Annotated in this window: 102 protein-coding genes, 1 tRNA gene and 2 pseudogenes (2 of these 105 running past the window's edge); 42 read left to right on the top strand and 63 right to left on the bottom strand. The window is 72.7% G+C overall.

What is annotated here, in order from left to right; genetic code table 11:
• Window positions 1–1,150 carry the 3' portion of an acetate kinase gene (locus ABT345_RS11725; RefSeq protein WP_345086100.1) on the top strand. It extends 62 nt beyond the left edge of the window, so the window shows 1,150 of its 1,212 coding nt (coding positions 63–1,212); the start codon falls outside the window, past its left edge; the stop codon is at window positions 1,148–1,150.
• Between the two features lie 72 nt (window positions 1,151–1,222).
• Window positions 1,223–2,647, top strand: a complete 1,425-nt coding sequence (gene pyk / locus ABT345_RS11720; protein WP_345086102.1) for a pyruvate kinase — start codon at window positions 1,223–1,225, stop codon at window positions 2,645–2,647.
• A gap of 76 nt (window positions 2,648–2,723) precedes the next feature.
• On the opposite strand, the gene ABT345_RS11715 is transcribed toward pyk, so the two are convergent.
• From ABT345_RS11715 to ABT345_RS11700, 4 genes are all read right to left on the bottom strand, one after another.
• Window positions 2,724–4,004: a hypothetical protein gene (locus tag ABT345_RS11715; RefSeq protein ID WP_345086104.1), complete on the bottom strand. Its 1,281-nt coding sequence runs from the start codon at window positions 4,002–4,004 to the stop codon at window positions 2,724–2,726.
• Window positions 3,994–4,548 carry a DUF6114 domain-containing protein gene (locus ABT345_RS11710; protein ID WP_345086106.1) on the bottom strand — a complete coding sequence of 185 codons (555 nt, stop codon included), beginning with the start codon at window positions 4,546–4,548 and terminating at the stop codon, window positions 3,994–3,996. The genes ABT345_RS11715 and ABT345_RS11710 overlap by 11 nt, the downstream gene beginning before the upstream one ends.
• A 152-nt stretch (window positions 4,549–4,700) precedes the next feature.
• Window positions 4,701–5,318, bottom strand: coding sequence for a DUF6230 family protein (locus ABT345_RS11705; protein WP_345086108.1), 618 nt, complete (start codon window positions 5,316–5,318; stop codon window positions 4,701–4,703).
• Window positions 5,319–5,921: 603 nt separating this feature from the next.
• A complete protein-coding gene (locus tag ABT345_RS11700) occupies window positions 5,922–6,887 on the bottom strand; it encodes a tetratricopeptide repeat protein (protein WP_345086110.1) in 966 nt (321 codons plus the stop codon).
• A gap of 337 nt (window positions 6,888–7,224) precedes the next feature.
• Here ABT345_RS11700 and ABT345_RS11695 point away from each other — a divergent pair, with 337 nt between their 5' ends.
• A complete protein-coding gene (locus ABT345_RS11695) occupies window positions 7,225–7,857 on the top strand; it encodes a TetR/AcrR family transcriptional regulator (RefSeq protein ID WP_345086112.1) in 633 nt (210 codons plus the stop codon).
• A gap of 180 nt (window positions 7,858–8,037) precedes the next feature.
• Here the strand turns inward: ABT345_RS11695 and ABT345_RS11690 are convergent, their stop codons facing one another.
• The 6 genes from ABT345_RS11690 to ABT345_RS11665 form a co-directional block, all read right to left on the bottom strand.
• Complete coding sequence (locus tag ABT345_RS11690) at window positions 8,038–9,114, bottom strand: alpha/beta fold hydrolase (RefSeq protein WP_345086114.1); 1,077 nt, start codon at window positions 9,112–9,114, stop codon at window positions 8,038–8,040.
• A 255-nt stretch (window positions 9,115–9,369) separates the two neighbouring features.
• Window positions 9,370–11,070, bottom strand: coding sequence for a coenzyme B12-dependent isobutyryl-CoA mutase large subunit (gene icmA / locus ABT345_RS11685; protein WP_345086116.1), 1,701 nt, complete (start codon window positions 11,068–11,070; stop codon window positions 9,370–9,372).
• A 161-nt stretch (window positions 11,071–11,231) separates the two neighbouring features.
• Window positions 11,232–11,564: a DUF3817 domain-containing protein gene (locus tag ABT345_RS11680; RefSeq protein ID WP_143939954.1), complete on the bottom strand. Its 333-nt coding sequence runs from the start codon at window positions 11,562–11,564 to the stop codon at window positions 11,232–11,234.
• 113 nt (window positions 11,565–11,677) lie between these two features.
• Window positions 11,678–12,187 carry a MarR family winged helix-turn-helix transcriptional regulator gene (locus ABT345_RS11675; protein ID WP_345086120.1) on the bottom strand — a complete coding sequence of 170 codons (510 nt, stop codon included), beginning with the start codon at window positions 12,185–12,187 and terminating at the stop codon, window positions 11,678–11,680.
• 207 nt (window positions 12,188–12,394) lie between these two features.
• Complete coding sequence (locus ABT345_RS11670; RefSeq protein WP_345086121.1) at window positions 12,395–12,721, bottom strand: MTH1187 family thiamine-binding protein; 327 nt, start codon at window positions 12,719–12,721, stop codon at window positions 12,395–12,397.
• Window positions 12,718–13,062, bottom strand: a complete 345-nt coding sequence (locus ABT345_RS11665; protein WP_030280657.1) for a DUF3817 domain-containing protein — start codon at window positions 13,060–13,062, stop codon at window positions 12,718–12,720. Before ABT345_RS11665 ends, ABT345_RS11670 begins: the two co-directional genes overlap by 4 nt.
• 240 nt (window positions 13,063–13,302) lie before the next feature.
• On the opposite strand from ABT345_RS11665, the gene ABT345_RS11660 reads away from it, so the two are divergent.
• From ABT345_RS11660 to ABT345_RS11645, 4 genes are all read left to right on the top strand, one after another.
• Window positions 13,303–13,941, top strand: a complete 639-nt coding sequence (locus ABT345_RS11660) for an AIM24 family protein (RefSeq protein ID WP_143939950.1) — start codon at window positions 13,303–13,305, stop codon at window positions 13,939–13,941.
• Window positions 13,941–14,591 (top strand): AIM24 family protein, encoded by a 651-nt coding sequence (locus ABT345_RS11655; protein WP_345086125.1) that lies wholly within the window; start codon window positions 13,941–13,943, stop codon window positions 14,589–14,591. The genes ABT345_RS11660 and ABT345_RS11655 overlap by 1 nt, the downstream gene beginning before the upstream one ends.
• Window positions 14,588–15,361 (top strand): AIM24 family protein, encoded by a 774-nt coding sequence (locus ABT345_RS11650; protein ID WP_345086127.1) that lies wholly within the window; start codon window positions 14,588–14,590, stop codon window positions 15,359–15,361. The genes ABT345_RS11655 and ABT345_RS11650 overlap by 4 nt, the downstream gene beginning before the upstream one ends.
• A gap of 143 nt (window positions 15,362–15,504) precedes the next feature.
• Window positions 15,505–15,981 carry a MarR family winged helix-turn-helix transcriptional regulator gene (locus ABT345_RS11645; RefSeq protein ID WP_345086129.1) on the top strand — a complete coding sequence of 159 codons (477 nt, stop codon included), beginning with the start codon at window positions 15,505–15,507 and terminating at the stop codon, window positions 15,979–15,981.
• A 130-nt stretch (window positions 15,982–16,111) separates the two neighbouring features.
• Here the strand turns inward: ABT345_RS11645 and ABT345_RS11640 are convergent, their stop codons facing one another.
• Window positions 16,112–17,497 carry a sensor histidine kinase gene (locus tag ABT345_RS11640; RefSeq protein WP_345086131.1) on the bottom strand — a complete coding sequence of 462 codons (1,386 nt, stop codon included), beginning with the start codon at window positions 17,495–17,497 and terminating at the stop codon, window positions 16,112–16,114.
• Complete coding sequence (locus tag ABT345_RS11635) at window positions 17,490–18,179, bottom strand: response regulator transcription factor (protein ID WP_345086133.1); 690 nt, start codon at window positions 18,177–18,179, stop codon at window positions 17,490–17,492. Before ABT345_RS11635 ends, ABT345_RS11640 begins: the two co-directional genes overlap by 8 nt.
• A 110-nt stretch (window positions 18,180–18,289) precedes the next feature.
• Between ABT345_RS11635 and ABT345_RS11630 the strand changes: the two genes are divergently transcribed.
• The gene (locus ABT345_RS11630) at window positions 18,290–19,000 is read left to right on the top strand and encodes a PepSY domain-containing protein (protein WP_345086135.1); all 711 of its coding nucleotides are present in this window, start codon (window positions 18,290–18,292) and stop codon (window positions 18,998–19,000) included.
• A gap of 76 nt (window positions 19,001–19,076) precedes the next feature.
• On the opposite strand, the gene meaB is transcribed toward ABT345_RS11630, so the two are convergent.
• A complete protein-coding gene (gene meaB / locus ABT345_RS11625; RefSeq protein ID WP_345086137.1) occupies window positions 19,077–20,033 on the bottom strand; it encodes a methylmalonyl Co-A mutase-associated GTPase MeaB in 957 nt (318 codons plus the stop codon).
• Window positions 20,034–20,104: 71 nt separating this feature from the next.
• Entirely contained in the window at window positions 20,105–21,280 is a 1,176-nt protein-coding gene (locus ABT345_RS11620; protein ID WP_345086654.1) for an acetyl-CoA C-acetyltransferase, read from the bottom strand.
• Window positions 21,281–21,453: 173 nt separating this feature from the next.
• On the opposite strand from ABT345_RS11620, the gene mce reads away from it, so the two are divergent.
• From mce to ABT345_RS11580, 8 genes are all read left to right on the top strand, one after another.
• A complete protein-coding gene (mce, locus tag ABT345_RS11615) occupies window positions 21,454–21,894 on the top strand; it encodes a methylmalonyl-CoA epimerase (protein ID WP_345086139.1) in 441 nt (146 codons plus the stop codon).
• 237 nt (window positions 21,895–22,131) lie between these two features.
• Window positions 22,132–26,457 carry a polarized growth protein Scy gene (scy, locus tag ABT345_RS11610; protein ID WP_345086141.1) on the top strand — a complete coding sequence of 1,442 codons (4,326 nt, stop codon included), beginning with the start codon at window positions 22,132–22,134 and terminating at the stop codon, window positions 26,455–26,457.
• Window positions 26,458–26,571: 114 nt separating this feature from the next.
• Window positions 26,572–27,507 carry a coiled-coil domain-containing protein gene (locus ABT345_RS11605; RefSeq protein ID WP_345086143.1) on the top strand — a complete coding sequence of 312 codons (936 nt, stop codon included), beginning with the start codon at window positions 26,572–26,574 and terminating at the stop codon, window positions 27,505–27,507.
• Window positions 27,508–27,627: 120 nt separating this feature from the next.
• A complete protein-coding gene (locus tag ABT345_RS11600; protein ID WP_345086145.1) occupies window positions 27,628–28,629 on the top strand; it encodes an ABC transporter ATP-binding protein in 1,002 nt (333 codons plus the stop codon).
• Between the two features lie 2 nt (window positions 28,630–28,631).
• Window positions 28,632–29,402, top strand: a complete 771-nt coding sequence (locus ABT345_RS11595; RefSeq protein ID WP_345086147.1) for an ABC transporter permease — start codon at window positions 28,632–28,634, stop codon at window positions 29,400–29,402.
• A 165-nt stretch (window positions 29,403–29,567) separates the two neighbouring features.
• Window positions 29,568–30,794 (top strand): ABC transporter ATP-binding protein, encoded by a 1,227-nt coding sequence (locus tag ABT345_RS11590; RefSeq protein ID WP_345086149.1) that lies wholly within the window; start codon window positions 29,568–29,570, stop codon window positions 30,792–30,794.
• 401 nt (window positions 30,795–31,195) lie between these two features.
• The gene (locus ABT345_RS11585) at window positions 31,196–32,179 is read left to right on the top strand and encodes an ABC transporter permease (RefSeq protein ID WP_386459344.1); all 984 of its coding nucleotides are present in this window, start codon (window positions 31,196–31,198) and stop codon (window positions 32,177–32,179) included.
• A 149-nt stretch (window positions 32,180–32,328) separates the two neighbouring features.
• On the top strand, window positions 32,329–33,057 hold the full coding sequence (locus ABT345_RS11580) for a GNAT family N-acetyltransferase (protein WP_345086153.1): 729 nt from the start codon (window positions 32,329–32,331) through the stop codon (window positions 33,055–33,057).
• A 43-nt stretch (window positions 33,058–33,100) separates the two neighbouring features.
• Here the strand turns inward: ABT345_RS11580 and ABT345_RS11575 are convergent, their stop codons facing one another.
• Entirely contained in the window at window positions 33,101–33,418 is a 318-nt protein-coding gene (locus ABT345_RS11575) for an Rv1322 family protein (protein ID WP_345086155.1), read from the bottom strand.
• Between the two features lie 191 nt (window positions 33,419–33,609).
• On the opposite strand from ABT345_RS11575, the gene ABT345_RS11570 reads away from it, so the two are divergent.
• Window positions 33,610–34,659 (top strand): LLM class flavin-dependent oxidoreductase, encoded by a 1,050-nt coding sequence (locus ABT345_RS11570; RefSeq protein ID WP_345086157.1) that lies wholly within the window; start codon window positions 33,610–33,612, stop codon window positions 34,657–34,659.
• A 151-nt stretch (window positions 34,660–34,810) separates the two neighbouring features.
• Here the strand turns inward: ABT345_RS11570 and ABT345_RS11565 are convergent, their stop codons facing one another.
• Entirely contained in the window at window positions 34,811–35,203 is a 393-nt protein-coding gene (locus tag ABT345_RS11565) for an SCO5389 family protein (protein WP_345086159.1), read from the bottom strand.
• 250 nt (window positions 35,204–35,453) lie between these two features.
• On the opposite strand from ABT345_RS11565, the gene nucS reads away from it, so the two are divergent.
• A complete protein-coding gene (gene nucS / locus ABT345_RS11560) occupies window positions 35,454–36,116 on the top strand; it encodes an endonuclease NucS (RefSeq protein ID WP_030280687.1) in 663 nt (220 codons plus the stop codon).
• A gap of 142 nt (window positions 36,117–36,258) precedes the next feature.
• Here the strand turns inward: nucS and ABT345_RS11555 are convergent, their stop codons facing one another.
• From ABT345_RS11555 to ABT345_RS11545, 3 genes are all read right to left on the bottom strand, one after another.
• A complete protein-coding gene (locus tag ABT345_RS11555) occupies window positions 36,259–38,688 on the bottom strand; it encodes an ATP-binding protein (protein ID WP_345086162.1) in 2,430 nt (809 codons plus the stop codon).
• Between the two features lie 306 nt (window positions 38,689–38,994).
• Complete coding sequence (locus ABT345_RS11550) at window positions 38,995–39,318, bottom strand: STAS domain-containing protein (protein ID WP_345086164.1); 324 nt, start codon at window positions 39,316–39,318, stop codon at window positions 38,995–38,997.
• Between the two features lie 364 nt (window positions 39,319–39,682).
• Window positions 39,683–40,531 carry a 3-hydroxyacyl-CoA dehydrogenase family protein gene (locus ABT345_RS11545; protein ID WP_345086166.1) on the bottom strand — a complete coding sequence of 283 codons (849 nt, stop codon included), beginning with the start codon at window positions 40,529–40,531 and terminating at the stop codon, window positions 39,683–39,685.
• Window positions 40,532–40,768: 237 nt separating this feature from the next.
• Between ABT345_RS11545 and ABT345_RS11540 the strand changes: the two genes are divergently transcribed.
• Entirely contained in the window at window positions 40,769–41,341 is a 573-nt protein-coding gene (locus ABT345_RS11540) for a cob(I)yrinic acid a,c-diamide adenosyltransferase (protein WP_345086168.1), read from the top strand.
• A 64-nt stretch (window positions 41,342–41,405) separates the two neighbouring features.
• On the opposite strand, the gene ABT345_RS11535 is transcribed toward ABT345_RS11540, so the two are convergent.
• Window positions 41,406–41,978 carry a hypothetical protein gene (locus ABT345_RS11535; protein WP_345086170.1) on the bottom strand — a complete coding sequence of 191 codons (573 nt, stop codon included), beginning with the start codon at window positions 41,976–41,978 and terminating at the stop codon, window positions 41,406–41,408.
• Between the two features lie 88 nt (window positions 41,979–42,066).
• Here ABT345_RS11535 and ABT345_RS11530 point away from each other — a divergent pair, with 88 nt between their 5' ends.
• Window positions 42,067–43,371 carry a sensor histidine kinase gene (locus ABT345_RS11530; protein WP_386459188.1) on the top strand — a complete coding sequence of 435 codons (1,305 nt, stop codon included), beginning with the start codon at window positions 42,067–42,069 and terminating at the stop codon, window positions 43,369–43,371.
• On the top strand, window positions 43,368–44,054 hold the full coding sequence (locus tag ABT345_RS11525; RefSeq protein ID WP_345086174.1) for a response regulator: 687 nt from the start codon (window positions 43,368–43,370) through the stop codon (window positions 44,052–44,054). Before ABT345_RS11530 ends, ABT345_RS11525 begins: the two co-directional genes overlap by 4 nt.
• A 23-nt stretch (window positions 44,055–44,077) precedes the next feature.
• Here the strand turns inward: ABT345_RS11525 and ABT345_RS11520 are convergent, their stop codons facing one another.
• From ABT345_RS11520 to ABT345_RS33235, 25 genes are all read right to left on the bottom strand, one after another.
• Window positions 44,078–44,527, bottom strand: a complete 450-nt coding sequence (locus tag ABT345_RS11520) for a DUF2550 domain-containing protein (RefSeq protein ID WP_345086176.1) — start codon at window positions 44,525–44,527, stop codon at window positions 44,078–44,080.
• Between the two features lie 148 nt (window positions 44,528–44,675).
• Window positions 44,676–45,059 carry a F0F1 ATP synthase subunit epsilon gene (locus ABT345_RS11515; protein WP_018087383.1) on the bottom strand — a complete coding sequence of 128 codons (384 nt, stop codon included), beginning with the start codon at window positions 45,057–45,059 and terminating at the stop codon, window positions 44,676–44,678.
• A 108-nt stretch (window positions 45,060–45,167) separates the two neighbouring features.
• Window positions 45,168–46,622 carry a F0F1 ATP synthase subunit beta gene (atpD, locus tag ABT345_RS11510; RefSeq protein WP_345086178.1) on the bottom strand — a complete coding sequence of 485 codons (1,455 nt, stop codon included), beginning with the start codon at window positions 46,620–46,622 and terminating at the stop codon, window positions 45,168–45,170.
• Between the two features lie 5 nt (window positions 46,623–46,627).
• Window positions 46,628–47,551, bottom strand: coding sequence for a F0F1 ATP synthase subunit gamma (locus ABT345_RS11505; protein ID WP_345086180.1), 924 nt, complete (start codon window positions 47,549–47,551; stop codon window positions 46,628–46,630).
• Window positions 47,552–47,571: 20 nt separating this feature from the next.
• The gene (gene atpA, locus ABT345_RS11500; RefSeq protein WP_345086182.1) at window positions 47,572–49,164 is read right to left on the bottom strand and encodes a F0F1 ATP synthase subunit alpha; all 1,593 of its coding nucleotides are present in this window, start codon (window positions 49,162–49,164) and stop codon (window positions 47,572–47,574) included.
• A gap of 215 nt (window positions 49,165–49,379) precedes the next feature.
• Window positions 49,380–50,195, bottom strand: coding sequence for a F0F1 ATP synthase subunit delta (locus ABT345_RS11495; protein WP_345086184.1), 816 nt, complete (start codon window positions 50,193–50,195; stop codon window positions 49,380–49,382).
• Window positions 50,192–50,755 (bottom strand): F0F1 ATP synthase subunit B, encoded by a 564-nt coding sequence (locus ABT345_RS11490; protein ID WP_386459346.1) that lies wholly within the window; start codon window positions 50,753–50,755, stop codon window positions 50,192–50,194. The genes ABT345_RS11495 and ABT345_RS11490 overlap by 4 nt, the downstream gene beginning before the upstream one ends.
• Window positions 50,756–50,801: 46 nt before the next feature.
• Window positions 50,802–51,044: an ATP synthase F0 subunit C gene (atpE, locus tag ABT345_RS11485; RefSeq protein WP_030280712.1), complete on the bottom strand. Its 243-nt coding sequence runs from the start codon at window positions 51,042–51,044 to the stop codon at window positions 50,802–50,804.
• Between the two features lie 76 nt (window positions 51,045–51,120).
• Window positions 51,121–51,918, bottom strand: coding sequence for a F0F1 ATP synthase subunit A (atpB, locus tag ABT345_RS11480; protein WP_345086656.1), 798 nt, complete (start codon window positions 51,916–51,918; stop codon window positions 51,121–51,123).
• 279 nt (window positions 51,919–52,197) lie between these two features.
• Window positions 52,198–52,635: a Cg1360 family ATP-synthase-associated protein gene (locus ABT345_RS11475; protein ID WP_345086188.1), complete on the bottom strand. Its 438-nt coding sequence runs from the start codon at window positions 52,633–52,635 to the stop codon at window positions 52,198–52,200.
• A gap of 302 nt (window positions 52,636–52,937) precedes the next feature.
• Window positions 52,938–54,269, bottom strand: coding sequence for an MraY family glycosyltransferase (locus tag ABT345_RS11470; protein WP_345086190.1), 1,332 nt, complete (start codon window positions 54,267–54,269; stop codon window positions 52,938–52,940).
• Window positions 54,270–54,422: 153 nt separating this feature from the next.
• Window positions 54,423–55,751: a serine hydroxymethyltransferase gene (gene glyA, locus ABT345_RS11465; protein ID WP_345086192.1), complete on the bottom strand. Its 1,329-nt coding sequence runs from the start codon at window positions 55,749–55,751 to the stop codon at window positions 54,423–54,425.
• A 226-nt stretch (window positions 55,752–55,977) separates the two neighbouring features.
• Entirely contained in the window at window positions 55,978–56,709 is a 732-nt protein-coding gene (locus ABT345_RS11460; protein ID WP_386459197.1) for an arsenate reductase/protein-tyrosine-phosphatase family protein, read from the bottom strand.
• Window positions 56,706–57,353, bottom strand: coding sequence for an L-threonylcarbamoyladenylate synthase (locus ABT345_RS11455; RefSeq protein ID WP_345086196.1), 648 nt, complete (start codon window positions 57,351–57,353; stop codon window positions 56,706–56,708). Before ABT345_RS11455 ends, ABT345_RS11460 begins: the two co-directional genes overlap by 4 nt.
• Window positions 57,354–57,403: 50 nt before the next feature.
• Window positions 57,404–58,249: a peptide chain release factor N(5)-glutamine methyltransferase gene (prmC, locus tag ABT345_RS11450; RefSeq protein WP_345086198.1), complete on the bottom strand. Its 846-nt coding sequence runs from the start codon at window positions 58,247–58,249 to the stop codon at window positions 57,404–57,406.
• A gap of 44 nt (window positions 58,250–58,293) precedes the next feature.
• A complete protein-coding gene (gene prfA, locus ABT345_RS11445; RefSeq protein ID WP_030280727.1) occupies window positions 58,294–59,373 on the bottom strand; it encodes a peptide chain release factor 1 in 1,080 nt (359 codons plus the stop codon).
• A gap of 163 nt (window positions 59,374–59,536) precedes the next feature.
• Window positions 59,537–59,761 carry a 50S ribosomal protein L31 gene (gene rpmE, locus ABT345_RS11440; RefSeq protein ID WP_345086201.1) on the bottom strand — a complete coding sequence of 75 codons (225 nt, stop codon included), beginning with the start codon at window positions 59,759–59,761 and terminating at the stop codon, window positions 59,537–59,539.
• Window positions 59,762–59,983: 222 nt separating this feature from the next.
• Window positions 59,984–61,108: an LCP family protein gene (locus tag ABT345_RS11435; protein ID WP_345086203.1), complete on the bottom strand. Its 1,125-nt coding sequence runs from the start codon at window positions 61,106–61,108 to the stop codon at window positions 59,984–59,986.
• Window positions 61,109–61,477: 369 nt separating this feature from the next.
• Window positions 61,478–63,499 carry a transcription termination factor Rho gene (gene rho / locus ABT345_RS11430; protein ID WP_345086205.1) on the bottom strand — a complete coding sequence of 674 codons (2,022 nt, stop codon included), beginning with the start codon at window positions 63,497–63,499 and terminating at the stop codon, window positions 61,478–61,480.
• Between the two features lie 377 nt (window positions 63,500–63,876).
• Window positions 63,877–64,794 (bottom strand): homoserine kinase, encoded by a 918-nt coding sequence (gene thrB, locus ABT345_RS11425; protein WP_345086207.1) that lies wholly within the window; start codon window positions 64,792–64,794, stop codon window positions 63,877–63,879.
• Window positions 64,795–65,115: 321 nt separating this feature from the next.
• Window positions 65,116–66,201, bottom strand: a complete 1,086-nt coding sequence (gene thrC / locus ABT345_RS11420) for a threonine synthase (protein ID WP_345086209.1) — start codon at window positions 66,199–66,201, stop codon at window positions 65,116–65,118.
• Window positions 66,202–66,209: 8 nt separating this feature from the next.
• A complete protein-coding gene (locus ABT345_RS11415) occupies window positions 66,210–67,511 on the bottom strand; it encodes a homoserine dehydrogenase (protein ID WP_345086211.1) in 1,302 nt (433 codons plus the stop codon).
• 139 nt (window positions 67,512–67,650) lie between these two features.
• Window positions 67,651–69,042, bottom strand: coding sequence for a diaminopimelate decarboxylase (gene lysA, locus ABT345_RS11410; protein ID WP_345086213.1), 1,392 nt, complete (start codon window positions 69,040–69,042; stop codon window positions 67,651–67,653).
• A gap of 27 nt (window positions 69,043–69,069) precedes the next feature.
• A complete protein-coding gene (gene nrtL, locus ABT345_RS11405) occupies window positions 69,070–70,182 on the bottom strand; it encodes an ArgS-related anticodon-binding protein NrtL (RefSeq protein WP_345086215.1) in 1,113 nt (370 codons plus the stop codon).
• 181 nt (window positions 70,183–70,363) lie between these two features.
• Window positions 70,364–70,930: a response regulator gene (locus ABT345_RS33235; protein ID WP_386459206.1), complete on the bottom strand. Its 567-nt coding sequence runs from the start codon at window positions 70,928–70,930 to the stop codon at window positions 70,364–70,366.
• 276 nt (window positions 70,931–71,206) lie between these two features.
• Here ABT345_RS33235 and ABT345_RS11395 point away from each other — a divergent pair.
• Window positions 71,207–71,278, top strand: a tRNA-Arg gene (locus ABT345_RS11395).
• A gap of 191 nt (window positions 71,279–71,469) precedes the next feature.
• Here ABT345_RS11395 and ABT345_RS11390 read toward each other — a convergent pair.
• Window positions 71,470–72,498: a CBS domain-containing anti-phage protein gene (locus ABT345_RS11390; RefSeq protein WP_345086217.1), complete on the bottom strand. Its 1,029-nt coding sequence runs from the start codon at window positions 72,496–72,498 to the stop codon at window positions 71,470–71,472.
• Window positions 72,482–74,299, bottom strand: a complete 1,818-nt coding sequence (locus ABT345_RS11385) for a GmrSD restriction endonuclease domain-containing protein (RefSeq protein WP_345086219.1) — start codon at window positions 74,297–74,299, stop codon at window positions 72,482–72,484. Before ABT345_RS11385 ends, ABT345_RS11390 begins: the two co-directional genes overlap by 17 nt.
• Before the next feature lie 186 nt (window positions 74,300–74,485).
• On the opposite strand from ABT345_RS11385, the gene ABT345_RS11380 reads away from it, so the two are divergent.
• The 3 genes from ABT345_RS11380 (at window position 74,486) to ABT345_RS11370 (ending at window position 76,261) form a co-directional block, all read left to right on the top strand.
• The gene (locus ABT345_RS11380) at window positions 74,486–74,908 is read left to right on the top strand and encodes a restriction system modified-DNA reader domain-containing protein (RefSeq protein WP_345086221.1); all 423 of its coding nucleotides are present in this window, start codon (window positions 74,486–74,488) and stop codon (window positions 74,906–74,908) included.
• Window positions 74,908–75,384, top strand: coding sequence for a hypothetical protein (locus tag ABT345_RS11375; protein ID WP_345086223.1), 477 nt, complete (start codon window positions 74,908–74,910; stop codon window positions 75,382–75,384). The genes ABT345_RS11380 and ABT345_RS11375 overlap by 1 nt, the downstream gene beginning before the upstream one ends.
• A gap of 262 nt (window positions 75,385–75,646) precedes the next feature.
• Window positions 75,647–76,261 carry a 3'-5' exonuclease gene (locus ABT345_RS11370; protein ID WP_345086225.1) on the top strand — a complete coding sequence of 205 codons (615 nt, stop codon included), beginning with the start codon at window positions 75,647–75,649 and terminating at the stop codon, window positions 76,259–76,261.
• Window positions 76,262–76,435: 174 nt separating this feature from the next.
• Here ABT345_RS11370 and ABT345_RS11365 read toward each other — a convergent pair.
• The 5 genes and pseudogenes from ABT345_RS11365 to ABT345_RS11345 all read right to left on the bottom strand — a co-directional run bounded on the left by ABT345_RS11365 (window position 76,436) and on the right by ABT345_RS11345 (window position 80,191).
• A pseudogene (locus ABT345_RS11365) lies at window positions 76,436–76,866 on the bottom strand (cytochrome c oxidase assembly protein).
• 373 nt (window positions 76,867–77,239) lie between these two features.
• Window positions 77,240–77,869, bottom strand: a complete 630-nt coding sequence (locus ABT345_RS11360; RefSeq protein WP_345086231.1) for a hypothetical protein — start codon at window positions 77,867–77,869, stop codon at window positions 77,240–77,242.
• Window positions 77,866–78,558 (bottom strand): hypothetical protein, encoded by a 693-nt coding sequence (locus ABT345_RS11355; protein WP_345086233.1) that lies wholly within the window; start codon window positions 78,556–78,558, stop codon window positions 77,866–77,868. Before ABT345_RS11355 ends, ABT345_RS11360 begins: the two co-directional genes overlap by 4 nt.
• Window positions 78,559–78,578: 20 nt before the next feature.
• Window positions 78,579–79,865, bottom strand: coding sequence for a putative T7SS-secreted protein (locus ABT345_RS11350; RefSeq protein ID WP_345086235.1), 1,287 nt, complete (start codon window positions 79,863–79,865; stop codon window positions 78,579–78,581).
• 2 nt (window positions 79,866–79,867) lie between these two features.
• Window positions 79,868–80,191 (bottom strand): DUF6317 family protein, encoded by a 324-nt coding sequence (locus tag ABT345_RS11345; RefSeq protein ID WP_345086237.1) that lies wholly within the window; start codon window positions 80,189–80,191, stop codon window positions 79,868–79,870.
• A 188-nt stretch (window positions 80,192–80,379) separates the two neighbouring features.
• On the opposite strand from ABT345_RS11345, the gene ABT345_RS11340 reads away from it, so the two are divergent.
• Window positions 80,380–81,024 (top strand): hypothetical protein, encoded by a 645-nt coding sequence (locus ABT345_RS11340; RefSeq protein ID WP_345086239.1) that lies wholly within the window; start codon window positions 80,380–80,382, stop codon window positions 81,022–81,024.
• Window positions 81,025–81,033: 9 nt separating this feature from the next.
• On the opposite strand, the gene ABT345_RS11335 is transcribed toward ABT345_RS11340, so the two are convergent.
• Both ABT345_RS11335 and ABT345_RS11330 read right to left on the bottom strand, forming a co-directional pair.
• Window positions 81,034–82,416 carry a M64 family metallopeptidase gene (locus ABT345_RS11335; RefSeq protein WP_345086241.1) on the bottom strand — a complete coding sequence of 461 codons (1,383 nt, stop codon included), beginning with the start codon at window positions 82,414–82,416 and terminating at the stop codon, window positions 81,034–81,036.
• Between the two features lie 438 nt (window positions 82,417–82,854).
• The gene (locus ABT345_RS11330) at window positions 82,855–84,141 is read right to left on the bottom strand and encodes a cytochrome P450 (RefSeq protein WP_345086243.1); all 1,287 of its coding nucleotides are present in this window, start codon (window positions 84,139–84,141) and stop codon (window positions 82,855–82,857) included.
• A 636-nt stretch (window positions 84,142–84,777) separates the two neighbouring features.
• Here ABT345_RS11330 and ABT345_RS11325 point away from each other — a divergent pair.
• The 5 genes from ABT345_RS11325 to ABT345_RS11305 all read left to right on the top strand — a co-directional run bounded on the left by ABT345_RS11325 (window position 84,778) and on the right by ABT345_RS11305 (window position 89,947).
• Window positions 84,778–86,220: an FtsW/RodA/SpoVE family cell cycle protein gene (locus ABT345_RS11325; RefSeq protein ID WP_345086245.1), complete on the top strand. Its 1,443-nt coding sequence runs from the start codon at window positions 84,778–84,780 to the stop codon at window positions 86,218–86,220.
• Complete coding sequence (locus ABT345_RS11320; RefSeq protein WP_345086247.1) at window positions 86,217–87,671, top strand: penicillin-binding transpeptidase domain-containing protein; 1,455 nt, start codon at window positions 86,217–86,219, stop codon at window positions 87,669–87,671. Before ABT345_RS11325 ends, ABT345_RS11320 begins: the two co-directional genes overlap by 4 nt.
• Window positions 87,672–87,746: 75 nt before the next feature.
• Window positions 87,747–88,235 carry an HD domain-containing protein gene (locus ABT345_RS11315; RefSeq protein ID WP_345086250.1) on the top strand — a complete coding sequence of 163 codons (489 nt, stop codon included), beginning with the start codon at window positions 87,747–87,749 and terminating at the stop codon, window positions 88,233–88,235.
• A gap of 342 nt (window positions 88,236–88,577) precedes the next feature.
• A complete protein-coding gene (locus ABT345_RS11310) occupies window positions 88,578–89,369 on the top strand; it encodes an ABC transporter ATP-binding protein (RefSeq protein ID WP_345086658.1) in 792 nt (263 codons plus the stop codon).
• Window positions 89,370–89,473: 104 nt separating this feature from the next.
• Complete coding sequence (locus ABT345_RS11305; protein WP_345086252.1) at window positions 89,474–89,947, top strand: VOC family protein; 474 nt, start codon at window positions 89,474–89,476, stop codon at window positions 89,945–89,947.
• Between the two features lie 81 nt (window positions 89,948–90,028).
• Here ABT345_RS11305 and ABT345_RS11300 read toward each other — a convergent pair whose 3' ends face one another.
• Window positions 90,029–91,204: a ferritin-like domain-containing protein gene (locus ABT345_RS11300; protein WP_345086254.1), complete on the bottom strand. Its 1,176-nt coding sequence runs from the start codon at window positions 91,202–91,204 to the stop codon at window positions 90,029–90,031.
• Window positions 91,205–91,425: 221 nt separating this feature from the next.
• Between ABT345_RS11300 and ABT345_RS11295 the strand changes: the two genes are divergently transcribed.
• From ABT345_RS11295 to ABT345_RS11275, 5 genes and pseudogenes are all read left to right on the top strand, one after another.
• On the top strand, window positions 91,426–92,373 hold the full coding sequence (locus ABT345_RS11295; RefSeq protein WP_345086256.1) for an AurF N-oxygenase family protein: 948 nt from the start codon (window positions 91,426–91,428) through the stop codon (window positions 92,371–92,373).
• 72 nt (window positions 92,374–92,445) lie between these two features.
• Window positions 92,446–93,186, top strand: a complete 741-nt coding sequence (locus tag ABT345_RS11290) for a TetR/AcrR family transcriptional regulator (protein WP_345086258.1) — start codon at window positions 92,446–92,448, stop codon at window positions 93,184–93,186.
• Between the two features lie 158 nt (window positions 93,187–93,344).
• Window positions 93,345–93,611, top strand: coding sequence for a DUF8847 domain-containing protein (locus ABT345_RS11285; RefSeq protein WP_345086260.1), 267 nt, complete (start codon window positions 93,345–93,347; stop codon window positions 93,609–93,611).
• 472 nt (window positions 93,612–94,083) lie between these two features.
• Window positions 94,084–95,091 (top strand): annotated as a pseudogene (locus tag ABT345_RS11280) (chitinase); the annotation flags it as partial.
• 230 nt (window positions 95,092–95,321) lie between these two features.
• Window positions 95,322–96,542, top strand: a complete 1,221-nt coding sequence (locus ABT345_RS11275) for an NlpC/P60 family protein (protein ID WP_345086262.1) — start codon at window positions 95,322–95,324, stop codon at window positions 96,540–96,542.
• 39 nt (window positions 96,543–96,581) lie between these two features.
• On the opposite strand, the gene ABT345_RS11270 is transcribed toward ABT345_RS11275, so the two are convergent.
• The 5 genes from ABT345_RS11270 to ABT345_RS11250 all read right to left on the bottom strand — a co-directional run bounded on the left by ABT345_RS11270 (window position 96,582) and on the right by ABT345_RS11250 (window position 102,423).
• Window positions 96,582–97,844 (bottom strand): styrene monooxygenase/indole monooxygenase family protein, encoded by a 1,263-nt coding sequence (locus ABT345_RS11270; RefSeq protein WP_345086264.1) that lies wholly within the window; start codon window positions 97,842–97,844, stop codon window positions 96,582–96,584.
• Between the two features lie 65 nt (window positions 97,845–97,909).
• Entirely contained in the window at window positions 97,910–98,491 is a 582-nt protein-coding gene (locus ABT345_RS11265) for a GTP-binding protein (RefSeq protein WP_051739329.1), read from the bottom strand.
• A gap of 73 nt (window positions 98,492–98,564) precedes the next feature.
• Entirely contained in the window at window positions 98,565–98,966 is a 402-nt protein-coding gene (locus tag ABT345_RS11260; RefSeq protein WP_345086266.1) for a DUF742 domain-containing protein, read from the bottom strand.
• Window positions 98,963–99,451: a roadblock/LC7 domain-containing protein gene (locus ABT345_RS11255; RefSeq protein ID WP_345086268.1), complete on the bottom strand. Its 489-nt coding sequence runs from the start codon at window positions 99,449–99,451 to the stop codon at window positions 98,963–98,965. Before ABT345_RS11255 ends, ABT345_RS11260 begins: the two co-directional genes overlap by 4 nt.
• Window positions 99,451–102,423 (bottom strand): sensor histidine kinase, encoded by a 2,973-nt coding sequence (locus ABT345_RS11250; protein ID WP_345086270.1) that lies wholly within the window; start codon window positions 102,421–102,423, stop codon window positions 99,451–99,453. The genes ABT345_RS11255 and ABT345_RS11250 overlap by 1 nt, the downstream gene beginning before the upstream one ends.
• Before the next feature lie 608 nt (window positions 102,424–103,031).
• Here ABT345_RS11250 and ABT345_RS11245 point away from each other — a divergent pair.
• Window positions 103,032–103,877 (top strand): hypothetical protein, encoded by an 846-nt coding sequence (locus tag ABT345_RS11245; RefSeq protein WP_345086272.1) that lies wholly within the window; start codon window positions 103,032–103,034, stop codon window positions 103,875–103,877.
• Window positions 103,878–103,957: 80 nt separating this feature from the next.
• On the opposite strand, the gene ABT345_RS11240 is transcribed toward ABT345_RS11245, so the two are convergent.
• Window positions 103,958–104,452 carry a MarR family winged helix-turn-helix transcriptional regulator gene (locus ABT345_RS11240; RefSeq protein ID WP_345086274.1) on the bottom strand — a complete coding sequence of 165 codons (495 nt, stop codon included), beginning with the start codon at window positions 104,450–104,452 and terminating at the stop codon, window positions 103,958–103,960.
• Window positions 104,453–104,885: 433 nt separating this feature from the next.
• Here ABT345_RS11240 and ABT345_RS11235 point away from each other — a divergent pair, with 433 nt between their 5' ends.
• Window positions 104,886–105,743 carry a lysozyme gene (locus ABT345_RS11235; RefSeq protein ID WP_345086276.1) on the top strand — a complete coding sequence of 286 codons (858 nt, stop codon included), beginning with the start codon at window positions 104,886–104,888 and terminating at the stop codon, window positions 105,741–105,743.
• A gap of 77 nt (window positions 105,744–105,820) precedes the next feature.
• Here the strand turns inward: ABT345_RS11235 and lon are convergent, their stop codons facing one another.
• Window positions 105,821–108,298 (bottom strand): endopeptidase La, encoded by a 2,478-nt coding sequence (gene lon, locus ABT345_RS11230; RefSeq protein ID WP_345086278.1) that lies wholly within the window; start codon window positions 108,296–108,298, stop codon window positions 105,821–105,823.
• A 202-nt stretch (window positions 108,299–108,500) separates the two neighbouring features.
• Here lon and ABT345_RS11225 point away from each other — a divergent pair, with 202 nt between their 5' ends.
• The gene (locus tag ABT345_RS11225) at window positions 108,501–109,292 is read left to right on the top strand and encodes a GNAT family N-acetyltransferase (protein ID WP_345086280.1); all 792 of its coding nucleotides are present in this window, start codon (window positions 108,501–108,503) and stop codon (window positions 109,290–109,292) included.
• Between the two features lie 60 nt (window positions 109,293–109,352).
• Here ABT345_RS11225 and ABT345_RS11220 read toward each other — a convergent pair whose 3' ends face one another.
• Window positions 109,353–110,150 (bottom strand): rhomboid-like protein, encoded by a 798-nt coding sequence (locus ABT345_RS11220; protein WP_345086282.1) that lies wholly within the window; start codon window positions 110,148–110,150, stop codon window positions 109,353–109,355.
• Window positions 110,151–110,344: 194 nt separating this feature from the next.
• Between ABT345_RS11220 and ABT345_RS11215 the strand changes: the two genes are divergently transcribed.
• The 3 genes from ABT345_RS11215 to ABT345_RS11205 all read left to right on the top strand — a co-directional run.
• Window positions 110,345–111,091, top strand: a complete 747-nt coding sequence (locus tag ABT345_RS11215) for a spermidine synthase family protein (RefSeq protein ID WP_345086284.1) — start codon at window positions 110,345–110,347, stop codon at window positions 111,089–111,091.
• A 141-nt stretch (window positions 111,092–111,232) separates the two neighbouring features.
• Entirely contained in the window at window positions 111,233–111,973 is a 741-nt protein-coding gene (locus tag ABT345_RS11210; RefSeq protein WP_030280798.1) for a response regulator transcription factor, read from the top strand.
• Window positions 111,970–113,040 carry the 5' portion of a HAMP domain-containing sensor histidine kinase gene (locus ABT345_RS11205; protein WP_345086287.1) on the top strand. The gene runs 54 nt beyond the window's last position, so 1,071 of the gene's 1,125 nt are visible here — the first part of the coding sequence; it begins with the start codon at window positions 111,970–111,972; its stop codon lies off the right edge, out of view. The genes ABT345_RS11210 and ABT345_RS11205 overlap by 4 nt, the downstream gene beginning before the upstream one ends.

Below are 113,040 nucleotides of genomic sequence, written 5' to 3'. Positions count from 1 at the left end.
GCTGCTCGACATGGCGCAGACGCGCCGGCTGGCCGTCGGGCTCGTCGAGCGGATCGGTGAGGAGACCTCGCGGCTGGTGCACACCCCGCTGGCCACCGGCGGCGAACGGCGGGTGCACGAGGGGCCGATGGCCGACCACGACGCGGCGCTCAAGGCCCTCGCCGCGGAACTGGCCGCCGACGGACTGGGCCTCGACTCCCCGCAACTGGCCGCGATCGGCCACCGGGTGGTCCACGGCGGCCTGAAGTTCACCGCGCCGACCGTCATCGACGAGGCGGTGCTCAAGGAGATCGAGCGGCTGGTGCCGGTCGCGCCGCTGCACAACCCGGCGAACATCACCGGCATCCGCACCGCGCAGGCGCTCCGCCCCGACCTGCCGCAGATAGCCGTCTTCGACACCGCGTTCCACACCACGATGCCGGAGCACGCGGCCCGCTACGCCATCGACGTGGCCACCGCCGACGCCCACCGCATCCGCCGCTACGGCTTCCACGGCACCTCGCACGCGTATGTCTCGCGCCGCACCGCCCAGCTGCTGGGCAAGGACCCGTCCGAGGTGAACGTCATCGTGCTGCACCTGGGCAACGGCGCCTCGGCGTCGGCGGTGGCGGGCGGCCGGTGCGTCGACACGTCGATGGGGCTGACGCCGCTGGAGGGCCTGGTGATGGGCACCCGCTCCGGCGACATCGACCCGGCGGTGACGTTCCATCTCAGGCGGGTCGCCGGGATGTCCACCGACGAGATCGACGAGCTGCTCAACAAGCGCAGCGGGCTGGTCGGGCTCTGCGGCGACAACGACATGCGGGAGATCCGCCGCCGCATCGACGAGGGCGACGAGGCCGCCGCCCTCGCCTTCGACATCTACGTCCACCGGCTGAAGAAGTACCTCGGCGCCTACACCGCGGTGCTCGGCCGGGTCGACGCGGTGGCGTTCACCGCCGGTGTCGGCGAGAACGCCGCCCCGGTGCGCGCCGCGGCGATGGCCGGTCTGGAGGGTCTGGGCATGGCCGTGGACGCCGACCGCAACGCCGTGCGGTCGAACGAACCGCGGCTGATCTCGCCCGAGGGCTCCCCCGTCGCGGTCGCCGTGGTCCCGACAGATGAGGAGCTGGAGATCGCCCAGCAGACATACGCGCTGGTCACCGCCTGATGCGCGCCCCGGCTCCGCGCCCGCCTTCGGGGGAATATTCCGCTCCGAAACAAAACCGATAGGATTCAGCCCATGCGCCGTTCGAAAATCGTCTGCACCCTGGGCCCCGCCGTCGACTCCTACGACCAGCTGAAGACGCTGATCGAGGCCGGTATGAACGTGGCCCGTTTCAACATGAGCCACGGAACCCACTCGGAGCACGAGGAGCGGTACCACCGCGTCCGCAAGGCGTCCGAGGAGACCGGCCGCGCGGTGGGCGTGCTGGCCGACCTCCAGGGTCCCAAGATCCGCCTGGAGACGTTCGCCGACGGCCCCGTGGAGCTGGTGCGCGGCGACGAGTTCGTCATCACCACCGAGGACGTCGCCGGCGACAAGCACATCTGCGGCACGACGTACAAGGGCCTGCCCGGTGACGTCTCCAAGGGCGACCCGGTCCTGATCAACGACGGCAACGTCGCGCTCCAGGTCGTCGACGTCGACGGCCCGCGGGTGCGCACCATCGTCATCGAGGGCGGCGTCATCTCCGACCACAAGGGCATCAACCTGCCCGGCGCGGCGGTCAACGTCCCCGCGCTGTCGGAGAAGGACATCGAGGACCTGAAGTTCGCGCTGGCGATGGGGTGCGACATGGTCGCGCTCTCCTTCGTCCGCGACGCCAAGGACGTCCAGGACGTGCACCGCGTGATGGACGAGGTCGGGCGCCGCGTCCCGGTCATCGCCAAGGTCGAGAAGCCGCAGGCGGTCGCCAACATGCAGGAGGTCGTGATGGCCTTCGACGCGGTGATGGTGGCCCGTGGTGACCTCGCGGTGGAGTACCCGCTGGAGAAGGTCCCGATGGTGCAGAAGCGCCTGGTGGAGATGTGCCGGCGGAACGCCAAGCCGGTGATCGTGGCGACCCAGATGATGGAGTCGATGATCACCAACTCCCGGCCGACCCGCGCCGAGGCCTCCGACGTCGCCAACGCGATCCTGGACGGCGCGGACGCGGTCATGCTCTCCGCGGAGTCGTCGGTCGGCGCGTACCCGATCGAGACCGTCAAGACGATGTCGAAGATCGTCGAGGCGGCCGAGGAGGAGCTGCTGTCGAAGGGCCTGCAGCCGCTGGTCCCGGGCAAGAAGCCGCGGACGCAGGGCGGTGCGGTGGCCCGCGCGGCGTGCGAGATGGCCGACTTCCTCAACGGCAAGGCGCTGGTGGCGTTCACCAAGTCCGGTGACACCGCCCGCCGCCTGTCCCGCTACCGCGCGGCCCAGCCGATCCTGGCCTTCACCACCGACCCGGCCACCCGCAACCAGCTCGCGCTGAGCTGGGGCGTGGAGACGTTCGTGGTGCCGCACGTCGACAACACCGACGCGATGGTCGACCTGGTCGACGCGGAGCTGCTCAAGCTCCAGCGGTACAACGAGGGCGACACCATGATCATCACGGCCGGTTCGCCCCCCGGCATCCCCGGCACCACCAACATGGTGCGCGTCCACCGGCTGGGCGGCGAGAGCTGATCCGGCGCCGGTGTAAGCAGAGCGGCGGTGGCCGCCCCCGTACGAAGGGGGCGGCCACCGCCGTTCTTGCGCCGGCTCAGCTGTTCTCGATGGTCTCGTGGAGCCCGGGGACGTGCAGGGTGCCGCCGAACTGTCCCGCCTGGTCGAGCTTCACCTTGGTGAAGAACGCGAACGGGACGTTGATGGGCGGCGGGTGCTCCGGGTCGAAGACGATCGGGATCAGCCCGAAGAGATTGCCCTGGAGCCGCTCGGTGTAGAGCGTGACCTGCCCGTCGCGGATGGTCGACGTGGAGCCCGGCGTGGACCGCACGTGGTACTTCAGCCCGTTCGGCCCGTCCACGATCTGGTGCAGATCGCCGATGTCGATACCGCCGGCGGTGAACTTCAGCGCCTGCTTGGTCCGCCCGCTCGGCGTCCGAAGGTTGACCACGCCCTTGTAGTCGAGGTCCTTCAGCGTCAGCGACGTGGCTTCCAGGTGCCAGGGGCCCTCCGGCACGGCGGCCGGCGGCTGTTCGTCCGTCCCCTGCGACTTCTTCTCGACGACGCACGGGAACGGCTTCTTCCCGTCCGCGTCCGGCGCACCGGGGTCGGCCGTCGGACCGGCGGTCGGACCGGCGGTGTCGTCCTTCCCGCCGGTGGCCTCGTCCGCCGGGTCCGGCGCCGGGTCCGTGGCCTTGTCGGCCGCGTCCCGTACGGGATCGGTGGACTTCTCCGGCGACGGATCCGGCTTCTTCGACGGCTCCGATGTCGCGGACGGACTCGGGCCCGGCGAGGCGGCGTCCTCGCCGCCCTGAGTGCCGGAGTCCTTCGCGCCGCCGGGCGTGAAGGCGTCCTCGATCTTCTTGCCCCAGCCCAGCGGGTCGTACCAGGGGTTTCCTTCGTCGTCCGTGGGGGACGGCGACGGGGTGGCGGACGGGGACGGCGCGGTGCCGCCGTCCTTGCCCCCGGACGCGGAGCCGGACGGCGACGGCGAGGCGTCGGGCGTCGGCGTGCCCGCGTCCGGCGCCTTCCCCTTCTCCCCGGCCTCGGCGTCCTCGGCGGCCTTCTTCTCCGCCGCCTTCTCCTTCGCGGCCTTCTCCTTGGCGGCCTTCTCCTTGGCCTGCGCCTCCTGCTCCTGCTGGTCCGGAGCGGTGACGCACGGGCCGTCCTTGAAGGGGCTCTTGGGCGCCGGCTTGGCCACCGCCAGCTGGGGCGTGAACCCCATGCCCATGAGCACGGCGGACGGCATCGCGGCGATGGCTATCGCCTTGCCCGCGGGCACATGGAACCGCGTCAGCAGCGGCTTCTTCGGTGCCGCGTGCCTCGGTCCGGATCTCGCCCCGGCGGCTGCGTTCTCGTGCAGCTCGTCACCCGGCACGGTGCCTCCCGTTCGTTCCGTTGGTCGGGCTCGTTCCTGACAGGTCGTCCAGTCCGTCGCCCGGGCCCGGAGCCGCGCCGGCCACCGCCGGCTGCCCGCCGACCGCCGCCGCGGTCCGTGCGCCCTGCGGCCCGTCGCCCGCCGTCGCCCGGCCCGGCGCCCAGGAGACGCCGAGCGCCCCGCCGAAGAGTCCCAGCAGGAAGCCGACGAGGAAGGCGCCGAAGTTCGAGACGACCAGCGAGACGAGGGAGAGCAGGATGGCCGCCACCCCCGCGAAGACCCGCGAGGCCGGCTGGAACCACAGGGTCAGACCGAGGACGACCAGCAGCACGCCGATGATCAGCGATCCGGCGCCGGCAGTGGTCGCCATGCGCACGGTCAGCGAACCGATCGTGAGATTGGCATAGGGGAAGTACATGATCGGCAAACCGGCCAGCAGGGTCAGGAGACCGGCCCAGAACGGGCGTTGCCCGCGCCACTGCCGGAACACGAGACGCTTCCGTCCGAGGTTCTCGTTCAGTCGTGGTCGCGTATCGGCGCTCATGCCATACCTTCGCTTCGCTCGGCCCCGCATCCACGCGGCGCGCACGGTGGTTCTGGGCTGGACTACGTGACTGCTGACGCCATCGCGGACAGGCGCGGGGTCACCACGGCGCGGCCACCGGCCCCGCCCCCCGCGCCCGTACGCTCAGCGCGTCAGTAGCACTCGCTCTTGCCCTTGGTGACCTTCATCTGCAGGCCACTCAGCTTGAACGTGCCGGCCGTGGTCGCCCACGCCGTCTGCTTGACGCCGGTCAACGTGGCCGTGTCGGCTTCCTGGGCGAACGAACCGGGGTCGGCCTTGTCGCCCTTCTTCATGCCGGGGCCCTTGGACGTCGAGCCCGCCGCCACGCCGATGTTGATGTTCTTGAAGGTCGCATCGGCGTTGAGCTGATCGAGGTCGATGTAGAGGTTCTTCGCCACGACCGGCGTGCTGCCGCCGCCGGCCATGAGCTTCATCGACACATCGCCGAAGACCGGCACCGGCACGACGACCGACTGGCACAGGTTCTTGATCTTGGCGTCGGAGAACGCCGAGACCGCGACCGGTACCTGCTTGCCGTCCTTCTGGGCGTCGACCGCTCCGTACTGAACGAAGCCGGTGCCGTCCAGCCGGTCGGTGCTGACCTTGAACTGCTGGCCGGACACGCTGAACGATGCCGCGAGGGCGCCCTGCGACAGGGCGACGCCTATCGCGGCGGTCGCCGCGACGCTGGGCACCATGACGACGGCGAACCGCTTCCATCTGGTCCCGCCACGAGCCAGGGACTCCATGACTTTCCTCCTTCTCGGACGTACATCTCCGGCACCGGCGGACCCGTTCGAGTTCCGCGGTACCCGGGATGGGAGAAGTGCTACGTCCTCGGGAAGGAGAGCGCCCGTGCTCGAAAGGCGCATGGCGTTCCGAATACCGGCGATCACCCCCGAGCGACAACCACTGGCCACGCTCTCGCGCAACCTCCTGGACAGGCCCTGCCGTTGGTGGCCGGGACCCCCCTGCCCACGGTCGGCAACAGGGGCCGCCGACCCACTCGGTGGGGACCCATCTGCCCGTGGTGGCGGCTGGCTGCCGGACTACGGAGACGGACCGAGCGTGGCCGATCGTGGTGCATTCCACGCCGCCGCACAAGGGGTTCGTTACTTGCGGGTAACGGCCAGATCACCGGGGTGCGACCGAGCGATATCACGCGGGCACGCAGCGTCGCCGCTCCCGACCCGGAAATACGGGGCAACCCCGGCCATACGCCGATAGATCACCCCGCAGGACTTACTGCGAGTAACAGCGGCCACGATTACCAAGATTTGGTAAAGCGTGGCCGCTGATCGTTTCACCCGTCCGGTGTACGCCCCGGTCGGCGGGCGGGCCCTTCCAGGCCGTCAGAAAAGGACCCGGGCCAGCGCGGTACGCGCCGAGACGACCCGCGGGTCGTCCCCGCCGATCACCTCGAACAGCTCAAGGAGGCGCACCCGCGCGGTCTCCCGGTCGTCACCGGCGGAGCGCTTGACCGTGTCGACGAGACGGCCGAAGGCGTCCTCGACATGACCGCCGACGAGGTCGAGGTCGGCGGCGCGGATCTGCGCCTGCACATCGGCCGGGTCCTCCGCGGCGGCCTTGCGGACGTCGGCGGGGACGAGGTCCTGCACCCGGCGCAGCAGTTCGGCCTGGGCGAGACCGAGCTTCGCCTCGGGGTTGGCGGGGTCATCGGAGAGGACGTTCTTGTACGCCTGCACCGCACCGCCCAGATCACCGGCGTCCAGCGCGGCACCGGCGGCGGCCAGCGCCGCGTCGTACGGACCGGCCGGGACCTCGGCGGGCGCCGGCGCGTCCGCGTCCTGCGGGCCCACGGGGGCGCCGACGATGCCGAACTGCTGCTCGGCGGCCTGGATCAGCTGGTCGAGCACCTGGCGGATCTGCGCCTCGGGAGCCGCGCCCTGGAACAGCGGGATGGGCTGCCCGGCGACGACGGCGAACACGGCGGGAATGCCCTGCACGCCGAACTGCTGGAAGAGCATCTGGTTGGCGTCGACGTCGACCTTGGCGAGCACGAACTTTCCGGCGTACTCACCGGCCAGCCGCTCCAGCAGCGGGCCCAGCTGCTTGCACGGCTCGCACCATTCGGCCCAGAAGTCGAGGACGACCGGCACTTCGGTGGAGCGCTGCAGGACGTCCTGCTGGAATCCCGCCTCGTCGACGTTGATCACCAAGGGGGTGCCGGCGGCGGGCGTCGCGCCCGTGCGCGCCGCCTCGGCGCGCGCCTGCTCTGCCTTCTGCTTCGCCTCCCCGGCGGCCTTCACCGCTGCGAGGTCGACGACTCCGCTCATGGACATGTTGCGTGGCTGCATGGGTCCATCCTCCCCCCTGAACGGCCCGTTCCGGAAAGCGATGCCGAAAATCCGGCCCGAGGGCCGCACCGGATCCTCTTCCCGGGTGCTCCGGCCGTCCGTACACTCCGCCGGGATGCGGTGCACGGCCGGGCCTGGCGCCCGATTCCGGCCCCTCGCGAGGCCCCTGCGTGGCCGCGGGTCCCCACCCGGGCCGATGTGATCGTCGCTCTTACGCTACGACCCGTAGCGTAACTACTGGTGCTCCCGCGGCGACACCCCCACCGGAGAGCCGCCGTCGTGATCTGCCTCACGAGAGGCAGCGGAAACGGAGCTACTGGCCGGTATGGTCGCCCGCATGCCGCACTCCTGCCCCCGGAAACGCCGCACGGGCCGCCCGCGCAGCGTCGAGACCGACCGCGCGATCCTCGACGCGGCACGGGCCGCCCTGGTCGATCTGGGCTGGGGCCGGTTCACGATGGGAGACGTCGCCGCCCGCGCCGGGGTCGCCAAGACCACGCTCTACCGCCGCTGGGCCAACAAGAACGAACTGGTCGTCGACGCCGTCGCGGTCCTCTTCGACGAGCTGGAACTCCCCGACCGCGGCAGCCTCCAGGCCGACATCGAGGACGTGGTCCTGCAGTTCGGCCGGTTGCTGGAGCGGCCGGAGACGAAGACGGCGCTGATGGCGGTGGTCGCCGAGTCGACGGCCGACGCGGCGCTGCGCGAGCGCATCCGCACCGCCATCGTCGACCGGCAGATACAGCTGGTGGTCCTGGGCCGCGCACGCGCCCAAGACCGCGGCGAACTCCCCGCGGACCCGCCCGACCACGACGGCGCCCGGGCCGCCGCGGAGACGGTGGGCCTGATCTTCGACGTCATCGCCGGCACGGTCGTCCACCGCACCCTCGTGTCCGCGGAACCGGTCGACACCGTCTGGGCCCGCCGCCTCGCCACCGTCCTGCTGACGGGGCTGGCGGGGTTGGGGTGAGCGGTGGGGCGGACCCCGTACGGCGGCTGGCCAGGGGTGGAGGCCGTTGAGGCGGGGGCCGGGCGGCGGGGGCCCTAGGGCGGATCCCGTAGGGGTTCGACGCCCCCCTTAGGGGCCCAACTACCCGCCCGACCAGCGGACTTAACGCTTCCACCCGACGCCCTACAGCGCTCCCTCCCCTTACTTCTTCTCCCGCCAAGCGCAACTGCCCAGCGTGGCGCGCCCCTCGGCGAGCAGTCGGCGGGCGTCCGCGGCCGGGGCCATCGCGCTGTGGCCGCGGTGGCAGACGACCGTGCGGTCGCCGTGGCCCGCGAGGTCGACGAGGATCTGGTCCCAGTGGCGGTACTGCACGTCGTGCCCGGTGTCCGCGTACGAGCGCACCACCGGCGCGGCCGGCAGGTGGTGCCGCCAGGCGGCGAGGGTGGCGGGCGGCACGGTGGTGTCCTTCTTGCCGCTGTAGAGGTACACCGGCGCGGTCAGCCTCGACAGGTCCGGGCCGGGCCGCTCGCAGTAGAGCCGCTGCTCATGGACCTGGGGCGCCGGATCGGCCTGCTGCCCGCGCTGATGGTAGGTGCGGGCGCCCTCCTCGTACGCGGTGTCGGCGAAGCCGGGGATCTGCCGCACCGGGCTGTCGTCGGGGAACGCCCACCAGACGCGCGGGTCGGTGATCTGTTTCCTGACGGCGGCGGTCAACTGCTCGTCCGGCAGGGCGCAGTAGGCGGGCCGGGCCCCGTACGGCGGCAGTGCGGCGGCCAGGTGCAGCGCCTGGATGCGCCGCGGGGCCCGCGCGGCCAGTTCGGCAGCGTACGGTCCGCCGCCGGAGATGGCGATCACGGAGACCTTGCGGACGCCGAGGCGGTCGAGGACCGCGAGGGCGTCCTCGGCGAAGTCGGCCTTGCCCAGCTCCGGGCCGTAGGCGGTGTCGCCGAAGCCGTTGCGTTCGACGGATATCAGCCGCAGCCCCAGCGATTCACGGGTGGAGCGGAAGAAGTCCGTCATACGGGCGGCGCGGGCGCTGGTGCCCGTACCGCCGATGAAGAGCACCGGGCGGCCCTCGCGCGGGCCGTCGTCGATGTAGTGCGCGGTCCGCCCGGAGGCGAGGCGGGCGGCGTGGACGTCGGGCCCGAGCGGGTCGAAGTCGTCCTGGACGCGGGCCGGCCGCCCGCCCGCGCCCGCCGGCTCCGACGGCGCGGCGCTCGCCACGGCGGACCCGCCCAGCAACACCGCGGCGAGCACGGCGGCGGAGGCGGCACACACGGTACGGACTGTTCTCTTCACGCGTTCTCCCGGTACGACGAAGGGCACACAACTGCCTGCACCTACCCCGAAGTTCCGGGAGAACGCCTGGTCATGGGCGGGAGGCCGTCCGCTGCGACGGGCCGCGCGCGGGCGGTGGCGGGGCGCTGCCGAGGCGCCGCGCTCCGCCGGGCACCCGTAACAGGGGGAGGCCCGGCAGGGACGCAGCGGTGGCGGCGCACCCCAGCGCCGCCACCGGCCCGCCGTGTCCCGGGGTCAGAAGCCCGCGGGCTCCGTGTAGACGCCCCACTCGTCCCGCAGGGCGTTGCAGATCTCGCCGAGGGTGGCCTCGGCGCGGACCGCCTCCAGCATCGGTTCGATCATGTTGCCGCCGTTGCGGGCGGCGGTGAGCATCGCGTCGAGGGAGGCGGTGACGCGGGCGTCGTCGCGGGCGGCCTTGCGGTCGGTGAGGGTGCGGACCTGTTCGCGTTCGACCTCGTGGCTGACGCGGAGGATCTCCAGGTCGCCGGTGACCGAGCCGTGGTGGCAGTTGACGCCGACGACCTTCTTGTCGCCCTTCTCCAGGGACTGCTGGTAGCGGAAAGCGGATTCGGCGATCTCGCCGGTGAACCAGCCGTCCTCGATGCCGCGCAGGATGCCGGAGGTGACGGGGCCGATGGCGTGCTGTCCGTCCGGGACCGCGCGGGCGCCGCGTTCCTTGATCCGTTCGAAGATCTTCTCGGCGTCGGCCTCGATCCGGTCGGTGAGCTGCTCGACGAACCACGAACCGCCCAGCGGGTCGGCGACGTTGGCGACGCCGGTCTCCTCCATCAGCACCTGCTGGGTGCGCAGCGCGATCTCGGCGGCCTGCTCGCTGGGGAGCGCGAGGGTCTCGTCGAGGGCGTTGGTGTGCAGGGAGTTGGTGCCGCCGAGGACGGCCGCCAGCGCCTCCACCGCGGTGCGCACCACGTTGTTGTACGGCTGCTGGGCGGTGAGCGAGACTCCGGCGGTCTGGGTGTGGAACCGCAGCCACTGGGCCTTCTCGCTGGTCGCGCCGTAGACGTCGCGCATCCAGCGGGCCCAGATGCGGCGGGCGGCGCGGAACTTGGCGATCTCCTCGAAGAAGTCGAGGTGCGCGTCGAAGAAGAAGGAGAGGCCCGGCGCGAAGGTGTTGACGTCCAGGCCGCGGCTGAGGCCCAGCTCGACGTAGCCGAAGCCGTCGGCGAGGGTGTACGCCAGCTCCTGCGCGGCCGTCGCCCCGGCCTCGCGGATGTGGTAGCCGGAGACGGAGAGCGGCTTGTACGCGGGGATCTTCGCCGCGCAGTGCTCCATGAGGTCGCCGATCAGCCGCAGATGCGGCTCGGGCGGGAAGAGCCACTCCTTCTGGGCGATGTACTCCTTGAAGATGTCCGTCTGGAGGGTGCCGTTGAGGACGGCGGGGTCGACGCCCTGGCGTTCGGCGGCGACGAGGTACATGCAGAAGACGGGGACGGCGGGGCCGCTGATCGTCATCGAGGTCGTGACGTCGCCGAGCGGGATGTCCTTGAAGAGGACCTCCATGTCGGCGGCGGAGTCGATGGCGACGCCGCAGTGGCCGACCTCGCCGAGCGAGCGCGGGTCGTCGGAGTCGCGGCCCATCAGCGTCGGCATGTCGAAGGCGACGGAGAGGCCGCCGCCGCCCGCCTCCAGGATCATCTTGTACCGCTCGTTGGTCTGCTCGGCGTTGCCGAAGCCGGCGAACTGGCGGATGGTCCAGGTGCGGCCGCGGTAGCCGGTGGGGTACAGCCCGCGGGTGAAGGGGTACTCGCCGGGCCAGCCGATCCGCTCGAAGCCGTCGACGGTGTCGCCGGGGCGCGGGCCGTAGACGGGCTCCACGGGATCGCCCGAGAGCGTGGAGAAGTCCGCATCGCGCTTACGGGCGGAGTCGTACCGGGCCTGCCAGCGGCGGCGGCCCTCTTCGATCGCGTCGGCGTCCATGCCTTCGAATTTACTAGGACGTCCTACTACTTGTCGATGGCAAGCGCCCCCGATGTCCCCCTGATCACTCCCCTACGGGTGTCCCGTACCGCCCCGGACAGCGCGAACGCGCCCGTCCCCGGGCGGGGAGGGCGCGTGGCGGCGGTCGGGAGGCGGCGCGGTCAGACCTTGACCGGCTGCGGTGTGCCGTCCTGGAGCTGCGGGCGGATCTCGGCGACGACCTGGCGCTCGACGAAGAACGCGGCGGTCGGGATGGTGCCGGCGACCAGCACCCACAGCAGCTTGCCGAACTTCCACTTCGCCTTGGAGCCCAGATCGAAGGCGAAGACGAGGTAGATGATGAACAGCACGCCGTGGATCTGGGAGACGACGAGGGTGAGGTCCTTGCCCGCACCGAAGCCGTACTTGGCCACCATGCAGGCGCACAGGACGAGGAGCATGACGGCGGTGGCGTAGGCCATCACCCGGTAACGGGTCAGGACGCTGGGCTTCATGCCTCCGAGCGTAACCGGACCTCCTGGGGCGATCTTCGCCGCCCCCGTGGCGTGGCGGCGACCGGTCCGGTGCGCGGCGCGGCGGCCGGGCGGGGGCCCGGCGGGCGGCCCGGTCAGTCCTCGGCGAAGTCGCCCGCGGCGACCCGCAGCGGGCGGAGCATCGCGAAGATCTCCGCGCACTCCTCGGCGTCGTAGGCGCCCAGACCGAAGTCCATGCCCATCAGGTCGCGGGTGGCGGCGTCGCACACCTCGCGGCCCTTGCCGGTGATGGTGGCGAGGGTGCCGCGGCCGTCGTTGGGGTTGGGCCGCTTGGCGACCAGACCCGACTTGACCAGCCGGTCGACGGTGTTGGTGACCGAGGTCGGGTGCACCATCAGCCGCTCGCCGATCTTCGACATCGGCAGCTCCCCCTCCTTCGAGAAGGTGAGCAGCACCAGCGCCTCGTAGCGCGCGAAGGTCAGGCCGTACGGCTTGACGACCGCGTCCACCTCGGAGAGCAGGATCTGGTGGGCCCGCATGATCGAGGTGATCGCGGACATCGACGGCACGGCTCCCCAGCGCTGCTGCCAGAGTTCATCGGCGCGCGCGATGGGATCGAAAGCAAGACGGAGCGGCTTCGGCACGCCCTTGACCCTATCGGGCGGTCATATAGCGGTCGGGGGCGTCTCGGGATACGGGCGACCCGCCGGTGTGCCCCGGACGGCGGACGGACGGCGGAGGCCACGCGAACGGCCCGCCCGGCCGCCGTTCCGTCCCGTGAGGGCGAGGTGGCGGCCGGACGGGCCGTTGGGCGGGCGTCGCGGGCGGGGCGGGCCCGGGGCCGTGCGGGGTCAGGCCGGGGTGGCGCCGTCCGCCGGGGCGGCGCCGGCCGCGAGGTGGCGCTCGACGGTGGCGACCTTCGAGGTCAGGCCGTCGGTGACGCCCGGCCGGATGTCGGCCTTGAGGACCAGGGAGACCCGGCCCGCGCGGGCCTCGACGGCGGCGACGGCGCGCTTGACGACGTCCATCACCTCGTCCCACTCGCCCTCGATCGAGGTGAACATGGCATCGGTGCGGTTCGGCAGGCCGGACTCGCGGACGACGCGGACGGCGTCGGCGACGTACTCGCCGACGTCCTCGCCCACGCCCAGCGGGCTGACCGAGAAGGCGACGATCATGCGTTGACCGTGCCTTCCCGGCGGGCGCGGGCGGCGATGACGGAGCTCTCGGCCTCGCGCTTGAGCTTGCGCTCGGCGAAGAACCCGCCGGTCGGCAGCACCGAGAGGACGAAGTAGAGGGCCGCGGTCTTCAGGTCCCACTTGGTGCGGTTCCAGGCGTCCAGCCAGAAGACGACGTACAGGATGAACAGCACGCCGTGGACCATGCCCATGACCATGACGCCGTCGAAGCTGGTGGTGCGCTTGAGGACCGAGCAGCACAGCAGCAGGAGGAAGGAGATCGCCTCGGGGGCGGAGATCAGTCGGAGCCGGTGGAGTGCGGCGGCGGTCTTGATGTCCACGGGAACCTCGTTCGGGTGGCAGGGGGGCAGGCGGAGGGGGAACAGTGCTTGTGCAAGGGTTCACAAGCACCGCCGTCCATTGTTACAGCCGCGCCCGGAACCGCCGCGCCGGGGGCCGGGCGGCGGTCCCGTAGGGGACGGAAGGCCCCGGGCATCCGGGAGGAGTGGGGGCGATCCCCGAGCGGATCAGGGGTCGGTGGGCCTCCCGCGGCGGGTGACCCTGCGGCTACCGTCTGGGACGTGGCTCAGTTTCGGCTCCACGGGAGCAAGGTGCTCGCCGTCGACATGTCGGGCGACGCCGTCAAGGCGAAGAACGGCGCGATGGTCGCGTACGAAGGGCAGATGTCGTTCAAGAAGAAGACCGGAGGGGGTGAGGGACTGCGCGGGATGGTCACCCGGCGGCTGACCGGCGAACAGATGGCGGTCATGGAGGTGAAGGGGCAGGGCACCTGCTATTTCGCCGACCGCGCGAGCGAGATCAATCTGGTGCAGCTGCACGGCGAGAAGCTGTTCGTCGAGGCGAGCAATCTGCTGTGCACGGATGCCGCGCTGCGCACCGGCACCACCTTCACCGGGCTGCGCGGCGCCTCGCAGGGCAACGGCCTGTTCACCACCACCGTGGAGGGCACCGGCCAGGCGGCGCTGCTCTCTGACGGCCAGGCGGTGGTGCTGCGGGTCACCCGGGAGTACCCGCTCCAGGTCGACCCGGGCGCGTACATCGCGCACACCGGCGATCTCAAGCAGCACTTCCAGTCCGGGGTGAACTTCCGCACGTTCCTGGGCGAGGGGTCCGGCGAGGCGTTCCAGATCCGCTTCGAGGGCGAGGGCCTGGTGTACGTCCAGCCCAGCGAGCGCAACACCGTCGGCGGTGAGGTCTGATGGCGTTCACGGTTCTCAACTCCCGCATGGTCGAGGCGCGCGTCACGCCGGGGGCGCGGCTGTTCAGCCAGCGCGGCGCGATGCTCGCCTACCGCGGCGAGGTCTCCTTCACCCCGAACATCCAGGGCGGTCAGGGCGGCATCGGCTCGATGATCGGGCGCCGGCTGGCGGGCGAGGCCACCCCGCTGATGACGGTGGAGGGCGACGGCACGGTGATGTTCGGCCACGGCGGCCACCACGTCGAGGTGATAGACCTCACCGGCGAGACGCTGTACGTCGAGGCCGACCGGCTGCTGGCGTTCGACGGCTCGTTGCGCCAGGGCACGATGTTCATGGGCTCCCAGGGCGGCGTGATGGGCATGGTGCGCGGCCAGGTCACCGGCCAGGGTCTCTTCACCACCACGCTGGAGGGCCACGGCTCGGCGGCGGTGATGGCCCACGGCGGCGTCATCGAGCTGCCGATCACCCCGCAGCGGCCGGTCCACGTCGACCCGCAGGCGTACGTCGCCCACCGCGGCGAGGTGCGCAACAAGCTCTCCGCCGCGCTGGGCTGGCGCGAGATGGTGGGCCGCGGCTCCGGCGAGGCGTTCCAGCTGGAGCTGACGGGCCAGGGCACGGTCTACGTTCAGGCGTCGGAGGAGAAGCTGTGAGCACACCCGTCATCCACGACGTCCACACCCTGCCGCGGAACGACAACGTCAACCCGTACGCGTTCTCGGTGGAGTTGCAGGGGCAGTGGTTCCTGCAGAAGGGGAAGATGATCGCGTACTACGGCGCGATCGACTTCCACGGCATCGGGCACGGTCCGCTGGAGCGGCTGATCTCGACGAGTTTCCACTCCCCGCTGCACGCGGCGGACTGGGTGGTGGCCGAGGGCCACGGCAAAATGGTCCTCGCCGACCGGGCGTTCGACGTCAACTCCTACGACCTCGACGACGGCAACCTCACCATTCGCTCCGGCAATCTGCTCGCGTTTCAGCCATCTCTGTCGCTGAAGCAGTCGATCATTCCGGGCTTTCTGACGCTGCTGGGCACCGGCACCTTCGTCGCCGCGTCCAACGGCCCGGTGGTCTTCGCCGAGCCGCCGATCCGGGTGGACCCGCAGGCGCTCGTCGGCTGGGCGGACTGCCCGTCGCCGTGCCACCACTACGACCATCAGTACCTGCGGGGATTCCTCGGCGGCGTCCGGGCGCACACCGGTCTGGGCGGGGTCTCGGGCGAGGAGCACCAATTCGAGTTCGTGGGCGCGGGCACGGTCCTGCTGCAGTCGACGGAGCAGCTGATGGCCGAGCGGGCGACGGGCGAGGTGGCTCCGGAGGCGGGGGTGCCCGGGTCCGGGACTCCGGTCGGGGCGGGTGGCTCACAAGCGCCGCAGCTGCCGGGACCGCTCGGTGGCCTCCAGCAACGTTTCGGGCTGTGAACGGTAGTCTGCACAGGGTGAGCAGCTCGAACGTCTGAGCCACCACGTCCGGCCCGGGGAGCCGGCACCGGCGACCGCCGTGCGGTCCGCCTGATCGACCCGCATTTATTTCATCATTCAACTTTTACGGGTAGAATTCATCCATGACGACCGACAGCGACACCCCCTGGCTGACCGACCAGGAACAGCGCGCCTGGCGTACCCATCTGGACGTCAGCCGGCTGCTGATGCACCAACTGGAGCGCGATCTCCAGCCGTTCGGGCTGACCAACAACGACTACGAGATCCTCGTCAACCTCTCCGAGGCCGAGGGCCACCGGATGCGGATGAGCGATCTCGCGTCGAGCACCCTGCAGTCCAAGAGCCGTCTCTCGCACCAGATCACCCGCATGGAGAACGCCGGTCTGGTCCGCCGCGAGCACTGCGAATCGGACCGCCGCGGGCTCTACGCCGTCCTGACCGAGGAGGGCTGGGAGACCATGCGCCGGGTCGCGCCGCACCACGTGGCGTCGGTGCGCCGGCACTTCATCGACCTCTTCACCCCGGAGGGCCTGGCGCAGCTGTACTCCTCGCTGGGACCGGTCGCGGCCCGGCTGCGGGAGCACCGCGGCGCCCTCTGAGCCCGCCCGCCGCGGTCCGCGCCCCCGGACCGCGGCACCGGCCGCCCGGTGGCGCCCACCTGGGCCCCGGCGGCCCGGCGCGCGCCCCGCGCAGGCCCGCCCGCGCCCGCCGGTCCGACGATTCCGCAGGTCAGCGCGTGACCGGCAGCCGCAGCTCGAACACCGAGCCCTCGCGCACCCGCAGCGAGCCGCCGTGCCGTTCGGCCACATCCCGGGCGATGGCCAGCCCCAGACCGGCGCCGCCGTCGTCCCGCGCCCGCGCGTCGTCGAGCCGGACGAACCGCTCGAAGATCCGCTCACGGTCGCCGGGCGGCACCCCCGGCCCGTCGTCGTCGACCCGCAGCACCACCTCGGCGCCCTCGCGCACCACCGCCACCCGCACCGCCGCGGCGGCGTGGCGCTGCGCGTTGTCCAGCAGATTGCCGAGCACCCGGCCCAACTGGCTCCGCGACCCGGTCACCTCGGCCTCGTCCAACCGTCCGACCGTGACCGCTATCCGGTCGGCCGGCCGCTGCGAGGTCTCCTCCCGCACCAGCGCGGCCAGCGCGATCGGGGCGCCGGCGGGCCGCTCCCCCGCGTCCAGCCGGGCCAGCAGCAGCAGATCGGCGGCGAGTTGCTGGAGCCGTACGGTGTCCTCGACCGCGCCCGGCACGTCCAGCAGTTCGGGGTGGGCGGCGCCCACCTCCAGCTGGGTGCGGAGGCTGGCGATCGGGCTGCGCAGCTCGTGGGAGGCGTCGGCGACGAAGCGGCGCTGCCGCTCGACGGACGCCTCCAGCGCCGCCAGCGTCTCGTTGGTGGTCCGCGCCAGCCGCCCGATCTCGTCCCGCGCCGCGGGCACCGGCACCCGGCGGCTGAGGTCCGTACTCGCGGTGATCGCGGCCATCTCGCCCCGGATGCCCTCGACGGGCCGCAGCGCCCGCCGGGTGACCAGCCAGGTCACCCCCGCCACGACCAGCAGCAGCACGGGCAGGCCGATCAGCATCGCGGTGCGCAGCGAGTTCACCGCCTGCTGCGCGGTCGCCAGCGGCGCCCCGGCGCGCACCACCGCCTTGCGGCCCGCGGTGTCCTCCGCCTCGACGGTCGCGAAGCGGTAGTCGGCGCGGTGCCCGTCGACGGTCGCGGTGCCGTCGGCCACCTTCACGTCGTCGTCGACCTCGCCGCGGTGGTCGGCGCGCGCGTCGTCCCCGCCGCCGGAGCGGTCGGGCACGCCGGCGGTCCGCCGCCCGTCGACCTCCTCCACGTCCTCGCCCACGGCCAGCAGCGCGCCGTCGTCGTCGGTGACCACCACCGGGCGCTCGTCGCCGTCCGGCAGATGCAGATCGCCGTGGACGGAGCCGGTCGCGATCCGCACGGCGACGGCGCGGGCGGCGACCTCGGCCTGGAGGTCGGTCTGGGCGCGGAGGTTGCCGCGCAGCACCAGCAGCAGCGCCGTCCCGGCCAGCACCAGGGCCAGCGCCACCACCAGCGTCGCCCCGGCCGTCGCCCGGGCGCGGACCGAACCGAAGGCGTTACGCATCGGCCACCAGCCGGTATCCGGCGCCGCGCACGGTGCGGATGCGGTCCGCGCCCAGCTTGCGGCGGAGCGCGCTGACGTAGACCTCGATGATGTTGAGGTCGCCCTCGTACGCGAAGTCCCAGACGTGGTCGAGGATCTCGGCCTTGGAGACCACCTCACCGGCGCGGAGCGCGAGCTGCTCCAGGACGGCGAACTCCTTGGCGGTCAACACCACCTCCGCGCCGTCGCGCAGCACGGTGTGCGCGCCCTGGTCGACGGTGAGCGAGCCGACCCGCAGCACCGGCGCGGCGCTCCGCCCGTGGCGCCGCAGCAGGGCCTTCACCCGGGCGACGAGGACCACGTACGAGAACGGTTTGGTGAGGTAGTCGTCGGCGCCGGTGTCGAGCCCCTCGGCCTCGTCGTACTCGCCGTCCTTGGCGGTCAGCATCAGCACCGGCACCTCGCTGCCGGCGGCCCGCAGCGCGGCGCAGACGCGGTAGCCGTTGAGACCCGGCAGCATGATGTCCAGCACGATCAGGTCGTGGACGCCCTCGCCCGCGCGGCGCAGGCCCTCGGCACCGTCGTGGACCACGTCGACGGTGTAGCCCTCGGCGCGCAGCCCGGCGGCGAGCGCGCGGGCCAGCCGTTTCTCGTCCTCGACGATCAGCAGGCGGAAGGGGCGCGCGGGCGTGGGATCAGGCATGCGTTCAGCTTCGCACCCCGTTCCTGAAGTGTTCTTCAGGGTCCTTCAGCTCCCCTTCAGCTTGGTTTTGCCACGGTGGGGTCATCGCCGATCACAGGGGAGCAATCATCATGAAGCGCCGTTTCGTCCTCGCCGCCACCGCCGCCGCCGTGCTCATCGCCGGGGGCGCCACGACCGCCGTCGCCGTCAACACCGGCGGCCCCGGCAGCCCGCAGTCCGACGCCCGGACCTCCGCGCAGCTCGCGGCGACCGCCGGCGCGCAGGGCGCCGCGGCGGACGGCGGACGGGAGGACCGCGAGGCCGGGGAGAGCGGGGACGCCGGGCGGGTCGCCGGGGCGAAGAGCGACGCCGCCCAGGCCGCGGTCGCCGCGCTGCGGGCGGTCCCCGGCACCGTCACCGAGATCGAGCTGGACGAGGAGCGCGGCGCGCTGGTCTGGGAGGCCGATGTGCTCGGCCGCGACGGCGCCTGGCACGACCTCACCCTCGACCCGCTCACCACCCGCGTCCTGCGCTCCCACACCGACCGCGACACCAGCGGCGCGCACGGCCAGGACCGGGTGCGGGCGGCGCTGCACGGCACCACGGTGGACGCGGCGTCCGCCGCCCGCGCCGTCGGCCAGGGCCGTGGCACGGTGACGTCCGTGGACTTCGAGGACGACCACGGCGCCAAGGCCGTCTGGGAGGTCGAGACCGTCACCCGGGACGGCAAGGAGCACACCTACCTCGTCGACCCGCGCACCGCCGCGGTGAGCACCGCCCCGGCGGACGACCGGGACGACCACGACGGGTCCGCGGACGACCACGACGGCGCGGACGACTGAGCCGCCGCGCCCCGGCCGCACGAAGGCCCCGGTCCCCGCACGCCGCGGGAGCCGGGGCCTTCGCCGTGCGGCCGGCTCAGCCGCCCGTGAGTCCTGCGATCAGCTCGTCCGCCGCCCGGTAGGGATCGCTCTCGCCGGCGACGATGCGGTCCGCGAGGGCCTCCAGACGCCGGTCGCCGTGGAGATCGCCGATCCGGGCGCGCAGCGCCGTGACCGCGATGGTCTCGACCTCCTGGGCGGCGCGGGCGTGGCGGCGCCGGGCCAGCACGCCGTGCTCCTCCATCCACGCCCGGTGCTTCTCCAGCGCCTCGACGACCTCGTCGACGCCCTCCGCGCGCGCCGCGACCGTCTTGACGATCGGCGGCCGCCAGTCCCCGGCGCCCCGCGCGGCGCCCAGCCCGAGCATGTGGTTCAGCTCCCGGGCGGTGGCGTCCGCGCCGTCCCGGTCGGCCTTGTTGACCACGTAGACGTCGCCGATCTCCAGGATTCCGGCCTTCGCCGCCTGGATGCCGTCGCCCATGCCCGGCGCCAGCAGCACCACGCTGGTGTCGGCCTGGGAGGCGATCTCCACCTCGGACTGGCCGACGCCGACCGTCTCGACGAGGATCACGTCGCACCCGGCCGCGTCCAGCACCCGGATCGCCTGCGGCGCCGCCCAGGCGAGGCCGCCCAGATGGCCGCGGGTGGCCATCGACCGGATGTAGACGCCGGGGTCGGAGGCGTGGTCACTCATCCGGATGCGGTCGCCGAGCAGCGCCCCGCCGGAGAACGGCGAGGACGGGTCGACGGCCAGCACCCCGACCCGCCTGCCCGCCCTGCGGTACGCGGTGACCAGCGCCGAGGTGGTGGTGGACTTGCCCACGCCGGGCGAGCCGGTCAGCCCGACGACGTAGGCGTTGCCGGTCAGCGGGGCGAGCTGGGCCATCACCTCCCGCAGATGCGGGGAGGCGCCCTCCACCAGGGAGATCAGCCGGGCCACCGCCCGGGGCCGGCCCTGCCGTGCCTGCTCCACCAGCTGCGGAACGTCCACCATCGCTGCTCGGCTCCTTCGGCTGTTACGGGATCTTCTGTGCGGTGCGGTTCACCGGCGCGGGCCGGCGGTGCTCACTTCCCCGGGACGCGGACGATCAGCGCGTCGCCCTGGCCGCCGCCGCCGCACAGGGCGGCCGCGCCGGTGCCGCCGCCGCGCCGCTTCAGCTCCAGCGCGAGGTGGAGGACGAGGCGGGCGCCGGACATGCCGATGGGGTGGCCCAGCGCGATGGCGCCGCCGTTCACGTTCACCTTTTCGTGGGACACCCCGAGGTCCTTCACGGACTGCACGGCGACCGCGGCGAACGCCTCGTTGATCTCGATCAGATCAAGATCTTCGACGGTCAGGCCCTCCTTGGCGAGGGCGTGGTTGATCGCGTTGGACGGCTGCGACTGGAGGGAGTTGTCGGGGCCCGCGACGTTGCCGTGCGCGCCGATCTCGGCGATCCACGCAAGGCCCAGCTCCTCGGCCTTGGCCTTGCTCATCACCACGACCGCGGCGGCGCCGTCGGAGATCTGCGAGGCGGAGCCCGCGGTGATCGTGCCGTCCTTGGCGAACGCCGGGCGGAGCTTGCCGAGCGATTCGGCGGTGGTCTCCGGGCGGATGCCCTCGTCCTGGCTGAAAACGACCGGCTCGCCCTTCCGCTGCGGGATCTCCACCGGGGTGATCTCCGCCTCGAAGAGGCCGTTCTTCTGCGCGGCGGCGGCGCGCTGGTGGGAGCGGGCGGCGAACTCGTCCTGCTCGGGGCGGGCGAGGCCGAGGCGGGTGTTGTGCTTCTCGGTCGACTCCCCCATCGCGATGTTCTCGAACGCGTCGGTGAGGCCGTCGTGCGCCATCGCGTCGAGCATCTCGACGGCGCCGTACTTGTAGCCCTCGCGGGACTTCGGCAGCAGATGCGGGGCGTTGGTCATCGACTCCTGGCCACCGGCGACGATCACGTCGAACTCCCCGGCGCGGATCAGCTGGTCGGCCAGCGCCACGGCGTCCAGACCCGAGAGGCAGACCTTGTTGATCGTGAGCGCCGGGACGTTCATCGGGATCCCGCCCTTGACGGCGGCCTGGCGGGCGGGGATCTGGCCCGCGCCGGCCTGGAGCACCTGACCCATGATCACGTACTGCACCTGGTCGCCGCCGATGCCCGCGCGATCCAGTGCCGCCTTGATGGCCACCCCGCCGAGGTCGGCGCCGGAGAAGGAGCGCAGCGAGCCCAGGAGACGGCCCATGGGGGTGCGTGCCCCCGCCACGATCACGGAGGTGGTGCCGTTGGTTCCGTTCGTTGCAGACATGCGGTGCGGCCTTCCTTTGCAGGGAAGTTAACGAGGGTTCCCGTCAATGTACTGAGGGGTACGCGCAAGGTCACCGGCAAGTGGGTGTGACGGCGCGCACGTTGCGTAACCAGCTGTGCGAGCGGTGCACTGGAGCCATGCTGACGCGAATCGACCACATCGGGATCGCCTGTTTCGACCTGGACCGGACCGTCGAGTTCTACCGTGCCACCTACGGCTTCGAGGTGTTCCACTCCGAGGTCAACGAGGAGCAGGGGGTCCGCGAGGCGATGCTCAAGATCAACGAGACCTCGGACGGCGGCGCCTCCTACCTCCAGCTCCTGGAGCCCACCCGCGAGGACTCCGCGGTCGGCAAGTGGCTCGCCAAGAACGGCGAGGGCGTGCACCACATCGCCTTCGGCACCGCCGACGTCGACACCGACGCCGCGGACATCCGTGACAAGGGCGTCCGGGTGCTCTACGACGAGCCACGGAAGGGCTCCATGGGGTCACGGATCACCTTCCTGCACCCCAAGGACTGCCACGGCGTACTGACCGAACTGGTCACGGCGGCGCCTTCCGCCCCGGACGAGCACTGACCGATGTCCTCCCCGGCCGGTAGAGTGCAGCTTCGGCCGGGGTACGAGCTGCTCACGCACGGTGCGAGCGCTTCCTGGGGACGGGGCTCGGTCCATACTCCGCCGATGATCTGACACCATTTCTTCGGAAGGGTCGGCTCCGGGGGCGCAGCCTCGTACGACGTGACGTGTACGGGCCCGCGCCCGCAGCACCGGGGACGGCCGCCACCATGACCATGGGACGGATGGGACCGCGCAGTGCGGGGCAACGAGCGCCAGGAGCGTCAGCGGGCTGAGGCCGATCACCTCTCGCAGTTCGAGGCCGGGATGGAGCGGCTGAAGACCGAGCGGGACAAGGCCGTCCAGCACGCCGACGACCTCGGCTATCAGGTCGAGGTGCTGCGCGCCAAGCTGCACGAGGCGCGCCGCACGATCGCGAGCCGGCCCGCCTACGACAACGTCAGCCACCAGGCGGAACAGCTGCTGCGCAACGCGCAGATGCAGGCCGAGCAGCTGCGCGCCGACTCCGAGCGGGAGCTGCGCGAGGCCCGGGCGCAGACCCAGCGCCTCCTCCAGGAGCAGGCCGAGCGGCAGGCCCGTATGGAGGCCGAGCTGCACGCGGAGGCGGTCGAGCGCCGCCAGCGGCTCGACGAGGAGCTGAACGAGCGCCGCCAGACCGTCGAGTCGCACGTCAACGAAAACGTCGCGTGGGCCGAGCAGTTGCGCGCCCGTACGGAGTCCCAGGCCCGTCGGCTGATGGACGAGTCGCGGGCCGAGGCCGAGCAGACGCTCGCGGCCGCGCGGGCCGAGGCGCAGCGGCTGGCCGAGCAGGCCCGTGCGCGGCTGGGCACCGAGGCGGAGGAGGCCCGCGCCGAAGCCGAATCCATCCTGCGCCGGGCGAGGGCCGACGCCGAGCGGCTGCTGAGCGCCGCCTCCACCCAGGCCCAGGAGGCCACCGACCAGGCGGAGCAGCTGCGTTCGAACGCGGGCGCCGAGTCGGAGGAGGCGCGCCGCACGGCCGCCGAGCTGACCCGCGACGCCGAGGCGCGGCTCAAGGAGGCCGACACCGCGCTGCGCGAGGCGCGCGCCGAGGCCGAGAAGCTGGTCGACGAGGCGCAGCAGAACGCCACCAAGCGGCTGTCGGCCACCGAGTCGGAGAACGAACAGCGCACCCGTACGGCCAAGGCGGAGATCGCCCGGCTGGTCGGCGAGGCCACCAAGGAGGCCGAGGCGCTGCGGGCCGAGGCCGAGCAGCTGCGGGCGGACGCCGCGGCCCAGGCCGAGCGGCTGGTCGACGAGGCGCGCGAGGAGGCCCGCGCCAAGGCGGCGGAGGACTCCGCGGCGCAGCTGGCGAAGGCCGCGCGGACCGCCGAGGAGGTGCTGACCAAGGCGTCCGAGGACGCCAAGGCCACCACGAAGGCGGCGGCCGAGGAGGCCGAACGGCTGCGCAGCGAGGCCGAGTCGGAGGCCGACCGGCTGCGCGAGGAGGCGCACGACACCGCCGAGCAGCTCAAGGGCGCGGCGAAGGACGACACCAAGGAGTACCGCGCCAAGACCGCCGAACTCCAGGAGGAGGCACGGCGGCTGCGCGGCGAGGCGGAGCAACTGCGCGCCGACGCCGTCGCGGAGGGCGAGCGGATCCGCGGCGAGGCGCGCCGCGAGGCGGTCCAGCAGATCGAGGAGGCGGCCGGGTCCGCCGAGGAGCTGCTGACCAAGGCGAAGGCGGACGCCGAGGAGACCCGCACCAAGGCCGGTGCGGAGAGCGAGCGGGTCCGTACCGAGGCCATCGAGCGGGCCACCGCGCTGCGCCGCCAGGCCGAGCAGGCGCTGGAGCGGGCGCGCAGCGAGGCCGAGGAGCTGCTGTCCGAGGGCGCGCAGGCCGCGGAGCTGGTCGCGTCGGAGGCGGAGGAGTCCGCGGCGCGGCTGCGCGAGGAGACCGAGGCGGCCGTCGCGGAGCGGCGCGAGGAGGCGCAGGCCGAGCTGGACCGGCTCAGGGCGGACGCCGAGGAGAAGGTCGCCTCGGCCGAGGAGGCGCTGCGCGAGGCGCGCGCCGAGGCGGAGCGGCTGCGCCGCGAGACCCAGGAGGAGGCGGCCCGGCTCAAGGCGGAGGCCGCCGAGCGGCGCCGCACCCTCCAGCAGCAGGCCGAGGAGGAGGCCGAGCGGCTGCGCACCGAGGCCGCGCAGGACGCGTCGGCCGCCCGTACGGAGGGCGAGTCGGCCGCCGAGCGGCTGCGCACCGAGGCGGCGGCCGAGGCGGAGCGGCTCAAGAACCGGGCGCAGGAGAGCGCCGACCGGGTGCGGGCGGAGGCCGAGGCGGCCGCCGAGCGGGCCGGCACCGAGGCGGCCGAGGCGCTGTCCGCGGCGCAGGAGGAGGCCGCGCGGCGCCGCCGGGAGGCCGAGCAGCTGCTGGGCGAGGCCCGCGAGGAGGCCCACCAGGAGCGCACCGCGGCGCGCGAGCAGAGCGAGGAGCTGCTGACGTCGGCGCGGACCCGCGTCAGCGAGGCGCAGGCCGAGGCGGAGCGGCTGGTCGAGGAGGCCGAGCAGCGCTCCGAGGAGCTGGTGACGACCGCCGAGAGCGCGGCCCAGCAGGTGCGGGACGCGGTCGCCGGGCTGCACGGCGAGGCCGAGGAGGAGATCGCCCAGCTGCGGTCGGCGGCCGAGCAGGCGGCGGAGCGGACGCGGACGGAGGCCGGCGAGGAGGCCGAGCGGGTCCGCGCGGACGCCTACGCCGAGCGCGAGCGGGCCGCCGAGGACGCCACGCGGGTGCGGCAGGAGGCGCAGGAGTCGGCCCGGGCCGCGCAGGAGCTGGCGGAGCGGACGGTCGCGGAGGCGATCGAGGAGTCCGACCGGCTGCGCACCGAGACCACCGAGCAGACCGACCGGCTGCGCGCGGAGGCCGCCGAGGAGGCCGAGCGGCTGCGGACCGAGGCCGCCGAGGTGCTCGACGAGGCCCGCCGGGACGCGGGCACCGCCCGTACGGAGGCCGCGGAGCAGGCGGACCGGCTGGTCACCGAGGCGACCGCGCAGGCCGAGAAGCTGGTCGCGGACGCCACCGCCAAGGCGCAGCAGCTGCGGACCGACGCGTCGGACGCGCTGGCCGCCGGTGAGCAGGACGCGGCGCGGGCCCGCGCGGAGGCGCGCGGCGACGCCAACCGCATCCGGTCGGAGGCCGCGGAGCAGGCCGACCGGCTGGTCACCGAGGCCCGCGCGGAGGCCGAACGGATCGTCAACGAGGCGGCGGAGCTGACCTCTTCGGCGCAGGAGGACGCCGACCGCACCGTCAAGGAGGCCCAGGAGGCCGCCGAGCGGATCCGCGCCGAGGCCGAGGAGCAGGCGCGGGCGCGGCTGGCCGAGGCGACCGCGGAGGCGGAGCGGCTGCGCCAGGAGGCCGAGGAGGCGCTGGAGCAGGCCCGTACGGAGGCCGAGCGCCTCGGCGACGAGGCGCGCAAGGCCGCCAACAAGACCCGTTCGGACGCCGCGGTCCAGGCCGACGAGTTGCTGACGGAGGCGGGCGCCGAGGCCGAGAAGGTGCGGGCCGAGGCGGCCGAGACCGGCGCGCAGGCCGATCGGGACGCCGACCGTACGCGGGCGGACGCCCGGGAGCAGGCCGACCGGATGGTGGCCACCGCGACCGCCGAGTCGGACCGGCTGCGCGCCGAGGCGGCCGAGACCGTCACCTCGGCGCAGGAGCACGCCACCCGTACCCGTAAGGAATCGGCCAAGGTCAAGGCGGACGCCGAGGCCGAGGCGGAGCAGACGCGGACGACGGCCCAGGAGGAGGCCGACCGGCTGCTGGACGAGGCGCGCAAGGACGCCGCCAAGCGCCGCGCGGACGCCGCCGAGCAGGCCGATCAGCTGGTCGCGAAGGCCCAGGAGGAGGCCGTACGGGCGGCCGCCGCGGCCGAGGAGCAGGCCGACACGATGGTCGGCGCGGCCCGCAAGGAGGCGGCCCGCATCGTCCAGGAGGCGACGGCGGAGGGCAACGCACGGGTGGAGAAGGCCCGTACGGACGCCGATACGCTGCTGAGCGAGGCGCGCGGGGACGCGACGGCCATAAGGGAGCGCACCGAGGAGCTGCGGACCCGTATCGAGTCCGAGGTCGAGGAGTTGCACGACCGGGCGCGCCGGGAGTCGTCGGAGGCGATGAAGAACGCCGGTGAGCGGGTCGACAAGCTCATCGCGCAGGCCACGCAGCAGCAGAAGGAGGCCGAGGAGAAGGCCGAGAAGCTGGTGTCGGACGCGAACAGCGAGGCCAGCAAGGTCCGCATCGCGGCGGTGAAGAAGGCCGAGGGCCTGATCAAGGAGGCCGAGAACAAGCGGGCCGAGGCGGTGCGCAACGCGGACCGGATGCGCAGCGAGGCCGAGGCCGAGGCCGCCCGGATCATCGAGGAGGGCCGCCGGGAGCTGGAGGTCCTCTCCCGCCGCCGCAAGGACATCAACACCGAGATCTCTCGGGTGCAGGACGTGTTGGAGGCCCTGGAGTCGTTCGAGACGCCGGGGGCCGGGGACGGTAAGGCCGGTGGCGCGAAAACCGCTGCGGGAGCATCGTCAACTCGTTCGAGTGGCAAGCCCTCTGAAGGGTAGCCACTCAAATGAGGGGTCATTCTCCTCTTCAAACGGACATGGGCTCGATGACACGCCGGTCGGGCCCCTAGGATTCTCCTTATCACCTCACCGGTCTCTTTCGACAGGAACCCCATGAGCGACACTTCCTCCCCCTTCGGCTTCGAGCTCGTGCGGCGTGGGTACGACCGCGGTCAGGTGGATGACCGCATTACGAAGCTTGTCGCGGACCGCGACAGCGCGCTGGCCCGTATCACCTCGCTGGAAAAGCGGATCGAGGAGCTGCACCTCGAAACGCAGAACGCCCAGGCCCAGGTCACCGACGCCGAGCCGTCGTACGCGGGACTCGGGGCCCGCGTCGAGAAGATCCTCCGTCTCGCCGAGGAGGAGGCCCAGGAGCTGCGCGAGGACGCCCGTCGCTCCGCCGAGCAGCACCGTGAGCTGGCCGAGTCCGCCGCCCAGCAGGTCCGCAGCGACGCCGAGCAGTTCGCCGTCGAGCGCAAGGCGAAGGCCGAGGACGAGGGGTCGCGGATCGTCGAGAAGGCGAAGGGCGAGGCGTCCACGCTCCGCGCCGAAGCCCAGAAGGACGCGCAGTCCAAGCGGGAGGAGGCGGACTCCCTCTTCGAGGAGACCCGCGCCAAGGCCGCCCAGGCCGCCGCGGACTTCGAGACCAACCTCGCCAAGCGCCGCGAGCAGTCCGAGCGGGATCTGGCCTCGCGTCAGGCCAAGGCCGAAAAGCGCCTCGCCGAGATCGAGCACCGCGCCGAGCAGCTGCGCCTGGAGGCCGAGAAGCTGCGCACCGACGCCGAGCGCCGCGCCCGCCAGACGGTGGAGACCGCGCAGCGCCAGGCCGAGGACATCGTGGCCGACGCCAACCAGAAGGCCGACCGCGTCCGCAGCGAGTCCGAGCGGGAGCTGGCGGCGCTCACCAACCGCCGCGACTCCATCAACGCCCAGCTCACCAACGTCCGCGAGATGCTGGCGACGCTGACCGGCGCGGCCGTCGCCGCCGCCGGCGCCCCGGACGACGACGCCACCACCCGCGGCATCCCGGCGCAGCAGTCCCACTGACGCCCGGTCCGTTCCCTGCGAGCGCCCCCGTTCCGCCGCCGAGGCGGTGCGGGGGCGCTCGGCCGTCCGGGCGGCGGCCGCCCGGTGGCGGGGGTTTCCGGGCGGCTTTAGCGTGCTTACATGATCGAGCTGGACGGGCTGACCAAGCACTACGGTGACACGGTCGCGGTGGACCACCTCACCTTCACGGTGCGGCCGGGCATCGTCACCGGTTTCCTCGGCCCGAACGGCGCGGGCAAGTCCACCACCATGCGCATGATGCTCGACCTGGACAACCCGACCGCCGGTTCGGTGCGGATCGACGGGGAGCACTACCGTCGGCTGACGGATCCGCTGCGCTCCATCGGCGCGCTGCTGGACGCCAAGGCGGTGCACGGCGGGCGCAGCGCGTACCACCATCTGCTCTGTCTGGCGCAGAGCAACGGCATTCCGCGGCGCCGGGTCGGCGAGGTGCTGGACACCGTCGGCCTCACCTCCGTCGCGCGGAAGCGGTCCAAGAGCTTCTCGCTCGGCATGGGCCAACGGCTGGGGATCGCGGCGGCGTTGCTGGGCGATCCGCGGGTGCTCCTCTTCGACGAGCCGGTCAACGGCCTCGACCCGGAGGGCATCCACTGGATCCGCAACCTGATGAAGAACCTCGCGGCCCAGGGCCGTACGGTCTTCGTCTCCTCGCATCTGATGAGCGAAATGGCGCTGACCGCCGACCACTTGGTGGTGATCGGGCGCGGCCGGCTGCTGGCGGACACGTCGATGGCCGAGTTCATCCGCGGCAACTCGCGCTCCTACGTCCGGCTGCGGTCGCCGCAGGCGGAGCGGCTGCGGGACGTGCTGCACGCCGAGCGGATCGCGGCGGCCGAGGCGGCGGACGGCGCCCTGGAGGTCGACGGGGTGCCGGCCGAGCGGCTGGGGGAGCTGGCGGCCCGGCACTCTCTGGTGCTGCACGAGCTGAGCCCGCAGCAGGCGTCGCTGGAGGAGGCGTTCATGCGGCTGACGGCTCAGTCGGTGGAGTACCACGCGCACGGCGGGGAGCCGGCCGGCGACGGGCCGGTGCCGGCCGCGCCGCCGGGTGTGGCGGCCGGGCCCGGCGGCTGGGGCGGCGACTGGCGGAAGAAGGGGAGCTGACGATGGCGGTGGTCGGGCAGGTGCTGCGCTCGGAGTGGACGAAGATCCGCTCGGTGCGGTCGACGGTGTGGGCGCTGGGCATCGCGGTGGTCGTCACCGTCGGGGTCGGCGTGCTGATCTGCGCGCTGGCGGCGAACGACTTCCGCACCATGCCGGCGCGCGACCGGATCACCTTCGACCCCACCAACGTCAGCTTCGCCGGGATGGGCCTGGGCCAGCTGGCGATGATCGTGTTCGGGGTGCTGGTGGTCTCCAACGAGTACAGCACCGGCATGATCCGCAGCTCGCTGGCGGCCGTGCCGCAGCGCGGCACCTTTCTCTTCTGCAAGCTGGCGGTGGCGACGGCGCTGGTCTTCCTCGTCGGGCTGGCCACCAGCTTTCTCGCGTTCTTCGCCGGGCAGGCGGTGCTCGGCGGCCACCGGGCGCACCTCGGCGATCCCGGGGTGCTGCGCGCGGTGTTCGGCGGCGGGCTGTACATGACGGTGATCGCGCTGTTCTCGATGGCGGTGGCCACGATGCTGCGCAGCCCGATGCTGTCGCTGGGCATCTTGATGCCGTTCTTCTTCCTCGTCTCCAACATCCTCGGCAACGTCTCCGCCACCCGGAAGATCGGCCGGTATCTGCCGGACCAGGCGGGCCAGAAGGTGATGCAGGTGGTCCCCCGCGACACCGATGTGCCGTACGGGCCGTGGGGCGGCTTCGGGATCATGGCGGTGTGGACGGCGGCGGCACTGATCTGCGGATATGTCCTGCTGAAGCGGCGCGACGCCTGAGCGGGGCGCCCGGGGGCGGCGCGCGGGGAGCGCGGCCGGGGCGCGAGCCGCGGGCGTGGCCGCCCGCGCCCCGTTTTGGCGAGAACCGTCAAGGGGCAGATAGCCTCCTAATCCTCACGGGGGCACGAGGGCGCCTCTGCCCCGACCATCTGCGAGGGGCGGAGAATGATCGAGGCAGTCGGCCTGACGAAGCGCTACGGCGCCAAGACGGCCGTGCACAACCTGTCGTTCCAGGTACGGCCGGGGACCGTCACGGGCTTCCTGGGGCCGAACGGTTCCGGCAAGTCCACGACGATGCGCATGATCCTGGGCCTGGACGCCCCGACGTCGGGCCACGCCACCATCGGCGGCCGCCCGTTCCGTCAGCTCCCCAACGCCCCGCGGCAGGTGGGCGCGTTGCTCGACGCCAAGGCGGTGCACGGCGGGCGCAGCGCACGGGCGCATCTGCTGTCGCTGGCGCAGCTGTCGGGCATCCCGGCCCGCCGGGTCGACGAGGTGCTCGGCGTGGTGGGCCTCCAGGAGGTCGCGGGGCGCCGCTCCAAGGGCTTCTCGCTCGGCATGGGGCAGCGGCTGGGCATCGCCGCCGCGCTGCTGGGCGATCCGCAGGTGCTCCTCTTCGACGAGCCGGTCAACGGCCTCGACCCGGAGGGCATCCTGTGGGTGCGCAACCTGATGAAGCAGCTGGCGGCCGAGGGCCGTACGGTCTTCGTCTCGTCGCACCTGATGAGCGAGATGGCGCTGACCGCCGAGCATCTGATCGTGATCGGCCGGGGCCAGCTGATGGCGGACATGCCGGTCAAGGACTTCATCTCGGCCAACTCGGCCGACTTCGCCCGGGTCCGGACGCCCGACACCGAGCCGGAGCAGCGCGAGAAACTGACCGCGGCGCTCGGTGAGGCCGGCGGCCAGATCGCGCCCGAGCCGGACGGCGCGCTGCGGGTGACGGGCCTGCCGCTCCCCCGCATCAGCGATCTCGCCCACGGGGCGGGCGTCCGGCTGTGGGAGCTGTCGCCGCATCAGGCGTCCCTGGAGGAGGCGTACATGCGCCTGACCCAGGGCGCGGTGGACTACCGCTCGACCGCCGACGCGCGCGCCGGCCTCCAGCAGGCGCCCGCCGGGCACCCGCAGCAGTTCGGCGCCCCGCACGGCTTCCCGCCCGCCCAGGGCGGCCCGGCGCCGCAGGGCGCGATGCCCGGCACGCAGCCGAACCCGTACGCCCCGCAGGGCCCGTACGCGCCGCCGGCCGCCCCGGGCCAGGGGTACCCGCCCGCCCAGGGCGCTCCGGTGCCCGGCGCGCAGCCGCACCCGTACGCCCCGCAGCAGCCCGCGGCCCCGATGCCGCCGGCCGCCTCCGCCGACCCGACCGCGCCGCACCACGAGGAAGCCCGATGACCAGCCCTCAGCAGCCGCAGCCCGAGCGCGGCCCGAACGACGCCGCCGCGGCGCAGGGACAGCCCGCGGCCCCGGCCCCCGCCGCTCCGGGTCAGCCCGCCCCGCAGCCGCCCGCCGCGCCGGCGCAGCCCGCGGCCCAGGGACAGCAGCAGGCCCCCGCCGCCCAGGGACAGCCGCCCGCGACCCCGCCGCAGGCCCCCGCGCAGCCCGCGCCCGCCGCCCCGGCGCAGCCCGCCCGGGAACAGGGCACCGTGGTGCTCGGCGCCGTGCCGCAGCCGCCCGCCCGGGAGGCCGGGACGATGATGCTCCAGGCCCAGCCGCTCCCCGCGCACCAGGGCGACGGTCCGCCGCCGCAGCCGCTGGCGGCCGGCGGCAGCCTGGCCAAGGAGCCGGGCACGATGATGCTCAAGGCGCCGGCCGCGCAGCCCGCGCCCGGCGCCCCGCAGCCCGGCGCCCCGGCACCGGCCGGTCAGCCGGCGCCGCACGCACAGGCCCCGCAGGCCGGCGTCCCGCAGCCGCCCGCCCCGGCGCAGCCCGGCCCCGCGTTCCCCCCGCAGGGGCAGCCGCACCCCGGCGCGCCCCAGGGCGCGCCGGTCACCTACACCTCGCCGATCCCGGTGCGCTCCACCCACCTCGGGCACGCGCTCGCCTCCGAGTGGACCAAGATCCGTTCGGTCCGCTCCACGCTCTGGACGCTGGGCGCGCTCTTCGTCCTGATCTTCGGCATCGGCACGCTGACCGCCCTCGCGCTGGGCACGCAGCGCTTCGTCGACCCCAAGCTCGGCATGTCGTTCTTCGGCGTCCTGCTCGGCACGCTCTGCATCATCCCGCTGGGCGTCCTGGTGATCTCGTCCGAGTACGGCACCGGCATGATCCGTACGACGATGACCGCCTGCCCCAGCCGCGCCCGGGTGCTCGGCGCCAAGGCGATCGTCTTCACCGCGCTGGCCTTCGTCATCACGACGATCACCACCACGCTCGTCGCCGTGCTCACCAACTCCATGGTGAGCGGCCCGGACCCGACCGGCGACGAATGGCTCCGGGTCACCGTCGGCTCCGGTCTGTACGTCTCGGTCCTCGGCCTGCTGGCGCTCGCCGTCGGCTCGCTGCTGCGGCACTCCGCGGGCGCCATCAGCGCGATGCTCGGGCTGGTGCTGCTGCCGATGCTGCTGGCGGTCTTCATGCTCGGTTCGGAGAGCCTGAAGTCGGTGAGCATGGCCCTGATCAAGTACTCGGTGCCCAACTCGCTGGCCTCGCTGTACGGCAACCCGTTCCTCGGCACGGACACCGGTCCGCAGGGCTGGGAGCCGCTCTGGATCCTCATGGGCGTCACCGCGGTCGTCCTGGGCGCCGCCTTCGCCGCCCAGTCGAAGCGCGACGTGTGACGCCGGGAGGGCTCCCCGCAGAACACCAGGGGCGTGCCCGCCCGTTCCGCCGCAGCGCGGGACCGGCGGGCACGCCCTTCGCCGTTCCGCCCCCGCGCCCCGCGGAAAACCCGGTGCCGTCCGGCGCCCGCGCCACTACCCTCGCGGGCATGATCCGCGACGAGGCACGGCTGCTGGCCCTGGAGGTCGACGCGATCCACGGCCTCGACCGCTCCCCGGGCGGCGCGCCCGCCCGGCTGCGGGACCCCTCCGTGCTGGCGCTCTGGGCCTGGTCACCCCGGGCCCGCCTGGCGGCGCTCGGCCCCGCCCTCGCCCCGCCGCACACCCTCGGTGACAGCGGCGGGCCGTACGCACCGGAGCTGCGCCCCGAGCCGCTCGTACGGCTCGCCGCCGCCCTGGGCGAGACGGCGGTGACGCTGGAGGGCGGCCCCTGCTTCGTCTTCCCCGCGCCGCTCCCCGATCCGGGCCCGGCGCCGCTGCCCGTCCTCGTCTCCACCGAGGCGGGGCGCACCGCGGCGCAGCGGCTGATCCGGCCGGAGAACTGGCAGCCCGGCGAGTGGGCCGAGCTGATCGGCGGCGGCGCGGGCCCGTGGGCGATGGCGGTGCACGACGGGCAGCCGGTGTCGATCTGCCACACCCCCGCCGAGGGCCCGACCACCGCGGAGGCGGGCATCTGGACCCGCGCCGACTTCCGCGGCAGGGGCCTCGCCCCCGCCGTCGTCGCGGCCTGGTCCCACCACGCCCGCCACGGCAAGGAGGCGCTCTTCTACAGCACCACCGCCGCCAACCGTGCCTCCCGCGCGGTCGCCCGCCGCCTGGGCCTCACCCCGCTGGGCTGGCTGTGGCGGCTGCGGGCGGCGGAGCCGGGGAACGGCTAGGGCGTGTCCGTGACGTCCCGTCGTCCGCCGGGCGGGACGTTGCCTAGTACCGCGGCGCGTTCCGCGACCGCTGGAGGCGGGCGCTGCGGCGGTCGCGCGCGTTCCAGCAGGCCTTGTGCCAGTGGCGGCGGTCGTCGACGTCGCCGAGCTGCGGCCAGGCGACGACGTGCGGGACGCCCGGCGGGATCTCCTGGTCGCAGCCGGGGCAGCGGTAGTGCTTGGCGGCGCCGCCCCCGCCGACGTGCCGGACGACCCACTCCTCCCCGCGCCACTCGGCGGTCTGTTCCAGGCCGTAGCGGTCGCCCGCTGCGCGTTCGGCGGGCTTCGCACCGCCGCGCTGGCGGTTTCGACGCGGAGACACAGGGCACCTCGGAAGATCTGCGGGGTCACGGGCCGTCACCAGCGTACGCGCCACGCGACCGGGCGCGGCGGGCCCGGTGCGTTCCTGCGATCATCGGCAAATCCCGACGCCGGACCGTGCCTTTGGCACGTGTCAGATCGTTGATGCCTGAGTGGGGGGAAGCCGCGTCGGCTGCGAGGAGGCAGAGAGCGATGCGCGTTGGGGCTTTCGTCCTGGCCGCTCAATTCCCGGGCCAGGGACAGGGGGAAGCACTGCACAGAGCGGTCCGCTGCGCGGAGGTCGCGGAGCGGGCGGGGCTCGATGACGTATGGCTGGCGGAACACCATTTCGTGCCGTACGGCGTCTGCCCGTCGGCGGTGACGCTCGCCGCCCTGCTGCTGGGCCGGACGGCGCGGATCGGCGTCGGCACCGCGGTCAGTGTGCTGCCGACCCAGCATCCGGTGGCCCTGGGTGAGCAGGCGGCGCTGCTGCACCTCACCTCCGGCGGCCGCTTCACGCTCGGCGTCGGCCGCGGCGGCCCCTGGGTCGATCTGGAGGTCTTCGGCGCCGGTCTCGCCGCGTTCGAGCGGGGTTTCCCGGAGTCGCTCGATCTGCTGCTGCGCTGGCTGCGCGAGCCGCGGGTGGGCGCGGCGGGCGAGCGATACGCGTTCCGGGAGGTGGCGGTGGTGCCGCGCCCCGCGCAGGCGCTGGCGCCGCCGGACGCCCCGGACGCGGCGGTGCCGGGCCCCGGGGTGCTGGTGGCGTGCACCTCCCCCGCGTCGGTGCGGCTGGCGGCCGCGCGCGGGCTGCCGATGCTGCTGGGCATGCACGCCACGGACGACGAGAAGGCCGAGATGGTGGCGTTGTGGCGGACCGCGGCGCGGGAAGCCGGGCGGGACGGCGACGAGATCGCGGCCGCCCGCCACGTCTCGGCCGGGGTGGTGCAGATCGCCGACGACCGGCGGGACGCGGTCGAGACGCTGACGAAGGCGATGCCCGGCTGGCTGCGTCAGGGCCTGGGCGCGCATGTCACCGTCGACGGCCGCACCCGCGCCATGCGGGACCCGGTCGGGTACACCGAGAAGCTGTGCGCGCTGCATCCCGTCGGGACGCCGCGCAGTTGCGCGGACCGGCTGGCGGCGACGGCGGAGCGTACGGGCATCACCACCCATGCGCTGCTCGTCGAGGGCTCGGGCGATCTGGCGGCCACCGAGGAGAACGTCCGCCGGCTCGGCGAGGACGTCGCACCGCGGTTGAGGTGAGCGCCGCGGCCCAGGTGAGCACCGCGGCCCGGGTGGCCGGCCCGGCCGTACGCCGGACGGGGCGTAGCGGGCCGTACCGCTGCCGCGCGCACCCGTGTGCAAGGCGCCCCGAGGGCGCGACGGAAGGGGTGCGCGGCGGCAGCGGCTGCGGTCAGCAGTCGCGCAGTACGGGTGACTGGTTCAGCAACTGGCCGCGGACCGAGGTGAAGCGGGCCAGGCGGTCGTCGACCGCCGGATCGAGGGGGAAAACCGCGACGCGATGGCAGTTCTGGAAGGCGAGACGCACCCCGAAGTGACGTTCCAGCGACCCGCGGATCGCATCGCTCGCCAGCGCACGCAGCAACTGACCGCGCGCCTGCTCGTCCGGCGGCGGCGTCAGATTGTCGGCGAACTCCCCGCCGTCCGTCTTCAGCCGATCCACCAGCGAGCTGATCATTCCCCATGCGTAGGGCAGGGAGGTCCGGACGCAGTCGACAAATGCGGCTTCGTCGACCTCGCCTCGCTCGGCCTGTTCGAGGAGGGCCGGTGAGACGTCGAGCGACATGAGGTTCTCCTCTCGTAGGCCCCGCCGGGACGGGGGGCCTAAAGGGACGGGACATGGGGCATCGCGACGGAGCGTATTCGCCTCACGACCCCCCGCATCAACGGTAGGCCGCGCAAGAGCCGGGCACCAGAAGATTGCACAGACAACCGGCCAAGGACGGCTGCCGGAGGTGCGGGGGTTTCCGCCGGAAACGTCCGCGGCCCCGGGGCGAATCGCGCGGGTGGCCCCCGGTCGAGTAGCGTGACGCCCCATGCGTCTCGTCATCGCCCGCTGCTCCGTGGACTACGCGGGCCGGCTCACCGCCCATCTGCCCTCCGCCCCCCGCCTCATCCTGGTGAAGGCGGACGGTTCGGTCTCCATCCACGCGGACGACCGGGCCTACAAACCCCTCAACTGGATGTCGCCGCCGTGCACCCTCAAGGAGGGCGACGGTCAGGTGTGGACGGTGGAGAACAAGGGCGGCGAGAAGCTCATCATCACCCTGGAGGAGGTCCTGCACGACTCCTCGCACGAGCTGGGCGTCGACCCCGGTCTGATCAAGGACGGTGTGGAGGCCCACCTCCAGGAACTGCTCGCCGACCGCATCGAAACCCTTGGCGAGGGCTATTCGCTGATTCGGCGCGAATACCCCACCGCCATCGGTCCGGTGGACATCCTGTGCCGCGACGCCGACGGTCAGACCGTGGCCGTGGAGATCAAGCGGCGCGGTGAGATCGACGGCGTGGAGCAGCTGACCCGCTACCTCGAACTCCTCAACCGCGACCCGCACCTGGCGCCGGTGAAGGGCATCTTCGCCGCCCAGGAGATCAAGCCGCAGGCGCGGGTCCTGGCCACCGACCGCAAGATCGGCTGCGTGGTGCTCGACTACGACGGTCTGCGCGGCATCGAGGACGACAAGCTCCGCCTCTTCTGACCCGGCGGCCTCACGGCCCCGATGCGACGGCCCGGTACGGGTCCGACCGCCCCCGTGGGGGTGGCCGGATCCGTACCGGGCCGTCGCGCGTGGTGCGAAGCCGCCGGACGGCCCGTACGGGATGCCCGTACGGGCCCCGCCGTCAGGCCGTCGGGCTGCCCGAGACGGTGGCGGTGCGGGCGGAGGCGCTGTGGGCCTCGGAGGCGGACGGGCTCTGGTCGGTCGGCTTGTCCGTCGGGTCGGTCGGGTCCGGGGTCGTCGGCTCGTCCGTCGGGTCGTCGGTGGGCGTCGGCTCGGTCGGCCGGTGCGTGGGCCGGGTCGGGCGGCTCGTCGGCTCGGTGGGCCGGTCGGTGGGCCGGGTCGGGGCGGTCGACGGGTCCGTCGGCGTCGGGGAGTCCGTGGGCGCGTCCGTGGTGGGCGCGTCCGTCGACGGCGACGGGCTCTCCTGCTCCCGCGACGGCGTGGCCGAGGCGGTGGTGGCGGGCGGCGGGGCCTCGGGGGACCAGGTGTCCGCGGGCGTCGTCGGCGCCTCGTCCGGTGCGGCGGGCTGCTCCAGGGTGGTGGTGCCGCCGGGGCGGCTGTCGTCGCCGCCGGAGGTCGCGCCGAGCGTGACGACGGTGCCGAGCACGGCGGCGAGCAGCACGCCCGCGCCCGCCGCGGTGAGATTGCGGCGGGTGGTGGCGGACTTCCGGGCCGCCAGGGCCGGCTGGACGGCGGTCTCGTCGGCCTTCCTCGCGCCGGACGCGGAGCGGGAGGTGACGACCGGCACCCCGGCCACCGGCGTCTTCGGGCCCGGCGCGGCATGGCGCGGCCCGGTGGCCGCCACCGCCGCCGCGGGCGGTACGGCGCCGGGCGCGGGCGGCGCCGGGGTCCCGGTGCCCTCGGCGCTCTGCCGCTCCCGGTCGGCGACGAGGGCGAGGGCGCGGCGGCCGGCCACCGCGCCGCTGCGGTCGGAGAGGACCCCGCGCAGCCCGATGGAGGCCTCCAGTTCGGCGCGCGCCCGGTCGAGGCCGTCGCCGCAGAGCGCGAGCACGCCCAACTCGTGGTGGAAATAGGCTTCCTCGGCGACCTCACCGGCCAGCCGGGCGGCCTCCTGGCCGTGGCGCAGCCCGCGCTCCCAGGCGCTCCAGTGCAACCCGGCGGCGAACGCCGGGGCGGCGGTGCGGGCCAGCAGCACTGCGGCGCTGGCGTGGCCGCCCTCCCGGCCCGCGGTGAGCGCGGCCATCGCGGCGAGCACGGCGTCCGCCTCGGCCGCGGCGCGCTCCGGGGTGACCGAGGGGTGCCCGGCCCACCAGGCGTAGTGCTGGGCCGCGGTGTGTGCCCGGGCGGTCGCGCCACCGGCGTACCCGGCGGCGGTCAGCTGGTCGCGGACGGTGGCGGCGAGCCGGTAGTGGCCGCCCGCCGGGGTGATCAGCCCACAGCCGAGGAGGTCGCCCAGGGCGGCGTCGGCGTGGGTGTCCTGGGTGAGGGCCGGCAGATGGGCCTGGTGCGGGAGTTCGCCGCCGAGCGCCACGGCGAACCGCAGCGTCTCCTGGGCGGCCGGGCCGAGGCTACCTGCGATCACCGGCGCGGGCGCCGCGGTGTCGGCGGCGGAGGGCAGCGGGGCGTGCGGCTGGCCGGGGACGCCCGCGGAGACGGGCGCGAAGAGGCCGGGGCCGTCGACGGGGGCGCCGCCGGGCCGGTCGCGCAGCCGCAGCAGCGCCGCCGCCTGCACGAAGCGCAGCGGCAGCCCCCCGGACTCCGCCCACAGCTCACCGGCCCAGGCGGTCTCCTCGTCGGTCAGCGGCCGCTGCACGGCGCGCTCCAGGAGCCGCAGGCAGGCGCCGCGGCCGATGCCGCCGAGGCGGACCTCCTCGACGGGGCAGCCGGGGCTGGGCGCCGCGACGTCGGGGGTGGCGGAGAAGAGGAAGGCGCACTCGGGCGTCGCGTCGAGCAGTTCGTCCAGGGCCCGGCCGCCGAACTCCAGGTCGTCGAGGACGACGATCGCGCCGATCCCGGCGAGCAGCCGCAGCAGTTCGTCGCGGTCGGGCCGGTACTGCGGGGTGCGGTGGACCGCGGCGAGGAGCGCGTGGAGCAGGTCGGTGGGGGTGCGGTGGTAGCCGGAGAGGCGGACGACGCCGTCGGGGGCGACCCCGGCGCAGGCGGTGGCGACGGCGTCGAGCAGGCGGGTGCGGCCGGCGCCGGACGGTCCGGTCAGCCGCACCGAGCGGCCGCGGGTCAGCAGCCGCACCAGCCGCTCGGTCTCCTCGCCGCGCTCCTCCAGCGCGGCGGTGCGCGAGGCGTGGACGGGCGCGCCGGGCGGCACCGGGGGCGCGGCGGCGCGGGCGGCCTCGGCGCGCTCCTCGGCGTCGCGCCGCTCGGGTTCGGCGGGGCGCTCCCCGGGCGGGCAGGGCTCCATCTCGCTGCCGTCGAGGGGGTTGACGGTGACGAGATAGCGTCCGGCGACGAGGCGGACGGTGCGGACGGGCTCGTCGGGGCCGGTCTGCATCCCGCCGAAGGCCGGTGCGCCGGGTTCGGCTCCGTCCGCCGGGGTGCCGCTCTCGTCGGGTCCCCGCCGGGTGTTCGGGTCCATGGTCACAGCCCCCAGATGCCCTTCTGTTCGCTCCGCCCGGCCGCGCGGGCCCGTCCTCGTGGGCCGGGTGCGCGCCGTGGTCGTGTGGTCCGGCCGTTCCCCCGGCCGCGCGGTGCGGGCGGGGCCGGGGTCGGCCGCCGCGGGTTCCGCCGACGCGGAGGTGACCCTAGCCCCGGGATGGTACGGGTCCGCCGCCGGGGCCCTGACATGTCCGGAACGACCCGTTCCGACGGTATGACCGCGGAGCCCGTGGACGCGAACGGCCCGGAACGGCCCGCGAAAGCGGCGTTCCGGGCCCGCCGGGACTCAGACCCGGGGCAGCGTCTCCGCCGCGATCCCGCCCTCGATGGCGAGGATGCGGTGCAGGCGGGTGGCGATCAGCAGCCGCTGCATCCGGTGCGGCACCCCGCGCAGCACGAGGCGGCGGCCCGCCCGGCCCGCCCGGCGGTGCGCCCCCATGATCACGCCGAGCCCCGTGGCGTCCCAGGAGTCCAGCTCGGTCAGATCCAGCACGAGATCGCCGCATCCGGAGTCGACGGCGGTGTGCAGGGCCGTACGGGCGTCCGCCGCGCTGCGGACGTCGAGGCGGCCCTCGACGATCAGCTCGGCGTGGTCGCCCTTGATGTGCATATGCGCTCCCCGAATGGTGTTGTGCGGTGCTGGAGGCCGCCCCGTCGTCCCGGCGGGCGGAGGACGGCGGCCACGGCGCCCCGCCGCCCGGCCGGAGCCCCCGGATACACCGGTATCCGGACGCCCGTCGCCGTGCGAAGCACCGCATCTGCCGCCGTGCCCGTGCCACCAGGGGCGACGGGACATCCTCCGGAGGTCTACCGGACTGACCGACTCTCCGGCGGCGAAGTTGCCGCCCGTGAGCGAACCGATACCGAATTCACCCGACGGGGTGACGACTTCGCCGCCCGAGATCTGACGTCACGTCAGTGTCCCTGGACGGGCCTCCTCCTGAGCCCTCCAGGATGCCAGGCCGCGCCGCCGGTCAGTGCGCGTAGAACCCGTGGCCGCTCTTGCGGCCGATGTCGCCGGCGTCGACCATCCGCCGCATGATCTCCGGCGGCGCGAACTTCTCGTCCTGCGACTCGGCGTAGATGTTGTCGGTGGCGTGCAGCAGGATGTCGACGCCGGTGAGGTCTGCGGTGGCCAGCGGGCCCATCGCGTGGCCGAAGCCCAGCTTGCACGCCAGGTCGATGTCCTCGGCGCTCGCCACGCCCGACTCGTAGAGCTTGGCCGCCTCGACGACCAGCGCGGAGATCAGCCGGGTGGTGACGAAACCGGCGACGTCGCGGTTGACGACGATGCAGGTCTTGCCGACGGACTCGGCGAACTCACGGGCGGCGGCGAGGGTTTCGTCGCTGGTCTTGTAGCCGCGCACCAGCTCGCACAGCTGCATCATCGGCACCGGCGAGAAGAAGTGCGTGCCGACGACCCGCTCCGGGCAGGAGGTGGCCGCGGCGATCTTCGTGATCGGGATCGCGGAGGTGTTGGAGGCGAGGACCGCGTCGTCCTTGGCGAGCTTGTCCAGCGCCTGGAAGATCTCCCGCTTGACCTCGATCTTCTCGAAGACCGCCTCGACGACGACGTCCGCGTCGCCGACCGCGTCCAGATCGGTCGTGGTCGTGATCCGGGCCAGCGCCGCCTCGGCGGCGTCCGCGTCCAGCTTCCCCTTGGCGACGAACTTCGCGTACGACGCCTCGATGCCGCCCTTGCCGCGGGCCAGCGCCCCGTCCGTCACATCGCGGAGCACCACGTCCCACCCCGCCTGGGCGGAGACCTGCGCAATACCGGATCCCATGAGTCCGGCACCGATGACGGCGAGCTTCTTTGCCACTGCTGTCCCCTCACACCCTGTGTGTTCCAGATTCGGTCAGGGTGACGTTATCCGTACTGAGCGATCGTTTGGTAGGTAAGAGACACGCGTCACGCCCGCCCCGCGCGCAACTGCGCCCGGCGGCCCGCCCGTCCGTGTCCCGCGTCACCCGGAAGGCCGTCAGACGGCCCCGTGCGCGGCGCAGTTCGGGCCCCGCGCCCCCGCTCCACCCGGCGGGGCGCCGCGTACGCTCGTGCCATGGTGAATCTCACGCGCATCTACACCCGCACCGGCGACAAGGGCACCACCGCCCTCGGCGACATGAGCCGCACCGCCAAGACCGACCGCCGGATCGCCGCCTACGCCGACACCAACGAGGCCAACGCGGCGCTCGGCGTCGCCCTCGCGCTCGGCAAGCTGCCCGAGGAGGTCCGGGCGGTGCTGCTGCGCGTGCAGAACGACCTCTTCGACGTCGGCGCCGACCTGTCCACCCCGGTCGTCGAGGACCCGAAGTACCCGCCGCTGCGCGTCGAGCAGAGCTACATCGACAAGCTGGAGGCGGACTGCGACCACTTCCTGGAGCGGCTGGAGAAGCTGCGCAGCTTCATCCTCCCCGGCGGCACCGCCGGCGCCGCCCTGCTCCACCAGGCGTGCACGGTCGTCCGCCGCGCCGAGCGCGCGACCTGGGCGGCGTTCGAGGAGCACGGCGAGACCATGAACCCGCTCACCGCCACCTACCTCAACCGCCTCTCCGACCTGCTGTTCATCCTGGCCCGTACGGCCAACAAGGAGGTCGGGGACGTGCTGTGGGTGCCGGGCGGCGAGCGGTAGCCGCAACCGGGCCGGGCCGGCCCCGCACCGGTCCGGACCCCCCCCGCAGCGGCCCGGACCGTGCTCAGCGCAGCACCTTCGGGGGCCGCGCCAGCTCCGCCTCCTTCGCCGGCGCCTTCTTCGGCCAGAGCAGGTACGACAGGGCGATCACGCCGTGGACGGCCACCAGCCGGGCCATGGTGAGCTGCCAGCCCCGCAGCGTCGCGGTGTCGCCGTCGCCGACGTACCAGACGGCGAGCTGCAGCAGCCCGGCCGCGACCGCGCCCATCACGACCGTCCGCAGCCACAGCTTCCCCTCGTGACGGGCGCGGGCCAGTCCGTGGCGGGGCGGCTTCGGCGGCCGCGGGGCGCCGCCGAAGCGGTGCGCGACGTGGCCGTCGGCCCAGCGAATCGTGTAGTGCCCGTAGGCGACGGTGTAGCCGATGTAGACGGCGGCCAGGCCGTGCTTCCAGTCCGCCGTGGCGCCGCCCCGCAGATCGATCGCGGTGACGATCAGCAGCGCCAGCTCCAGCAGCGGCTCCAGCAGCAGTACGGCGGCGCCGGTACGCGGCATCCGGCACACGTACCGCAGCGTCAGCCCGGCCGCGAGCAGCACCCAGAAACCGACCTCGCAGGCGACGATCAACGTGACGACCATGGTGTTCCTCCTCCGGGACCCCGTAAGCCTCCCTCCGCCGCCCACCCCCGGGCGTCGTCGCGGGCGACGATTCCGGCTGCATCTTTCGATGTACCGGCCGGGCCGCGGATCCGGCCGCGACGTGGAGGCGGGCGGCGCCCGGGCCGTGTTGGATGGACGGGTGCCCTCGCTCCCCCGCCCCGCCCGACCGCACCGCGACGACGTCCTCATCGCGGCCGCCGGGCTGCTCGGCGGGGCGCTCCTGTGGGCGCTGGGCCTGCGCGGGGCACCGCCGGCGGCCGGGCTGCCGCCCTGGCTGTCCCTGGTCGCGCTGGCCGGCGCCGCCGGCGCCGAACTGCTGCGCCGCACCGCGCCGCTGACGGGACTGGCCCTCGCCACCGCCGCCCTCCTGCTGGACCTCTGCGTCGGCACGCTGCTGGCCACCGTCGTGATGTTCACCGACCTCGTCTACGCGGCGGTCCTCCACGGCGGCCCCCGCGCGGCCCGCCGCATCCCGCCCGCCACGGCGCTGACGACCGTCCTCGGCACGCTGATCGCACTCGCCGTGACCCGCGATCCGCAGGCGCTCTTCGCCGGCGTCTTCCTCGGGCTGATCACCCTCACCCCCGCCTCGACGGGCCTGATCGTCCGCCACCACCGGGACGCGGCCCAGGCGGCCCGGCTGCGGGCCGAGCAGACCGCGCTGCTCGCCGAGATGGACCGGGCGCAGGCGGTCACCGCCGAACGCGCCCGGATGGCCCGGGAGCTGCACGACGTGGTCGCCGGCCATCTGTCCGCCATCGCCCTGCACACCACCGCCGCCCAGACCCTCGACGATCCGGCCGCGACCCGGGAGGCGCTGGGCGTCATCCGCGAGAACAGCGTGCAGGGACTGGCCGAGATGCGCCGCCTCATCGGGCTGCTGCGCGCCTCCGGCGGCGCCGAGGCGGACGGCGAATCCGCCGCCGTCCCCACCCTCGACGGCCTCCCCGCCCTCCTCGCCCGGGCCCGCGCGGCCGGCGCGGGCGACGGACTGGAATTCCGCCTGGACGACGCCCGCCCGCAGAACGGCGGGCCCGCCCGCCTGCCCGCCCCCGTGGAGCTGGCCGCCTACCGCATCGTCCAGGAATCCGTGACCAACGCCCTCAAGCACGCCGCGCCCGGCGAGGTCACCGTCCGCCTCGACCGGCCGCCGGGCGGTCCGCTCACCACCGTCGTGACCAGCCCGTACGGCGTCCGCCGCGGGCCGGACACGGCGCGGGTGCCGGGCTCCGGCGCCGGTCTGACCGGCATGCGCGAGCGCGCCGCCCTGCTCGGCGGCGACTGCTACGCGGGCCCGGCGGACGGCCCCGCCGGCCCCGTGTGGCGCGTACGTGCCACCCTTCCCACCACCGAGGAGACACCCCCGGCATGACCGGCACACCCCCGCGCCCGCTGCGCGTCGTCGTCGCCGAGGACCAGTCCGCCGTCCGCGCCGGGCTCGTCCTGATCCTCCGCTCCGACCCCGCGATCGAGGTCGCCGGGGAGGCGGCGGACGGCGAGGAGGCGATCCGCCTCGCCCGCGAGCTGCGCCCCGACCTCGTCCTCATGGACGTCCAGATGCCGCGGCTCGACGGCGTCTCGGCCACCCGCCGCATCGTCGCCGAGGGGCTGGCGGACGTCCTGGTGCTGACCACCTTCGACCTCGACGCCTACGTCTTCGGCGCGCTGCGTGCCGGGGCCGCCGGGTTCCTGCTCAAGGACATGGACGCGAAGGCGCTGCTGGCCGCGGTGCACACGGTGGCCGCCGGGGACGGCATCGTCGCGCCCGCGGTCACCCGCCGGCTGATCGCGGAGTTCGCCGGGACCTCCGCGCCCCGGGAGCGCCCGGACCCCGCGCCCGACCCGGCGGTGCTGGAGACGCTGACCCGGCGCGAGCGGGAGGTGCTGGGCGTCCTGGGCCGCGGCCTGTCGAACGCCGAGGCCGCGGTCCGCCTGGAGATGGCCGAGGCCACCGTGAAGACGCACGTCAGCCGGCTGCTGGCCAAACTGGGACTACGCAGCCGGGTACAGGCGGCCGTCCTGGCCCAGGAACTGGGCGTGGAACCGCCGCAGTAGCCGTACGGGGGTATACGAACGGCTCAGGCCACATTCACCCGCTGGCCGGGCGGTGCCGCCTCCAGCCACGCCAGGAAGCCGGTCAGGGCGTCCTCGCTCATCGCCAGTTCCAGGCGGGTGCCGCTGTGGCGGCAGACGAGGACGACGGAGTCGGAGAGCAGCGCCAGCTCCTCCTCGCCCTGCGGGGTGCGGCGCTCGACGACCTCGATGGCGGAGCGCTCCAGGATGCGGCGGGGCCGCGGTGCGTAGGAGAAGACGCGGAACCACTCGACGCGGTCACCGTTGTAGCGGGCGACGCCGTAGATCCAGCCCTTGCCGCTGGGCTCGCGCTCGTCCTCCGGTACGTCCCAGCGCAGGCTGCAGTCGAAGGTGCCGCCGGAGCGCTGGATGAGCCGCCGCCGCAGCCCGAAGACGAACAGCCCCAGCAGCACCAGCACCACGACCGCGCCGCTCACGAGCAGAGCGAGGACCATCTCGACCGACCTCCTCGCCTCTGTGGGGGATCCCCGCGCCGGGTCGGGCGCGAGGGAGGGAAACGCACCTGCATTGCCTCAGCCGCGGGCCGCTCCGGAAGTCTCCGGGCAGCCCGCGGCTGAGGATCGATCTCGTCGGTGACGGGGCTCAGTGAACGCCCGTCACCGCACGCAGCCGGACATCGGCGCGACGCTCGGCGGCCGCGTCAGCGTCCGACTTCGCTCGCTCCAGTGCCCGCTCCGCGCGCTGGACATCGATCTCGTCCGACAGCTCGGCGATCTCCGCGAGCAGAGACAGCTTGTTGTCGGCGAACGAGATGAAGCCGCCGTGCACCGCGGCGACGACAGTACCGTCCCCGCTCTCGCCGGTCGTACGGATCGTCACCGGGCCCGACTGCAGCACGCCGAGCAGCGGCTGGTGTCCGGGCATGACGCCGATGTCGCCCGACGAGGTGCGCGCGACGACCAGGCTGGCCTCACCGGACCAGACCTGCCGGTCCGCTGCGACCAACTCGACGTGCAGCTCAGCCACGATGGCTCCTCGGGTCTCCACCTGCCGGGTCCGGCAGATGTTGGGTCAAATACTAGTGGTCGTACGGTCCGGGGGCGGCCAGGGCCGCCCCCGGTGCCGGGGCCGGGGTCAGGAGACGCCCAGCTCCTTGGCGTTCCGCTCCAGGTCCTCGATGCCACCGCACATGAAGAAGGCCTGCTCGGGGAAGTGGTCGTACTCGCCGTCCGCGATGGCGTTGAAGGCGTGGATCGACTCGTCGAGCGAGACGTCCGAACCGTCGACGCCGGTGAACTGCTTCGCGACGTGGGTGTTCTGCGAGAGGAACCGCTCGATACGACGGGCGCGGTAGACGGTGAGCTTGTCTTCCTCACCCAGCTCGTCGATACCCAGAATCGCGATGATGTCCTGGAGGTCCTTGTACTTCTGCAGGATCGTCTTGACGCGCATCGCGCAGTCGTAGTGGTCCTGCGCGATGTAGCGCGGGTCCAGGATGCGGGACGTCGAGTCCAGCGGGTCGACCGCCGGGTAGATGCCCTTCTCCGAGATCGGACGGGACAGAACGGTCGTCGCGTCCAGGTGGGCGAAGGTGGTGGCCGGCGCCGGGTCGGTCAGGTCGTCCGCGGGGACGTAGATCGCCTGCATCGAGGTGATCGAGTGACCACGGGTCGAGGTGATGCGCTCCTGCAGGAGGCCCATCTCGTCCGCCAGGTTCGGCTGGTAACCCACCGCGGACGGCATACGGCCGAGCAGCGTGGAGACCTCGGAACCCGCCTGGGTGTACCGGAAGATGTTGTCGATGAAGAAGAGGACGTCCTGCTTCTGGACGTCACGGAAGTACTCCGCCATCGTCAGACCGGCCAGGGCGACGCGCAGACGGGTGCCCGGCGGCTCGTCCATCTGACCGAAGACCAGCGCGGTCTTGTCGATGACGCCGGAGTCCGTCATCTCCTCGATGAGGTCGTTGCCCTCACGGGTGCGCTCACCGACACCGGCGAACACCGACACACCGTCGTGGTTGTTGGCCACGCGGTAGATCATTTCCTGGATCAGAACGGTCTTGCCGACACCGGCACCACCGAACAGACCGATCTTGCCGCCCTTGACGTACGGGGTCAGCAGGTCGATGACCTTGACGCCGGTCTCGAACATCTCGGTCTTGGACTCGAGCTGGTCGAAGGAGGGCGCCTTGCGGTGGATCGGCCAGCGCTCGGAGACCTGGGCGGCCGCCTCGGGCTTGTTGAGGATCTCGCCGAGGGTGTTGAAGACCTTGCCCTTGGTGATGTCACCGACGGGCACGGTGATGCCCGCACCGGTGTCGGTCACCGCGGCCTGGCGGACCAGACCGTCGGTGGGCTGCATCGAGATCGCCCGGATGAGGCCGTCACCCAGGTGCTGGGCGACCTCGAGGGTCAGCGTCTTGGTCGTGCCCTTCTCGGCAGGGTCCTCGACGTCGACGTGCAGTGCGTTGTAGATGTCCGGCATCGCGTCGACGGGGAACTCCACGTCGACGACCGGGCCGATGACCCGCGCGACGCGGCCTGCGGCCACGCCCGACGCGGCGGTCGGCTCAACAGTGGTGGTCATAGTTGTCAGTCACTCCCCGCGGTCGCGTCGGCCAGGGCGCCTGCGCCACCGACGATCTCGCTGATTTCCTGGGTGATTTCGGCCTGGCGGGCCGCGTTGGCAAGCCGCGAGAGCGACTTGATGAGCTCTTCGGCGTTGTCGGTGGCCGACTTCATCGCGCGCCGCGTGGCGGCGTGCTTCGAAGCGGCGGCCTGGAGCAGCGCGTTGTAGATCCGCGACTCGACGTACCGCGGCAGCAGGGCGTCGAGGACGTCCTCCGCCGAGGGCTCGAACTCGAAGAGGGGGAGGATCTCCCCGCCCTTCGCCGGCTCCTCCTGCTCACCCGCGGCGGTGCCGAGGCTGAGCGGCAGCAGCCGGTCGTCGAGCGCCGTCTGCGTCATCATCGACACGAACTCCGTGAAGACGATGTGGAGTTCGTCCACACCACCCTCGGCGGTGTCCTTCTGCACGGCGGCGATCAGCGGTGCGGCGACCGCCTTCGCGTCGGCGTACGTCGGGCTGTCGGTGAAGCCGGTCCACGACTCCTGCACCGTCCGCTCGCGGAAGGCGTAGTACGACACGCCCTTGCGCCCGACGATGTAGGCGTCGACCTCCTTGCCCTCGGCCCGGAGCCGCTCGGTGAGCTGCTCCGCCGCCTTGATGACGTTGGAGGAGTAGCCGCCGGCCAGACCGCGGTCGCTCGTGATGAGCAGCAGCGCGGCGCGGGTCGGCCGCTCCGCCTCGGTCGTGAGCGGGTGCTGGGTGTTCGAGCCGGTGGCAACCGCCGTCACCGCGCGGGTCAGTTCACTCGCGTACGGCGTCGATGCCGCCACCTGACGCTGCGCCTTGACGACGCGCGAGGCGGCGATCATCTCCATCGCCTTGGTGATCTTCTTGGTCGCGGTGACGGAGCGGATGCGACGCTTGTAGACCCGGAGCGAGGCTCCCATGGATCAGGTCCCTTCCGTCGTCACTTGGCGGTGCTGACCGGAGCGTCCTCACCGAGAAGCTTGCCGTCCGAGGTCTCGAACTGCTGCTTGAAGGCGGCGACGGAATCGGTGAGCGCCTGGATGGTGTCGTCGGACATCTTGCCGCCCTCGACGATGCTGACCAGCAGGTCCTTCTTCTCCCGGCCCAGGTAGTCCAGGAGCTCCCGCTCGAAGCGGCGGATGTCCTCGACGGGGACGTCGTCCATCTTGCCGGTGGTACCGGCCCAGATGGAGACGACCTGCTCCTCGACGGGGTACGGGGCGTACTGACCCTGCTTGAGCAGCTCGGTCATGCGCTTACCGCGCTCCAGCTGGGCCTTGGAGGCGGCGTCCAGGTCGGAACCGAAGGCGGCGAACGCCTCCAGCTCGCGGAACTGGGCGAGGTCCACACGGAGACGGCCGGAGACCTGCTTCATGGCCTTGTGCTGGGCGGAGCCACCGACACGGGAGACGGAGATACCGACGTTCAGCGCCGGGCGCTGGCCCGCGTTGAACAGGTCGGACTCCAGGAAGCACTGGCCGTCGGTGATGGAGATGACGTTGGTCGGAATGAACGCCGACACGTCGTTCGCCTTGGTCTCGACGATCGGGAGGCCCGTCATCGAACCGGCACCCAGCTCGTCGGAGAGCTTCGCGCAGCGCTCCAGCAGACGCGAGTGCAGGTAGAAGACGTCACCCGGGTACGCCTCACGGCCCGGCGGGCGGCGCAGCAGCAGGGACACGGCGCGGTAGGCGTCGGCCTGCTTCGAGAGGTCGTCGAAGATGATCAGGACGTGCTTGCCCTGGTACATCCAGTGCTGGCCGATGGCCGAGCCGGTGTAGGGCGCCAGGTACTTGAAGCCCGCCGGGTCGGACGCCGGGGCGGCGACGATGGTCGTGTACTCCAGGGCGCCGGCCTCCTCCAGCGCACCGCGCACGGACGCGATGGTGGAGCCCTTCTGGCCGATGGCGACGTAGATGCAGCGGACCTGCTTCTTCGGGTCGCCCGAGCGCCAGTTGTCGCGCTGGTTGATGATCGTGTCGACGGCCAGGGCGGTCTTGCCGGTCTGGCGGTCGCCGATGATCAGCTGACGCTGGCCGCGGCCGATCGGGACCATCGAGTCGACGGCCTTGTAGCCGGTCTGCATCGGCTCGTGGACCGACTTACGGACCATGACGCCCGGAGCCTGCAGCTCCAGGGCGCGGCGGCCCTCGGACTCGATCTCGCCGAGGCCGTCGATCGGGTTGCCCAGCGGGTCGACGACGCGGCCGAGGTAGCCCTCGCCCACGGCGACCGAGAGCACCTCACCGGTGCGCTGCACCGGCTGGCCCTCCTCGATCCCGTTGAACTCGCCGAGGACAACCGCACCGATCTCGCGCTCCTCGAGGTTCAGCGCGAGACCGAGGGTGCCGTCCTCGAACTTCAGCAGTTCGTTCGCCATCGCCGAGGGAAGGCCCTCGACCTTCGCGATGCCGTCACCGGCCTCGCTGACCGTGCCGACCTCCTCGCGCGAGGCCGCGTCCGGCTTGTACGCCTGGACGAAGTTCTCCAGCGCGTCCCGGATCTCCTCCGGCCGGATCGTGAGCTCCGCCATCTGGGTTCCCTGCTCTCCTTGTTGGGCCCGAAGTTACTTGCGGGGGTCTGGGGGTTACGTCCCCAGGGGGTTTCCGCCTACGGCCCAACTCGGGCCGCCGTCGTGCTTGTGCTGTCTCCCGGCGCGGGCTCCCGGCCGCGGCCGGACCTCTCGGTCCGGCCCGTCGGTGCCGGCGCCCTGCCGCCGGTGGTGCAGCTCTTGAGTTGGTGGCTGGGTCAGCCGGCCATCCGCCGTGCCGCCTCGTCGAGGCGGTCCGCGATGCTCCCGTTGATGACCTCGTCGCCGATCCGGACCTGCACACCGCCGAGGACCTCGGGGTCCACGTCGACGTTCAGGTGGATCTGCCGTCCGTAGACCGTGGCCAGCGCGGCGGCGAGGCGCGTGCGCTGGGCTTCGGTCATCGGCACCGCCGTGGTGACCACCGCGACCATGCGGTCGCGCCGGTGCGCGGCCAGCTTGGAGAGGGCGTCGAGCCCTGCTTCCAGGCTACGGCCTCGCGGCTGTGCCACGAGCCGGCCCACGATGCGCGCGGTCACCGGGTTGGCCCGGCCGCCCAGCAGCGTGGTCACCAGCTCGGTCTTGGCGGCGACCGAAGCGTTGCGGTCGGTCAGTGCGCGGCGCAGCTCGCCGTTGGAGGTGAGGATCCGGCCGAACCGGAACAGCTCGTCCTCGACGTCGTCGAGCCGGCCGGACCGCTGTGCCGCGGCGAGGTCGGCGCTGTAGGACAGCTCCTCCATCGCGTCGGCGAGGTCACGCGAGCGCGACCAGCGGGACCGGACCATGCCGGACACCAGGGCGGCGGCCGGGCCGCCGATCTTGGTGCCGAGCAGCCGGTCGGCCAGCTCGGCCCGCGCCTCGCCGGACTGCGCCGGGTCGGTCAGGACCCGACGCAGCGAGACCTCGCGGTCGAGCAGAGCGGTGACGGCAGCCAGCTCCTCGGCGAGCTTCGCCGCGTCGACGGACGCGTTGTCCGTCTGCGCGTCGAGCTGCTCGCGTGCGGAGGCGAGTGCCTCGCGGCTCGCTCCGTTCATCGGCCGGCCTCAGCCTTCGTCGTGTCCGACGCCGCCTTGGCCTCGATCTCGTCGAGGAAGCGGTCGATGGTCCGGCTCTGCCGGGCGTGGTCCTCCAGGGACTCGCCGACGAGCTTGCCGGCCAGGTCGGTGGCGAGCTTGCCCACGTCCTGGCGCAGGGACTGCGCAGCCTGCTTGCGGTCGGCCTCGATCTGGGCGTGACCGGCAGCGATGATTTCCTCACGCTGCCGCTGGCCCTCGGCGCGCATCTCGGCGATGAGCGTCGCGCCCTGCTCCTGCGCCTCCTGGCGCAGGCGCGCGGCCTCGTGGCGGGCGTCGGCGAGCTGGGCCCGGTAGTCCTCCAGGACCTGCTGGGCCTCGGCCTGTGCGGCCTCCGCCTTCTCCATGCCGCCTTCGATCTTCTCGCGGCGCTCGTCCAGAACCTTGTTGATGTTCGGGAGGAGCTTCTTGGCGAGGATGCCGAAGACGATGAAGAAGGCGACCAGACCGATGACAAGCTCTGGGATCGGCGGGATGAGCGGGTTCTCGGGAACCTCGACCTCACTCGCCAGGCTGACCAGGGTCACGTCAATGCCTTCCGTCTAAGGGTCGTCTTGGGGCTTCGGTTTACTTGAAGACGAAGCCCATGACGATGCCGATGAGGGCGAGCGCCTCACAGAAGGCGAAACCCATGATCTGGTTGGTGCGGATCAGGCCGGCGGCCTCGGGCTGGCGAGCCAGGGCCTGGGTGCCGTTACCGAAGATGATGCCGACGCCGACGCCGGGGCCGATGGCGGCCAGGCCGTAACCGATCGCGCTGGCGCTGCCGGTGAACGCGTCTGCGGAGGCGAGGGTCTGGAGAGCGGACATGCCGGTTCTTCCTTCTCTTTCAAGTACCGGTGGGGGTTGGCCACCGGACGTCTGTGGGTTGAGGGAGGCGGGGTGCTCAGTGGTGCTCGGCGAGCGCGCCCTGCACGTAGTTGCAGGCCAGGAGGACGAAGACGTACGCCTGGACGGCCTGGATGAACAGCTCGAAGGCGGTCATCACGATGGTCATCACGAAGGAGGCGCCCGCGTAGACGAAGCCGACGCCGTTCGCCAGGTAGAAGCTGGCGATGGTGAACATGACGATCAGCATGTGGCCCGCGAACATGTTCGCGAAGAGTCGCACCGCGTGGGTGAAGGGCCGGATGATCAGGTTCGAGAGCAGCTCGATGATCATCAGCAGCGGGAGAACCCAGCCGAGCGACTTGTCGTAGCCGGTGAAGTTCTTGAGGGCGCCGACGAAGCCGTGCTTCTTGAAGGTCAGGCCCACCCACAGGAGCCAGACCAGGAGGGCCAGACCCGCGGGGAAGGCGATGACCGACGTCACCGGGAACTGGGCGACCGGAATGATCGACCACAGGTTCATGATCCACACGAAGAAGAACAGCGCGACCATGAAGGGGACGTACTTCTCGCCCTCCTTCTTGCCGAGCGCGTCGTACACGAGCCCGCGGCGCACGAAGTCGTAGCCCGCCTCAGCGACCATCTGGAGCTTGCCCGGCACGACCTTGGCGCGACCGAAGGCGGCCCAGAAGAACCACACCACGACGACCGTGCTCAGCAGAGCCAGCAGCATCGGCTTGTTGAAGTTGAAGCCGCCGATGGTGAAGAGCGGATCGAAGACGAACGAATGAAGGCCCGGGGCCTCGAAGCCACACCCCGGGATGAAGAGGTGGCACTCCGTGTCGAAGGCGAGCATCGTTTCAGCACTCACCGCGGGCTCCTTCAGCGTGGCGCATGGGTACGGCAACCTCGTTGTGTCGGCGCGGCATTGAGCCACGGAGCGGCACTGGACTGGTCTTGCGGATTAGGGGGCGGCTTCTCGGCGCTGGGCCGGGTCGGATCGCAGGCATCGGCCACGAGGCCCACCGGCTCCAGCTCGTGGAACTCGGGTGCTCAGCCGCCTGCGCCGACTGTGCCGTAGTTGGCACCGGACGATAGCAGGCCCGCGTACGGGCTTTTATTCCGGCCCTACGTGTCACGTCGGCGACCCCGCCGTCTCCGCCTTCTTCGCCTCTGCGGAGTCAGGGTCCACGTAGAGAATCTTCGCCTTCATGTGACCGCGGGTCTGTGCAGCGATCCACACGAGGGTGGCGCCGAGCAGCGTGAAGGCAAATGCCTTCGTGTCAAAGAGCGTTGTGTCCTTGAAAGCCAGCAGGAAGACCGCGACCGCCAGGATCTGCACGGAGTAGAGCAGAAGGCCCATCATCTGGAAGAGATCCGGGTACTTCTTCGCGGTCTGCTGCAGGATGACGAGCCCTGCTCCCATGACGAGAACCACCAGCAGGGTGCCGATCACGGCACCGACGGCCCCCGCGCCGCCCACGAGCGCGGCGCAGACCGCGACGGCGACGACGCCGGCGGCAAGCGTGGGCACGAGGGCATGGACGAGTAGTCGGGCGTCATTCGACTGCATGGCGGCGCTCCGGCAAGGGGTGGGGGTGTGTTCGTCAGGGACGAGCGTAGACCCGGCCGGCGGAAGAACCTGCTGAGCACAAAGGCCCCGCGCTGTGGGGACCTTCGGCTCTGTCGCCGAGTCTCGTGAACGGTATCACAAACTATTTGATGAGGTCTTTACCTCTAATGTGTGCCGCCTGTCACACGTGAGCGTGACCCTGCGCGTTGGTGCAGCGACAGGCGGCGCTTTGTCTGCTATAGCGGCAAGTCACCCGATTGAGCGACGCGGTTGACGGGCGTCCGTGACGTCGCACAAGGGTTTCAGTGGTGACTGTCCGCCCGGCGCCGGTCCACGAAGCGTGACCGCTCGCCGATCGCGGTGGCGCCGTGCAGCCCCGCGGCGACCGCCTCGCGCGCCGGGTCCCGCTCCTCCCGTACGCCCTCCGCGCGCTCCCCCGCGGCGGCCTCGGCGGGCTCGGGACGGACGACCCTGCGGTAGCGCGGCGGCACGATGCGCTGGGCCCACATCGGCGCCCGCGGCGTGAAGCGCGGCAGCAGGAGCAGCACCAGTCCGACGGCGCTCAGCAGCACGATGCCCAGGACGATCCACATGCTCGCGTTGTTGACGGAGTAGGCGACCGCGCCGAACGCGATCAGCGCCGACCAGAAGTACATGATCAGGACAGCGCGGCTGTGGGAATGACCGATTTCCAGCAGCCGGTGGTGGAGGTGACCGCGGTCCGCGGCGAACGGCGACTGGCCGTTCCAGGTGCGCCGGACGATCGCCAGGATCAGGTCGGCGACCGGCACCGCGATGACGGTCAGCGGCAGCAGCAGCGGGATGTAGACCGGCACCATCGAGTGCGTCGCCTCGCGGATACCGCCGGTCTTCAGGCTGAGCAGGTCCGGGTCGACCTGACCGGTCACCGACACCGCGCCGGCCGCCATCACCAGGCCGATCAGCATCGACCCCGAGTCGCCCATGAAGATCCGCGCGGGGTGCATGTTGTGCGGCAGGAAGCCCAGGCACATGCCCATCAGCACCACCGAGAACAGCGTCGCGGGCGCCGCCGCCTCGATGCCGTAGCCGAACCACATCCGGTACGCGTACATGAAGAACGCCGCGGCGGCGATGCACACCATGCCGGAGGCGAGGCCGTCGAGGCCGTCGACGAAGTTCACCGCGTTGATGGTGATGACGACGAGGGCGACGGTCAGCAGCGTGCCCTGCGTCGGCGACGGCAGGTACGTGCCGACGCCGGGGATCGGGATGTAGAGGATCGTCAGGCCCTGGAGGACCATCACGCCCGCGGCGACCATCTGGCCGCCGAGCTTGACCAGCGCGTCCACGCCCCACTTGTCGTCCAGGACGCCCAGCAGCCAGATCAGCGCGGCGCCGGAGAGCAGGGCCCGCGGTTCGTTGGAGTCCGCGAAGACGCTCTTGAGATTGGTCAGATGGGAGGCCACCAGCAGGCCCGCGCACAACCCGCCGAACATCGCGATGCCGCCGAGCCGGGGCGTCGGCTCGCGGTGGACGTCACGGGCCCGGATCTCCGGCATCGCCCCGGCCGCGATGGCGAACTTGCGCACCGGGCCGGTCAGCAGATAGGTCACCGCGGCCGTGACGCACAGCGTCAGCAGGTATTCACGCACGGGCTGCCCCACAGATATAGCTGGCCATCACAGCCCCACACCCTATGCGGGTCCACGACCACGCCGTACACACAGGTGGCGGGCTGCCGGGTGACGGACGCCGGACGCCGCCCCTGCGGTCTGTGACGGACGGGGGCCGCGGGCGGTTCCCGTTCAGTTCCGGCCGGGATACGGCGGAAAACCGCCGACCAGTGCCGCGGTGCGCGCACGGACCGCGCTCTCGCCGCGCAGCGCCGCCCCGATCAGCTCCCCGATCCGCACCATCTCCGCCTCGCCCATGCCCTGCGTCGTCACCGCCGCGCTGCCCAGGCGGATGCCGGTACGCCGGGCCGGGCCGTCCGGGCAGGCCAACGCGCAGGTGTCGAGGACGATCCCGGCGGCGGCGAGCCGGGCCCGGGCCGCCTGGGCGTCGAGGCCCAGCGGGGCGGTGTCGGCGACGATCAGATGGGTGTCGGTGCCGCCGGTGGCGAGCGTCAGGCCCTGATCGGCGAGGGCGGCGGCGAGCGCGCGGGCGTTGGCGACGGTCTGCCGGGCGTAGCCGCGGAACGCCTCGGTGGCCGCCTCGCGGAAGGCGACGGCCTTCGCGGCGACGGAGTTCATCTGCGCGCCGCCCTGCGAGAAGGGGAAGACCGCGCGGTCGATGCGCTCGGCGAGCCGTGCGCCGCACAGGATCATGCCGCCGCGCGGCCCGCGCAGCACCTTGTGCGTGGTGGCGCAGACGACATCGGCGTACGGCACCGGGCTGGGCGCCGCTCCCCCGGCGATCAGTCCGGCCGGATGGGCGACGTCGGCGATGAGGTAGGCGCCGGTCTCGTCGGCGATGTCGCGGAAGGCGGCGTAGTCGATGTGGCGCGGGTAGGCGATCGAGCCGCAGACCAGGGCCTTGGGACGGCGCTCGCGGGCCAGGGCGCGGACCGCGTCGAGGTCGAGGAGGCCGGTGTCCGCGTCGACGCCGTACCCGGCGAAGTCGAACCAGCGGCCGGAGAAGTTGGCGGGCGAGCCGTGCGTGAGGTGGCCGCCGTGCGGCAGGGACAGGGCCAGCACGGTGTCACCGGGGCGCAGCAGGGCGGCGTAGGCGGCCAGCACGGCGGAGGAGCCGGAGTGGGGCTGGACGTTGGCGTGCTCGGCGCCGAAGAGGGCCCGGGCGCGTTCCACGGCGATCCGCTCGGCGAGGTCGACGATCTCGCAGCCACCGTGGTGGCGGGCGCCCGGATAGCCCTCCGCGTACTTGTTGGTGAGCGGGGAGCCGAGGGCGGCGAGGACCGCGGGCGAGGTGAAGTTCTCCGCGGCGATGAGCTGGAGCGTCCCGCTCTGCCGGGCGCTCTCGCCGATCAGCACCCCGGCGATCTCCGGGTCGGCGGCGGCCAGCGCCGCGAAATCCGCCGGGCAGGCCTCGGCGGCGGCGGCCGCGGCCTCCGAAGAGGTGCCCGGGCGCGCATCGGCCGGTGACGTGCTGCGGGGTGACGCGGTGGTGGCGGACATGGCGCGCTCCGGGCCTCGTGCGGGGACTCACGTCCAATGTAGGCGCGGCAGGGCGATCGGGCGCGGCGGCCGGGCACCGGACGTACCCGTACGGCCACGGGGCCGGGAGAGGGGCGGCAGAGGGCCGGGAGGGGGGCTTACGGGGCGGGCCCGGGGTGCGGGCGGGCCCCGCAGGCGACGCCGTACGGCACCCGCCGGGTGTCCGGCCGCCGCCCGTGGGCGGCGGCTACGCGCGCGCCGGGACCCCGGTGAGGGCGGTGACGACCGGGTCGAGGGCCTGGTTGATCTCGTCGCCGATGGAGCGGAAGAAGGTGATGGGGGCGCCGTAGGGGTCGTGGACCTCGTCGGACTCCGGGTCGGGCGCCAGCAGCCAGCCGCGGAGCGCCGCGGCGGCGCCGACCAGGGCGCGGGCCCGCTCGACCAGGCCGTAGTCGGGCAGCTCCGGGTCGGGTTCCGGCAAGGTCGCCGGGTCTATCGCCCGGACCAGGCGGTTGAACTCCTTCAGCGTGAAGGTGCGCAGCCCCGCGGAGTGGCCCATCGAGATGACCTGGGCGCGGTGGTCGCGGGTGGCGGTCAGGACCAGGTCGGCGCGGATGACGTGCTCATCGAGCAGCTCGCGGCCCAGGAACCCGGCCGGGTCGGCGCCGTAGTCGGCGAGGACCGTCGCGGCGTGCGTCTCCATGGGTGCGCCCTCATGGCCCCAGGTGCCGGCGCTCTCCACCACCAGGCCGCTGCTGCCCGCACCGCCCAGCCGCAGGTCGAGGGCGTGGCGGTGCAGCCGCTCGGTGATCGGCGAGCGGCAGACGTTGCCGGTGCTGACGTGCAGGATCCGGAAGCGGGCGGGCGCGGCCGGTGCCGTGGCGCGGGCCTGGACGGCGGCGGCGTAGCCGGACGGCGGCACCGACGGGAAGGCGGTCTCGCCGGGCCCCGTTATGCCGCGCCCCAAAGGCGCCATCAATTGGCCACCTCGAGCTCGGGCACGACCTTCCGCAGCTCCTCGGCGCCGATGGACCCCTCGCGCAGCAGCACCGGGATGCGGCCGGTGACGTCGACGATGGAGGAGGGCACGGCGGCGGGCGTGGGGCCGCCGTCGAGGTAGACGGAGACGGAGTCGCCGAGCATCTCCTGGGCGGCGTCGCAGTCCTGCGGGGAGGGGTGTCCCGTGAGGTTGGCGCTGGAGACCGCCATCGGGCCGAACTCGGTGAGGAGTTCGATGGCGACGGGGTGCAGCGGCATGCGGACCGCGACGGTGCCGCGGGTCTCGCCGAGGTCCCAGGTCAGCGACGGCTGGTGGGTGGCGACGAGGGTCAGACCGCCGGGCCAGAACGCGTCGACCAGCTCCCACGCCTGCTCGGAGAAGTCGGTGACCAGGCCGTGCAGGGTGTTGGGCGAGCCGATGAGGACCGGTGAGGGCATACCGCGGCCGCGGCCCTTGGCCTCCAGCAGGTCGCCGACGGCGTCGGCGCTGAACGCGTCGGCGCCGATGCCGTAGACGGTGTCGGTCGGCAGGACGACCAGCTCGCCGCGGCGGACGGCCGACGCGGCCTCACGCAGACCGGTTGCGCGGTCCGTCGCGTCGCTGCAGTCGTATCGCCGTGCCATTTAACGGTCCTCCTCGTGCGGAACGGATACATCGGGCGTCGGGGTGGCCGTCATGGCGACACCCGGCGCGCGGTGGCGAAACGGGGCCGGTTGTTGAGGTCCGGGTGGTCGGCCGCGTCGGCCCAGCCCCGTTCCTCGGCGAAGATCCACGGCACCTGGCCGCCCTGGGTGTCGGCGTGTTCGATGACAACGAGCCCGCCGGGCCGCAGCAGCCGGTGCGCGGTCCGCTCGATGCCCCGGATGGTGTCCAGCCCGTCCTCCCCGGAGAACAGCGCCAGCTCGGGGTCGTGGTCGCGGGCCTCGGGGGCGACGTACTCCCACTCGGTGAGCGGGATGTACGGCGGGTTGGAGACGACCAGGTCGACCTGGCCGTCCAGCTCCGGCAGCGCGGTCAGCGCATCGCCGTGGTGGAGGTTGACCCGCGAGCCCTCGACGTTGCGCCGGGCGTAGGTCAGGGCCTGCTCCGACAGCTCCACGGCGTGCACCGTGGAGCGCGGCACCTCCTGCGCCAGCGCGAGGGCGATGGCGCCGGAGCCGGTGCACAGATCGACGATGACCGGCTCGACGACGTCCATCGCGCGCACCGCGTCTATGGCCCAGCCGACCACCGACTCGGTCTCCGGCCGGGGCACGAACACGCCCGGCCCGACGTGGAGTTCGAGGTAGCGGAAGAAGGCGCGGCCGGTGATGTGCTGGAGCGGTTCGCGGGCCTCGCGGCGGGCGATCGCCTCCCAGTACCGGGCGTCGAAGTCGGCGTCGGCGACCGTGTGCAGCTGGCTGCGCTTGACGCCGTGGACGTGCGCGGCCAGCTCCTCGGCGTCGAAGCGCGGTGAGGGCACGCCGGCGTCGGCCAGCCGCTGGGTGGCCTGGGCCACCTCGGCGAGCAGCAGGTTCACGGGTTCCTCCAGCCGGGTCGTGCGGGCGTACGGGTGGTGCGGGTCTACTGGGCGGCGGCGAGCTTGGCCGCCGAGTCGGCGTCCACGCACGCCTGGATGACCGGGTCCAGCTCGCCGTCGAGCACCTGGTCCAGGTTGTACGCCTTGAAGCCGACGCGGTGGTCGGAGATGCGGTTCTCCGGGAAGTTGTACGTCCGGATGCGCTCGGAGCGGTCGACGGTGCGGACCTGGCTGCGGCGGGCGTCGGACGCCTCGCGCTCGGCCTCCTCCTGGGCGGCGGCCAGCAGCCGCGAGCGCAGGATGCGCATGGCCTGCTCCTTGTTCTGGAGCTGGCTCTTCTCGTTCTGGCAGGAGACGACGATGCCGGTGGGCAGGTGGGTGATGCGCACCGCGGAGTCGGTGGTGTTGACCGACTGGCCGCCGGGGCCGGAGGAGCGGTAGACGTCGATCCGCAGGTCGTTGGGGCCGATCTCGACCTCGACCTCCTCGGCCTCGGGCGTGACGAGCACACCGGCGGCGGAGGTGTGGATGCGGCCCTGCGACTCGGTGGCGGGGACGCGCTGGACGCGGTGCACACCGCCCTCGTACTTCAGCCGGGCCCAGACGCCCTGGCCGGGCTCGGTGGCCCCGCCGCCGCCCTTGGTCTTCACGGCGACCTGGACGTCCTTGTAGCCGCCGAGGTCGGACTCGTTGGCCTCCAGGATCTCGGTCTTCCAGCCGGCCCGCTCCGCGTAGCGCAGGTACATCCGCAGCAGGTCACCGGCGAACAGCGCGGACTCCTCGCCGCCCTCACCGGCCTTGACCTCCAGGATGACGTCCTTGTCGTCGCTCGGGTCGCGGGGCACGAGCAGCAGCCGCAGCTTCTCGGTCAGCTCGTCGCGCCTGGCGTCGAGCTCCTTGACCTCGTCGGCGAAGTCCGGGTCGTCCGCGGCGAGTTCGCGCGCGGTCTCCATGTCCTCGCCGGTCTGCTTCCAGGAACGGTAGGTGGAGATGATCGGGGTGAGTTCGGCGTAGCGCTTGTTGAGCCGCATGGCCTCGCGCTGGTCGGCGTGGACCGCGGGGTCGGCCAGCTTCTTCTCCAGACCGGCGTGCTCGCCGATCAGTTCCTCGACCGCCTCGAACATCGTGGGGTTCCTTAGCTGACTGGTGTTTCCGGGTGCCGGTCACCTGGTGCGGCTGGCAGCCGCGGCGTTGCCGGACCCCCGGCCGGGTCCGTGGCCTGGACGACAAAACGCCGGTCCGGTCGCCCCTCGGAGGGGCGACCGGCAACCGGCGCCTTGCGGGTCGCTACTTCTTGGCCGAACCGGCGGTCTTGCCGAAGCGCGCCTCGAAGCGGGCCACGCGGCCACCGGTGTCCATGATCTTCTGCTTGCCCGTGTAGAACGGGTGGCACTCGGAGCAGACGTCGGCGCGGATGCTGCCGCCCTCGACGGTGCTACGGGTGGTGAAGGACGCGCCACAGGTGCAGCTGACCTGCGTCTCGACGTACTCCGGGTGGATGTCGCGCTTCAAGGGGATCTCCTAGGTTCGGGAGTGCTCCGGGTCGTGCCGCGGGTTTGCGTCACGTGAACCGGGGCCGACGGTCCAGTCTGCCAGGACTTGTCGCATCTCCCAAAACCGGGGTGGACCGACGGGTATTCCCCGCCCCGCAGCGGGGAAACCCCGGCGCCCGGCGGTTACCCGCCGTCCCCGCCCCTCCACGTCGCGTGGCGGCCGCGCGGGCGGCGACGGGCCCTACTTCACGTACGAGCCGGTGCCGCCCTTGTCGCCCGCGGAGTCCTTGAGTGCGGACTTCGGTATGGCGCGGTCGCGCCGCAGCGCCTCCCAGACCTGCGCGGTCTGCCGGGGCAGCGGGGAGACCCGCGCCGGGTCGAGCTTGTCGTACTCCACGGGCAGCGTGACCATGTGGATGCTCTCCGGGCCGATGCCGCCGAGGGTCTTGGCGAGACCGGTGAGCGCACCGATCGAGTTGAGGTCGGTGTCGGTGGTGACGGTCTTGGTCGCGGTGGACGCGATGTCGTAGAGCTTGGCCGGGCTGGTGAGCACGCCGACGTTCTTGACCTGCTGCATCAGCGCCTTGACGAAGGTCTGCTGGAGCTGGATGCGGCCCAGGTCGCTGCCGTCGCCGCCGGGCACGCCGTGCCGGGTGCGGACGAGCCCGAGGGACTGCTCACCGGTGAGGACGTGGTGCCCGGCGGGCAGGTGGAGGTGGCTGGAGTCGTCGTCGATCGGCTTGCTGGTGGTGAGTTCGACGCCGCCGAGCGCGTCGATGAGCTTCTTGAAGCCGGTGAAGTCGACCTCGACGAAGTGGTCCATCCGGATGCCACTGAGCGATTCGACGGTCTTGACGGCGCACGCGGGCCCGCCGACCTCGTAGGCGGTGTTGAACATCACCCGCCGCGCGCCGGCCACCTCCTTGCCGTCCTTCACGCAGGCGGGCCGGGTGATGAGGGTGTCGCGCGGGATGCTGACGACGCTCGCCTTCTTGTGGCCCTGGTAGACGTGCAGCACCATCGCGGTGTCGGAGCGCGCGCCGCCCTCGTCGGTGCCGTACTCGGCGTTGTTGCCGGCGCGGGAGTCGGAGCCGAGGACGAGGATGTCGAGGGAGCCGTTGTCGACGTTGTCGGGCCGGTCCTTGCCGAGGGCGGCGTTGATGTCGATGCCCTTGAGGTTGCCGTCGAGCTGGTAGTAGACGTAGCCGAGCCCGGCGCCGGTGAGCAGCAGGCAGCTGACCGCGGCGCAGAGCACGAGGGTCAGGGCGCGGCGGCGCCGGCTGGGCGCCTTGCGGCGGCGCCCGGTGGCGCGTATGCGGCTGCTGCGGCTCGCCGCGGCCCTCTGCGTCCCGTTGCTGTCGCCCATGTGCTCCTCGGTCCGTGTGCGCTGCCCCCGCCCGCCCCGTGCGGGCACGGCGCGTCATGTCGTGGGAGACGGGGAGCCGGACGGAAGGGTTGCACAGCGCCCTGAGCGCACCGGGCGGACGCGGACGGGCGCCCGCGGCGGGCCGTCCGGCCCGTAAGTCCGTCCCGACCTGGAGCGATGGCCGGTTTTCGGACACCGACAAGCGGCTGGTTCCGGGCATCTCCTGTGCGAAAGGTCTCAGCGGGACACCTCCGGACGGAGGTATACGGACCGGTCACCGCCGTTCACCCCGCGCATCGGGCCCGAGCGGCGCGAAGCCCCCGCACGCACGGTGCGGGGGCTTCGCGGTGGCGGCGCGCGGCCGGGGCGTCAGTCGTTGCCGTTGCCCGTGGTCGGCGTCGTCTTCTGGATCTGGAGCAGGAACTCCGCGTTGGACTTCGTCTGCTTCATCTTGTCCAGCAGCAGCTCGATCGCCTGCTGCTGGTCCAGGGCGTGCAGCACCCGGCGCAGCTTCCAGACGATGGCCAGCTCGTCGGCGCCCATCAGGATCTCCTCCTTACGGGTGGACGACGCGTCGACGTCCACCGCGGGGAAGATCCGCTTGTCGGAGAGCTTGCGGTCGAGCTTGAGCTCCAGGTTGCCGGTGCCCTTGAACTCCTCGAAGATCACCTCGTCCATTCGCGAACCGGTCTCGACCAGCGCGGTGGCCAGGATGGTCAGCGAACCGCCGTCCTCGATGTTCCGCGCGGCGCCGAAGAACCGCTTCGGCGGGTAGAGCGCGGTCGAGTCGACACCACCGGACAGGATGCGGCCGGAGGCGGGCGCGGCGAGGTTGTACGCACGGCCCAGACGGGTGATGGAGTCCAGCAGGACGACCACGTCGTGGCCCAGCTCGACGAGGCGCTTGGCGCGCTCGATGGCCAGCTCGGCGACGGTGGTGTGGTCCTCGGCGGGACGGTCGAAGGTCGAGGAGATGACCTCGCCCTTGACCGACCGCTGCATGTCGGTGACCTCTTCGGGCCGCTCGTCGACGAGGACGACCATCAGGTGGCACTCGGGGTTGTTGCGGGTGATCGAGTTGGCGATCGCCTGCATGATCATGGTCTTACCGGTCTTCGGCGGGGCCACGATCAGACCGCGCTGGCCCTTGCCGATCGGCGTCACCAGATCGATGATCCGGGTCGTCAGACCGCCCGACTCACCCTCCAGGCGCAGCCGCTCCTGCGGGTAAAGGGGCGTCAGCTTGCCGAACTCCGGCCGCTGGCGGCCCTGTTCGGGCGCCACGCTGTTGACGGTGTCGAGGCGGACCAGCGCGTTGAACTTCTCGCGCCGCTCACCGTCGCGCGGCTGACGCACCGCACCGGTGACGTGGTCACCCTTGCGCAGGCCGTTCTTGCGGACCTGGGCCAGCGACACGTACACGTCGTTCGGGCCGGGCAGGTAGCCGGAGGTCCGGATGAACGCGTAGTTGTCGAGGATGTCGAGGATGCCCGCGACGGGGATCAGGACGTCGTCCTCGGAGACCTGCGGCTCGTTGCCGAAGTCCTCACGGCCGCCGCGACGGCCCCGGCGGTCGCGGTAGCGGCCGCGGCGGCCACGGCGGCCGCCCTCGAAGTCGTCGCCGTCGTCGTGGCGGTTGTCCCGCTGACGGTCCTGACGGTCGCGGCGGTCGCCCTGACCACCGGAGTCGTTGCCGTCGTTCTTGTTGCGGCGGCCCTGCTGGCGGTCGCGGCGGTCGCCGCGGTCGCCCTTCGGGCCGCGGTCCTGACGGTCGCCGCGGTCCTGGCGGTCGCCGCCCTTGTGCTGCTGGTCGGCCTGCTCGCCCTTGGCGGGCCGCTCGTCGACCACGGTGTCGGCCTTGCCCTTCGGCTCGGCCTTGGTGTCGGCCGCGCCCTCGGGGCTGCCGGCGGCCGCGGTGGCCCGGCGGCGGCGGCGCTCGCCGGCCGGCTGCTCGTCGCTGGCCGGCTGACCGGGGATGTCGATCTGCTGCTGACCGGCCTGCTTGTCGGCGCTCTTGTCGGCCTTGGCCGGCTTCTCGGCGGCCTTGGTGTCGCCTTCACCCGTACGGGCCTTGGAGGTGGTGCGGCGCTTGGGCTTGGTGTCGGTCTCGGCGGGCGCGTCGGCCTTGGCGGAGCCGGAGGAGCCCGCGGCCTGCCTCTCCTTGATGACCTCGATCAGCTGGCTCTTGCGCATCCGCGCGGTGCCCTTGATGCCGAGGCCGGAGGCGACCTGCTGCAGCTCTGCCAGGACCATGCCGTCGAGGCCGGTACCGGAACGGCGGCGCCGCGTGGTGCCGGCAGCACCGGTGGCAGGCGCGGCGGGAGCGTCCGTGGCGGGCGCGGTGGCACTGCCATCGGTGCGCACGCCCATCAGATCGGTGGTGTCGCTCACGAAGGGTCCTTCCCTGGAGCGGGCGTCGGCCTGTCTGGCTCGGCGACCGGTTGTGCTGTCCGGCTGGTGGTCCCGCGGTGTTGCGAACCGGGCCGGGGCGGTGGTCCCGCCGGATACGGCGGAAAGATCAATTCATTGGTACGGCGCGAAGGGATGCTGTGTGACCCATGTCCGTCACGCCGATTCCGGAGCGTGCTCATTCCTGCTCGGGCCATTGCTTCGAGCAGTTTGGGGGGCTCCCGGAAGAAAGGTGGTCCCGATAGGGACACGAAGCATCGCGCCACTCAGGCGTCGAGTACTGACTTGAGGTTAACACTACCGGATCCAACAAACATTCCCCCTTCCCAAGACCGGCAATCGTCGATCACCCGCGGTGGTCACCCGGCGAGCGGCAGCACGCAGGCGCCTGCCGCATCGAGGGTCAGCCGGTTGGCCGCCCAGCCCTCTCCCGCCAGTGCGGCGACCTTGTCGGCCGAGTCCTCCTCGGCCAGGGCGAGCACCGTCGGGCCCGCACCGGAGATGACCGCGGGGACACCGTCCGCACGCAGTCGGTTCACCAGCGCCACGCTCTCCGGCATCGCGGGGGCGCGGTATTCCTGGTGAAGTCGGTCCTCGGTCGCGGCCAGCAGCAGCTCGGGGCGCCTGGTCAGCGCCTCGACGAGCAGTGCGGCACGACCGGCGTTGGCCGCGGCGTCCACGTGCGGGACGGTGCGCGGCAGCAGTCCGCGGGCGGTCTCGGTGAGCACCGGTTTCCCGGGGACGAAGACGACCGGGACGACGGAGCCGGCCGGCTCCATCCGGATGGCGCGGGCCGCCCCGGCGTCCGTCCAGGCCAGGGTGAAGCCGCCGAGCAGACAGGCGGCGACGTTGTCGGGATGGCCCTCGATCTCGGTGGCCAGCTCCAGGAGCGCGGTGTCGTCGAGCCGCTGCTCACCGCCGATGGTGACGGCGCGGGCGGCGACGATGCCGGCGCAGATGGCCGCCGACGACGAGCCGAGGCCGCGGCCGTGCGGAATGCGGTTGGCGCAGACGATTTCCAGCCCGCGCGGCTGCCCGCCGAGCAGGTCGAAGGCCGTGCGCAGCGAGCGTACGAGCAGATGGCTCTCGTCGCGCGGGAGGGTGTCACTGCCCTCACCTGCGATGTCTACGTGCAGACCGGAGTCGGCGACCCGCACCACGACATCGTCGTACAGCCCCAGCGACAGGCCGAGGGCGTCGAAGCCGGGGCCGAGATTGGCGCTGGTGGCGGGGGTGCGCACCCGGACGGCGGCGGCACGGAACGCGGGACCGGCCATCGCTCGATGACTCTCCTTGATTGATGCTGCGGTACTGCCCCGCGCCACCGGGGCGCCGAGGCGCCCGGCCGGCCGGCGGGGACTGTGTCTGACCTGCCCTGCACACCACTGCGTCATGCCGTGCGGAGGGGAGTTGGCTGCCAGCCTATCGAAGGAAGGTTCTGTGGCGACATAGGGCGCACGGGAGGCGCACGATGCGTGTCGCACGCCGAGCCGTGCCCCACTTCCGACTTTGCAGCCTTTGCACTCTTTGCTGCACGGCGGGTCACCTGCTCCGGGAGCCGGTGACCCGCCGTACGCCCGACGTGTGCGGTTGCGGGGTTACGCGAGACCGAGGCGCTGGGCCGCGGCGTCCGCGTCGATCGGGACGGTGACGGGCTGCGGCGCACCGGCCACGGCCCAGTCGGGGTCCTTGAGGCCGTTGCCGGTCACCGTGCAGACGATGCGCTGACCGGGGTCGACCCTGCCCTCGTCGGCGGCCTTGAGGAGACCGGCGACCGAGGCGGCCGAGGCGGGCTCCACGAAGACGCCCTCCTGCGCGGCCAACAGCCGGTAGGCGGCCAGGATCTGACGGTCCGTCACCTCATCGATGAGGCCGCCCGACTCGTCCCGCGCCTGCTCCGCGAACGCCCACGAGGCGGGGTTGCCGATGCGAATGGCGGTGGCGACGGTGTGCGGGTCCTTGACGACCTCGCCGCGCACGATCGGGGCGCTGCCGGACGCCTGGAAACCCCACATCCGCGGGGTGTGCGAGGCGATGCCGTCGGCGGCGTATTCGCGGTAGCCGCGCCAGTACGCCGTGATGTTGCCGGCGTTGCCGACGGGCAGCACATGGATGTCGGGCGCGTCGCCGAGCATGTCGACGATCTCGAACGCCGCGGTCTTCTGACCCTCGATACGCACAGGGTTGACGGAGTTCACAAGTGCGACCGGATATTTGTCCGAAAGTCCACGGGCGAGCGTCAGACAGTCGTCGAAATTTCCGTCGATCTGGAGGATCTTCGCGCCGTGCACCAGCGCCTGACCCATCTTGCCGAGGGCGATCTTGCCCTGCGGGACCAGCACCGCGCAGACCATCCCGGCGCGCACCGCGTACGCGGCGGCGGAGGCGGAGGTGTTGCCGGTGGAGGCGCAGATCACCGCCTTGGCGCCCTCCTCCTTGGCGCGGGTGATGGCCATCGTCATCCCGCGGTCCTTGAAGGACCCGGTGGGGTTGGCACCCTCGACCTTGAGGTGCACCTCGCAGCCGGTGCGCTCGGACAGCACCTGCGCGGGGACGAGCGGCGTGCCGCCCTCCCGCAGGGTGACCGCCTCGGTCGTGTCGCTGACCGGCAGCCGGTCACGGTATTCCTCGATGATTCCGCGCCACTGGCCGTTCGCGGCGGACGCGGTGGAATTGGCAGACATGGGTTCCTTTACTCCCCTTCGACCCGCATGATGCTGGCGACACCGCGGACGGTGTCCAGCCCCCGCAGGGCCTCGACGGTCGACGACAGGGCGGCGTCGGCCGCCCGGTGGGTGACGACGACGAGGGACGCCTCGCCGTCGGCGTCGGGCCGCCCTTGCTGACGGACGGTGTCGATCGACACCCCGTGCTCGGCGAAGACCGTGGCGACCTGCGCGAGGACGCCGGACTTGTCGGCCACGTCGAGACTGATGTGGTACCGCGTGACGACCTCACCCATGGGGCTCACGGGCAGCTGCGTGTACGCGGACTCCCCCGGGCCGGTGGTCCCCGCGACCTTGTTGCGGCAGACCGCGACGAGGTCGCCGAGCACCGCGGAGGCGGTCGGCGAGCCGCCGGCGCCCGGTCCGTAGAACATCAGCTGACCTGCGGCGTCGGACTCCACGAAGACCGCGTTGTACGCCTCGCGGACGGAGGCCAGCGGATGGCTGAGCGGGATCATCGCGGGGTGCACGCGGGCGGTGACGGACGCGCCGTCCGCGGCGCGCTCGCAGATGGCGAGCAGCTTGACGGTGCACCCCATCCGCTTGGCGGAGGCGATGTCGGACGCGGTGACCTCGGTCAGGCCCTCGCGGTGCACGTCGTCGATGGTCACCCGGGTGTGGAAGGCGATCCCGGCGAGGATCGCGGCCTTCGCGGCGGCGTCGAAGCCCTCGACGTCGGCGGTCGGGTCGGCCTCGGCGTACCCGAGGGCGGTGGCCTCGTCCAGCGCCTCGCTGTATCCGGCGCCGCTGGTGTCCATCTTGTCGAGGATGAAGTTGGTCGTGCCGTTGACGATGCCGAGGACGCGGTTGACCTTGTCGCCGGCGAGCGATTCGCGCAGCGGGCGGACCAGCGGGATCGCGCCGGCGACCGCTGCCTCGTAGTAGAGGTCCGCGCCGTGCCGCTCCGCCGCGGCGTGCAGGGCCGCGCCGTCGGCGGCGACCAGCGCCTTGTTGGCGGAGACGACGCTGGCGCCGTGCGCGAAGGCGGTGGTGATCAGCTCACGGGCCGGTTCGATGCCGCCGATGACCTCGATGACGACATCGACGTCGTCCCGTTTGACCAGCTCCATCGCGTCGGTGGTGACCAGCTCGGCCGGGACGCCCTCGCGCACGCGGTCGGGGCGGCGGACGGCGATCCCGGCGAGCTCCACGGGTGCACCGATGCGGGCCGCGAGGTCGTCGGCGTGCGTCGTCATGATGCGCGCCACCTCTGAGCCGACCACACCACAGCCCAGGAGCGCCACCTTCAGCGGACGCGTACGCATCATTCGACCTCTGCTTTTCATCGATACTGCCGTTTTTCTTCTTGGTGATTTCTTAAGTCTCACGCACCGGACGGCACTTTCCGCGCCTCGTCCGGATACCGAGACATTTATGTCGTCCGCGCCGGACACGCGAACGAGTTCGTCATCCGACATCCAACCGCAGGAGATCCTCCTCCGTCTCCCGGCGGACGATGACCCGGCCCGCGCCCCCCTCGACGGCCACCACCGGGGGCCGCAGCGCGTGGTTGTAGTTGCTGGCCATCGAGCGGCAGTACGCACCGGTCGCGGGCACCGCCAGCAGGTCACCGGGGGCCACGTCGGCCGGCAGGAAGGCGTCCCGGACGATGATGTCGCCGCTCTCGCAGTGCTTGCCGACGACACGCGAGAGCATCGGCTCGGCGTCCGAGGTCCGCGAGACCAGCGCGACGGTGTACTCCGCGTCGTACAGCGCGGTGCGGATGTTGTCCGACATCCCGCCGTCGACGGAGACGTACGTCCGCAGCCCCTCCAGCTCCTTGACGGTGCCGACCTCGTACAGCGTGAAGGCGGTGGGGCCGATGATCGCGCGGCCCGGCTCGACGGAGATCCGCGGCACGCTCAGCCCGGCCGCCTCGCACTCCTTGGTGACGATCTCGCCGAGCGCCTTCGCGATCTCGTGCGGCTCACGCGGGTCGTCGTCCGAGGTGTACGCGATGCCGAGGCCGCCGCCGAGGTCGATCTCCGGCAGCTCCACGCCGTGCTCGTCGCGCACCGCGGTCAGCAGCTGGACGACGCGCCGGGCGGAGACCTCGAAGCCGGCCATGTCGAAGATCTGCGAGCCGATGTGGCTGTGGATGCCGGTCAGCTCCAGACCGTCGAGGGTGAGCGCCCGCCGCACCGCCTCGGCCGCCTGCCCGCCGGCCAGCGCGATGCCGAACTTCTGGTCCTCGTGCGCGGTCGCGATGAACTCGTGGGTGTGCGCCTCGACGCCGACGGTGACGCGGATCTGCACCCGCTGCCGCTTGCCGAGCCGCTGCGCGATGTGGGCGACCCGCGCGATCTCCTGGAAGGAGTCGAGCACGATCCGCCCGACACCCGCCTCGACCGCGCGGGTGATCTCCTCGGTGCTCTTGTTGTTGCCGTGCAGCGCGATCCGCTCGGCGGGCATCCCCGCGCCCAGCGCGGTCGCCAGCTCGCCGCCGGAGCAGACGTCGAGGTTGAGGCCCTCCTCGGTCAGCCACCGCACCACCGCGCGGGACAGGAACGCCTTGCCCGCGTAGTACACGTCGGCGCCCGTCCCGAACGCCTCCCGCCAGGCCCGGCAGCGCGCCCGGAAGTCCTCCTCGTCGAGGAAGTAGGCGGGGGTGCCGAACTCCTCGGCGAGCGTCTTCACATCGATGCCGCCGACGGTCACCACGCCGTCGGCGTCGCGCCGGACGGTACGCGACCAGACCCGCGGGTCAAGGGAGTTGAGGTCGGCGGGCGGCCCGGCGTAGTGCCCCTCGGGCAGCACATCGGCGTGACGGGGCCCGGCGGGGTGGGCGGAACGGCTCATGGTGGTGGAGATCCCCTCGAATGTCGTTCAAAGTCGTACGGGTGCGGAGACGCCGAGCAGGCGGAGGCCGTTGGCGAGCACCGTTCCGGTGGCATCGGCGAGGGCCACCCGGGCGCGGTGCACGGCCGAGGGTTTCTCCTCGCCGACGGGCAGCGGACGACACGCGCCCTGCCACCGCAGATACGCCTCGGCCAGCGCCTCCAGATGACGCACCACCCGATCCGGCGCCCGGTACCGCGCCGCGGCCGCGACGACGTCCGGGAAACCGCCGAGGAGGAGGTGGAGGGCGTGGGCGGCGGGACGGCTCTCGGCCTCGGTCCCGGCGCCGGTCCCCGCGCCGCTCGTGGGGCCGGTGTGCGTCTCGGGGCCGGTGGGCGTCCCGGTGCCGTTCTCCGTGCCGGTTCCGGTGGGTGTCTCGGGGCCGGTGTCGCCCGGCGCGCCCGTGAATCCCAGCTCACGGGCGTTGCGCACCAGCGCCTGGGTCCGGGCGTACGCGTACTGCACCCGGAAGCGGGGGTTCTCCTCCCGCTGCGCGGGCCGCTCGGGGAGCCGCACCGGGTCGTGCGCGGCCGGCCGCAGCAGCGCCCACCGCGCCTCGTCACCGCCGAGGTGCGCGATGAGCCGCGCCAGCTCCGCCCGATCGCCGTCGGACGCCGCCGCGCCCTGCGGCACGGCACCGTCCGACCGCGTCGCGGGCCCGTCCACGGCCGCGTCGATCCGGGCCAGCGCCTCGGCGACGACGAGCCCGCGGGCGCCACCGGAGGGCGGGGCGGTCGCGGCGCCGGGGCGGCCCGGGCGGGCGCCGCCGGTGCCGTAGCGCGCGCCCTGCGCAAGAACGGTGCGGACCAGCTCGGCCGGTGCGTCGTCCCCCAGGGTGAAGTTCAGAAATCCGGGCCCGGCGACCTCGACCCGCGCGATGCCCGGGCAGCCGGCCAGCCGCCCCCGCAGCACCTCGGCGACCTCCCGGGCGGGCAGCCCCGCACCCGCGGCGAGCTGCAGCGCGACGTTGGACGCGTAGTCCCCGGAGTGCGGCGCGGGCCGCACCACCACCCGCTCCGGCACCGCCACGGAAAGCTCCCGCTCCGCCACGGCACCACGCACGGAGCGCAGGACGGTACGGGACAGCTCGGCGGGGGTCACAGGACAAGCGTATGGGAGAAGGGGGGCACCCATGCGACCAGGTTTCGCCTGGTGGACACCGGGGCGCGGGCGGGGCACCCGTCAGGCGGCCCCGGCGCTCCCGGCGGTCCGCCTCAGGAGCCGGCCGCCGTCAGGAGGCGATCCGCGTCAGGACGCGGTCCGGTACAGGAGGCGATCCGCCTCAGGACGAGGCCCGGCGGTCGCCGAGATCGCCCCGCCAGCTGTGGTACCGCTCGCCGCCGTGCGGCGCGAGGTGGTCCTGCCGGTCCAGATGGTCGCCGCATTCGAGATGCGCGGCGTGCTCGGCGAGCCCCGGCTGCTGCCGCACCAGCGCCATCCCGGCGGCCCGCTCCGCCGCCAGCCGGTCGGCCACGGCGGCGTCCTCGCCGGCCACCGGCCGCCGCCCCTCCCGGGCCAGCCGCGCCACCGTCTGCACCATCTCCGCCGGCTCGAACGGCTTGCCCAAGAACGCATCGACGCCCACGGACCGACCGCTGTCCGCCTCACCCTGGGTGCAGCCGCTGATGATCGCGATGGGGATGTCCCAGGTCCGCGGGTCGGCCCGCAGCCGCGCCGCCGTGTGCAGACCGTTCAGCCGCGGCATCACGACGTCGAGGGTCACCACATCGGGTCTCACGCGGTGCACGACATCCAGACACTCGGCACCATCAGCCGCGGTCACGACCTCGAAGCCCTCCAGCTCAAGGTTGACCCTGATCAACTGCCGGATCCCCTTGCTGTCATCCACAACAAGGATCCGACCGCACAAGCCAGGCACACGACGAGACTAGGTGCCCGCCTCCGGCGCCGTACCCCTTTTCCGCACTTCGGCCCCCGTGCGGGGGACGTTTCCCCGACCGCTCCCCCCACGCCTCCGGCATGCGCTAGGACGCACATCGAGGCCCCGTCCCGGGCCGCCCCGCCCGCCTCGGAACGATCTTCCCGGCCCTCCCCCGGATCACGTGCCGGAACACCCCATCGGAGCTGGTAGTGTTCTACCCGTCGCCGAGCAACACGGCGAAACGCCCCCGTAGCTCAGGGGATAGAGCAACGGCCTCCGGAGCCGTGTGCGCAGGTTCGAATCCTGCCGGGGGCACTTCGCAGGAAGTGCCGAAAAGGACCCTGATCAACTGAGAAGCTGATCAGGGTCCTTGCTTTATGCCCCGAAGCTCACACGTCTTCCTTGTCGCCGCCTCGTCCTCGGGAGCGCCTTGACCGCGCCTCAGCAGGGCCCGCCGACGCGCGCCTGGCCGAGCCCCTCCCGCGCGGCCAGGCGTACCGCGCCTCTCAGGCTGTGATGGTTGCTCCGTAGTCCGGGTCATAAAGGCGCAGCATGGAGACGAAGCGATCGAGCAGGTCGAGTTGTTCGGCCCTCAGTGACGGCGCATTGAAGTGCATGACGGTGTTGCGGACGTCCTTCACACGGCCGAGCAGCTCGATGAATTGACCTCTGTCGACAAGGGGCCAGCCGAGCTTGTCCCAGCGTTCCTCGTTGTCCAGGAGGCGGATGTATTCGCCGAACATCATCTCGTCGACGGACTTCTTCCTCTTGTGCACCTTCTGGATGTCAACGTCGTCGTAGACGCGCCCCAGACACCGGCGTAGTCGCCGCTCGATCTCTCCCAGAGTGAAGAAGGGACGGGCCACGGTGCCGAACTCTCCGGCAAGGTCGGCGGAGGTGACGATGCCGCTCACCTCCCCGCCCGCAGCTCGGACGAGGACGAACTCATGGGCTCGGATGGCGGGGAGTACCAGCAGCAGATGCGCCGAGGCATTGACGATCTCGTACTCACTGCTGATCGCGTGCGCCAGGCACGCGTCGCGTCCCGTCGCGTGCATGTGAGCGATCGACGCCCAGGTGACCACCCCGTGCAGGGTCCCCGACATGTCGATCACGGGAAGCTGCGAGTACCCGTGCTCCGCCATTCTGCCCATCGCGACGGGCAGAGGATCGCCAGGAGCGATCGATGTGACCCTGTGGGCACACGGCAGGTCGTGCACGCGCATCGCCGTCTGCGGGAACATGCCGACGGCTTCCTCGGGGGCTTCGGCCTGCTCCTCGGCACCGCCATCGCCCTTGTCGGCGCCGACGTCCGCGTCACACTCCTGGGTGATCGGGACGACAGCGACTTCGTCGTCCAGCGAACCGACCCCGAAGTCCGGCACCGTGCTCAGCCCGGCATTCGTCAGATCGAGCCGGATGTGCGGCACGGACGCGTGGTCTCGGATCCGGAAGCCCCACAGGGACAGGAGGCGCCGGATCGGCAGGGTCTGGCCCACCAGCCCCTTGACCGTGGCGTCATCCGGTGTGGGCATCGTGCACCCCCTCACGCACCACGGCCTTGCCCATTTCCCGCTCCACCAGTTCCAGCAGCCTGGCCGTCCGGTCCCGGTAGAAACCCTCGAAGTCGTCCGCGCGCAGCATCTTGGCGTCGATGAGGTGCGTGCCGACGATGTCGTTGAACCAGTCACCGGGACTGCCGGTGTGCCGTTCGAAAGAGGTCAGGTACTCCGACGGCGCACTGGCCCCCATCGCCTGCCACGCCCGGTAGGACAGCGGTGTCTTGTTGATAATGCTGCTCATCCGGGAGCTGTCCGCGCCGTTCTGCTCGAACCAGGCTTTGGGGAAGACCTGCCGGATGTCCACGTACTGCCCGATCAGGAACTGCTCGTTGATCGGCTCCTCGTGGAAGAACCAGTCGATCGCCCCCTCCTTGAGGAGGAGAGCGTGGACCCCCTTGTACGCGGCACTGTTACGCGAGGTGAGCCGGTGCAGGCGCTGTTCCTGGAACGTCGCCTCCGCGATGGTGTCGGGCTCCGGACCACCGCCCTTGATCCAACCGACCACCTGCTCGACGTCCCGTACGAAACGGGTGTCCGTGACGCCCCCGTAGAGCTCGCCGAACACACCGCACCAATACCAGCGCGCGAGCCTTTTCCGAACGCCCCGGTCCTCCACCATGTCCCCGAGGAGGACGCCGATCGCCGCGAGGGGCACGACCTGGGACCCGTACGGCAGGTCGCGCTCACGGAACACGTGCTGTGTGGCAAGGAATCGGCCGACCCAGGACAGCGCCTCAGCCGTCCTCGGCGCGATCCTCGTGTAGTCGGCGAGCGGCAGGTGCAGCAGATCGCGGCGCTTGCAGCTCACCGCCGGTGCGTTGGCGGCCCCGGAGTTCTCCGCCAGAAACTCCTGCTTGCGCTGGTATGTACGCACCAGCGCGATGGCCTGGAGGAAGTCCAGACTGGTGAGCCCGGTCTCCTGACCGCCGTCTCTGTCAAGCGTTCCGAAGACCTGGTACTCCGAGCACAGCTTGCCCTTGATCGTCTGCCAGTCCTTGATGAGGCTGAAGTCCTCGCCACCGTTGCGCTCCGCGTACTGTGTGTCGCCGGCATAGGTCGCGGTGAGCAGCTCGAAGACGTTGAGGACGACGCCGCCGGTGTTCACCCGCTCGAAAACGGAGCACACGGCTTCTTTGCGGGTCTCCTTCGGCAGCCGGATCAACGGCACCTTGAACCCTTTGACGGTGTCGATCACCCGGGCCTGGAAGGCCGACCACAGATCCCAGTGGTCGTCGGCACCACTGACGTAGACCCGTTGCCACTTTCCGGTCCGCTCCGGCTCGAATATCAGGTTCAGGGGAAACAGGCCGCTCGCGCATTCCTTTTCCCGCGTGGTGAGGTCAATTGCGGCGCCTCGGCGGAATGCGCCCCGCACGACCCGGTCCTCCGGGACGGAGAGGATCGCCTCGTCCCGGTCCGCGGTGTCGTCCACGGCCTTGGCGATGTCGATGTAGTACCAGCGCCTGAGCGGCCTGCTCCGGGCGCCCGTCGTCTCCACCGGGCGGTCCGACTTGAGCGCTTGGAACAGAGACGTCAGCCGTTGTTGTCCGTCGAGCAGCAGCTGTTCCGGTATGACATCCGGACCCACCTCCGTGCCGTGCAGCGGGCGCGCCTTGAATTGAGCCTCGCCACCCGTCTCCAGCGTCATCGCGACGCCCAGCGGATAGTCGAGCGTCACGGTTGCCAGCAGGGCACGGATCCGATCGTCGTCCCACTTCCACTGCCGTTGGAAGTCGGGAAGCTGAATCGTGCCAACCGCGACATCGTTCAGCATCTTGCTCAGGCTGGGCCCATCGAGAGCCATCCCTCACCCCCATCACAAGGACGCTCCCCTGCGTCACAGGGGGCACATGGTAGTGACACCGGCCCGCCCTCGATCAAGATCCGGCAATCCTTGCGCGAGGACTTTTAATCTGCCAAACTTCTGCGATTCGAAGTCAAAGATCACCGGAGGCGGACAGTGTCCAGGCGTTCCATCGAGATCGACGACGAGGTGTTCGCGTTCCTGCAGAGCCACAGTGAACCGCTGGTGGACAGCCCCAACGACGTGCTGCGGCGACTGCTCCTCGGAAGCTCCGGCCGGCCGTCGACGGCCATGGCGGAACGTCGCCCCGGAGGCTTGATGCCGTTCATCCGGGCCGGCGTGCTCAAGGCCGGGGACAAGCTGATCCACATCCAGCCGCGGCGCGGGCTCACCCACGAGGCCGCAGTCACGGCGGACGGCTGGCTCAAAATCGAGGACGGCCGCGAGTTCTCCAAGCCCTCGCCGGCGCTCAAGGCGCAGACCGGGGTCGACATCAACGGCTACGCCAAGTACGCCCTCAAGGAAGACCCGGAGGTCCGCCTCCAGGACCTCCGCGAGCAGGTGCGGGGTGAGATCTGATGGCGACGTATCTGATCATCATCGGCGACCGGGAGCCGCTGGGCTGGGTGCTCAACAATCAGCGGATGGCCTTCCCCGCCGGGCGCACCACCGGGCTCCCGGAGAAAGGTGACGAGGCATTCCTCTACACGACGCGGAGCTGCTACCGGAATCCCGGTCGTGACCGGGGGCGGATCATGGGCCTGGCGACCGTCACCTCCGAGGTCGCGGCACTGGCGGAGCCCGTCTCGTTCGGCGACCGGGTCTTCTCCTCTGGATGCACCCTCCAGGTGCACGGACTCACCCCGCGCCACGAGGGGGTGGTCCTCGCCGACCTCGTACCAGAGCTCCAAGTCTTCCCGGACCCGAAGACCTGGAGTGTGCGACTTCGCCGGGCATCGCTGAGACTGCCGGAACCGGATGCCGATCTGCTGCGCCGGGAGCTTCAACCGATGCTCAGGACCCGCAGGTCGGTTCTCGGCCAGTACAGAGCCTGATCTCGCCGCTCGCCTCCCTGACCTGCTCCGGCACCAGCAGGAGGCGGGGTCGCCCGTCCTAGACTGACCGGAAGCTGTGTGCGCCGCGCAATGGTGGCACCCGGACCGAACGACATCTTCCTGGTCGGCGACGCCCACCAGCGCATCTACGCACACCAGGTGGTACTGGGCAGGCTCGGCATCAACACCCGCGGGGGCCTCCCGCCGGCTGACGCTGAACTACCGTACGACGCGGGAAATCCTCAGCAGTGCGCACGGCCTGGTGCACGGTGAGAGCTTCGACAATCTCGACGACGGTCCGGACACGCTGGACGGATACCGTTCCGTTCTGACCGGGCAGGCTCCCCAGTACTGGCGCGCCCCCGACTGGCGTACCGAGATGCGAGCCATCGCCACGTTGCTCAAGGAGCGCCACGAGCGCCACGGCACTCCGTACGAGGCCATGGCCGTCAGCGTTCCGGAAAAGGCCGCCGTCACGCAACTCGCCTACACCCTGGCGTGCGAACCCTTCCGGATCCCCGCGAGCGAGATCGGCCGCGACGGCCCACGCCAGACCGGCACCGTACACATCGGCACCATGCATCGGTTCAAAGGGCTGGAATTCCAGCGGGTGTTTCTGGCAGGTGTCAGTGAAGGCCTGGTTCCGCACCAGCGGATAGAAGCATTCCGGCTGACCGGTCCCGACCGGTACCGCCAGGAGGAGCAGCGGGCCCGTTCGCTGCTGTTCGTCGCGGCCACCCGAGCGCGGGACGAACTGGTCGTGACCTGGCACGGCAAGGCGAGTCGCTTCCTTCCTCAGAACGCCGACCGCGATGCGGGCCGTGCGGCCTCCCTGTTGACGGACGATGGTCCTCCGTCGGGTTCCAACGCAGCCTGACCCACGGGCGCAGGTGCATGTCTGAGCAAAGCGGCCTGATCTCCAAACTCCCCTGTGCGGGCATGCCTCCGCCACACACGCCGGGCTGCGCCGCCGCCTCGGTGGCGGCTCACTCCCTCCGGCGCCGGTACCGCTCACCCACCACGCCCTGGTCCGTTTCCCACCAGGGGCGGGTCAGTTCCTGGTGCGAAGTCCCGGGGCGGTCGTCGTGTTCGGGGCTGCGGGTGTGGGCACCGTCGCGCGTTCGCGGTCCAGCCGGGCGTCCAGCACTGCCGTCCGGTCGCGTGCGGAGCGGACCCACTCGGCGAAGACCGCGATGAGAAACGGTAGTCCGATCAGTTCGGCGAGGGTGAGCATGAGGCCGCCGCCGATCATCTGGTCGCGCTGTGGGCTGGGCCCCAGGGGCGGTGGTGGGCGGTGTACCAGCCGCCGGCGATCAGGGTGCCGTTGAACATCACGACGATGCCGGGTACGGAATCGGGCAGCCCGTCGGCGAGGACGAGGAGGGCCCGCACCGGATGGCTGCGCCAGGTGAGCAGCAGCGCCTCGCGGGTGGGTATCGGCAGGACGAAGAGGGTGCCGACGGCGAGGAGTTGCAGATGCATCAGCTCGTGCAGCGGGCCGTGGCGCAGGGCGGTCGGGATGTACGCGTGAAGTGGATCGCCAGCTCGAAGGCGAGCACCAGGACGGCGCTGACCAGCGGGAACGTCAGCGGGCGCAGCAGACGGCCGGAGGGTGCGCCGCGTACCCTGCGGGCGGTCGGCGAGCGGTCGTCCCGTGCTTACAGGACCAGGGCCTGCGGGTCGCCGAGGGCCAGGCCGAGCGGGGCGATGGTGTCGCGGGGACCCACGCCAGACCTGCCGCCGGGCGAGATGCGCGCGGGGCACCGGGTGCAGGTGCGGGCCGCTCCCCGTCCGCCCCGCGTGTGCCAGGTGGCGCGGGGCGGACGGGCCGCGGCCCGGCCCGGGATGCCGTCGGTCAGCGGAATCGGGCAGGCCGGGCGATGCGGGCGCGGGCGGCCCGGTGTTTGCGGTCGGGAGCTGCGCTTTCGCGTTCCTTGGCGCTGTCCTCCCAGTGCTTCGGCTGCATGAACAGCAGCTCGCCGGTGCCCGGGACCAGGGCCACGCCGCCGAACGGCTCGTCCCCGGCGAACCAGACGCCCGCGTCCAGGTCCGGCCAGCCGGAGCGGCTCAGCGCCTCCTTCGCACGCAGCGTGGGGGCGTCCTCCCAACGGCCGCCGAGCCGGAGGTAGAGGGTGTGGGACGCGTACTGGCCGTCCTTCTCCACCGGGGTGCGGAATTCCAGGGGATAGGTGCGGAGTACCCGCGCGCACTTACGGATCAGCGCCATGCGTTCCCGGAACGCCAGCAGGACGAACAGCCCGCCGAAGAAACCGATGAGGGCCACCGGGAGCAGATAGGTGTTCCGGAACACGAACAGCTGGACCCAGAGAAGGAAGAACACCGGGAAGGTTTTGAGGAAGCGTTTCGTGGCGGTGGTGTAGTGGTACTTCAGTGCTCCGTCGAAATCCGTGCCGTCGGTCGAGTAGGCGGCCGGCACAGGCTTCCGGAGCTTGGTCAGCACCCGCTCCCGCTCTTCCGGGGTCATCCGAAAGGGCTCCTTTCGGCTGCGTCGGAGGCCGGGGATGTTCCGGAACTCCCGTGCGCCGTGGCCTCTTCCGCCGGGTCGGTGAAGGACACCGTGCGGGCGACGCCGAGCAGCACACCGCGGTAATCCTGGGACAATTCCACGGCGGGGGTGACCAGTTGCAGCATGACGATCGAGGCGCCGCCGGGGCGGGGAATGGCCACCGTGCCCTGCCAGACGGTGCCTTCGCGGGATTCCTCGTCCCCTTCCTCCCCTTCGGGCGGGGCGGCGGGTGAAGGGGTGCGGCGGACCGTTTCCCAGATATATCCGGTGCCGACGGGGATTTCCACCGGGACGATGCCGTCGGCGACTCCGCTGCCCGTACTTTCGCCGCCCAGGAGTTGCATGAGGACGGCGTTGGGGTTGGTGCCCGAGGTCGAAACGGTGGATATCGTGAGCACGGACAGGGTGGGGTCACCGCTGTCGTCGGGGTGCATGCCGAGGGCACATCCCATGACCTCGCGTTTGCGGAGCATCGTCAGGACTGCCGCGTAGAGCCGGAATGCCTGGTCGGCGCGGTCGCGGTGTTCGGGCGGCAGCAGGGTGATCTGCCGGGCCGTCTCCTGGATTCCCTCGGGCGTGGGCCGGAGGTCCAACGAGAGGTAGCCGTAGGGCAGTCCGTACCAGAATTCCGGCTTCGGTTCGGCCACTTTCGTGTCGATAAGGCCATTCACAGGCGGATGCCCCTCACCATTTCTGCTACGCCTCCAGCGATTGTCTTGAATCCGTCCTTCACGCCGGTGCTGGCGGCGGCGCCCTTGGTGATCTCTGCGGCGTCGTGTCCCGGTCCATCCTTCGGGAGCACTCCTTGCGCTTCCAAGGACGATGCCATGTTGGCCACCACGTTGACGCCGTTGATGCCGTACTGAAGAGCTCCGGTGGCGGGGTCAGTGGCGGCGTCAAGGGCCTTGAAGTTGAACGCCGGTACGATTTCGCTGCCGAATTTGCCCATTTTCGAGCCGAGCGACATGGCTTCGCCGCCTTCACGTGCGATCGCCGCCGCGAGTCCCGCCTCGCTGCCCGCCTTGGCGAGGGCACCCACGCCCGGCACCATGCCGAGAGCGTCGCCGACCACGGAAGCTCCGGCGAATATGCCTTCCTTCCAGCCGTATTCGCCTGCCAGGGAATCTCTGAAGTCCTCGCTGGCGAAGTTCTTGGCCATGGACACCGCGCTGGCCGCGACCGCGATGCCCGCGAAGATCGGCGCCGCCGGGGTTGGGAGCAGCGCCAGGAGACCGGCGATGGCGCCGATGGTTCCGGCATGGTCTACAAGGGCTTTGCCGAACTCTGCGAGCAATTCGCCGATTTTGCTCAGCGCGTTGCTGAACCAGCCTGGTTCCTTGGGCGCCAGTTTATCGTCGGCCTCGTCGAGCTTTTTGGCGACGTCGTCGGCGCTGTGGATGTGGATGCCTTCGAGTTCGCGCGCCTTCTTCAGGACGTCTTCGTAAGCGGCATTGGCGGCATCAGAGTGTTTGGTGGCTTCGCTGAGCGCTCGTTCGGCAGCTCGCAGACGGTCCGTGGCAGCATCCGCCTCCGCCTGACTGGGGTACTCCTTTCCGCCGAGCTTGAGGTCGGGGTTCGCCTTGGCCTCGTCATAGCGCTTCCGGGCGCTTTCGATCTCGGACTTCTTCTCCCGCGCGGCGTCGTCGTATTTCTTCGCCAGGTCGCGGTGGGAGGAGAGGTCACCTTCCCAGGTCTTGAGGGCTTTGGCAGCCTTGTCGAGAGAATGGCCGGCGTTCATCACGGCCAGTTTGAGGTCGCCGTCGACCGTGTCGCGGAAGGCGCTGGCGGCATCGCCCTGCCAGCTTGAGCTGGCGCCGAGAAGGTAATCGATCTGCTGGTAGCAGTTGTTCAGGGTGTCGGCCGCAGCCTTCACCTTGCCGTGGAGACCGGAGACCGATTCGGGAAGTCCGGGAACGGGATTCCAGCCCAGGCTCGGATAAGGATTTGCCGCCATGGTCAGCGCTCCCCTGCGTTGGTGGCCGCGGTTTCCTTCATCTGCTTGAGCCCCTTGGAGAGGTTCTCCTCCAGCTCCTTGTAGCTCAGCGCGGTCTTCTCCACTCCCTCGTCGACCGCCTCGATCATTTCCTTCAGTTCACCGGTGCCGTGCTTCCACCGCTCCTGGAAGGTTTCGCACGACTTGTCCAGCCGTGCCGTTCCGATCTGTTCGGCACTGACAGACGAGAGGGCTTTACGTGCACTCTCCAGATCCGAAATGGATTTCTTCAACACTCGGCCAAATTCCCCGAGTTGCGTGAGATCTACCTTGAACTCGTCCGACACGAGTAACTCCATCCCCCAAGCAAGCAGGCGAACATACGCCACGTGAGGGGCATTTGGGGCATCCGCCTGCCGACCGACGCAGCGCCAGGTCAAGATATAACAAGCGTCAACTTTTGGTAATCTCCGACCCCGGTGGGAGGTTCCCACCGGGCACTGAGGGGCTGACGCTCGAAAAGGGGGAATTTCCGGTGAGTTCTACAGGGCAGCCTGTTCCGGACACGGTCGCCTTCGAGGACGCGGGGACGCGGTCCGCCTGGGTCGCGGAGCGGCGGCGGGTGCGGATATGCCTGGCGCTCTGGACGGTCCTGTGGCTGGGGGGCCTTATCGCGCTCTCGGTGCTCGACGGATACGGGGTCATCGGGCTGTCCGACGTGAAGTGGAGCGGGCGGCGGGGGCGAGGGGCCGGGAATCTGCTTGGCTTCATCGGCGGCATGAGTCTGCTCGGCTACTTTTTCGTCATCTGCTACCACGTGATGCTCCTGCGCTTCCTGAAGCGCATCCGCCGCGTCCTGGAGGCACATCCGTGGCGCCCGGTATCCGCGGTGCAGCGGCTTCCGCGGAAGAAGGATGTCGGCGTTCCGGTGCGGCTGCGGATGGAGGACGGCGGCGAGTGGACCAGGGACCTGTCCACCCGCGGGGCCCGGCCGCGGCGGCAGTGGCCCGAGGCGTTGGAGCAGGGCGCCTGGCACGCCGGCGACCTGGAGCGCACGGGCGTGCTCGCGCTGCCCGGCGGCGGGCGCCCGATGGAGATCAGCGTGCGCGGCGGGGTGATCGTCTACGCCGCGCGGGCGGACCGGGGATCCGCCCCGGACCGCCCGCGCGGGTCGGCGTAGTCCGACCGCTCAGCCCGTCACCCGCCAGCTCAGTTCGCTGGTGAGCAGCGAGCGCAGGGACGGGTCGCGGACCGCGTCCGTGGGGTCGGTGGCGCGGACGGTGACGGTGTGCCGGCGGCCGTCGGCGGGGACGCCGAGGGCGGCGGGGTGCACCGTGGTCGCGCCGCGTGCCGCGCGGGCCTCGCGGCCGTCGACGTACCAGCGCGGGGTGGCGCCCGGCAGCGGGGTGACGCGGAGGGCGCCGCTCCGGGCGAGCGGCTGCCCGGTGGGCACGTCGGCGGTCAGGGTCTTGGCGTGCCGGTGGAACCCGGCGATCATCGCCTCGCGGCCCGGAAGATTGAACTCCCGCCCCAGGGTCCGCATGATCGAGTTGTCGGTGGGGCGATTGAGCCCCTTCTCGTAGTAGCCGCCGCCCTCGTACGCGCCGACCGTGCCGCCGTCCGGGGACTCCTGGCCCAGCCAGCGGTACCACTTCTTCTGCTGGGACTTCATCGCGTCCGCGCCGAGGGTGGTGAGGTTGGACTCGGTGGGCTCGGGGCCGGTGTAGGTGCCCTCCTGCCCGTAGTCGTACTCGTCGGCGAGCTTGCCCAGGGAGTGGCCGGTCTCGTGGACGGCGATCTGGTCGGACTGGTCGTTGTCGGACGAGGCGGTGGCGATGCCGTCGTAGCCGACCTGCGAGGAGACGTCGTTGTACCCGGCGCCGCCGTACTTGGACGAGTGGCCGAGGACGACGACGAGATCGGCGGCCGGCGCCTTGGCGGCGTACGCCTCGACCTTGGCGGTGTCGACGCAGAGCAGCCGCTCGGTGTTGCTGCAGAAGAAGGCGGAGCCGAGGGCGGTGTTGCGGACCACGTCCTGGGTCGGATCGCCGGAGACGCCGGAGTCCTGGGAGACGGCGTCGACGGCCCAGACGTTGAAGAGCTTGGTGTACGAGGCGTACGGCTCGACGGCCGTCATCTTCTCCCACTTGGCGCGGGCGGCCTTGTGGAAGTCCTCCTGCTGACCTGCGGTGTAGCCGTCGCCGATGAAGACGACGTCGAGCTTGTCGGCGACCGGGCCGTTCTGGACGAGCGGGGTGACGTCGCCGTCGGCGGCGATGGAGGTGCGCGCGGCCGGGGCGAGCGGGGCGGAGGCGGGCACGGTGGTGTGGCGGGGGTGGCCACCGGGGCCGGTGAAGTACTCGACGGGCTGCGCCGGGCGGGCGGCCGGGTCCGCGGCGGGGGCCGGGGCGGCGCCGGCGGGCGCGGCGGCGGTCAGCGCGAGGGCGGCGGCGAAGGCCGCCCCGACGGCCGCGGCGGTGCGCAGGGGCGCGGGGCGCCGATGGCCGGGCGGGGCACCGCGGTCCCGCCCCTGGGCGCGGCCTGACGTGCGGACGGAGGCGCGTATGCGCATGGATCCTCCCAAGTCCCGCCGACCGTACGGCGGGTGGAGCCGGATGGGCGCGATCAATGTATGGGGCGGGGAGGGAGTGGGCAACGGTGTGCGGTCAAGTCGCCCCGAAGCAGGGGGAGTTGGAGCGGAGTGGTGGCCCGCACTGGAGGGGGCGCCTGGGCCACGGTGGGGGCTGAAGACCAGTGGAGGCGGAGCGCGGGGCCTGAGCCGCACCGGCGGCCGGACCGCCCGCCCGCCCGGGCCCTCGGCTGCTCCCGGCCCCGCGTCCACGTCCGGCCTCGGCGCCCCGGCTCGGGCCCCGGACCCGCGCGCCAGCTCCACCCCCGGCCCCCAGGCCCCGTGTGTCCGCCCCCGGACACACCACACCCCGGTGCCCCCATCCGCGCCAAGGCCGGACGGGCGCACCGGGGTGACCGGGGTGACGCGCCGGGGCGGGGCTCAGCCGCCCAGGCGTACCGGCAGGGTGTCGATGCCGTAGACGATGGAGAGCTTGCGGAAGCTGAGGTTCTCCGGTTCGACGGCGAGGCGCATCGTGGGGAAGCGGCGGACGAGGGCCGGGTAGGCGGCGCGCAGCTCCATCCGGGCCAGCTCGGCGCCGACGCAGCGGTGGATGCCGTAGCCGAAGGCGAGGTGGGAGGGGACGTTGCGGTCGGGGTCGAAGCGCTCCATGTCGGGGCCGAGGCCGCCGTCGCGGTCCGCGCCGCTCAGGGAGCACAGGACGACGTCGCCGGCGGCGATCCGCACCCCGCCGATCTCCAGGTCCTCGCGGGCGAAGCGCGGGAAGGCGACCTGGACGACGGTGAGGTAGCGCAGCAATTCCTCGACGTAGCGCTCGACGGCTTCGTCGCCGTCCTTGAGCGCCGCGAAGTGGTCCGGGTCCTGGAGGAGGACGAGGGCGCCGAGCGCCAGCATGCTCGCGGTGGTCTCGAAGCCGCCGGTGAGGACGCCGTCGGCGAGACCGGCCAGCTCCTCGTCGCTGACGGAGTCGCCGTGCTCCTTGACGATCATGCCGAGGAGGCCGTCACCCGGGTCCTTGCGCTGCTTCTTGACGACCTCGCGGAAATACTGGAGCGATTCCGATATGGCGCCGAAGGACGCGTTGGCGCCGCTGAAGAGGTCGAAGCGCGCGGCGCTGAGCCGCTCGAAATCCGCGCGGTCCTCATAGGGCACGCCGAGGAGTTCGCAAATCACCAGGGAGGGAATGGGCAGCGCGAAAGCCTGGACGATATCGACCGGTTCGCCGTTCTTGCCGGCCCGCTCCATGGCGTCCAGCCGCTCCTCCACGATCTCGTGGATACGCGGGGTGAGGCGGCTCAGGCGGCGCATGGTGAATTCCGGGGTGAGCAGCCGCCGCAGCCGGGTGTGGACGGGCGGGTCGGCGAAGCCCAGACCGCCCGGGTTCTGCTCCGCCTCCGCGCCCGCCTTGCCGACGAGGTGGGTGAAGTCCGAGCTGAAGGCGTTGGCCTTGCCGAGCACCGCCTTGACCTCGTCGTAGCCGGTGACCAGCCAGACGTTGGCGGCTATCGGCACCGGCAGCTTGGTGATGGGCTCCTTCTCCCGGACGGCTCCCAGCTCGGGCACCGGGTCGAGTCCGTCACGCCGCAGCGGCATCAGGACGGACTCGGGCAGGAAGGACATCCGCGAGAGATCGAAGCCCTTCTTCCGCGTTCTCGCGAGATACAGCCGGCCGGCCCAGGCGATGATCCGGGAACGGAGTGTCGTCATGACGCTAATACTGCCTTTCGTCGAGGGGGACGGTCATCCGCACTCGGCGGCCCGGAGGGACCGAGGAAGCGCGGGGCGTCCGCCCGGCGTGCGCAGTGCTGCCGTACGCCGCAGGGGGTGTTTTTCCGGCACCCCCGGCCCCTCGCTTGCGGCGGTCACGGCGCGGGTCCGTGACGTCGGCCGGCAGCGCCGGTCGCCCGCGGCCGGCGTGACGCGCTCGGCCCTTGTCTTTCGCGTCGAGTTTACAAAGCACCCTTGGCGGCGCCGAGGGCCCAACGGCCCTGATATGCGTCGGGGACATCCCTGGAATTCCCCCGACCCCCCGTTCCCTCTTCATCCACCACTCCCGTACGACCCGGGCCTCGCCCTGAACTTCCGTTACCAGGACGCCGATTTCCGGTGCCGAGTTGCCCGGAGTGCGGACTCCGCTTGCGTGCGCGGGGGCGTACGCGTCCCCTCTCCCGGTACGACGATCCGCCGTCACCCGGCGGAATCCCGCGCTCCGTGCCCTCGCCGGAACCCGCCTCCCCAAGGGGAACGAAGAGGAATTCCCCCGGAAGTCCCCGCATTCCGACATGAGCGGCCCACGATCCGACATAACACATATAAGCCGCCTTACTTGCTACGTTGCCAGGCATGACGGCAACGGCTCCGCCCCAGGCCCCGGCGTCGTCCGCCCCGGCGGACCGGCCGCCGCCCCGCCCGCCGGTGTCCCGGCGGCGCGGCGTCGAGCTGGTGCTGCTGACCGGCGCGGTGCTGATCAGCGTCTGCGGGTACGCCGTCGTCGGGCTGACGGTGCGGGGCGCGGTGCCCGGCGGCGCCGCGGGGTACGGCGCGGGGCTCGGCGCGCTCGCGCTGCTCGCCCATCTGGCGGTGCGGTGCGGCGCCCCGCACGCCGATCCGCTGCTGCTGCCGGTCGCCGTTCTCCTCAACGGGATCGGCCTCGTCCTCATCTTCCGGCTGGACCTGGCGACGCCCGGCCACCACGCGGCACCGGCCCAGCTGGTCTGGTCGGCGGCCGGGATCGCGCTGTTCACCGCGGCGGTGCTGCTGGTGCGCGACCACCGGCGGCTGGCGCGGTACGGGCCGGTGTGCGCGGCGCTGGCGCTGGCGCTGATGCTCGCGCCGCTGGCGTTCCCGGCGGTCAACGGCGCGAAGATCTGGATCCGGCTCGCCGGGTTCTCGATCCAGCCGGGCGAGTTCGCGAAGGTGCTGATCACGGTGTTCTTCGCGGCGCGGCTCGCGGCCCACCGCGCGGCGGCCCCGGCGGACCGCCCCGGCGCGAAGCGGCGCTCGGCGCTGCGGATGCTCCGCCCGGTCGCCGTCGTCTGGCTGCTGACCGTCGCCATCCTGGTCCTCGAACGCGACCTCGGCACCTCGCTGCTGTACTTCTGCATCTTCGTGGTGCTGCTGTACGTGGCGACCGGGCGGCTGGGCTGGCTGGCGGTCGGGCTGCTGCTGGCGGGCGCGGGCGCCACCGCCGTCGCGGCGCTGGAGCCGCATGTGCACAGCCGGGTGGCGGACTGGCTGCATCCGTTCGCCCAGGTCGCGGCGGGCGCGGGCCCCGGGCAACTGGCGCAGTCGCTGTACGCGTTCGGGGCGGGCGGGCTGCTGGGCACGGGGCTTGGCCGCGGCGACTCGTATCTCATCGGCTTCGCCATGAAGTCCGACTTCCTGCTGGCGACGTTCGGGGAGGAGCTGGGACTCGCCGGGCTGACCGCGCTGTTCCTGCTCTACGCGATCCTGGTGGCGCGCGGCTTCCGCGCCGGGCTCGGGCTGCGCGACCCGTTCGGCGGGCTGCTGGCGGTGGGGCTCGCCGCGCTCCCCGCGGTGCAGGTCTTCGTCATCGCCGGCGGGGTGATGGGGCTGATCCCGCTGACCGGGATGGCGCTGCCGTTCCTGGCCCAGGGCGGCTCCTCGCTGGTGACGAACTGGCTGGTCGTGGCCCTGCTGATCCGCCTCAGCGACCGGGCCAGGCGGCCTGGCGGGGCGGCGCCGGACGCCCCGGACGGGCTGCGGGACACCGTCGGGGCCGAGGCGGTGCCGGCGGCCGGACGCGCTCCGGAGGCGGGCCGGTGATCCGCTGCACCCGGCACGCCGCCGTCTGCTGCCTGCTGCTCTTCGTCGCGCTGCTGGGCAACGCGGCGTGGCTGCAGGTCTTCCGCGCACCGGAGCTGGCCGCCGATCCGGCCAACCGCCGGGCGCAGATCGCGCGGTACGCCGAGCCGCGCGGCGCGGTGCTCGTCGCCGGGCGGCCGGTGACCGGGTCGCACGACAGCGGCGGCCGGCTGCGGCACGAGCGGACGTACACCGACGGACCGCTGTACGCGCCGGTCACCGGCTTCTCCTCGCAGACGTACGGCACCTCGCTGCTGGAGCGGGCCGAGGACGGGGTGCTGGCCGGGACCGATCCGCGGCTGACGGCTTTCCCCTGGTGGGACGGGCTGACGCGGGCGCCGCGGCGGGGCGGGGCGGTGGCGACCACCATCGATCCGGCGGTGCAGCGCGCGGCGTTCTCGGGGCTGGGCCGCCGCACGGGCGCGGTCGCCGCGATCGAACCGCGCACCGGCCGCATCCTGGCGCTGGTCTCCACCCCCTCGTACGACCCGGCGCAGCTGTCGGGCAACGGGCCGAAGGTGACGGCGGCGTGGCGGCGGCTGACCGGGGCGGCGCGGCAGCCGATGCTCAACCGGGCGATCCGGCAGACCTATCCGCCCGGTTCGGCGTTCAAGGTGGTCACCGCCGCCGCGGCGCTGGAGAGCGGGCTGGTCACCGACCCGGACGAGCCCACCGGCTCCCCCGATCCGTACACCCTGCCCGGCACGGACACCGTGCTGGTCAACGAGTCGGACGACTGCGCGGACGCCTCGTTGCGGGAGGCGTTCCGCGTCTCGTGCAACACCGTCTTCGCGCGGCTGGGCGTCGGCGTGGGGATGGCGACGATGGTGCGCACGGCGCGGGCGTTCGGCTTCGACGGGCGCGGGCCGCGCATCCCCTCGCCGGTCGCGCCGAGCACCTTCGACACGCGGATGGACCGCGCGCAGCTGGCGCTGTCGTCGATCGGGCAGTACGACACGACGGCGACGCCGCTGCAGATGGCGTCCGTCGCGGCGGCGGTGGCGAACGACGGGGAGCGCGCCGCGCCCTACCTGGTGGACGAGGTGAGGGACGCGTCCGGGACGGCGCTCGCCGCACCGGAGCGCCCGGCGCCGGTCCGGGCGATGGGTCCGGCGACCGCACGGCGGCTCCAGGAGCTGATGGTGGACGTCGTCGAGCACGGCAGCGGGCACCGCGCCGCGATCGGCGGCGCGGTCGTCGGCGGCAAGACCGGCACCGCCCAGCACGGCGTGCACAACGAGGGCACCCCGTACGCGTGGTTCATCTCCTGGGCGCGCCGCGAGGGCGCCGCCGAGCCCGCGGTGGCGGTCGCGGTGGTGGTCGAGGACGCGGCGGCCGACCGCACCGAGATCAGCGGCGGCGGCAGCGCCGCCCCGATCGCGGGCGCGGTGATGCGGGCGGCGCTGCACTGAGGCGGCCCGTTCGCAGGCGCTCCCCCGTGCGGCCCGGCCCCGTCCGGCTCCGTACGCCCCCGGCACAATGACCGCATGACGGAACCTGACGGCGATGCGGCGGCATGCGGTGCGGCGATACCCGCGCTGACCACGGCGGAGGTCGAGGCACTGGCGCGGCGGGCGCACGCCGGGCAGACGGACAAGGCTGGCCGTCCGTACACGGAGCATCTGGCGGCGGTCGCCGACGGGGTGCGGGCGCGGGGCGGGACCCCGGAGCAGATCGCCGCGGCGTGGCTGCACGACGCCGTCGAGGACGGGGCGCTCTCGGCCGAGGACCTGACGCGGGCGGCGCTGACCGACGCGACCCGGGCGATGATCCTCGCCGTCACCAAGCGGAGCGGCGAGCCGCCCGAGGCGTACGCCGCCCGCATCCTGGCGACGCCGGGCGCGCTCCTGGTCAAGACGGCCGACCTGGCCCACAACGCCGATCCGGCACGGCTCGCCGCACTCGACGCCCCGACCCGCGAGCGCCTGACGGCGAAGTACGCCGGGATGCGGGCGCTGCTGGGGCTCGCGGGGTAGAGGGGCGGCGGACGCCGGACACGGCGGGCACCGGACACGGCGGGCACCGGGCACGGACCTCACCGGCCGGGCCCGCGTCCGGCGGTACGCCCCGGAATCGGCCCGGCGGTACGCCCCGGATCGGCCGACGCCCCGCCCGTTTGCGGCCGGCGGGGCCCGGTTCCACACCGCGGACGCCCCGGCCCGAACAGGCGCCCCGCGGCTACCCTGCGCCGCATGCCCCTCCCCCAGCCTTCGGACACGCAGCTTTCGGACACACGGCCCTCCGACACGCAGCTTTCAGGAACCCACCCTGAAGGAAACCCGGTCCCCGCCCCCTCCCCCGCTCCCGGCACCGCCCGGGTGGTCGCCGCGCTGACCGGCGTCGGCGTGCGTCGTCACACCACCGGCCGGCCCCTTCTGGACGGTGTCGACTGGACGGTCCGGGCCGGGGAGCACTGGGCGCTGCTCGGGGCGAACGGCGCGGGGAAGACCACCGTGCTGCGGCTGGTGGGCGCGCTGATGTTCCCGACCACCGGCACGGTCGAGGTGCTCGGGCACCGGCTCGGCGCCGTCGACGTACGGGAGTTGCGGGCGGTGATCGGGCTGGTGTCGAGCGCGCAGCAGGTGCCGCAGGACGCGAGTGGGCACACCGTGGTCCTCACCGGTGCGACCGGCACCGTGCAGCCGCTGTGGCGGCAGTACGACGAGGCCACCCGGGAGCGGGCGCATGCGCTGCTGGCGGAGCTGGACTGCGCGGAGCTGGCGGACCGGCCGTTCCGGGTCTGCTCGGGCGGGCAGCGGGCGCGGGTGCTGATCGCCCGCGCGCTGATGTCCGACCCGTCGCTGCTCCTGCTGGACGAGCCGTTCAACGCCCTGGACCTGCCCTCCCGCGAGGACCTGATCGACGCGCTGCACCGGCTCGCCGTGGACCGCCCGGAGCTGGCGACCGTCACCGTCACCCACCATCTGGAGGAGCTGTCGCCCGCCATCGGGCACGCGCTGCTGCTGCGCGAGGGCCGGGTGCAGGCGCGCGGCCGGGTCGAGGAGGTGCTGACCGGCCCCCGGATGTCGGCGTGCTTCGGGCGCCCCGTGGAGGTGTCCCGGCACGCCGGGCGCTGGGCGGCCCGCTCCGGACGTCGCCTCGTGGGCTGACCGGGCGGAGGCCGCGTACCCCAATGGCGGCGCCGCCCCGGGGTGGCACGGTCGTTGTCAGGGGGCGGGACGTGTGTCCCGCCCGCCGACAGCAGGAGCGCACGATGCCGAGGATCACTCCGAATCTCTGGTTCGACACCCAGGGCAGGGACGCCGCCGAGTTCTACGTCTCGGTGTTCCCCAACTCCCGCATCACCCAGGTCTCGTACTACGGCGAGTCCGGTCCGCGGCCGGCCGGGACGGTGCTGACCGTCGATTTCGAGCTGGACGGGCAGCCGTACACGGCGATCAACGGCGGCCCGGAGTTCACCTTCGACGAGGCGATCTCGCTGCTGATCAACTGCGCGGACCAGGCGGAGGTCGACTACTACTGGGACGCCCTGGGCAAGGGCGGCCGCACCGGCCCGTGCGGCTGGCTCAAGGACCGCTACGGCCTGTGCTGGCAGGTGGTCCCCGATGCGCTGGGGGAGCTGATGGCCGACCCCGATCCGGCCCGCGCCCAGCGGGCACTGCAGGCGATGCTGGGGATGCAGAAGCTCGACGTCGAGGCGTTGCGGGCGGCGGCGGACGGCGGCTGAGCCCGCCCGCGGGCCGCGGCGGCGAGCCCCGGAACCGCGGGACGGCCGGGCACCCGGCCCCGGCCCGAGCCCGGGAAGCCCTCAGCCCCGCCCGGCCGCTCCCCCGCCCCCGCCGTGCCCTTCCCCGGCGGTTCCGTCCTCCCCGGCTCCGTCCGCCGCGGCCCCTTCCGCCACCGTCGCGGCGACCTCCGCGGTGCGGGCCGCCTCCTCGGCCGCGAAGCGCCGGGCGTCCAGCTGCTCGGCGATCTCCTCGTCCTGGGCCATCAGCGCGTCCAGCTCCGCGGCGCCCAGATCGAGGACGCCCAGGTCGGCGTAGGCGCGTTGCAGCCGCGGGCCCCACAGGCCGATGTCCTTGACGCAGGGCACGATGCGGCTGAAGAGCAGCTTGCGGAAGAGGTGCAGGAACTCCGACTGCTCGGTGAGTTCGAGGGCCTCCGCGCGCGGGATGCCGAAGTTCTCCAGGACCTCCAGACCACGCAGCCGGTCCCGCATCAGATAGCAGCCCTCGATGACGAACTCCTCGCGTTCGCGCAGTTCGGCGTCGGAGAGCTGCCGGTAGTAGTCGCGCAGCGCCATCCGGCCGAACGCGACGTGGCGGGCCTCGTCCTGCATGACGTAGGCGAGGATCTGGTGCGGCAGCGGCTTGGTGGTGGTGTCGCGGAGCATGCCGAACGCGGCCAGCGCCAGGCCCTCGATGAGCACCTGCATGCCGAGGTAGGGCATGTCCCAGCGGGCGTCGCGCAGGGTGTCGCCGAGGAGGGCCTGGAGGCTGTCGTTGACGGGGTAGAGCAGCTGGACCTTCTCGTGCAGGAAGCGGCCGTAGATCTCGGCGTGCCGCGCCTCGTCCATGGCCTGGGTGGCCGAGTAGAACTTCGCGTCGAGGTCGGGCACGGACTCGGTGATCCGCGCGGCGCACACCATGGCGCCCTGCTCACCGTGGAGGAACTGGCTGAACTGCCAGGACGCGAAGTGCTGCCGCAGCGTGCCGCGCTCCCGCCCGGACATCCGGTCCCAATGCGGCGTGCCGTACAGGGCGGTCGCCTCGTCGGGGGTGCCGAGCGGGTCGAACGGGTCGACCTCCAGGTCCCAGTCGATGCGGGTGGTGGCGTCCCACTGCTTGTCCTTGCCCTTCTGGTAGAGGGCGAGGAGCCGGGCGCGTCCCTCGTCGTACTCCCAGCTGAAGCGGGCGGCGCCGGCGGCGGGGACCTCCCACAGGAGGTCGCCCGGCTCTCGGGTGTAGGTCTCGCGGCTCGACACGGGCGTCTCCTCGGCTCACCGGGCTGCTGGGGCCTGTCGTCACGCTCCGCCCGTCCGCCGGGGCACGTCGTGCGGCGCGGCCCGGCGGCGGGGGCATCTGCAGGCTCACACGCCCTTACCGGCGGGTCAAGAAGTCGCGTGCGAGGGATTGACGGGCTTACTGACAGGCAGTCTTATAAGAGGTGACCGTTGGTAACCCCATGAGCGAGGTGGCCCCAGCCATGACGAGCGCGACGACCGCGATGACCGTGCCGGACACCGAACTGCTGCGGGACGCCCTCGGGCTGCTCAAGGACCGCGAGCAGGTGGCCGAGCGGCTGCTCGACTCCTCGGCCAAGCACTCCTTCGACCCCGACGCCGAACTCGACTGGAACGCCCCGCTCGAAGAGGGCAAGTGGTACTGGCCGCCGGAGCTGGTCTCCCTCTACGACACGCCGATGTGGCGCCGGATGTCCGTGGAGCAGCAACAGGACCTCTCCCACCACGAGGCCGCCTCACTCGCCTCGTTGGGCATCTGGTTCGAGATCATCCTGATGCAGCTGCTGGTGCGTCATATCTACGACAAGCCGGTGACCAGCGCACACGTCCGCTACGCGCTCACCGAGATCGCGGACGAGTGCCGCCACTCGAAGATGTTCGCCCGGCTGATCACCCGCACCGGCGCGCCCACGTACCCGGTCTCCCGCCTCAACCACAACCTCGCCCGGATCCTGAAGACCGTCTCCACCACGCCCGGTTCGTTCGCCTGCACCCTGCTCGGCGAGGAGATCCTGGACTGGATGCAGCGGCTGACCTTCCCGGACGAGCGGGTGCAGACCCTGGTGCGCGGGGTGACCCGCATCCACGTCGTCGAGGAGGCCCGCCATGTGCGCTACGCCCGCGAGGAGTTGCGGCGGCAGATGGTGACCGCGCCGCGCTGGGAGCGGGAGCTGACCCGGATCAGCTCGGGCGAGGCGGCTCGGGTGTTCTCCCTCGCGTTCGTCAACCCGCAGGTCTACAGCAACGTCGGGCTCGACCGGCGCGAGGCCGTCGCGCAGGTCAGGGCGAGCGGACACCGCCGCGAGGTGATGCAGTCCGGCGCCAAGCGGCTGACCGACTTCCTCGACGAGATCGGCGTGCTGCGCGGCGCGGGCCGCAAGCTGTGGCGCAGCTCCGGGCTGCTGGCCTGATCCGCGCGGACCGGCCGGGCGGCGGTCCGGGCGTCTGTGCAGCCGCGAAGCCCGGGCCGTTACCCTGCTGGTATGAACGGCAGCGGCACCGCCCCAGCAGTACCCCGACCGGCCTACCGCAGGATGGGCGTGGAGCAGCGCCGCAGCCAACTCCTCGCCGCCGCGCTGGGACTGTTCGCCCACCGCGCGCCCGAGGACGTCACGCTCGACGACGTCGCGACCGCCGCCGGGGTCTCCCGGCCGCTGGTCTACCGCTACTTCCCCGGCGGCAAACAGCAGCTGTACGAGGCGGCCCTGCGCAGCGCCGCCGACGCCCTCGAAGGCTGCTTCGACGAACCGGAGACCGGCCCGCTCACCCAGCGCCTCTCGCACGCCCTCGATCGCTACCTCGCCTTCGTCGACGAGCACGACGCGGGGTTCAGCGCGCTGCTCCAGGGCGGCAGCGTGGTCGAGACGTCCCGGACGACGGCGATCGTGGACGAGGTCCGGCGCGCCGCGGCCGACCACATCCTGCGCCACCTCGGCGCGCCGGAGCCGGGGCGGCGGCTGCGGATGACGGTCCGGATGTGGATCACGGCGGTGGAGGCCGCCTCGCTGATCTGGCTGGACGAGGAGAAACACCCCGACCTGGGCGAACTGCGGGACTGGCTGGTCGATCACTTCGTCGCGCTGCTGACCTCCACGGCGGCGCGCGACCCGCAGACGGCCCACGTGATGCGCGCGGCCCTGGCCCTGGAGCCCCGCGAGGGCCGCCTCGGCACCCTGGCCCGCGGCGCCCTGCCGGTGCTCGGCGAGGCGGGGCATCTGCTCTGAGGGCGACCGCCCCTGCCCGGGGCGGGGCCGCCTGCCGGGCCCGCCCCGGGCAGGCGGCCCGGACCCGGCGCAGGCCGTGCGGCCGGGCGGCGCCATGCGGCCGCCCCGGACCGCGGCGCGCCGGAGCCGCGCCGCTCCCCCGGTGTGACACTGGCCCGGTGAGAAGCGAGAACACCCCGTTCACCGGTGGCCCGCTGGACGGCCGGGTGCTGCCGGTCCTCGTCGACGCCACCGGCCGGCCGCCGAAGGTCTACACCGTGCCGGTCCCGCACGACGACGGCACCCCGCCGACGGTGCACGTCTACCGCCGCGTCCCGGGCCCACCCGGCCGCCTCGGCCTGCCCCGCGGCTGGCGCTACGCGTACGACCCCGAGGGGAACGCGGGGCGGCGACGGCTCAAGTGGCCCTGGAGCAAGGCGAGTTGAGACGGCAGCGGGCGGGCGCCCACCGCCCACCGCCATGCCCGACGACGGGCCGCGGCTCCACCACCGCCCCGCCGCGCCCCCGCCAACTCCCCCTCCCCTCACCCCCACCCCACTCTGGTCCGGACCATTGACACCCAATGGTCTAGTCCTGTTTGCTTCCTGCCCGGGGGAGCCGCCCCGCCTCCCTGACCGGATCGACCCCTTCAGGGGCGGCTTCCCCTGCCTCGGCACCGCGCCACCGCCCGTGCACCGCCCCGTGCCACCGTTCCGCGCCGTCGACCGAAGGAGCAGCACCATGCGCACCGGCTCGCCCCGCCCCGCCCGTTCCGGCCGCGCCCGCCGGCGTCGCGCCCTGCCCGCCGCGCTCGCCGCCGTCGCCACCACCGCGGCGCTCACCGCCCTGGCCGGCACCGGACCGGCACACGCCGCACCGGCGCCCGCCCCCGCCGCCCGGCCCGCCGCCGCGGCCGGGCACACCCTCGTCGGCTACCTCCACGCGAGCTTCGCCAACGGCTCCGGCTACACCCGCCTCGCCGACGTCCCCGACAGCTGGGACATCATCGACCTGGCCTTCGGCGAACCGACCTCCCCCACCTCCGGCGACATCCGCTTCTCCCTCTGCCCGCAGAGCGAGTGCCCGGGCGTGGAGAGCGAGGACGAGTTCAAGGCCGCGGTCAAGGCGAAGCAGGCGGCCGGCAAGAAGGTGCTGATCTCCATCGGCGGGCAGAACGGCCAGGTCCAGCTGACCACCGCCGCCGCCCGCGACGCGTTCGTGAAGTCCGTCGGCGCCATCATCGACCGCTACGGGCTCGACGGCCTCGACATCGACTTCGAGGGCCACTCCCTCTCCCTCGACACCGGCGACACCGACTTCACCAAGCCCACCACGCCCTCCGTCGTCAACCTCATCGCGGCGGTGAAGTCGCTCAAGGCGAAGTACGGCGAGAAGTTCACGCTGACGATGGCGCCGGAGACCTTCTTCGTCCAGCTGGGCCACCAGTTCTACGGCTCCGGGCCCTGGGGCGGTCAGGACCCGCGCGCCGGGGCGTATCTGCCGGTGATCCACGCGCTCCGCGACGATCTGACGCTGCTGCACGTCCAGGACTACAACTCCGGCCCGATCATGGGCCTGGACGAGCAGTACCACACCATGGGCAGCGCCGACTTCCACATCGCGATGACGGACATGCTGCTCGCCGGCTTCCCCGTCGCGGGCGACAAGGACAAGGTCTTCCCGCCGCTCAAGCCCTCCCAGGTCGCGATCGGCCTGCCCGCCTCGCCCAGCGCCGGCAACGGCCACACCTCCACCGGCGACGTCACCAAGGCCCTCAACTGCCTCACCAAGAAGACCGACTGCGGCGGCTACACCCCGCACGGCACCTGGCCGGACCTCGGCGGCCTGATGACCTGGTCGATCAACTGGGACCGCTTCAACGACTGGGAGTTCCAGAAGAACTTCGACGCCTACTTCGGCCGCTGACCGCCGCGGGCCGAGCACCCACCACGGCCCGCGCCCGGGCCACGGCCCGCCCCGCGAACCGGGTCCGCCCGGCGCCGATCGGGTGAGCCAACCGCCCGCCTCCTCCGCCTTCGTACGGAAATCACCACCCACCGTGGCAGCATCCCCACCGTTCGCACGTCACGGATACGGCCGGTGGCCGGAGCGCCGGGCACCCCGGCGCCCCGGCCGCCGGCGTCGGAGGTGGTCTGATGTCCGGTCCCGCACCGCGGTCGTCGCGCACCCTGCGAGCGGCCGGCGCCGCGCTGCTCCTCGGCGCCACCGCGCTGGCCGGCCCCGCGGCCCCCGCCTCCGCCGCCCCCGCCCCGGACCCGGCCGCGACGGCCGGTGCGCCCGCCGCCCCGGACGGCCCGGCCCCGGACGCCAACAGCCCCGCCGCCCTCCTCCGCCGCCTCCAGGCCCTCTACCGCTCGGCCGAGGAGTCCACCGAGGCGTACAACGCCACCCAGGAGGACCTCCGGGCCACCCAGGCACGCGCGCAGACCCTCGGCGTCCGGCTGAAACAGGCCCGGGCCCGGCTCGCCGGAGCCCGCGCCGACGCCGGACGGCTGGCCCGCCAGCAATACCAGGGCGGCGGTCCCGCCACCCTCGCCCAGTACGTCCGGGTGCTGCTCGCCGACGACCCCGAGCAGGCCATGGACCGCAGCCATCTGCTGCACACCGCCGCCGCCGAGGCCGCCGCCACCGTCGACCGGCTGGCCCGCGGCGCGCGGCAGGCCGACACCCTCGCCCGGCAGGCGGACGCCGCCCTCGACCGGCAGCGCGCCCTCACCGCACAGCGCGCCCGGCAGCGGACGGCCGTACAGAGCCGCCTCAAGGAGGTCGAGAAGCTGCTCGCCGGGCTCTCCGAGGACCAACTCGCCACCCTCGACCGGCTGGAGAACGACGGCGCCGCCACCGCCCAGCGGGCGCTGGTCTCCCGGGGCGCGCTCGGCGCGGCGGGCGCCCCCTCGTCCGCGGGCGACCGGGCCATCTCCTACGGGCTGCGCCAGGTCGGCAAGCCGTACGTCTGGGGCGCCACCGGGCCCGACGCGTTCGACTGCTCCGGCCTCACCTCGCAGGCCTGGTCGCACGCCGGGCGGGCCATCCCGCGCACCAGCCAGGAGCAGTGGAAGCGGCTGCCGCACGTCCCGCTCAACCGGCTGCGCCCCGGCGACCTCGTCGTCTACTTCCCCGGCGCGACCCATGTGGCGCTCTACCTCGGCGACGGAAAGGTCGTCCAGGCACCGCGCCCGGGCACCGCCGTCCGCGTCTCCCCGCTCGCCGCCAACCCGCCGCTCGGCGCCGTCCGCCCGGACCCCGGCGACCGGCCGGTCACCGGCTACACCGCGCCCCGCCAGATCACCGCGCACGGCCCGGCCTCCGGCGCGGCGGACGCCGGATATGCGCGGTCCGCCGCCCCCGGGCACTGAGCCGGGGACGGCGGACACAAGCGGCGGACGGCTGCGGGATCAGGCCTCCGGGCCGCCGAACGACGCCAGGTACGCCTCGGCCTTCTCCTGCTCGAAGAAGAAGTTCTCGAAGTCGGCCGGGTTGTTGAAGCCGTTGGCGAAGCGGTCCGCGACCGGCTGGATCTGGCCGGCGGCGCCGAGCAGGTTCAGCACGTGCTCGGGCGGCGGCGCCAGCATCGCGTTGGTCCACTTGGTGACGTGCTGCGCGGTCTGCCAGTAGCGGTCGAAGGTGGCCTGCATCCACTCCGCGTCGAACGGCTGGTCACCGCGCTCGACGATGGAGGAGAGGTAGGCGGCCGCGCACTTGGAGGCGGAGTTGGAGCCCTGGCCGGTGATCGGGTCGTTGGCCACGACGACGTCCGCGACACCGAGGACCAGACCGCCGGAGGGCAGCCGGCCGATGGGGTTGCGCACGGTCGGGGCGTACCGCCCGGCCAGCGTGCCCTGTGCGTCGGTCAGTTCGACCTTCGTCGAGCGGGCGTACTCCCAGGGCAGGAACTTCTCCAGCAGTTCGAGGGTGAGCGCCAGGTGCTCGTTGGGGTCCTTGACGCCCTGGAACGCGTCGAGCGGACCGCCCGGTATGCCCTCCCAGAAGAGGATGTCGGCACGGCCGGAGTTGGTGAACGTCGGCATGACGAACAGCTCGCCGACGCCGGGCACCAGATTGCAGCGCACCGCGTCGAACTCGGGGTGCTCCGGACGCGGGCCCATGCCGTGGACGTAGGCGACGGCCAGTGCGCGCTGCGGCGCGTCGTAGGGCGACCGGGACGCGTCGCGGCCGAACATCGACACCAGCTCGCCCTTGCCCGCCGAGACCAGCGTCAGGTCGTAGCGGCTGGCGAAGAAGTCCAGGTCGGAGACTGCCGCGCCGTGGATGACGAGCTGACCGCCGCGCTGCGCGAAGGTCTCCATCCAGCCGGCCATCTTGACCCGCTGGTCGACGGACTGGGCGTAGCCGTCGAGCTTGCCGACCCAGTCGATGGCGCGCTGCGAGCCCTCGGGCGACTGGAAGCTGCCGGGGGCGGCGACCGAGACGCCCAGGCCCTCGATGCGCGGCGCCTGGCTCTCCCAGAAGTTGAGCTGGAGGTCGCGCTCGTGCTGGAGGGCGGTGTGGAACATGCACTGCGTCGACATGACCCGGCCGGAGCGGATCTCGTCGGAGGTGCGGTTGGACATCAGGGTGACCTCGTACCCCTTGGACTGGAGGCCAAGGGCGAGCTGGAGGCCGGACTGGCCGGCTCCCACGACGAGTATCTTCCGCATGGCGGTGCTCTTCTCTGCGTTTGCTGCTGCTTCGGGGAGGGGGGTGGATCGGTGCCGGCGGCAGCCTATTCGGGCGTTTCGGCCAGCGCGTGGCCGACCAGTGCCAGCAGCGATTCGACGACCGTGGGCCGATTCCTCGCATCCATGATCACGATGGGTACGTGCGGCGGCACGGTCAGCGCGTCCCGCACGTCCTCCACCGCGTACATCGGTGTCCCCTCGAAGTGGTTGACGGCGACGACGTAGGGCAGCTGGCAGCTCTCGAAGTAGTCGAGCGCCGGGAAGCAGTCCTCAAGGCGCCGGGTGTCCGCCATCACGATCGCGCCGATCGCGCCGCGCACCAGGTCGTCCCACATGAACCAGAAGCGCTGCTGTCCGGGCGTGCCGAACAGGTAGAGCACCAGCTCCTCGTCGAGCGTGATGCGGCCGAAGTCCATCGCGACCGTGGTGGTCTTCTTCTCCGGCGTGGCGGTCAGATCGTCCGTCTCGGCGCTGGCCTGCGTCATCACCGCCTCGGTCTGCAGCGGGGTGATCTCCGAGACCGAGCCGACGAAGGTGGTCTTGCCGACGCCGAAGCCACCGGCGACCACGATCTTCGTGGAGATCGGGGCCCGCGAGCGGTCGGTCTGCCAGCTCTGCAGGCCCATGTCGGCGGCGGACTGCGCACCACCGGCGAACAGGTCCACGCCGTCGGCGCCCGCCGCACCGGCCGTTATCGTGTCAGAGCCTGTGAAGTCCACTCAGCACCCTTTCCAGCAGCGCGCGGTCGGGCCGGCCGGTGCCGTGACCGGTGCCGTAGACGCGGATCTTTCCCTGGTCGGCGAGGTCGCTCAGCAGCACCCGGACCACGCCGAGCGGCATCTTGAGCAGCGCGGAGATCTCCGCCACCGAACGCATCCGGCGGCACAGCTCCACGATGGCGCGCATCTCCGGCATGACCCGGTCGCCCCAGCCACCGGAGGTCAGCTCCGGCCGCTCGGGGGAGGCGTCGAGCGCCGCCACGATGGTCTCGACGAGCAGGACGTGACCGAAGCGGGTCCGGCCGCCGGTCAGTGAATACGGTCGTACACGCGCGGGTTTACGGTCCCCGCCGCGCACGGGGAGTTGGGGTGTGGTGCTCACTGGGCGCTCTCCATCGACTTACGCAATTCGCTGCGGAGTTCGGGGGTGAGGACATGTCCGGCACGGCCGACGAAGAGCGCCATGTGGTAGGCGATGATGCTCATGTCGCAGTCCGGCGTCGCGTGCACGCCGAGCAGCGAACCGTCGCTGATCGACATCACGAAGAGACTGCCCTCGTCCATGGTGACCATGGTCTGCTTGACCAGCCCGCCGGACATCAGCTTGGCGGCACCGGCGGTGAGGCTGCCGAGTCCGGAGACGATGGTGGCGAGGTCCGCGCTGGAGCCGCGGGGCCCCTCACCGTCCTCCGCGTACGCCGCCTCGTTCCGACCGGGGTCGGAGGAGAGCAGCAGCAGACCGTCGGAGGAGACGACGGCGACGGAGAGGATCCCCGGGACCTCGTCGACAAGATTGGTCAGCAGCCAGTGCAGGTTCCGGGCCTGGGTGCTCCGGCCTGCTCCGTGGGCAATGGGCGCTTGGGCCATCAATCGCGTGCCTCCTCGACAACGTGGCTCTTCCCCGGGGCCCCCGCTCCGTCGGTGTCCATCTGTGAGCTGGTCTGCTGCCCGGCCCCGTCCTGCGGCGCCGCGGGCTGCGGCGCGCCGCCGGGTCCCCCGGGAGCGCCGGCGAACTCCGCCTCGACCTCGCGGCGTCCGGAGCGTGCCCCCTGCTGGAAGCCGCCGAGCCGCCGGCGCAGCGCCTCCGCGTTGGCCTTGCCGGTCTTGCGCGGCGCGGCGGTGTTCGCCTTCGGCGTCACGACCTTGGGCGTGCGCTTGGGCAGGCCCATGTCGGTGCGGCGCTGCTCGGGCACCGCGGCCTCACCGGCGTCCGGCGCGGCCTGTCCGGCGTGCGGCGCGGCGGCCGGGCCGGGCTCCGCGGCCGGCGCGGGCCGGGAGTGCTGGTCGGGCCCGATGGCGTACGGGTCGGCGGGCGCCGCGGGCTCCGGCCTGCGGTGGCTGCCGGTGCCGGGCGCGGCGTAGGGGCCGGACGACATCGGACCGTACGGGCTGCCGCCGTCCGCGGCGGGCGCCTCGACGTACGGGGCGACGGGACCGGCCGGGGCCGGGCGGCCGCCGGACGCGTCCGGACCGACCTGGGTGACCGGCGCCTGCGGGCCGGGCGCCTGCGGGCCGGGCGCCTGCGGGGCCTGCGCCGCACCCGGGGCCTGCGCCTGCGGCGCTATCGGCGCCCGGGGAGCCGGGGCCTGGGCCTGCGGGGCCGGCGTCTGCGGGCCCGCGGGGGCCTGCGGCGTGGGGGCGCCGCGGTCGGGGAGGCCGGCCGCGTCGATGGCGCGCTCGGCCGCCGCGACCAGCGGGTCGGCCTGCGGGGCGGGGGCCACGGCGGGCTGCACGGGGGCCCCGCCGCGCTTCGGCAGGGCCGACGGGTCGGCGCGCGGCACCCGCGACTGGAGCGCGTTGGAGTTCGCCTCGGCGGCCGAACCGGGCAGCATCGGGCCGGTGGGCGAGGGCGTGCCCGCGCGGGTGTTCACCGGGCCCGGGCGGGTCGGCAGGATCGAGCCGGGCAGCACCACGACGGCGGTCACGCCGCCCTGCTGCTGGGCGCGCAGCTGCACCCGGACGCCGTGCCGGGCGGCGAGCCGCACCACGACGTACAGGCCCAGGCCCAGGGACTCGTCGATGGTCTCGGAGGTCGAGGCGGCCTCCGCGTCGGCGAGCCGGTCGTTCAGCTCGGCGAGGCGCTCGGCGGTCATGCCGATGCCCTCGTCCTGCACCGAGAGCATCAGCTCACCGGTCTCCAGCAGCCAGCCGGACAGCTCGACATGGGCCTCCGGCGGGGAGAAGGCGGTGGCGTTCTCCAGGAGTTCGGCGACCAGGTGGCTGATGTCGTCGGCGGCGAACCCGGCGAGCTGGGCGTGCGGCGGCAGCGACTGGATGATCACCCGGTCGTAGCGCTCGATCTCGCTGACCGAGGCGCGCAGCACGTCCAGCAGCGGCACCGGGCCCGCGTTGCTGGTGCCGTGTTCGGTGTCGGCCAGGACCAGCAGGTTCTCGCTGTTGCGGCGCATCTGCGCGGCGAAGTGGTCGAGCTTGTAGAGCGTTTCCAGGGCCTCGGGGTCCTGCTCCTGCTCCTCCATCGACTCGATGACGTGGAGCTGACGCTCGACCAGGCTGATGGTGCGCAGCGCGAGGTTGACGTACCGGCCGTGCACACCGGTGCGCAGCGTCGCCAGCCGCTCGGTCAGCTCCGCGACCTCGGCCCGCAGCGCCTCGCGCTCGCGGTCGATCACCTCGCGCTCGTCGGCCAGCCGCTGCCGGGCGGTGATCAGCCGGCCGCGCTCGCCCTCCATCTCGGCGGTGCGCCGGGCCACGTCGGCGACCTGTGCGTGCAGGGCGTTGACGGAGCGGACGGCGGCGGCGAACTCGTCGTTGCGGCCCTTGAAGGCGATGGGCTCCTCGTGCGCCGGATCCGCGGCGACCCGCTTGGCGCCGAGCCGCAGCGCGGCCAGCGGGTGGGTCATGGAGCGGGCGGCGGAGATCGCGACGCCGAGCGCCAGCAGCAGGCAGGCGCCGACCAGGGCGATCTCCACCTCCAGCGCGGTGACGTCGTCGTCGCGCAGGGCGGACAGGCGCTGGATCTCCTGGGTGGCCAGGGCCGACTCGACGCCGCGCATCAGGTCGATCCGGGCGGTGAGGGTGGCCTGCACCCGCGAGCGGCTGAGCGCCGCGTCGGCGGCGTCCATCCGCGGCTGGTCGGTGAGGCGGGTGAGGTACCGCTCGGCGGTGGTGACGTCCGCGCCGTTGACGGTGGCGTCGTAGCGGTCCTGGGTGCGCTCGGCCGCGGTCTGCGAGAAGTCCGCGAGGGAGCCCTGTTCGCGCAGGTGGGCGAGTTGGGCGGCGGCGGTCAGCTGAGGCTGCTCGCCCCCGGCCCGCAGCGCGGCGAGCAGCAGCGCGCGGGTCCCGGCGGCCTGTTCGACGGCGCGGCCGAGCGCGGGCAGCGCACGGGTGTCGGCGTCGTCGGCGTCCGCGCGTCCGGGCAGCGAGCGGGCGATGTCGTCGGCGATGGCACCGAGCGCCTGGAGGGCGCGGGTGTACGCCTCGTAGGTGGACTGCGCGGTCGCGGGCCCCGCCAGGGCCTCCTGACGGATCTGCGGCAGGGTGGCGAGCTGCTTCTCGGCGGCGGCGTAGACGGCGGTCTCGCCGGACGCGTTCTGGGCGGCGGCGCGCAGATCGCGCAGCTGCCGGTCGACGCGGGAGCGCAGCGGTTCGTAGCCGGCGGCGGTGCTGCCGGCCCGTCCGGTGGCGATGTACGACGTCATGGTGTCGCGCTCGTCCGCCAGGGAGTGGGACAGCGCTATCGCCCGTGAGTCGAGTTGGGCGAGGTCGACGAGGCGCTGGCTGGTGTGGGTGTCGTCCACCGCGGCGCTGATGCCGGGGGCACCGGCGCCTGCGACGGCGACCGCGACCACCGCCACCGCGCCCATCAGGCGGTTGCGCACCCGCGCGGGGCGCCTGCCCGCGGGGTCACCACCGGTCGTCGTGCCGGGGCCTTGGCCCGTGTCCGGTACCGGGACCGGTCGGGCCGGCGTTCCCGGCTTCCCTGCGCTGCCCCGAAGCCGCTTCTTCCGCACCGCTGCTCGCATTCCTGTCTCGCCTGCCCACGCCGAGTGGCGCGCGGGTCCGGCTCGGTTTCCGCTCGCGGGGCGAACCTGCGCGAAACCGCAGCAGTGCACACTTCCGCGAAGGGAAACAGCCCGGCTTTGCGCGGCGCGACGTATGTCCCGGCCCGCCCCCCATGATCCGGGAAGCGACCTTTCCACCGGCTCCGCGCAGTGGCTCGGCAACACTTGCCCGGCCACGCGAATGAGTGAACATCAATCGGAAGTTGACCATCAACTTCCGTGCATGGCCGATTCTCGATGCAACCCGGCGCAACGTTGCGGTGCGTTTGGAGAACCGGTCGGCTCCTGCAAAGATGCCCGCCCGCATCGCGCGCGCCCCCGCACAAGGTGCCCCGTCGCGGGCGCCGGAGGGCAGGTCGCCGGCCACCCGCCCGCGCGGCGCCGCCACCGCCGCCGCCCGGCGGCGCTCCGGCAGACTGCCCGGCATGCGCATCGAACTCGCCGTCGCACCGGGCGATCCCCAACACCCAAACGAGGACTACGCTTCCGTCGCCCTGCCCGCGTCCGGCCAGGGAGGAAGCCTGGTGCTGCTGGACGGCGTGACCCCGCCCGAGGGCGGCTACGGCTGCCTCCACACCGTGCCGTGGTTCACCGCGCGCCTGGGGGGCGCGATGCTCGAACTGTCGGTTTCGCACCGGGACATGACGCTCCCTGAGGTGCTCGCGGCAGCCATCTCCCGGACCGCTGCCGTTCACCGGTCGACATGTGACCTTTCTCACCCCCGCACTCCGCAGGCCACAGTAGTGGCCGTGCGCTGGTCCGACGAGAGCGTCGAGCACCTCGTACTCTCCGATTCGGCCCTGTTGTTGACGGGCGCGGACGGCGGCGTGGTGCCGGTGCTCGACACCCGGCTCGACGAGCTGACCCCGGCGGTCCGTGCCGAGCGCGAGGCGCTGCGGGCGCTGCCGCGCGGCTCGGCCGGGCGGACCGCGGCCGCCCGCGCGTATGTCCGCTCCGTCGAGGCGCTGCGCAACGCCGAGGGCGGGTTCTTCACCGCGGCGGCCGATCCGTCGGTGGCCGCCCGGGCGGTCACCGGGTGCACCCCGCGCTCCGAGGTGCGGGCGGTGACCGCGCTCAGCGACGGCGCCGGGCGCTGGGTCGAGGTGTTCCGCGAGGGGTCCTGGCAGGAGTGCGCGGCGCTGGTGGCGCGCGAGGGGCCGCAGGCGCTGATCGACGCGGTCCGCGCGGCGGAGGCGGCGGACCCGGCGGGCGCCGCCTTCCCGCGCGGCAAGGCGCGGGACGACGCGGCGGTGGTGCACGTGGAGCCGTGAGGGCGGCAGGCGGCGGGCGGCGGCCGCCCGGCGCGCGGGGACACACCGCGCGCCCCCGGCGCCGCCCGCCGGGGCGCGTGCTACGACGCGTCCTCCCCCTCCTGTTCGGCGTTGAGGCGGTGCAGCAGACGGCTCAGCTCGGCGACCTCGGTGCGCTCCCAGGAGGCGAGGCGGCGGGCGTAGCGGGCGCGGCGGGCGAGGCGGGCCCGGCAGTAGCGGTCGCGGCCCTCGTCGGTGAGGCGGACCAGGACGGCGCGGCCGTCGGCGGGGTCGGGCTCGCGGGTGACCAGGCCGAGCCCTTCGAGGGCGCGCAGTTGGCGGCTCATCGTCGCCTTGCCGACGCCGAAGTACCCGGCCAGGTCGGTGGCGCGCTGCGCCCCGGCGTCGGAGAGGCGCACCAGCAGGCCGTACGCGGCGGGCTCCATGCCGGGGTGGACCTCGCGGGCCAGCTCGCCGGAGGAGGCGCGGGCCCGGCGCAGGAACACCGCCAATTCGCGCTCCAGGGCGAGGAATACGTGGTCCACACCCGCCGCGTCGCCGTGGTCCGCCGCTCCGTCGGCTCCGGTGTTGTGCACGTCAGCACCCTTTCCGGCGTTTCCGTTCGTGAAAAGTTTCCGCTTGCCGCCGCCGAAGCCGCAGCTTGGCCAGTATTTCGCAGGATTAGACCAACGGCAGCCCCGCGTCCCCCTTTTATCGCCGCGGTCTACGCGCGTATCGTCATTTCTGGCATGGCCACACCAAGTCAGGTGCCGGGCCTGCCCGGTCCGCGCACGGCGTCCGCACCGACGGCGCCCGCGCGCACCGCGTACGTCGCACCGCCGCACCACCGCACCTTCGCACCTCGGCACTTCCGCACGTCGGCACCTGCACTTCCGCACCACGCACCGCACCCCGCCGCGCCCCGCGGCGGTCGCCGCCGTACCCCGGTGGCGCGTGACACCGGGGCCGTGGTCCGCCGCGGCTCCGTATCCCCCCTCAGGTCACCTCGGACGAAAACCGGAGGCACGCATGCTCGTGCACAGGTCGGGCTCACCCCACCGCACCCGCACCCTGGCCACCGCGGCCGGCTCCCTGCTCGCGACCCTCGCGCTGCTGGTGGGCCTGCCCGGCAGCGCCACGGCCGCCGCGACGCCCGCCAAGGACGCGCCCGAACCCTCCCACCCCGCCCAGGACTGGGCCGGATCGCAGATCGCCGCACACGAGGGCACCGGCTCCGACCGGCCGGCGACCGGGCTGCTCGCCGGCGTCGAGGGTGTCGACGTCAGCGGTCACCAGGGCAGCGTCGACTGGACGACGCTCTGGAACAGCGGCGTGAAGTTCGCGTACGTCAAGGCGACGGAGTCGACGAGCTACACCAACCCCTCCTTCGCGCAGCAGTACAACGGCTCGTACAACGTCGGCATGATCCGCGGCGCGTACCACTTCGCCACGCCGAACACCTCCAGCGGCGCCGCCCAGGCCAACTACTTCGTCGACCACGGCGGCGGCTGGTCCAAGGACGGCAAGACCCTGCCGGGCGCGCTGGACATGGAGTACAACCCGTACGGCGACACCTGCTACGGCATGAGCGCCGCCGGGCTCGTCAACTGGATGAAGGACTGGTTCGCGACCTACAAGTCGCGCACCGGCCGCGACGCCGTCATCTACACCTCCACCAGCTGGTGGAAGCAGTGCACCGGCAACAACACGAGCTTCGGCAGCATCAACCCGCTGTGGGTGCCGCGCTACGGCTCGTCGGTCGGTGAACTCCCGGGCGGCTGGGGCTTCCACACCATCTGGCAGTACACCTCGACCGGCCCGTACGTCGGGGACCACAACTCCTTCAACGGCGCGTACGACCGGCTGCAGGCGCTCGCCAACGGCTGATCCCGGCGCGAAGAAGGGCCCCTCCCGCGCGTTGCGGGAGGGGCCCCTCTTCCGGGGTGCGGTGCCCGTCGCGTCCGTCACGCCGCGGCGGGCACCGCACCGTCCGCCGCGCCCGGGGCGCGGACCGGCGTGGCCGCGTCGGTCAGCGCCAGCTCCAACACCGTGCGCACATCGGTGACCGGCCGGACGTCGAGGGCCCGCAGGACCTCCTCGGGGACGTCGTCCAGATCCGGTGCGTTGCGCTGCGGGATGATCACCGTGGTGATGCCGGCGCGGTGCGCGGCCAGCAGCTTCTGCTTGATCCCGCCGACCGGCAGCACCCGCCCCGTCAGCGACACCTCACCGGTCATCGCCACGTCCGGCCGCACCTGACGGCCGGAGAGCAGCGAGGCCAGCGCGGTGGTCATCGTGACGCCCGCGCTCGGCCCGTCCTTCGGGACGGCGCCGGCCGGTACGTGCAGATGGACGCCGCGCTCCTTGAGGTCGCCGACCGGCAGCTCCAGCTCCGCGCCGCGCGAGCGCAGGAACGACAGCGCGATGTGCGCCGACTCCTTCATCACGTCGCCGAGCTGACCGGTGAGCGTCAGACCCGAGGCGCCGGTCTCCGGGTCGGCGAGCGACGCCTCGACATAGAGCACGTCGCCGCCGGCGCCGGTGACCGCGAGTCCGGTGACGACCCCGGGCACGGCGGTCCGCCGCACGGCCGGGTCCTGCGCCGACTCCGGCGTGTGGTGCGGCCGTCCGATCAGCGGGCGCAGCTCCTCGGCGGTGACGGTGAACGGCAGCTCCTGCTCGCCCAGTTCGTGGCGGGCGGCCACCTTGCGCAGCAGCCGGGCCACCGCGCGCTCCAGGTTCCGCACGCCCGCCTCGCGGGTGTACTCGCCGGCCAGGCTGCGCAGCGCGTCGTCGCTCAGCGTGACCTCGCCGGGCGCGAGTCCGGCCAGCTCCAGCTGGCGCGGGAGCAGGTGGTCGCGGGCGATGACGATCTTCTCGTCCTCGGTGTAGCCGTCCAGCCGCACCAGCTCCATCCGGTCGAGCAGCGGTCCGGGGATGGCGTCGAGGACGTTGGCGGTGGCGAGGAACACCACGTCGCTGAGGTCGAGTTCGACCTCCAGGTAGTGGTCGCGGAAGGTGTGGTTCTGCGCCGGGTCGAGGACCTCCAGGAGGGCCGCCGCGGGGTCGCCGCGGTAGTCGGAGCCGACCTTGTCGATCTCGTCGAGCAGCACCACCGGGTTCATCGAACCGGCTTCCTTGATCGCCCGGACGATGCGGCCGGGCAGCGCGCCGACGTACGTCCGCCGGTGGCCGCGGATCTCCGCCTCGTCGCGGACGCCGCCGAGCGCCACCCGGACGAAGGAGCGGCCCATGGCGCGGGCGACGGACTCGCCGAGCGAGGTCTTGCCGACGCCGGGCGGGCCGACCAGCGCCAGCACGGCGCCCCCGGCGCGGCGCCCGCCGCCGGAAGCGGTCCCGGCGCCGGCGTCGTCGGCGGCGGCGCGTTCGGCGCGGCGCTTGCGGACCGCCAGGTACTCGGTGATCCGCTCCTTGACGTCCTCCAGACCGGCGTGGTCCGCGTCCAGCACGGCGCGGGCGCCGGGGATGTCGTAGGCGTCCTCGGTCCGTTCGTTCCACGGCAGTTCGAGGACGGTGTCGAGCCAGTTGCGGATCCAGGGGCCCTCGGGGCTCTGGTCGCCGGCCCGCTCCAGCTTGTCGACCTCCTTGAGCGCGGCCTTGCGGACGTCCTCGGGCAGGGCCGCGGCCTCGACGCGGGAGCGGTAGTCGCCGCTCTCGTCAGCGTCGTCGCCGGTCAGGTCGGACAGCTCCTTGCGGACCGCCTCCAGCTGCCGCCGCAGCAGGAATTCGCGCTGCTGCTTGTCGACGCCCTCCTGGACGTCCTTGGCGATGGACTCGGCGACGTCCTGCTCGGCCAGATGGTCGCGGAGCGTCTCGGTGGCGAACTTCAGCCGGGCGACCGGGTCGGTGGTCTCCAGCAGGCGGACCTTCTGCTCGACGGTGAGGAACGGCGAGTAGCCGGCGTTGTCGGCGAGGGCGGCGACGTCCTCGATCTGCTGGACGCGGTCGACGACCTGCCAGGCGCCGCGCTTGCGCAGCCAGCTGGTGGCCAGCGCCTTGTACTCGGTGACCAGCTCGGTCACGGCGCCGGGCAGGGTGCGGCCGCCCTCGCCGTCGGTGGCGCCCGGCACCGTCTCCTCGACGGCGCTGCCCGCGACCCACAGGGCGGCGCCCGGGCCGGTGGTGCCGGAGCCGATGCGCACCCGGCGCAGCCCGCGGATGAGCGCGCCCGGGTCGCCGTCGGACAACCGGCCGACCTGCTCGATCCGTCCGAGCGTGCCGATCGCGGCGTAGGTGCCGTCGACCCGGGGCACAAGCAGCACCTCCGGCTTGTTGCCCTGGACGGCGGCGGACTGCGCGGCCTCGACGGCGGCCCGTACGTCGGCGTCCGACAGGTCCAGCGGCACGACCATCCCGGGCAGGACCACCTCGTCATCGAGGGGCAGCACCGGCAGAGTGAGCGTGTGGGACGACGAAGCCATGATCTCCCCTTCGGCAGGCAAGTTGAGCTGTACCCACTCAATGCGGGAGGGCGGGGAGTTGTTCCCCCTTCCGTGTTCGCCGTGAGCGATCAGCGGGTCGCGGTCCGCCGCGACGGCCGCGCGGCCCGCTCCCCGCTGCGGCATCCGTGGCCCGCCCGAGCGCCGCCGGAAAACCGCTTGCCGGCCCTCGTACCGTCGAACCGTGACGGACATCGACGGCCTGCTCGCGGCCTACGACGAGCGGATGCGGGGCACCCCGCCGGACCTTCCCCGGGGCGTCACCCAGGAGCAGGACGGGCCGCTGACGCGGCTGACCGGACAGTTCCGCGGCTTCCTCAGCGGCCCGCCGGACCTGGGCGTCGGCGGCGCCGAGCTGGACGCGCTGATCGCCCGGCAGTGCGCGGTGTTCGCCGCCCGGGGCGAGGCCGTGGAGTGGAAGACCCGCGGCCACGACCGGCCGGCGGACCTCCCCGAGCGGCTGCGGGCCGCCGGGTTCGTGCCCGAGGAGCCGGAGACGGTGCTCATGGGCCGCGCCCGGGAGCTGGCCGGGGACCCGGTGCTCCCCGAGGGCGTCACGCTGCGTCAGGTCACCGACGACGCCGACCTGCGGCGCATCGCGGCGATGGAGACGGCGGCCTGGGGCGACGACCACGGCTGGCTGGCCGACGACCTGATCGCCCGCGTCGCGGCCGCCCCGGACGCCATCGCCGTGCTGGTGGCGGAGGCCGCGGGCGAGGTGGTCTCGGCGGGCTGGCTGGTGCTGCGGCCCGGCTCCGGCTTCGCGAGCCTGTGGGGCGGCTCGACGCTGCCCGCCTGGCGCGGCCGCGGCATCTACCGCGCCCTGGTCTCCGCCCGCGCCATGCTCGCGGTGGCGCACGGCGCGGACCTCCTCCAGGTCGACGCCTCCGCCGCCAGCGCCCCGATCCTGCGCCGGCTCGGCTTCCACGCCGTCACCACGACCACGCCGTACGTGTGGACGCCCGGCGGCGGATGAGCCGTCCCGGGGAGCGGCGGGGCGGGCGGGCGGGGCGCGGACGCTCGCCGCGCCCCCGGCTCAGCGCCGCCGCGCCCCCGTCACCGGCGCGGGACGCCCCACCGCCGCGCGTCCCGCCGCCGCCCGCCGCAGCGCCGGATGCCCCAGGTCGCCGTGGAGCCGCGCCGGGCGCGGGCCGGACCGCGCCCGGCGCAGCAGCGGCCAGGACGCGACGCCGAGCGCGAGGGAAACGAGGTGGCCGCCGGAGCTGAGCGGGTCGGCGAAGGTCAGCAGGTCCGCGGCGGCGTAGCAGGCGGCGCCGCCCAGCAGCGGCCGGCCCAGCCGCCCCGGCAGCACTCCGGCCAGCGCTCCGGCGCAGGTCATCACGCCGTAGCTGATGCCGTAGTCGAGGCGGTGCGCAGCGCCCGGCGGCAGCGCCCCGGCGGCGACGGCGGCGCCCACCGGCAGCTCCGTGGCGAGGGTGGCCAGCACATGGCCGCCGAGGAAGACCGCGAGGGTGCGCGCGGCGCCGACCCGCCGCTCCAGCGCCGCGAGCACCACGACGAAGGCGAGCGCGAAGCCGGAGAGCAGCCCGCCGTCGATCCACAGCGCGCTCGCCACCAGCACCCGCACCGGCGTCGCCGCCAGATGCGCCGCGTCCGTGCTGGAGGCCCGCAGCAGCTCGGCCACCCGCGCCGGATCCGCGTACGCCGCGAAGAGCGAGGTGGCCACCAGCAGCAGCGCGTACCAGAAGGTGAACGGCGTCGCCCGGGGCCCGGGCAGCAACCGCCCCGGCCACCGCGCCGCCCCGCGCCGACCGCCGCGGGCGGGCGCCCCGGCCGCCCCGGCCCCGCCCCGTGCCCGGTTCACCCCGCTCACCGCACCCCTCCGTCGCCGCCGTCGCGCTCCCCGCTCCGTCCGCCGTACCCAACGCGCGGCGGCGCCCGGCCGTTCGCCGCGCCCCGCCCCGGCGTGCGTGAGGTACGTCACGGCACACAACCCGCGGCGGGCCCGCCGCGTTGCCCGGGCAATCGGTTGGACCCGCGCCCGCGCGGTTGGCCAGGATGGTCGGCATGACTCCCGTTCCCCCCGACCCGACCTTCCCCACCCCGGCCGGCCCCGCGGACGGCCCGGTCACGCTGGACCGCCGCGAGGGCCCGTACGGCGAGGTGGTGCTGCGCCGGCGCGGCGGCGCGGACGGCTCCGGCGGCGCGCCGGTCTTCGAGATCATCGCCAACGGCTGCTTCCTGATGGACACCTCCGACGGCCGCTCCGAGCGGCTGCTGATCGATGCGGCGCTGGCCGGCCTGCCGCCGGAGCGGACGCGTCCGGCCGTGCTGATCGGCGGCCTCGGCGTGGGGTTTTCGCTGGTCAGAGCGGTGGAGGAGGGGCGTTGGGGGCGGATTGCGGTGGTCGAGCGGGAGGCCGCGGTGATCGACTGGCACCGCACCGGACCGCTGGGCGCCCTGACCGGCCGCGCGCTCGCCGACCCCCGCGCCGCGATCGTCCACGCCGACCTCGTCGACCACCTGCGAAACGACGCGGCCCCGGGCTCGTACGACGCGCTGTGCCTGGACATCGACAACGGTCCGGACTGGACGGTCACCGACGGCAACGACGGGCTCTACTCCCCCGCCGGGCTCGCGGCCTGCCACGCGGCGCTGACGGCGGGCGGGGTGCTGGCCGTCTGGTCGGCCCAGCCGTCGCCCGCCTTCGACCAGGCCCTCCGGAATGCCGGTTTCCAGCGCGTTCGCACGGAAGAGGTGCCTGTCACCCGAGGTGTCCCCGATGTTGTTCACCTCGCGCACAAGGGCGCGTAGCCGACAGTCACACCGTGCGCTTACGCTGCTCCCCTGGATGTGACGCGGCGCGGCGATCCGCGCCCTGCGACGGGCCGCCGCGCGCTGCCGCACGTCCACTCACTACGCGACCAGGCACACGGGGACATGCAGGGGCGGGCGATGGACCAGACTCAAACCAGCCAGGGCGGCACCGCCGCGGCCACGCCGGGCGCCCAGCGCCGGGTGCTGGTCGTGGAGGACGACCCGACGATCGTGGACGCCATCGCGACCCGGCTGCGCGCCGAGGGCTTCCAGGTGCAGACGGCGACGGACGGCCCGGCCGCCGTCGACACCGCCGAGGCGTGGCAGCCCGATCTGCTGGTCCTCGACGTGATGCTGCCGGGCTTCGACGGCCTGGAGGTCTGCCGCCGGGTGCAGGCGCAGCGCCCGGTGCCGGTGATGATGCTCACCGCGCGCGACGACGAGACCGACATGCTGGTCGGCCTCGGCGTCGGCGCGGACGACTACATGACCAAGCCGTTCTCCATGCGGGAGCTGGCCGCGCGGGTGCACGTCCTGCTGCGCCGGGTGGAGCGGGCGGCGCTCGCCGCGCACACCCCGCGCAGCGGCATCCTGCGCCTGGGCGAGCTGGAGATCGACCACGCCCAGCGCCGGGTGCGGGTGCGCGGCGCCGACGTCCATCTGACGCCGACCGAGTTCGACCTGCTGGTCTGCCTGGCCAACACCCCGCGCGCGGTGCTCTCCCGTGAGCAGCTGCTGGCCGAGGTGTGGGACTGGGCCGACGCGTCCGGAACGCGCACGGTCGACAGCCACATCAAGGCGCTCCGCCGCAAGATCGGCGCCGAGCGCATCCGTACGGTCCACGGCGTCGGCTACGCCCTGGAGACCCCGCCCGCATGACGCGTGGATGGCGGGCGCGCGGCCGCGCCTTGGCCGGGCGCCTGTGGGAGGGGCTGCGGCCGCTCGATCCGTACCGCTCGGTGAAGGCGGCGCTCGGTGCGCTGGTCGTCGTCTCGGTGATCATCACCACCCTGCTGGTCTTCGTCGCCATCCACTCGGCGACCGAGCTGCGGGTGATCACCGTCTTCTCGATCATCGCCTCGCTGCTGGTCACCCAGTTCGTGGCGAACAACCTGACCGCGCCGCTCGACGAGATGACGGACGTGACGCGGTCGATGGCGCAGGGCGACTACACCCGCCGGGTGGGCGCGACGCGGCGCGACGAGTTCGGCGATCTGGCCAGCGCCTTCAACCGCATGGCGGCCGATCTGGAGGCGGTGGACACCCACCGCAAGGAGCTGGTCGCCAACGTCTCGCACGAGCTGCGCACGCCCATCGCGGCGCTGCGCGCGGTGCTGGAGAACGTCGTCGACGGCGTCTCCGAGCCCGACCCGGAGACGATGCGGACGGCGCTGAAGCAGACCGAGCGGCTGGGCCGTCTCGTCGAGCACCTGCTGGACCTCTCCCGCCTCGACAACGGCGTCGTGCCGCTGCACTGCCGCCGCTTCGAGGTGTGGCCGTACCTGTCCGGGGTGCTGAAGGAGGCCAACATGAGCCGCGGCGCCTCCACCCTCGCCGGAACGGCCGGGTCCGGCACCCACACCCGTACGGACGTCCATCTCCACCTGGACGTCTCACCGCCGGAGCTGACCGCGTACGCGGACGCCGAGCGGCTGCACCAGGTCGTCGCCAACCTCATCGACAACGCGATCAAGCACAGCCCGCGCCACGGCCGGGTCACCGTGCACGCCCGGCGGGGCGAGGGCCCCGAGAGCCTGGAGCTGGACGTGCAGGACGAGGGCCCGGGCATCCCGGAGGCGGAGCGCTACCGCGTCTTCGAGCGGTTCAACCGCGGCGGGCCCGCGCCGTCCGGCCCGGGGACCGACGGCGGTACGGGCCTGGGCCTGGCCATCGCGCGCTGGGCGGTGGATCTGCACGGCGGGCACATCGGCGTGGCCGAATCCGAT

Source organism: Streptomyces sp. NPDC000404 (genome assembly GCF_040300365.1).
Taxonomy (GTDB): Bacteria; Actinomycetota; Actinomycetes; order Streptomycetales; family Streptomycetaceae; genus Streptomyces; species Streptomyces ramulosus.
The sequence above is the reverse complement of the archived record's forward strand: the minus strand, read 5'-3'. Positions and strand labels throughout refer to the sequence as shown.

What these genes read in the sequence shown, in the direction of transcription:
- ABT345_RS11495 (WP_345086184.1), bottom strand. Translation starts at nt 50,195, where the DNA reads ATGAACGGAGCGAGCCGCGAGGCACTCGCCTCCGCACGCGAGCAGCTC.
- ABT345_RS11530 (WP_386459188.1), top strand. Translation starts at nt 42,067, where the DNA reads ATGTACCGGCCGGGCCGCGGATCCGGCCGCGACGTGGAGGCGGGCGGC.
- meaB (WP_345086137.1), bottom strand. Translation starts at nt 20,033, where the DNA reads ATGGTGGACGTTCCGCAGCTGGTGGAGCAGGCACGGCAGGGCCGGCCC.
- ABT345_RS11435 (WP_345086203.1), bottom strand. Translation starts at nt 61,108, where the DNA reads ATGGGCGACAGCAACGGGACGCAGAGGGCCGCGGCGAGCCGCAGCAGC.
- ABT345_RS11390 (WP_345086217.1), bottom strand. Translation starts at nt 72,498, where the DNA reads ATGCCCACACCGGATGACGCCACGGTCAAGGGGCTGGTGGGCCAGACC.
- lon (WP_345086278.1), bottom strand. Translation starts at nt 108,298, where the DNA reads ATGGCTTCGTCGTCCCACACGCTCACTCTGCCGGTGCTGCCCCTCGAT.
- ABT345_RS11375 (WP_345086223.1), top strand. Translation starts at nt 74,908, where the DNA reads ATGGCGACGTATCTGATCATCATCGGCGACCGGGAGCCGCTGGGCTGG.
- ABT345_RS11235 (WP_345086276.1), top strand. Translation starts at nt 104,886, where the DNA reads ATGCTCGTGCACAGGTCGGGCTCACCCCACCGCACCCGCACCCTGGCC.
- ABT345_RS11350 (WP_345086235.1), bottom strand. Translation starts at nt 79,865, where the DNA reads ATGGCGGCAAATCCTTATCCGAGCCTGGGCTGGAATCCCGTTCCCGGA.
- nucS (WP_030280687.1), top strand. Translation starts at nt 35,454, where the DNA reads ATGCGTCTCGTCATCGCCCGCTGCTCCGTGGACTACGCGGGCCGGCTC.
- ABT345_RS11550 (WP_345086164.1), bottom strand. Translation starts at nt 39,318, where the DNA reads ATGCACATCAAGGGCGACCACGCCGAGCTGATCGTCGAGGGCCGCCTC.
- icmA (WP_345086116.1), bottom strand. Translation starts at nt 11,070, where the DNA reads ATGGACGCCGACGCGATCGAAGAGGGCCGCCGCCGCTGGCAGGCCCGG.
- ABT345_RS11540 (WP_345086168.1), top strand. Translation starts at nt 40,769, where the DNA reads ATGGTGAATCTCACGCGCATCTACACCCGCACCGGCGACAAGGGCACC.
- ABT345_RS11245 (WP_345086272.1), top strand. Translation starts at nt 103,032, where the DNA reads ATGCGCATCGAACTCGCCGTCGCACCGGGCGATCCCCAACACCCAAAC.
- lysA (WP_345086213.1), bottom strand. Translation starts at nt 69,042, where the DNA reads ATGAGCCGTTCCGCCCACCCCGCCGGGCCCCGTCACGCCGATGTGCTG.
- ABT345_RS11265 (WP_051739329.1), bottom strand. Translation starts at nt 98,491, where the DNA reads ATGGGCCTGCAGAGCTGGCAGACCGACCGCTCGCGGGCCCCGATCTCC.
- ABT345_RS11600 (WP_345086145.1), top strand. Translation starts at nt 27,628, where the DNA reads ATGATCGAGCTGGACGGGCTGACCAAGCACTACGGTGACACGGTCGCG.
- ABT345_RS11270 (WP_345086264.1), bottom strand. Translation starts at nt 97,844, where the DNA reads ATGCGGAAGATACTCGTCGTGGGAGCCGGCCAGTCCGGCCTCCAGCTC.
- ABT345_RS11635 (WP_345086133.1), bottom strand. Translation starts at nt 18,179, where the DNA reads ATGCCTGATCCCACGCCCGCGCGCCCCTTCCGCCTGCTGATCGTCGAG.
- ABT345_RS11290 (WP_345086258.1), top strand. Translation starts at nt 92,446, where the DNA reads ATGAACGGCAGCGGCACCGCCCCAGCAGTACCCCGACCGGCCTACCGC.
- thrC (WP_345086209.1), bottom strand. Translation starts at nt 66,201, where the DNA reads ATGTCTGCCAATTCCACCGCGTCCGCCGCGAACGGCCAGTGGCGCGGA.
- ABT345_RS11590 (WP_345086149.1), top strand. Translation starts at nt 29,568, where the DNA reads ATGATCGAGGCAGTCGGCCTGACGAAGCGCTACGGCGCCAAGACGGCC.
- ABT345_RS11700 (WP_345086110.1), bottom strand. Translation starts at nt 6,887, where the DNA reads ATGCAGCCACGCAACATGTCCATGAGCGGAGTCGTCGACCTCGCAGCG.
- ABT345_RS11605 (WP_345086143.1), top strand. Translation starts at nt 26,572, where the DNA reads ATGAGCGACACTTCCTCCCCCTTCGGCTTCGAGCTCGTGCGGCGTGGG.
- ABT345_RS11595 (WP_345086147.1), top strand. Translation starts at nt 28,632, where the DNA reads ATGGCGGTGGTCGGGCAGGTGCTGCGCTCGGAGTGGACGAAGATCCGC.
- prfA (WP_030280727.1), bottom strand. Translation starts at nt 59,373, where the DNA reads ATGTTCGAGGCGGTCGAGGAACTGATCGGCGAGCACGCCGGTCTGGAG.
- ABT345_RS11580 (WP_345086153.1), top strand. Translation starts at nt 32,329, where the DNA reads ATGATCCGCGACGAGGCACGGCTGCTGGCCCTGGAGGTCGACGCGATC.
- ABT345_RS11275 (WP_345086262.1), top strand. Translation starts at nt 95,322, where the DNA reads ATGTCCGGTCCCGCACCGCGGTCGTCGCGCACCCTGCGAGCGGCCGGC.
- ABT345_RS11680 (WP_143939954.1), bottom strand. Translation starts at nt 11,564, where the DNA reads ATGAAGCCCAGCGTCCTGACCCGTTACCGGGTGATGGCCTACGCCACC.
- ABT345_RS11710 (WP_345086106.1), bottom strand. Translation starts at nt 4,548, where the DNA reads ATGAGCGCCGATACGCGACCACGACTGAACGAGAACCTCGGACGGAAG.
- ABT345_RS11520 (WP_345086176.1), bottom strand. Translation starts at nt 44,527, where the DNA reads ATGGTCCTCGCTCTGCTCGTGAGCGGCGCGGTCGTGGTGCTGGTGCTG.
- ABT345_RS11305 (WP_345086252.1), top strand. Translation starts at nt 89,474, where the DNA reads ATGCCGAGGATCACTCCGAATCTCTGGTTCGACACCCAGGGCAGGGAC.
- atpE (WP_030280712.1), bottom strand. Translation starts at nt 51,044, where the DNA reads ATGTCCGCTCTCCAGACCCTCGCCTCCGCAGACGCGTTCACCGGCAGC.
- atpA (WP_345086182.1), bottom strand. Translation starts at nt 49,164, where the DNA reads ATGGCGGAGCTCACGATCCGGCCGGAGGAGATCCGGGACGCGCTGGAG.
- ABT345_RS11570 (WP_345086157.1), top strand. Translation starts at nt 33,610, where the DNA reads ATGCGCGTTGGGGCTTTCGTCCTGGCCGCTCAATTCCCGGGCCAGGGA.
- ABT345_RS11315 (WP_345086250.1), top strand. Translation starts at nt 87,747, where the DNA reads ATGACGGAACCTGACGGCGATGCGGCGGCATGCGGTGCGGCGATACCC.
- glyA (WP_345086192.1), bottom strand. Translation starts at nt 55,751, where the DNA reads ATGTCCGCCACCACCGCGTCACCCCGCAGCACGTCACCGGCCGATGCG.
- ABT345_RS11695 (WP_345086112.1), top strand. Translation starts at nt 7,225, where the DNA reads ATGCCGCACTCCTGCCCCCGGAAACGCCGCACGGGCCGCCCGCGCAGC.
- ABT345_RS11640 (WP_345086131.1), bottom strand. Translation starts at nt 17,497, where the DNA reads ATGCGTAACGCCTTCGGTTCGGTCCGCGCCCGGGCGACGGCCGGGGCG.
- ABT345_RS11645 (WP_345086129.1), top strand. Translation starts at nt 15,505, where the DNA reads ATGACGACCGACAGCGACACCCCCTGGCTGACCGACCAGGAACAGCGC.
- ABT345_RS11215 (WP_345086284.1), top strand. Translation starts at nt 110,345, where the DNA reads ATGACTCCCGTTCCCCCCGACCCGACCTTCCCCACCCCGGCCGGCCCC.
- ABT345_RS11525 (WP_345086174.1), top strand. Translation starts at nt 43,368, where the DNA reads ATGACCGGCACACCCCCGCGCCCGCTGCGCGTCGTCGTCGCCGAGGAC.
- ABT345_RS11555 (WP_345086162.1), bottom strand. Translation starts at nt 38,688, where the DNA reads ATGGACCCGAACACCCGGCGGGGACCCGACGAGAGCGGCACCCCGGCG.
- ABT345_RS11255 (WP_345086268.1), bottom strand. Translation starts at nt 99,451, where the DNA reads ATGGCCCAAGCGCCCATTGCCCACGGAGCAGGCCGGAGCACCCAGGCC.
- ABT345_RS11655 (WP_345086125.1), top strand. Translation starts at nt 13,941, where the DNA reads ATGGCGTTCACGGTTCTCAACTCCCGCATGGTCGAGGCGCGCGTCACG.
- ABT345_RS11335 (WP_345086241.1), bottom strand. Translation starts at nt 82,416, where the DNA reads ATGCGCATACGCGCCTCCGTCCGCACGTCAGGCCGCGCCCAGGGGCGG.
- ABT345_RS11475 (WP_345086188.1), bottom strand. Translation starts at nt 52,635, where the DNA reads ATGCAGTCGAATGACGCCCGACTACTCGTCCATGCCCTCGTGCCCACG.
- ABT345_RS11630 (WP_345086135.1), top strand. Translation starts at nt 18,290, where the DNA reads ATGAAGCGCCGTTTCGTCCTCGCCGCCACCGCCGCCGCCGTGCTCATC.
- ABT345_RS11360 (WP_345086231.1), bottom strand. Translation starts at nt 77,869, where the DNA reads ATGACCCCGGAAGAGCGGGAGCGGGTGCTGACCAAGCTCCGGAAGCCT.
- ABT345_RS11385 (WP_345086219.1), bottom strand. Translation starts at nt 74,299, where the DNA reads ATGCTGAACGATGTCGCGGTTGGCACGATTCAGCTTCCCGACTTCCAA.
- ABT345_RS11705 (WP_345086108.1), bottom strand. Translation starts at nt 5,318, where the DNA reads ATGGAGTCCCTGGCTCGTGGCGGGACCAGATGGAAGCGGTTCGCCGTC.
- mce (WP_345086139.1), top strand. Translation starts at nt 21,454, where the DNA reads ATGCTGACGCGAATCGACCACATCGGGATCGCCTGTTTCGACCTGGAC.
- ABT345_RS11295 (WP_345086256.1), top strand. Translation starts at nt 91,426, where the DNA reads ATGACGAGCGCGACGACCGCGATGACCGTGCCGGACACCGAACTGCTG.
- thrB (WP_345086207.1), bottom strand. Translation starts at nt 64,794, where the DNA reads ATGGCCGGTCCCGCGTTCCGTGCCGCCGCCGTCCGGGTGCGCACCCCC.
- ABT345_RS11330 (WP_345086243.1), bottom strand. Translation starts at nt 84,141, where the DNA reads ATGACGACACTCCGTTCCCGGATCATCGCCTGGGCCGGCCGGCTGTAT.
- ABT345_RS11535 (WP_345086170.1), bottom strand. Translation starts at nt 41,978, where the DNA reads ATGGTCGTCACGTTGATCGTCGCCTGCGAGGTCGGTTTCTGGGTGCTG.
- pyk (WP_345086102.1), top strand. Translation starts at nt 1,223, where the DNA reads ATGCGCCGTTCGAAAATCGTCTGCACCCTGGGCCCCGCCGTCGACTCC.
- ABT345_RS11415 (WP_345086211.1), bottom strand. Translation starts at nt 67,511, where the DNA reads ATGATGCGTACGCGTCCGCTGAAGGTGGCGCTCCTGGGCTGTGGTGTG.
- atpB (WP_345086656.1), bottom strand. Translation starts at nt 51,918, where the DNA reads ATGCTCGCCTTCGACACGGAGTGCCACCTCTTCATCCCGGGGTGTGGC.
- ABT345_RS11670 (WP_345086121.1), bottom strand. Translation starts at nt 12,721, where the DNA reads ATGATCGTCGCCTTCTCGGTCAGCCCGCTGGGCGTGGGCGAGGACGTC.
- atpD (WP_345086178.1), bottom strand. Translation starts at nt 46,622, where the DNA reads ATGACCACCACTGTTGAGCCGACCGCCGCGTCGGGCGTGGCCGCAGGC.
- ABT345_RS11585 (WP_386459344.1), top strand. Translation starts at nt 31,196, where the DNA reads ATGCTCAAGGCGCCGGCCGCGCAGCCCGCGCCCGGCGCCCCGCAGCCC.
- ABT345_RS11210 (WP_030280798.1), top strand. Translation starts at nt 111,233, where the DNA reads ATGGACCAGACTCAAACCAGCCAGGGCGGCACCGCCGCGGCCACGCCG.
- ABT345_RS11325 (WP_345086245.1), top strand. Translation starts at nt 84,778, where the DNA reads ATGACGGCAACGGCTCCGCCCCAGGCCCCGGCGTCGTCCGCCCCGGCG.
- ABT345_RS11565 (WP_345086159.1), bottom strand. Translation starts at nt 35,203, where the DNA reads ATGTCGCTCGACGTCTCACCGGCCCTCCTCGAACAGGCCGAGCGAGGC.
- ABT345_RS11455 (WP_345086196.1), bottom strand. Translation starts at nt 57,353, where the DNA reads ATGGCACGGCGATACGACTGCAGCGACGCGACGGACCGCGCAACCGGT.
- ABT345_RS11505 (WP_345086180.1), bottom strand. Translation starts at nt 47,551, where the DNA reads ATGGGAGCCTCGCTCCGGGTCTACAAGCGTCGCATCCGCTCCGTCACC.